Origin of the sequence: Shimia abyssi (assembly GCF_003014475.1) — a bacterium.
In the GTDB taxonomy this organism is placed as follows: domain Bacteria; phylum Pseudomonadota; class Alphaproteobacteria; order Rhodobacterales; family Rhodobacteraceae; genus Shimia; species Shimia abyssi.
The window spans coordinates 283,520-398,862 of sequence record NZ_PYGJ01000001.1 but is presented as its reverse complement, the minus strand read 5'-3'; the positions used below and the strand labels follow the sequence as shown (position 1 = coordinate 398,862).

At 57.7% G+C, this 115,343-nt stretch carries 104 protein-coding genes and 1 tRNA gene (2 of these 105 running past the window's edge); 65 read left to right on the top strand and 40 right to left on the bottom strand.

Annotated elements, in window-relative coordinates:
* The 3 genes from CLV88_RS01950 to CLV88_RS01940 all read right to left on the bottom strand — a co-directional run.
* Nucleotides 1-762: the 5' portion of a polysaccharide pyruvyl transferase family protein gene (locus CLV88_RS01950; RefSeq protein WP_106606678.1), read on the bottom strand. 486 nt of this gene lie to the left of the window's left edge; only the first 762 of its 1,248 coding nucleotides appear in the window; it begins with the start codon at nucleotides 760-762; its stop codon lies beyond the left edge, outside the window.
* Nucleotides 763-968: 206 nt separating this feature from the next.
* Entirely contained in the window at nucleotides 969-3,959 is a 2,991-nt protein-coding gene (locus tag CLV88_RS01945; protein ID WP_106606677.1) for a calcium-binding protein, read from the bottom strand.
* A gap of 848 nt (nucleotides 3,960-4,807) precedes the next feature.
* Nucleotides 4,808-5,533 (bottom strand): hypothetical protein, encoded by a 726-nt coding sequence (locus tag CLV88_RS01940; RefSeq protein ID WP_106606676.1) that lies wholly within the window; start codon nucleotides 5,531-5,533, stop codon nucleotides 4,808-4,810.
* Between the two features lie 245 nt (nucleotides 5,534-5,778).
* Between CLV88_RS01940 and CLV88_RS22920 the strand changes: the two genes are divergently transcribed.
* On the top strand, nucleotides 5,779-6,000 hold the full coding sequence (locus tag CLV88_RS22920; protein WP_165798784.1) for a hypothetical protein: 222 nt from the start codon (nucleotides 5,779-5,781) through the stop codon (nucleotides 5,998-6,000).
* Between the two features lie 1,217 nt (nucleotides 6,001-7,217).
* Nucleotides 7,218-7,868, top strand: a complete 651-nt coding sequence (locus tag CLV88_RS01925) for a ParB/RepB/Spo0J family partition protein (protein ID WP_106606673.1) — start codon at nucleotides 7,218-7,220, stop codon at nucleotides 7,866-7,868.
* Nucleotides 7,869-8,214: 346 nt separating this feature from the next.
* On the opposite strand, the gene CLV88_RS01920 is transcribed toward CLV88_RS01925, so the two are convergent.
* Nucleotides 8,215-8,290: transfer RNA gene (locus CLV88_RS01920), tRNA-Gln, on the bottom strand.
* 180 nt (nucleotides 8,291-8,470) lie between these two features.
* Here CLV88_RS01920 and CLV88_RS01915 point away from each other — a divergent pair.
* On the top strand, nucleotides 8,471-9,700 hold the full coding sequence (locus CLV88_RS01915) for an acyl-CoA dehydrogenase family protein (RefSeq protein ID WP_106607054.1): 1,230 nt from the start codon (nucleotides 8,471-8,473) through the stop codon (nucleotides 9,698-9,700).
* Between the two features lie 556 nt (nucleotides 9,701-10,256).
* Entirely contained in the window at nucleotides 10,257-11,327 is a 1,071-nt protein-coding gene (locus CLV88_RS01910; protein ID WP_106606672.1) for an agmatine deiminase family protein, read from the top strand.
* Between the two features lie 181 nt (nucleotides 11,328-11,508).
* Here the strand turns inward: CLV88_RS01910 and CLV88_RS01905 are convergent, their stop codons facing one another.
* A complete protein-coding gene (locus CLV88_RS01905; protein ID WP_106606671.1) occupies nucleotides 11,509-12,765 on the bottom strand; it encodes an Hsp70 family protein in 1,257 nt (418 codons plus the stop codon).
* Between the two features lie 149 nt (nucleotides 12,766-12,914).
* Between CLV88_RS01905 and CLV88_RS01900 the strand changes: the two genes are divergently transcribed.
* Both CLV88_RS01900 and CLV88_RS01895 read left to right on the top strand, forming a co-directional pair.
* Nucleotides 12,915-13,658 (top strand): sulfite exporter TauE/SafE family protein, encoded by a 744-nt coding sequence (locus CLV88_RS01900; RefSeq protein ID WP_165798782.1) that lies wholly within the window; start codon nucleotides 12,915-12,917, stop codon nucleotides 13,656-13,658.
* 145 nt (nucleotides 13,659-13,803) lie between these two features.
* A complete protein-coding gene (locus CLV88_RS01895; RefSeq protein WP_106606669.1) occupies nucleotides 13,804-14,340 on the top strand; it encodes a hypothetical protein in 537 nt (178 codons plus the stop codon).
* A 900-nt stretch (nucleotides 14,341-15,240) separates the two neighbouring features.
* Here CLV88_RS01895 and carB read toward each other — a convergent pair.
* Nucleotides 15,241-18,570, bottom strand: a complete 3,330-nt coding sequence (carB, locus tag CLV88_RS01885; RefSeq protein ID WP_106606667.1) for a carbamoyl-phosphate synthase large subunit — start codon at nucleotides 18,568-18,570, stop codon at nucleotides 15,241-15,243.
* 204 nt (nucleotides 18,571-18,774) lie between these two features.
* Here carB and CLV88_RS01880 point away from each other — a divergent pair, with 204 nt between their 5' ends.
* The 6 genes from CLV88_RS01880 (at nucleotide 18,775) to CLV88_RS01855 (ending at nucleotide 26,146) form a co-directional block, all read left to right on the top strand.
* Nucleotides 18,775-19,899, top strand: coding sequence for an aminodeoxychorismate synthase component I (locus CLV88_RS01880; RefSeq protein ID WP_106606666.1), 1,125 nt, complete (start codon nucleotides 18,775-18,777; stop codon nucleotides 19,897-19,899).
* Nucleotides 19,854-20,510 carry an aminotransferase class IV gene (locus CLV88_RS01875; RefSeq protein WP_243403537.1) on the top strand — a complete coding sequence of 219 codons (657 nt, stop codon included), beginning with the start codon at nucleotides 19,854-19,856 and terminating at the stop codon, nucleotides 20,508-20,510. Before CLV88_RS01880 ends, CLV88_RS01875 begins: the two co-directional genes overlap by 46 nt.
* A gap of 135 nt (nucleotides 20,511-20,645) precedes the next feature.
* Nucleotides 20,646-22,496: an aspartate--tRNA ligase gene (aspS, locus tag CLV88_RS01870; protein WP_106606665.1), complete on the top strand. Its 1,851-nt coding sequence runs from the start codon at nucleotides 20,646-20,648 to the stop codon at nucleotides 22,494-22,496.
* A 187-nt stretch (nucleotides 22,497-22,683) separates the two neighbouring features.
* Nucleotides 22,684-24,084 (top strand): DUF1800 domain-containing protein, encoded by a 1,401-nt coding sequence (locus CLV88_RS01865; protein WP_243403536.1) that lies wholly within the window; start codon nucleotides 22,684-22,686, stop codon nucleotides 24,082-24,084.
* 15 nt (nucleotides 24,085-24,099) lie between these two features.
* Nucleotides 24,100-25,335, top strand: a complete 1,236-nt coding sequence (locus tag CLV88_RS01860) for a DUF1501 domain-containing protein (RefSeq protein WP_106606664.1) — start codon at nucleotides 24,100-24,102, stop codon at nucleotides 25,333-25,335.
* Between the two features lie 97 nt (nucleotides 25,336-25,432).
* Entirely contained in the window at nucleotides 25,433-26,146 is a 714-nt protein-coding gene (locus CLV88_RS01855) for a GNAT family N-acetyltransferase (RefSeq protein WP_106606663.1), read from the top strand.
* A 43-nt stretch (nucleotides 26,147-26,189) separates the two neighbouring features.
* On the opposite strand, the gene CLV88_RS01850 is transcribed toward CLV88_RS01855, so the two are convergent.
* Nucleotides 26,190-26,906 carry a response regulator gene (locus CLV88_RS01850; RefSeq protein ID WP_106606662.1) on the bottom strand — a complete coding sequence of 239 codons (717 nt, stop codon included), beginning with the start codon at nucleotides 26,904-26,906 and terminating at the stop codon, nucleotides 26,190-26,192.
* 180 nt (nucleotides 26,907-27,086) lie between these two features.
* Here CLV88_RS01850 and mce point away from each other — a divergent pair, with 180 nt between their 5' ends.
* Both mce and CLV88_RS01840 read left to right on the top strand, forming a co-directional pair.
* Nucleotides 27,087-27,491, top strand: a complete 405-nt coding sequence (gene mce, locus CLV88_RS01845) for a methylmalonyl-CoA epimerase (RefSeq protein ID WP_106606661.1) — start codon at nucleotides 27,087-27,089, stop codon at nucleotides 27,489-27,491.
* A gap of 81 nt (nucleotides 27,492-27,572) precedes the next feature.
* Nucleotides 27,573-27,857: a DUF1467 family protein gene (locus CLV88_RS01840; protein ID WP_106606660.1), complete on the top strand. Its 285-nt coding sequence runs from the start codon at nucleotides 27,573-27,575 to the stop codon at nucleotides 27,855-27,857.
* 11 nt (nucleotides 27,858-27,868) lie between these two features.
* Here the strand turns inward: CLV88_RS01840 and CLV88_RS01835 are convergent, their stop codons facing one another.
* The 4 genes from CLV88_RS01835 to CLV88_RS01820 form a co-directional block, all read right to left on the bottom strand.
* The gene (locus tag CLV88_RS01835; RefSeq protein WP_106606659.1) at nucleotides 27,869-28,567 is read right to left on the bottom strand and encodes an EI24 domain-containing protein; all 699 of its coding nucleotides are present in this window, start codon (nucleotides 28,565-28,567) and stop codon (nucleotides 27,869-27,871) included.
* Nucleotides 28,552-29,130, bottom strand: coding sequence for a nitroreductase family protein (locus CLV88_RS01830; RefSeq protein WP_106606658.1), 579 nt, complete (start codon nucleotides 29,128-29,130; stop codon nucleotides 28,552-28,554). Before CLV88_RS01830 ends, CLV88_RS01835 begins: the two co-directional genes overlap by 16 nt.
* A gap of 53 nt (nucleotides 29,131-29,183) precedes the next feature.
* Nucleotides 29,184-30,305, bottom strand: a complete 1,122-nt coding sequence (locus CLV88_RS01825; protein WP_106606657.1) for a class II histone deacetylase — start codon at nucleotides 30,303-30,305, stop codon at nucleotides 29,184-29,186.
* A gap of 266 nt (nucleotides 30,306-30,571) precedes the next feature.
* Nucleotides 30,572-30,811: a hypothetical protein gene (locus CLV88_RS01820; protein ID WP_106606656.1), complete on the bottom strand. Its 240-nt coding sequence runs from the start codon at nucleotides 30,809-30,811 to the stop codon at nucleotides 30,572-30,574.
* Nucleotides 30,812-30,911: 100 nt separating this feature from the next.
* Here CLV88_RS01820 and CLV88_RS01815 point away from each other — a divergent pair, with 100 nt between their 5' ends.
* From CLV88_RS01815 to CLV88_RS01710, 21 genes are all read left to right on the top strand, one after another.
* Nucleotides 30,912-31,619 carry a M48 family metalloprotease gene (locus CLV88_RS01815; protein WP_106606655.1) on the top strand — a complete coding sequence of 236 codons (708 nt, stop codon included), beginning with the start codon at nucleotides 30,912-30,914 and terminating at the stop codon, nucleotides 31,617-31,619.
* A gap of 4 nt (nucleotides 31,620-31,623) precedes the next feature.
* The gene (locus tag CLV88_RS01810) at nucleotides 31,624-31,977 is read left to right on the top strand and encodes a YigZ family protein (protein WP_106606654.1); all 354 of its coding nucleotides are present in this window, start codon (nucleotides 31,624-31,626) and stop codon (nucleotides 31,975-31,977) included.
* 75 nt (nucleotides 31,978-32,052) lie between these two features.
* Nucleotides 32,053-32,316 (top strand): DUF6455 family protein, encoded by a 264-nt coding sequence (locus CLV88_RS01805; RefSeq protein WP_106606653.1) that lies wholly within the window; start codon nucleotides 32,053-32,055, stop codon nucleotides 32,314-32,316.
* Complete coding sequence (locus CLV88_RS01800; protein ID WP_106606652.1) at nucleotides 32,313-32,591, top strand: DUF6455 family protein; 279 nt, start codon at nucleotides 32,313-32,315, stop codon at nucleotides 32,589-32,591. The genes CLV88_RS01805 and CLV88_RS01800 overlap by 4 nt, the downstream gene beginning before the upstream one ends.
* Nucleotides 32,588-32,860 (top strand): DUF6455 family protein, encoded by a 273-nt coding sequence (locus tag CLV88_RS01795; RefSeq protein ID WP_106606651.1) that lies wholly within the window; start codon nucleotides 32,588-32,590, stop codon nucleotides 32,858-32,860. The genes CLV88_RS01800 and CLV88_RS01795 overlap by 4 nt, the downstream gene beginning before the upstream one ends.
* A 210-nt stretch (nucleotides 32,861-33,070) precedes the next feature.
* Nucleotides 33,071-34,237: a peptidoglycan glycosyltransferase FtsW gene (locus tag CLV88_RS01790; protein ID WP_106606650.1), complete on the top strand. Its 1,167-nt coding sequence runs from the start codon at nucleotides 33,071-33,073 to the stop codon at nucleotides 34,235-34,237.
* Entirely contained in the window at nucleotides 34,234-35,331 is a 1,098-nt protein-coding gene (locus CLV88_RS01785; RefSeq protein WP_106606649.1) for a UDP-N-acetylglucosamine--N-acetylmuramyl-(pentapeptide) pyrophosphoryl-undecaprenol N-acetylglucosamine transferase, read from the top strand. Before CLV88_RS01790 ends, CLV88_RS01785 begins: the two co-directional genes overlap by 4 nt.
* 4 nt (nucleotides 35,332-35,335) lie before the next feature.
* Entirely contained in the window at nucleotides 35,336-36,742 is a 1,407-nt protein-coding gene (gene murC, locus CLV88_RS01780; RefSeq protein WP_106606648.1) for a UDP-N-acetylmuramate--L-alanine ligase, read from the top strand.
* 63 nt (nucleotides 36,743-36,805) lie between these two features.
* A complete protein-coding gene (locus CLV88_RS01775) occupies nucleotides 36,806-37,063 on the top strand; it encodes a DUF2484 family protein (protein ID WP_106606647.1) in 258 nt (85 codons plus the stop codon).
* The gene (locus tag CLV88_RS01770; RefSeq protein WP_106606646.1) at nucleotides 37,060-37,305 is read left to right on the top strand and encodes a DUF2484 family protein; all 246 of its coding nucleotides are present in this window, start codon (nucleotides 37,060-37,062) and stop codon (nucleotides 37,303-37,305) included. Before CLV88_RS01775 ends, CLV88_RS01770 begins: the two co-directional genes overlap by 4 nt.
* 49 nt (nucleotides 37,306-37,354) lie before the next feature.
* Nucleotides 37,355-39,016: a hypothetical protein gene (locus tag CLV88_RS23140; protein ID WP_207797002.1), complete on the top strand. Its 1,662-nt coding sequence runs from the start codon at nucleotides 37,355-37,357 to the stop codon at nucleotides 39,014-39,016.
* 81 nt (nucleotides 39,017-39,097) lie between these two features.
* Entirely contained in the window at nucleotides 39,098-40,036 is a 939-nt protein-coding gene (gene murB / locus CLV88_RS01755; RefSeq protein WP_106606644.1) for a UDP-N-acetylmuramate dehydrogenase, read from the top strand.
* 83 nt (nucleotides 40,037-40,119) lie between these two features.
* The gene (locus CLV88_RS01750) at nucleotides 40,120-41,034 is read left to right on the top strand and encodes a D-alanine--D-alanine ligase (RefSeq protein WP_106606643.1); all 915 of its coding nucleotides are present in this window, start codon (nucleotides 40,120-40,122) and stop codon (nucleotides 41,032-41,034) included.
* The gene (locus tag CLV88_RS01745; protein WP_106606642.1) at nucleotides 41,022-41,894 is read left to right on the top strand and encodes a cell division protein FtsQ/DivIB; all 873 of its coding nucleotides are present in this window, start codon (nucleotides 41,022-41,024) and stop codon (nucleotides 41,892-41,894) included. The genes CLV88_RS01750 and CLV88_RS01745 overlap by 13 nt, the downstream gene beginning before the upstream one ends.
* Nucleotides 41,894-43,228 carry a cell division protein FtsA gene (gene ftsA, locus CLV88_RS01740; protein WP_106606641.1) on the top strand — a complete coding sequence of 445 codons (1,335 nt, stop codon included), beginning with the start codon at nucleotides 41,894-41,896 and terminating at the stop codon, nucleotides 43,226-43,228. The genes CLV88_RS01745 and ftsA overlap by 1 nt, the downstream gene beginning before the upstream one ends.
* Nucleotides 43,207-43,644, top strand: coding sequence for a hypothetical protein (locus CLV88_RS01735; protein WP_243403535.1), 438 nt, complete (start codon nucleotides 43,207-43,209; stop codon nucleotides 43,642-43,644). The genes ftsA and CLV88_RS01735 overlap by 22 nt, the downstream gene beginning before the upstream one ends.
* A 344-nt stretch (nucleotides 43,645-43,988) precedes the next feature.
* Complete coding sequence (gene ftsZ, locus CLV88_RS01730) at nucleotides 43,989-45,620, top strand: cell division protein FtsZ (RefSeq protein WP_106606639.1); 1,632 nt, start codon at nucleotides 43,989-43,991, stop codon at nucleotides 45,618-45,620.
* A 210-nt stretch (nucleotides 45,621-45,830) separates the two neighbouring features.
* The gene (gene lpxC, locus CLV88_RS01725) at nucleotides 45,831-46,754 is read left to right on the top strand and encodes a UDP-3-O-acyl-N-acetylglucosamine deacetylase (RefSeq protein ID WP_106606638.1); all 924 of its coding nucleotides are present in this window, start codon (nucleotides 45,831-45,833) and stop codon (nucleotides 46,752-46,754) included.
* 106 nt (nucleotides 46,755-46,860) lie between these two features.
* Complete coding sequence (locus CLV88_RS01720) at nucleotides 46,861-47,715, top strand: outer membrane protein assembly factor BamD (RefSeq protein WP_106606637.1); 855 nt, start codon at nucleotides 46,861-46,863, stop codon at nucleotides 47,713-47,715.
* A 30-nt stretch (nucleotides 47,716-47,745) separates the two neighbouring features.
* Nucleotides 47,746-49,392 (top strand): DNA repair protein RecN, encoded by a 1,647-nt coding sequence (recN, locus tag CLV88_RS01715; RefSeq protein ID WP_106606636.1) that lies wholly within the window; start codon nucleotides 47,746-47,748, stop codon nucleotides 49,390-49,392.
* Between the two features lie 186 nt (nucleotides 49,393-49,578).
* On the top strand, nucleotides 49,579-51,267 hold the full coding sequence (locus CLV88_RS01710; RefSeq protein WP_106606635.1) for a chloride channel protein: 1,689 nt from the start codon (nucleotides 49,579-49,581) through the stop codon (nucleotides 51,265-51,267).
* Between the two features lie 20 nt (nucleotides 51,268-51,287).
* Here CLV88_RS01710 and CLV88_RS01705 read toward each other — a convergent pair whose 3' ends face one another.
* The 6 genes from CLV88_RS01705 to cobS all read right to left on the bottom strand — a co-directional run bounded on the left by CLV88_RS01705 (nucleotide 51,288) and on the right by cobS (nucleotide 57,755).
* Nucleotides 51,288-51,632, bottom strand: coding sequence for a DUF427 domain-containing protein (locus tag CLV88_RS01705; protein WP_106606634.1), 345 nt, complete (start codon nucleotides 51,630-51,632; stop codon nucleotides 51,288-51,290).
* A gap of 82 nt (nucleotides 51,633-51,714) precedes the next feature.
* Nucleotides 51,715-53,511 (bottom strand): aminopeptidase P family protein, encoded by a 1,797-nt coding sequence (locus CLV88_RS01700; RefSeq protein ID WP_106606633.1) that lies wholly within the window; start codon nucleotides 53,509-53,511, stop codon nucleotides 51,715-51,717.
* A 247-nt stretch (nucleotides 53,512-53,758) separates the two neighbouring features.
* On the bottom strand, nucleotides 53,759-55,633 hold the full coding sequence (cobT, locus tag CLV88_RS01695; protein ID WP_106606632.1) for a cobaltochelatase subunit CobT: 1,875 nt from the start codon (nucleotides 55,631-55,633) through the stop codon (nucleotides 53,759-53,761).
* A gap of 72 nt (nucleotides 55,634-55,705) precedes the next feature.
* A complete protein-coding gene (locus CLV88_RS01690; RefSeq protein ID WP_106606631.1) occupies nucleotides 55,706-56,107 on the bottom strand; it encodes a hypothetical protein in 402 nt (133 codons plus the stop codon).
* Nucleotides 56,108-56,200: 93 nt separating this feature from the next.
* Nucleotides 56,201-56,617 (bottom strand): hypothetical protein, encoded by a 417-nt coding sequence (locus tag CLV88_RS01685; RefSeq protein WP_106606630.1) that lies wholly within the window; start codon nucleotides 56,615-56,617, stop codon nucleotides 56,201-56,203.
* Between the two features lie 163 nt (nucleotides 56,618-56,780).
* The gene (gene cobS, locus CLV88_RS01680) at nucleotides 56,781-57,755 is read right to left on the bottom strand and encodes a cobaltochelatase subunit CobS (RefSeq protein WP_106606629.1); all 975 of its coding nucleotides are present in this window, start codon (nucleotides 57,753-57,755) and stop codon (nucleotides 56,781-56,783) included.
* Between the two features lie 296 nt (nucleotides 57,756-58,051).
* On the opposite strand from cobS, the gene CLV88_RS01675 reads away from it, so the two are divergent.
* Complete coding sequence (locus CLV88_RS01675) at nucleotides 58,052-59,116, top strand: MBL fold metallo-hydrolase (RefSeq protein WP_106606628.1); 1,065 nt, start codon at nucleotides 58,052-58,054, stop codon at nucleotides 59,114-59,116.
* 114 nt (nucleotides 59,117-59,230) lie between these two features.
* Nucleotides 59,231-59,689, top strand: coding sequence for a peptide-methionine (R)-S-oxide reductase MsrB (gene msrB, locus CLV88_RS01670; RefSeq protein ID WP_106606627.1), 459 nt, complete (start codon nucleotides 59,231-59,233; stop codon nucleotides 59,687-59,689).
* 40 nt (nucleotides 59,690-59,729) lie between these two features.
* Here the strand turns inward: msrB and CLV88_RS01665 are convergent, their stop codons facing one another.
* From CLV88_RS01665 to pepN, 11 genes are all read right to left on the bottom strand, one after another.
* Nucleotides 59,730-60,440, bottom strand: a complete 711-nt coding sequence (locus CLV88_RS01665; RefSeq protein ID WP_106606626.1) for a response regulator transcription factor — start codon at nucleotides 60,438-60,440, stop codon at nucleotides 59,730-59,732.
* A gap of 17 nt (nucleotides 60,441-60,457) precedes the next feature.
* Nucleotides 60,458-60,670, bottom strand: a complete 213-nt coding sequence (locus CLV88_RS01660) for a hypothetical protein (RefSeq protein WP_106606625.1) — start codon at nucleotides 60,668-60,670, stop codon at nucleotides 60,458-60,460.
* A 166-nt stretch (nucleotides 60,671-60,836) separates the two neighbouring features.
* Nucleotides 60,837-61,877, bottom strand: a complete 1,041-nt coding sequence (locus tag CLV88_RS01655) for an AraC family transcriptional regulator (RefSeq protein ID WP_106606624.1) — start codon at nucleotides 61,875-61,877, stop codon at nucleotides 60,837-60,839.
* A gap of 78 nt (nucleotides 61,878-61,955) precedes the next feature.
* Nucleotides 61,956-63,512, bottom strand: a complete 1,557-nt coding sequence (locus CLV88_RS01650; protein ID WP_106606623.1) for an adenylate/guanylate cyclase domain-containing protein — start codon at nucleotides 63,510-63,512, stop codon at nucleotides 61,956-61,958.
* Nucleotides 63,513-63,579: 67 nt separating this feature from the next.
* Nucleotides 63,580-64,203, bottom strand: coding sequence for a J domain-containing protein (locus CLV88_RS01645; protein ID WP_106606622.1), 624 nt, complete (start codon nucleotides 64,201-64,203; stop codon nucleotides 63,580-63,582).
* Nucleotides 64,204-64,347: 144 nt separating this feature from the next.
* Nucleotides 64,348-64,989: a DUF4177 domain-containing protein gene (locus CLV88_RS23650; protein ID WP_207797001.1), complete on the bottom strand. Its 642-nt coding sequence runs from the start codon at nucleotides 64,987-64,989 to the stop codon at nucleotides 64,348-64,350.
* 79 nt (nucleotides 64,990-65,068) lie between these two features.
* On the bottom strand, nucleotides 65,069-65,542 hold the full coding sequence (locus CLV88_RS01635; RefSeq protein ID WP_106606621.1) for a thioesterase family protein: 474 nt from the start codon (nucleotides 65,540-65,542) through the stop codon (nucleotides 65,069-65,071).
* A gap of 435 nt (nucleotides 65,543-65,977) precedes the next feature.
* Entirely contained in the window at nucleotides 65,978-67,489 is a 1,512-nt protein-coding gene (gene gatB, locus CLV88_RS01630; RefSeq protein ID WP_106606620.1) for an Asp-tRNA(Asn)/Glu-tRNA(Gln) amidotransferase subunit GatB, read from the bottom strand.
* Nucleotides 67,490-67,575: 86 nt separating this feature from the next.
* Complete coding sequence (locus CLV88_RS01625) at nucleotides 67,576-68,880, bottom strand: hypothetical protein (RefSeq protein WP_133169901.1); 1,305 nt, start codon at nucleotides 68,878-68,880, stop codon at nucleotides 67,576-67,578.
* A gap of 109 nt (nucleotides 68,881-68,989) precedes the next feature.
* Nucleotides 68,990-69,418 carry a hypothetical protein gene (locus CLV88_RS01620; protein ID WP_106606618.1) on the bottom strand — a complete coding sequence of 143 codons (429 nt, stop codon included), beginning with the start codon at nucleotides 69,416-69,418 and terminating at the stop codon, nucleotides 68,990-68,992.
* A gap of 3 nt (nucleotides 69,419-69,421) precedes the next feature.
* Nucleotides 69,422-72,010, bottom strand: coding sequence for an aminopeptidase N (gene pepN / locus CLV88_RS01615; protein ID WP_106606617.1), 2,589 nt, complete (start codon nucleotides 72,008-72,010; stop codon nucleotides 69,422-69,424).
* A gap of 218 nt (nucleotides 72,011-72,228) precedes the next feature.
* On the opposite strand from pepN, the gene CLV88_RS01610 reads away from it, so the two are divergent.
* The 3 genes from CLV88_RS01610 to CLV88_RS01600 all read left to right on the top strand — a co-directional run bounded on the left by CLV88_RS01610 (nucleotide 72,229) and on the right by CLV88_RS01600 (nucleotide 75,694).
* On the top strand, nucleotides 72,229-74,376 hold the full coding sequence (locus CLV88_RS01610; RefSeq protein WP_106606616.1) for a malate synthase G: 2,148 nt from the start codon (nucleotides 72,229-72,231) through the stop codon (nucleotides 74,374-74,376).
* Between the two features lie 43 nt (nucleotides 74,377-74,419).
* Entirely contained in the window at nucleotides 74,420-74,845 is a 426-nt protein-coding gene (locus tag CLV88_RS01605; protein WP_106606615.1) for a GlcG/HbpS family heme-binding protein, read from the top strand.
* Nucleotides 74,846-74,914: 69 nt separating this feature from the next.
* Nucleotides 74,915-75,694: a gamma-glutamyl-gamma-aminobutyrate hydrolase family protein gene (locus tag CLV88_RS01600; RefSeq protein WP_106606614.1), complete on the top strand. Its 780-nt coding sequence runs from the start codon at nucleotides 74,915-74,917 to the stop codon at nucleotides 75,692-75,694.
* Here CLV88_RS01600 and CLV88_RS01595 read toward each other — a convergent pair.
* Together CLV88_RS01595 and CLV88_RS01590 are read right to left on the bottom strand one after the other, a co-directional pair.
* Nucleotides 75,681-76,334 (bottom strand): Hint domain-containing protein, encoded by a 654-nt coding sequence (locus CLV88_RS01595; RefSeq protein WP_106606613.1) that lies wholly within the window; start codon nucleotides 76,332-76,334, stop codon nucleotides 75,681-75,683. The two genes, CLV88_RS01600 and CLV88_RS01595, sit on opposite strands and share 14 nt — an antisense overlap.
* A gap of 369 nt (nucleotides 76,335-76,703) precedes the next feature.
* Nucleotides 76,704-77,456 (bottom strand): SDR family NAD(P)-dependent oxidoreductase, encoded by a 753-nt coding sequence (locus tag CLV88_RS01590; protein WP_106606612.1) that lies wholly within the window; start codon nucleotides 77,454-77,456, stop codon nucleotides 76,704-76,706.
* Nucleotides 77,457-77,789: 333 nt separating this feature from the next.
* Here CLV88_RS01590 and CLV88_RS01585 point away from each other — a divergent pair, with 333 nt between their 5' ends.
* The 4 genes from CLV88_RS01585 to CLV88_RS01570 all read left to right on the top strand — a co-directional run bounded on the left by CLV88_RS01585 (nucleotide 77,790) and on the right by CLV88_RS01570 (nucleotide 82,952).
* The gene (locus CLV88_RS01585) at nucleotides 77,790-78,239 is read left to right on the top strand and encodes a methyltransferase family protein (protein ID WP_106607051.1); all 450 of its coding nucleotides are present in this window, start codon (nucleotides 77,790-77,792) and stop codon (nucleotides 78,237-78,239) included.
* A gap of 145 nt (nucleotides 78,240-78,384) precedes the next feature.
* Entirely contained in the window at nucleotides 78,385-79,956 is a 1,572-nt protein-coding gene (locus tag CLV88_RS01580; protein ID WP_106606611.1) for a Re/Si-specific NAD(P)(+) transhydrogenase subunit alpha, read from the top strand.
* A 13-nt stretch (nucleotides 79,957-79,969) separates the two neighbouring features.
* The gene (locus tag CLV88_RS01575; protein ID WP_106606610.1) at nucleotides 79,970-81,406 is read left to right on the top strand and encodes an NAD(P)(+) transhydrogenase (Re/Si-specific) subunit beta; all 1,437 of its coding nucleotides are present in this window, start codon (nucleotides 79,970-79,972) and stop codon (nucleotides 81,404-81,406) included.
* Nucleotides 81,407-81,671: 265 nt separating this feature from the next.
* On the top strand, nucleotides 81,672-82,952 hold the full coding sequence (locus CLV88_RS01570) for a DUF3422 family protein (RefSeq protein WP_106606609.1): 1,281 nt from the start codon (nucleotides 81,672-81,674) through the stop codon (nucleotides 82,950-82,952).
* Nucleotides 82,953-82,967: 15 nt separating this feature from the next.
* Here the strand turns inward: CLV88_RS01570 and CLV88_RS01565 are convergent, their stop codons facing one another.
* From CLV88_RS01565 to CLV88_RS01550, 4 genes are all read right to left on the bottom strand, one after another.
* Complete coding sequence (locus tag CLV88_RS01565; protein WP_165798781.1) at nucleotides 82,968-84,257, bottom strand: adenylate/guanylate cyclase domain-containing protein; 1,290 nt, start codon at nucleotides 84,255-84,257, stop codon at nucleotides 82,968-82,970.
* Between the two features lie 151 nt (nucleotides 84,258-84,408).
* Nucleotides 84,409-85,320 (bottom strand): ABC transporter permease, encoded by a 912-nt coding sequence (locus tag CLV88_RS01560; protein ID WP_106606607.1) that lies wholly within the window; start codon nucleotides 85,318-85,320, stop codon nucleotides 84,409-84,411.
* Nucleotides 85,313-86,320, bottom strand: coding sequence for an ABC transporter permease (locus tag CLV88_RS01555; protein WP_106606606.1), 1,008 nt, complete (start codon nucleotides 86,318-86,320; stop codon nucleotides 85,313-85,315). Before CLV88_RS01555 ends, CLV88_RS01560 begins: the two co-directional genes overlap by 8 nt.
* A gap of 111 nt (nucleotides 86,321-86,431) precedes the next feature.
* Nucleotides 86,432-88,132: a peptide ABC transporter substrate-binding protein gene (locus CLV88_RS01550; RefSeq protein WP_106606605.1), complete on the bottom strand. Its 1,701-nt coding sequence runs from the start codon at nucleotides 88,130-88,132 to the stop codon at nucleotides 86,432-86,434.
* Nucleotides 88,133-88,425: 293 nt separating this feature from the next.
* On the opposite strand from CLV88_RS01550, the gene CLV88_RS01545 reads away from it, so the two are divergent.
* The 6 genes from CLV88_RS01545 (at nucleotide 88,426) to CLV88_RS01520 (ending at nucleotide 95,681) form a co-directional block, all read left to right on the top strand.
* Entirely contained in the window at nucleotides 88,426-90,258 is a 1,833-nt protein-coding gene (locus CLV88_RS01545; RefSeq protein WP_106606604.1) for an ABC transporter ATP-binding protein, read from the top strand.
* 135 nt (nucleotides 90,259-90,393) lie between these two features.
* A complete protein-coding gene (argE, locus tag CLV88_RS01540; RefSeq protein ID WP_106606603.1) occupies nucleotides 90,394-91,560 on the top strand; it encodes an acetylornithine deacetylase in 1,167 nt (388 codons plus the stop codon).
* Between the two features lie 5 nt (nucleotides 91,561-91,565).
* Nucleotides 91,566-91,949 (top strand): nuclear transport factor 2 family protein, encoded by a 384-nt coding sequence (locus CLV88_RS01535; RefSeq protein ID WP_106606602.1) that lies wholly within the window; start codon nucleotides 91,566-91,568, stop codon nucleotides 91,947-91,949.
* 27 nt (nucleotides 91,950-91,976) lie between these two features.
* The gene (locus CLV88_RS01530; protein WP_106606601.1) at nucleotides 91,977-93,302 is read left to right on the top strand and encodes an NAD(P)/FAD-dependent oxidoreductase; all 1,326 of its coding nucleotides are present in this window, start codon (nucleotides 91,977-91,979) and stop codon (nucleotides 93,300-93,302) included.
* 23 nt (nucleotides 93,303-93,325) lie between these two features.
* Entirely contained in the window at nucleotides 93,326-94,492 is a 1,167-nt protein-coding gene (locus CLV88_RS01525) for an amidohydrolase (protein ID WP_106606600.1), read from the top strand.
* Between the two features lie 25 nt (nucleotides 94,493-94,517).
* Nucleotides 94,518-95,681: a M20 aminoacylase family protein gene (locus CLV88_RS01520; protein ID WP_106606599.1), complete on the top strand. Its 1,164-nt coding sequence runs from the start codon at nucleotides 94,518-94,520 to the stop codon at nucleotides 95,679-95,681.
* Nucleotides 95,682-95,831: 150 nt separating this feature from the next.
* On the opposite strand, the gene moaA is transcribed toward CLV88_RS01520, so the two are convergent.
* On the bottom strand, nucleotides 95,832-96,839 hold the full coding sequence (moaA, locus tag CLV88_RS01515) for a GTP 3',8-cyclase MoaA (RefSeq protein WP_106606598.1): 1,008 nt from the start codon (nucleotides 96,837-96,839) through the stop codon (nucleotides 95,832-95,834).
* A gap of 82 nt (nucleotides 96,840-96,921) precedes the next feature.
* On the opposite strand from moaA, the gene CLV88_RS01510 reads away from it, so the two are divergent.
* On the top strand, nucleotides 96,922-97,347 hold the full coding sequence (locus tag CLV88_RS01510; protein WP_106606597.1) for a hypothetical protein: 426 nt from the start codon (nucleotides 96,922-96,924) through the stop codon (nucleotides 97,345-97,347).
* Nucleotides 97,348-97,389: 42 nt separating this feature from the next.
* On the opposite strand, the gene CLV88_RS01505 is transcribed toward CLV88_RS01510, so the two are convergent.
* From CLV88_RS01505 to glmU, 4 genes are read right to left on the bottom strand one after another with little or no spacing between them, the layout of a single operon-like run.
* Nucleotides 97,390-98,073: a DNA alkylation repair protein gene (locus tag CLV88_RS01505; RefSeq protein ID WP_106606596.1), complete on the bottom strand. Its 684-nt coding sequence runs from the start codon at nucleotides 98,071-98,073 to the stop codon at nucleotides 97,390-97,392.
* Nucleotides 98,063-98,620 carry a pyridoxamine 5'-phosphate oxidase family protein gene (locus CLV88_RS01500; protein WP_106606595.1) on the bottom strand — a complete coding sequence of 186 codons (558 nt, stop codon included), beginning with the start codon at nucleotides 98,618-98,620 and terminating at the stop codon, nucleotides 98,063-98,065. The genes CLV88_RS01505 and CLV88_RS01500 overlap by 11 nt, the downstream gene beginning before the upstream one ends.
* A gap of 10 nt (nucleotides 98,621-98,630) precedes the next feature.
* Complete coding sequence (gene glmS, locus CLV88_RS01495; protein WP_106606594.1) at nucleotides 98,631-100,454, bottom strand: glutamine--fructose-6-phosphate transaminase (isomerizing); 1,824 nt, start codon at nucleotides 100,452-100,454, stop codon at nucleotides 98,631-98,633.
* Between the two features lies 1 nt (nucleotide 100,455).
* The gene (glmU, locus tag CLV88_RS01490) at nucleotides 100,456-101,808 is read right to left on the bottom strand and encodes a bifunctional UDP-N-acetylglucosamine diphosphorylase/glucosamine-1-phosphate N-acetyltransferase GlmU (protein ID WP_106606593.1); all 1,353 of its coding nucleotides are present in this window, start codon (nucleotides 101,806-101,808) and stop codon (nucleotides 100,456-100,458) included.
* A gap of 138 nt (nucleotides 101,809-101,946) precedes the next feature.
* Here glmU and CLV88_RS01485 point away from each other — a divergent pair, with 138 nt between their 5' ends.
* A complete protein-coding gene (locus CLV88_RS01485; protein ID WP_106606592.1) occupies nucleotides 101,947-102,618 on the top strand; it encodes an HAD-IA family hydrolase in 672 nt (223 codons plus the stop codon).
* Here the strand turns inward: CLV88_RS01485 and CLV88_RS01480 are convergent.
* Nucleotides 102,591-103,898 carry an MmgE/PrpD family protein gene (locus tag CLV88_RS01480; protein WP_106606591.1) on the bottom strand — a complete coding sequence of 436 codons (1,308 nt, stop codon included), beginning with the start codon at nucleotides 103,896-103,898 and terminating at the stop codon, nucleotides 102,591-102,593. The genes CLV88_RS01485 and CLV88_RS01480 overlap by 28 nt on opposite strands.
* A gap of 164 nt (nucleotides 103,899-104,062) precedes the next feature.
* On the opposite strand from CLV88_RS01480, the gene CLV88_RS01475 reads away from it, so the two are divergent.
* The 13 genes from CLV88_RS01475 to CLV88_RS01415 all read left to right on the top strand — a co-directional run.
* Nucleotides 104,063-105,268 (top strand): DegT/DnrJ/EryC1/StrS family aminotransferase, encoded by a 1,206-nt coding sequence (locus CLV88_RS01475; RefSeq protein ID WP_106606590.1) that lies wholly within the window; start codon nucleotides 104,063-104,065, stop codon nucleotides 105,266-105,268.
* Between the two features lie 179 nt (nucleotides 105,269-105,447).
* Entirely contained in the window at nucleotides 105,448-106,611 is a 1,164-nt protein-coding gene (locus CLV88_RS01470; protein ID WP_106606589.1) for an isovaleryl-CoA dehydrogenase, read from the top strand.
* Nucleotides 106,608-107,105 (top strand): lysozyme inhibitor LprI family protein, encoded by a 498-nt coding sequence (locus CLV88_RS01465; protein ID WP_106606588.1) that lies wholly within the window; start codon nucleotides 106,608-106,610, stop codon nucleotides 107,103-107,105. The genes CLV88_RS01470 and CLV88_RS01465 overlap by 4 nt, the downstream gene beginning before the upstream one ends.
* 120 nt (nucleotides 107,106-107,225) lie before the next feature.
* Nucleotides 107,226-107,456, top strand: a complete 231-nt coding sequence (locus CLV88_RS01460) for a hypothetical protein (RefSeq protein WP_133169900.1) — start codon at nucleotides 107,226-107,228, stop codon at nucleotides 107,454-107,456.
* Nucleotides 107,453-109,060: a carboxyl transferase domain-containing protein gene (locus CLV88_RS01455; protein WP_106606586.1), complete on the top strand. Its 1,608-nt coding sequence runs from the start codon at nucleotides 107,453-107,455 to the stop codon at nucleotides 109,058-109,060. The genes CLV88_RS01460 and CLV88_RS01455 overlap by 4 nt, the downstream gene beginning before the upstream one ends.
* On the top strand, nucleotides 109,060-109,359 hold the full coding sequence (locus CLV88_RS01450; RefSeq protein WP_106606585.1) for a hypothetical protein: 300 nt from the start codon (nucleotides 109,060-109,062) through the stop codon (nucleotides 109,357-109,359). Before CLV88_RS01455 ends, CLV88_RS01450 begins: the two co-directional genes overlap by 1 nt.
* A 123-nt stretch (nucleotides 109,360-109,482) precedes the next feature.
* Nucleotides 109,483-111,420, top strand: coding sequence for an acetyl-CoA carboxylase biotin carboxylase subunit (locus CLV88_RS01445; protein WP_106606584.1), 1,938 nt, complete (start codon nucleotides 109,483-109,485; stop codon nucleotides 111,418-111,420).
* A gap of 1 nt (nucleotide 111,421) precedes the next feature.
* Entirely contained in the window at nucleotides 111,422-112,273 is an 852-nt protein-coding gene (locus tag CLV88_RS01440) for a hydroxymethylglutaryl-CoA lyase (protein WP_106606583.1), read from the top strand.
* Nucleotides 112,274-112,284: 11 nt separating this feature from the next.
* On the top strand, nucleotides 112,285-113,064 hold the full coding sequence (locus tag CLV88_RS01435; RefSeq protein ID WP_106606582.1) for a crotonase/enoyl-CoA hydratase family protein: 780 nt from the start codon (nucleotides 112,285-112,287) through the stop codon (nucleotides 113,062-113,064).
* A 75-nt stretch (nucleotides 113,065-113,139) separates the two neighbouring features.
* A complete protein-coding gene (locus tag CLV88_RS01430) occupies nucleotides 113,140-113,556 on the top strand; it encodes a VOC family protein (protein WP_106606581.1) in 417 nt (138 codons plus the stop codon).
* Nucleotides 113,557-114,022: 466 nt separating this feature from the next.
* A complete protein-coding gene (locus tag CLV88_RS01425; RefSeq protein WP_106606580.1) occupies nucleotides 114,023-114,388 on the top strand; it encodes an NADH-quinone oxidoreductase subunit A in 366 nt (121 codons plus the stop codon).
* On the top strand, nucleotides 114,379-114,912 hold the full coding sequence (locus CLV88_RS01420; RefSeq protein ID WP_207797000.1) for a NuoB/complex I 20 kDa subunit family protein: 534 nt from the start codon (nucleotides 114,379-114,381) through the stop codon (nucleotides 114,910-114,912). The genes CLV88_RS01425 and CLV88_RS01420 overlap by 10 nt, the downstream gene beginning before the upstream one ends.
* Nucleotides 114,909-115,343, top strand: the 5' portion of a protein-coding gene (locus tag CLV88_RS01415; protein WP_106606578.1) for an NADH-quinone oxidoreductase subunit C. The gene runs 171 nt beyond the window's last position; only the first 435 of its 606 coding nucleotides appear in the window; the start codon lies at nucleotides 114,909-114,911; its stop codon lies off the right edge, out of view. The genes CLV88_RS01420 and CLV88_RS01415 overlap by 4 nt, the downstream gene beginning before the upstream one ends.

The following is a 115,343-nucleotide window of genomic DNA, read 5'->3' as shown; positions in this document are numbered from 1 at the left end:
GCGCGCAAGCGCGTCGATCTGATCGTTATGAGATGCAGCAAGCCCGAACGTTTTTCGTGCCTCATCGGGGGCATTGCACAAAAGCCCGGAGACATTAAGCCCAGCAACAGAAAAGGAACGGGCAGGGGCCAGCCAGGAGCGCAGGCTGCGCGACAGTGTCTTGGGTTCTGCCGCAGGCAGAGACACGGCGACATCCACGCCAAGCCTGTGAATGGACGGGTTAAATTGTGGTCCCAGCTCGGTCTGAAGATATTCAAAACTTTGTGCGTCTCTGACCCAGACAGCTTTGGCCCGGCGCAGGATATCCGTTGCTTGTTTCGCCCGCTCGGGTGAATGAAATGGCCCCAGTTTCTGAGGCAAAAGGATCAGAGGCACCCCAGCATCAAGGGCCATCTTCTTGGTCAGGACCATAGCCTCAAAACGTTTGGACCCGTAGATATCCGTAAAGCTGTCACCGCCCGAGATGTCCAAGACCGAGCGCGCGCGAGAGATAGCGCGGGCTGAGGTTCCCAATCCTGCACCGGACCGAACCAAAGCATGCGCCGTGCGAAGACATTCTCCGCGCCAGAATCGACGATTATGGGTCAACCCAAAGAGGTCAACTGACGCATATCCCCAATCTGCACGGCGTTTTCCCCGACCGTGATCGGCAACGGTAACCGATGTTGCGCCTCGCTTTGTCAAACCTGCCACAACCGAATGGCACAGCGCACTTACGCCTTGGTTGCCGGTATCTGGGGCCGCATTCAATAATGTAATCATCTCAAACCTCTTTCACTCAGAACTGTTTTACAGGGACCTTTCAAATTTGGGTTTCAGGCATAGGCCGATTGGAACGAGCAAAAGCGCAGCCTGCGCTATCCAAAAGTAGTAAGCGCTGGGGCGTAGGGGGTAGCGACGCCCCAGCCTAAACGGTCGACACACATGCCGTGCTTTCGCGCCTTAGACGGAGTTCGTTCAAATTTGGCCTAAAGGAACACAATGTCGGCTGACTGAAGCTGTTCATAAGACAAGCCACAGAACAGAATGCTGTCCTCTGCATCAATGACAAGGCGCGTGCCTCGGGCATCCTCTGCCCACGCAACCGAAGTTGCCTGAATATCAAAGAGGTGGACCGTGTCCTCAACGATATCAAATGCGCGAATTTCGTCAGTTCCGTCTCCTGACTGGAACTGAAACGTGTCCGCGCCCGCATCTCCACATAAGAAGTCGTGTCCGATTCCGCCGGATAAGACGTCGTCTCCGTCTCCACCAGCTAGCGTGTCGTCGCCGCCGCCGCCGGATAGTGTGTCATTGCCAGCCCGACCTAACAGTTTGTCAGCCCCATCGTCGCCTGAAACAACGTCATCGCCAGCGCCGCCATCGATGTGATCATTGCCACCGTTGCCAGAAAGAACGTTGTCGCCAGTATTGCCAGTCAATCGGTTCGCGTCGTCATTTCCAGCGCCTGAGAGATCTCCGGATCCTAAGAAAACAAGATCTTCAACATGTTCAGACAGCGAGAAATCAGCAAACGCATGTACAACGTCATGCCCTTCATCAGCATATTCGACAATTGTATCGAGCGCGTCAGTCACTTTGTAGGTGTCGTTGCCAAGCCCGCCATAGGCAATATCTGCCCCGGCATTTCCGGAAAGCAGGTCGTTGCCGTCCCCGCCATACATCACGTCGTCGCCGTCACCGGGGCACAGGGTATCATTGCCATCGCCACCATGGGCTGTATCGTTGCCGGCGCCGCCGTGCAACTTGTCGTTGCCTGCATCTCCAAAAAGCAGGTCCGCGCCGTCCCCGCCATGCAGCTTGTCGTGGTCATCTCCACCGTAAAGAGTGTCGTTTCCCGAGCCACCGATCAAATTGTCGTTGCCTGCCATGCCCCTTAGAACGTTGTCATTGCCGTTGCCAACAATCATGTTTCGCGCGGCATTTCCGGTGCCAAATATTGCGTCAGATCCCCTTAAGAGCCAGAGATTTTCCAAGCCCTCATCTAATGTGAAATCCACTCTGGATTTTACGGTATCAACTCCATCGCCACCCGCTTCTGAGACTTGATCCCCAAGCGAGTCCACAAAATAGGTGTCGTTGCCCGCTCCACCGAACATTATGTCATTGCCTGAACCACCATCCAGGACATCCCGACCATCCTCGCCATAAATAATGTCGTCGCCAGATTGTCCCCGTATGAAGTCGTTGCCGACCCCGCCATAGACAATATCATTCCCCGCACCTGCAAAGATCTTGTCGTTGCCACCATACCCAAGGATCACGTCGTTGGCGCCGTCTGATCCGTCGATTTGGGTGCCGTCGGCGTCGACATATCCCACCATATGATCATTGCCGGCGGTGCCCTGCACAGGCGAGGTTTCTATTGTTAGAGTCGCAGTATCCGTAATCCCGCTTTGGTTAACGATATTATAAGTCAACTCGGTCGTGACATCGCGGGGTGCGCTGCTTGGTAGGATGAACACCAACCCATTTCCGAGATATGTGACGATCTCCCCGTTTTCCAATGTGATCTCGTCTCCGATGGTGACGGCCTGGCCATTTAGGTGCGTCAATGTCAGAGTCTCACCCTCAGAAACATCGTCATTCGCTAGCAAATCAATGGTTTCCCCGTCGCCTGTTGCCGCCAGCCGAACCAAGTCGTCTTCGGCAACGGCTATGGAGACCACCGGAGTGCGAAGTAAGACTGTGGACGATGAATCAATCCCTAAAAACGGATCGACACCACGCGTGTCCATTGCGCCATCATTGCTGCCAACGCGTGGCGCATCGGCTAGCAGCTCCATGTACAATCCGCCGTCGGCTCCAGGAACGACGCGGTAGAAACCACCGGATTGGGGTGTTGCGCTGTCCAGATCGTGGTCGGTGTTATTCGCCCCGATGTATACGTTACCGTCGCCGTCAACGATTGTGGCACCAAATGCGCCTGTTGGAATGCCGTCTCGGATTTCGCCATCAACGATGATGCCTGAGATGACTTGCGTTGTAACGATAGGCTGTCCGCCCAAAGCAACTTCTGAGATGTCGATGGAAACCAGCGTGCCAGGTTGTCCCAAGGAACCAGAATGCGCCACTCCAAAAAACGTTTGAGACGATGCATGAAATGCCAAATCCGCTAGGCCACTTGTCGGCAGACCAACAGCAGGCAGTGAAAGTGTCTGGTGCACCAGCGACCCATCCGGGTGCGACTCTGACAGGTCATAGACCACCACACTCCGGAGATTTCCGCTGAACGTCCAGAGATTGCCGTTGTCGTCGACGTCACCGATATAAGAGCCCATCTCACCCCTCGAGACGGCATAAGTCGCACCTCTGGCGTCAATGGCGACAACATCATTCCGGGCGATTGGGTTGCCTGTGGCGTCCACCCCATTTGATCTTGCAATTCCATAGATCAGGTTGTCTTCGGCTGAAAACCCTATTGCGTTCACATTCACCGCAGCAGGTACTTCCGCTTCGGTATATGAATTTGTGTCCAGATCAAACTTGACCAGTTGCCCATTGAGGACCTGATAGATGGCACTTTGACCAGGCTCAAATGCATCTACGGTGACGTCTTCTCCCATGAAATGCATGTCTTGAGAGATACTTGGAACCACTCCGGTCGCATTGATCGCGCCATTTGGTCCGTCCAACGAATGCGAAATCTCAAAGGAGAGTTGGGCGGTGCCGCCAATACCAGTGAGATCAAAGGAATAAGTTTCAAACACTCCGCCGTCATGAACAAATTCACCGATGCTCTCTCCGTTGAAAAAGACTTCAACGGAGACACTTTGAACGCTTGCCGAGAGATTTGCCGCAAGATTGAATTCAAGTTCATAGGGTACACCCAAAACGGTTTCCACAGATGTGGACAGGCTTGCAGTGCCATCGTCGCCTTCGTTGCTGACCCAGTGATCGGACACTGAATATTGCTCGAATGTTAGACGTTCTTCTGTGTCATTTAGTAAGTTGTCCATATCGGGGCCGTCCTCTTTACCAAAAATGCAGCGCGATTGAGAGCCGGAAGGAATGCCATACCTCTGCGCTCAAGCCGGTACATGATGTTTTGGTTCGGTCAGGCTTGCATTGGCGTAAACGGTTGATGAAGGTCAATTAAGAGGTTCCAGAATACCCGGAGTGGGGGTGACGCCTTCGTTTTGGGTGAAAGGACTAGCCTTTCGAGAGGTTCTGGCGGATCTGAATATGCATTTTGAGTGGTGCGAGGAAGCAGATACACTGAATATCGAAAAGTCTTGTCTGTGTAGGGGGGGCGAACTTCTGGTCAAAAGGGGTTTGACGTCCGAGTTATTGTAGGGTGTTGAAAAGGAAATATGAAAAGGCGGTGTGTACGATGGGAGGCGTGAACGCGAAATGCACATTGGGTACGAAAACGGGCGGTTTTCCTAACACTCGCCCGCCGGAAACCTGCAAAACTCGGAGCGCAATCACACATATTTATGCAACTGATAACACTTGAGAAAAACGGAGATCGGGGGTGTGAACTCGGACGTTTGTCCAGAAGCTGGCAGAAAGGAACTCGGACGGAGCGTCTGAGTTTGAGGGTTTCGTCCGGAAATCGTTTTTGCCATATTTCTAACGGTCAACGGCGCGCGCCGAGAGATGAAGGCGCAATTGCGAACTCGGACGTCTGATTAGGCTTTGTGGCCTCAGTAAACCTAAGCTTCTCATGTTAGGATCATGCCCGGCGCAGTGGCAAAACTGACGGGGGTTTTTCGGCTGACCCGAGGCGCCCGCGCGGCTAAGTCTCTCTGAGAGGGATCAAACGTGTATCTGTCTGGAATGCTGACATCAGTGTGACCCGGTGTCACGTCCACCGCACCGAGGGGGAGGTCATCCGCCAAGCACGTTTCCAAACTGAAAGCCCGACGCCAAGTTGCACCAAATCGAACAACCTGGCCTGCATGGCCGGAGTGATGCCTTCGGATGTGGTGTATTTGAACCGTTCAGTGATCTTTGGGCAGTGCTTCAGGGCTTTGAAACCCTTAGAGCAAATCGCCATGTGGTTGTGTTCAGTGCCGCAGGCGGTTCGCACCTGATCTGTTGCGGCTTCAACGTCTTCAATTCGGTCGCTCGCAGGATCGTCGCATTGTGTTTGTGAAGCCAGAAAAAGTTTGTTGATGGCTCTGAAGTGGGCCGGATCGGTTGCAAGTTCCGCCTGCTCGATTTCAAAAGTCAGGTTCAGGGAGTTCATGGTGGTGTTGACGGCGCGTTTGCCAAGATCATCACCGGGCAAGGTTTTTGTGACACGCACGAACTCACTTGGCACCGGTGCATCCTGTGCGAAGTTGAGCAAAGTAAAAGGTTTGCCTTCATAGCCGAACTGGATGCGTTGCACGCTTGCACCGGGTGCACGGCGGGATTTGTAATTGACGAAGCTTTCGCGCCTGAACTCGATCACCTTTCCGCCAGAAGCGAGAACGGGAATGGCGGGAAACAACACGTGCCCAATGCGTTGCGGGAGAATGTACCCTTGTGCGACCGATGTCAGAACCGGGTCGATAACGCGGGCGGATTGAGAATTCAGAGACATGGGGTGCCCCTTTGTTAACGTGGTTCAGCGAGAAGTTTGATGGAAGCAAAAAACCGCAGTTGCGCCCCCAATTGAACTTGATCAAAAGCGCGGTGTTTCGGGGCTGTCGTTCGGTTAGAAGCCTGAATCGGGCGCGGTTTCCCTGACACTTTGACAAAGTTTTTTTGCATAACGCGGAGCCTCAAGCGAACAACGGGATGTACTAGTGGATGAGTATTTTGACGTGAACGCCGTTGGTCGTTGCGGTGAGTGCGCGTGCAAATACGTTTTCTTCTGCACCTGTCGCAGCTTTGACACCGACGCCATTTGCTAAAACAAGCTTGTCGTCCGCCGCGATGGCGCCGACGGCCTTGGCCGTATCCTCGCTTAAAGCGGTGATGGCGATGTCCAGCCCGACTTCGGTTGCGGCGCATCGTGCGATACCCCTTACCGACTGGTCCTCGGTGCTGATTGGCGCGTTATCGTAGCCGATCAGGTCTTATTCCGCGCAGGTTACGGCCATTGCGGCGGTGAGGGTCAAAACGGAGTGATGGGGGTGAGCCAAGTGTGTTTCCTTTCGGGGCACTCAGAGCACCCTAGGTGTGCGTTCGGATGAATTGAAGGTCCATGTGCCCGTGAGGGCGAGAAGGGTCGTTAGCCTCACGTTAGGATCGCTTTGCAGTCACAATCTGGGGGTGCGGGCGCGTTGGGGATGATTGAGTACATTCTCCGCGTTTGCAGAAACGTCTCGGAAACTGCGCGATTTGTGATTTGGATTTTTGACGCCTGCTTGTGCCATCAAGCTCCGAATGTAGTGGGTGCTGACCCCAAGCCGATGCGCGGTTTGCCCATTGGACAGGCTCTTCTCTCGCATGAGCGTCAATGGCTTCTCCGTGGTATTTTTCTAGGAAGGCGGGATGTAGTAATGGGCAGTGTAAGTCAGTGCGAACAGGCGAAATGCGTTCCCTTGCCCAAATGCTTGAACTAACAAGTGATCTTGTGAAGGCATCTTTGTGAGATGCGCAAAATAGAATTCCATCCGGTCCCAAGCGTCACACAAATCGTCAAAAAGCATTGGCCGAACTCGTCGATAATTGCTTGTTTGATCGGGAATGCATCACGCACGTCATCGAAATTTGGCATGTTCCAGTGGTCGTTCATGCGCAGCTACTCCTTTTTTGCTCTGTCACGTGGAATAGCTTCCTTTCTATTTTGATGTGGGCGGAGGTATTTCCGCCGGGCATGGCCCTGTGTTCTGCTCTAAATCGATTGCCACACTCTCCGTTGGGCAGCAGGCAAGCGTGCGCTGGGCTTGGGCAACTTTGGATGCCCAGAAGATCCCAAATTGCAGCAGCGATCTGGCGAAGACGAGCAAGGGTGTTGGCGGGTTGGGTATGCTGACGGGTCAACCCGCCAACGCGTTTGACCCCGTGGCGGTTTCCCGACATCTGTGTTTCGTCTGCACATACGATGGCCTGTGATGGTCCTGCTAGTCCCGCAGGTGGCTCGCTGTGATCACCCACGGCGCGTTTTGAACAAGACTGAATTTGCCGTCTTGCCGCGCCGCAGGAAAATCAGATAGACAACTTTGCCGTCTGGTCGCGTTCGAGGGGACCTAAGGTTCTTCGGGTGCAGAGAAATCGACATCCCACAGGACCGTGCGCCAGCGCTCGACAAGAATGGCGCGCCGGGTTGGCAAAGATAGATTAAGGCGCGCGGCCTCTATCAGCCGGTTTTGGTGCGTCCGGTTGGGGATCGTTCTCGATTGGCGGCGGGAAGGCATCATTTGGCAGCACTGCGCCGCTTGCGTTGGGCGGAAACCCCGTGCCGCATTAAAACCGCAGAAACCGATGCGGATGCGCGACTTGATGAGGTCATGGAAAACTTAGGGCGTCAAGAATTGAGCGCGCTGGATCGGTGTCGTCATCTTTGGGAATTGAAACAGGCTTGGGAAGAAATACACCCCCAAACCGCGCATGGAAAGGCATCAAGTCAAAAGGGGCGTAAAGCCGGTTCTGGTCGGCGAAATCTGACAACTCAGAATGAGGTGTTTGGATTTGCCAAGGCCAACGCAGAAGCGCTGGGTTTGTCGCGGCGCACCATGCGACGGACGGTTGCTATTTGGGAGGGCTTAGCTCCGGATATGCGGGAACATTTGCTAAGCACGTCACAGGCTCGCAAACAGGCGGAATTGAAGGCGCTTAGTTTCCTATCGTTGAAACAGCAATTGGCAGTGCTCAAACTGATTTTGACCAACGAGGATGTGCGAAATGTGGCCGGGGCGTTGCTTGCCTTGGATCGTGGAACACTACCATCCAGATTGAAAAGCGACTGCGCTCGCTGCACAAACAGTTAGACGAATTGCCCGCGCCAGTATTCGAGAGAATGGTTCTGGAGCGTGAAGAAAAGATACTCGCTGCGTTAGCAAAGCATGGGCGATTGTGGGACGCCGTTCAAAGCTTTGCGAAGAGGTGTTGGATGCGGATTGTATGAGACGGAAAATCCTGACGCTTTGACCCCGAACCTGAAAAATTTTTCTGCCAAAGCTAGTCACGAAAACTGCCAAAGCTCGTGCGCCGCTACCTTGATTTGGCGAAACCAATGCAGTTTGGGGGACAAACCGTCTGACCGGAAATCGAAGGCATCGACTTTATGTGACACTTTCGTCAAAAACATTTAGTCGTTCAACTTCAAGGATTTGCTGGCTGGGAAGGCAGGACTCGAACCTGCAACCTACGGTACCAAAAACCGGTGCTCTACCAATTGAGCTACTTCCCAGCAGTGAGCGGCTGATTACAAGCTGTGCGGGGCGGGCGCAAGACCTCGGATGCGGTTTTTTGGAAAAAAATGCACTCGAATAAGTTTGTAGAACCCCACGTCACTTTGCTTGACGAAGATGGACAAGCGCTGTCGCGTCAGGACATTGTGAAAACAACGGCTTTAGCGGAGGATTTTGGCATGTTTCTAGGAATGCGACCGGAAGTGGACGCGATGTTGGAACGGGTCAAAGAAATGATCCGTGACGAGGTTATGCCTCTGGAAGAGGAGTACCAAGCAGAGATCGGCATTGGGGATCGCTGGCAATATACGGATCGTCAGGCCGAGATACTCGAAAGGTTGAAGGCCAAGGCGCGTGACCGGGGCCTTTGGAATTTCTGGCTGACCGACAGCACGCGTGGCAAAGGGTTGACCACTGTCGAATATGCCTTTTTTGCCGAAGAAATGGGCAAGACCCCGCTGGGCGCAGAAGTGTTCAACTGTTCGGCACCAGACACCGGAAACATGGATGTTTTTGAGAGATACGGGTCGGATGCGCTCAAAGAAACGTGGCTGAAACCCCTGTTGAATGGCGATATTCGGTCGGCCTATCTGATGACGGAACCGGACGTGGCCAGCTCAGATGCGACAAACATTTCAATGGCTTGCGTACCGGATGGTGACACATATGTGTTGAACGGCGAGAAGCATTGGATCTCTGGCGCGGGTGATCCGCGCTGTAAGGTGTATATTGTCATGGTCAAAACCGGTGGTGATGATCTGCCGGTGCATAAACGCCAATCGATGATTGTGGTGGCCGCAGATTCGCCGGGAATCGAAATTTTGCGCCCTATGACTGTTTATGGTCATGACGACGCGCCGCACGGACATATGCATATCCGGTTTACAGATGTGCGCGTGCCCAAAGAGAACATGTTGTTGGGCGAGGGGCGCGGATTTGAAATTGCGCAAGGGCGGCTTGGACCCGGGCGCATCCACCATTGTATGCGCGCCATTGGTCAGGCGGAGGCAGCGCTGGAAAGTCTTTGTAAACGGGCGCTTGAGCGTGAGGCATTTGGGAAACCCATCGCGCATCTGGGGGCAAATTATGACATTATCGCCAATGCCCGGATGGAGATTGAGATGGCACGATTGCTGTGCCTCAAGACGGCGTGGATGATGGATCAGGGGGACGCGCGGGCCGCGGCTCCTTGGATCAGCCAGATCAAAGTGATCGCGCCAAATATCGCCCTCAAGATCATTGATGAGGCCGTGCAGATGCATGGCGGGGTTGGCATATCGCAGGATACACCATTGGCCCAAGCCTGGACCCATGTGCGCACTTTGCGGCTGGCGGATGGACCGGATGCGGTGCATCGCCGTCAGGTGGCGCGCTCAGAGCTGCGCAAATATACACAGCAAAAGGTCTGAAAATCCAACGTCGGTAACGTGTCGGTATTACGTCAGTATTGCGTCGGTGCGGTAATAGCCAAACGCCGCGTTTCAGATCAGCGGAACAATTGGCACACCGCCGCATGCCGTTAAGGTGAGTAGGGCAGTTGTCATTAAGATGAAGCGTGTCATTCAAGGGCCTGTTGCTGCTCGTTTTTTCGCGTTTAGCATGGGCCCTAAAAGTGGGTTGTGTCAAATATGAACAATATCGATCAGCCGGCTTCGGTTTGAATTCGCGAAGATTGGCGCAAATGTCTCATGATAACCAACGGCCCGCCTGTTTAGGAACGCGCTTAAAGGACCCAAGCGGCTGTGGTAGGTCAGCATTGGAAGATTGCGGCGCTATCGGCGCCGTGGCTCAATCCGCCAAGATTGACTAGCTGTTAACGTTGGTCGTGGCATAAAGAGATGCATGGTCTGACATGGTGTGCTGCGGCGCATAGCAGGAATTTCCACTTTCGCGGATTTTTAGTTACTTTGAAACGACATGAAAAGATCGTTTCGAAATATCCGGGCCGACCCAGATGGATAGCCGATGAACCGTAGAGATTTGTTAGCAAGCGGTGGCGCAATCGCTGCCGTCGGCTTGTTTGAAAATTCAGCGGCCAAGGCTGAAACTGGTCTATTTGTGCCCCGAGAGGAGGGGCCGCATCAGCGCACGTTTATGCAATGGCCGGTCAGTCGCCGGGTGCATCGCGACCGCGTGTTTCTGGACATGACGCAGCAGACAATTGCTGACATTGCCAATGCGATCGCTGAGTTTGAGCCTGTCGCGATGCTTGCTGATTCAAATCATCATTCAGGGGCGCGAGAAAGATTATCAGCCAATGTTGAGCTTTGGGACATTCCGACCGAAGACCTGTGGTGCCGGGATTCAGGGCCGATATTTGCAATTGATAGCGCAGGAAAACTGGCGGTTACCCACGTTCAGTTTAACGGTTGGGGCGAAAAGCAGATGCACCGGCATGACAGCCAGATTGCCGCGCGGGTTGCGAAACGGCTAGGGCTAGAGTTGGTGTCATCAGGTTTGCGCGGTGAAGGTGGCGGTGTCGAACACGATGGGCATGGTCTCTTGATGGCGCATGAAAGCAGCTGGGTGAATGACAACCGAAACCCCAACCTGTCGCGCAGTGAAATTGAGGCGCGGTTGTTGACGGCTTATGGCGCGGACCGCGTAATCTGGTCGGAAGGTGTTTGGGGAGAAGACATTACGGATTACCACATTGATAGTCTTGCACGATTTACAGGGGCAAGGCGTGTGTTGATCAACCTGCCGGACGAGCCGGACATGACCGACCCCTTCCACGTCGCAGCGCTTGATACCCATGACATACTTGTCGCGGAGGGTCTGGAAGTAGACGTCATTCCAGAGCCTGAAATACGTCGGGTGAACAGTTCTGATTTTGTGGCGTCTTACGCCAATTACTATGCGTGCAACGGTGCGATTATCGCGGCCCAGTTCGGCGATCCGGAGGCTGACCAGATTGCAAGGGCGGCTTTGTCGCGGCACTACCCTGGGCGAGAGATTGTGATGCTGAACGTCGATCCGTTAGGCGAGTCCGGTGGCGGGATCCATTGTGCGACGCAACAGATGCCCGCCGCGTGACAGTTTTTTCAAAGACGAAGCAGGCTCTCATTTAAGAAAGGTCGAGACCCATCGCGTCACGACACATGGCCAATGAACACTTTCTTCATCTGGTCCATCAGCTCTCATTTTGCAGCCCAATGAAGTTAGGCCAATGCGGTGGGGGCGATGCAAGGGAGCGGAAATTGCTGCCCATTGGATATTAGTCGTTGTTCAGCGTTGCGGACGCACGGGCGAGGCCGTTGACGACGCCTGTAAAGGCTTCGGAGAAGCTGTGACTGGCATTGGGCAGGGCGGCGCGGGCGGTGGCGGAAACCATGGAGAGCAGGCTGGAGCCGCCAACATAGATCACGTGGTTAACCTGATCTCCGGAGAGTTGGGCGAGTCGCAAGGTTTCTGCAATGCCGTCGTGCAGGTTTTGGGCATGATCGGTCAGTAATGCGTTCAAGTCGTTCGCGTGCAGCGGCAATGAGAGGGCGCGTTCGATCACCGAGAGGTCGATCTGAGCGTTGGCGTCATGGTTGTTGGCGGCGATTTTGCCGCGCTCCACCTCAAACGCCACCTCATGGCCCAACTCGTCCTGAAGCACCGAGGCGAGGCGCGAGAACTTGCCGGGGTCCTCGGCAAGTGACAGCATGTCGTCAACTTTGCGTCGGTTCTGCTGGGTGTAGAGAAAGGGGATTTTCTCCCATGTGGCGAGATCAAGGAAGATGGCGTTGGGGGCGGGGTTGGTGCCGGGGCCGAACGCGTCACGCAAGTGAGTGCCGCGCCCCAATAGCGGCATGACGCGGGCAAAGCTGAGGGCGCGGTCAAAATCGGTGCCGCCAATGCGAACGCCGTGATTGGCGAGAATATCAATGCCGGTATCAGTGCTGCGAAACAGGGAAAAGTCGGACGTGCCGCCGCCGATATCCACGATCAGGCCAATCTCGTCCAGTTTGCCGGTGGTACCGCTGGCGATTGCTGCGGCCTGAGGCTCTGCCATGAACTCTACGTCTGTAAAACCAGCGGCGAGATAACAGGCGCGCAGGTCGTCTTCGGCCTGTTGTTCGCGTGCATCGTTGGTGCCGTGAAAGACGACGGGCCGGCCGGAGAGCGCATGTGTGAACCTGTGTCCGGTCTCGGCTTCAGCGCGGGTTTTGATGTGGTTCAGAAAGCGCGCGATAATGTCGACAAAAGTGACACGCTCGTTCAGGATCTGGCGCTTTTCATGCATCAGTGAGGTGCCCAACACCCGTTTCAGGGCGCGCATGAAGCGGCCCTCTTCGCCGTCCAGAAGCGCGCGGTTTGCGGGCTCGCCAAGCAGGGTTTGGCGGGTGTCGAAATTGAAGAAAAACGTTGTGGGCAGGGTGGGTTGACCGCCAAAGCCGATCAGACGGATCTGATCACCGTCAAGGTATCCGGCGGCGGAGTTGGAGGTGCCAAAGTCGATGCCAAGGGCGCGCGTGCTGTCGGCCATTCTGGAGCTCCTGCCAGTGTGTCGGAGCGCGGGTGTTTAGGGACTGGGCACGGGGGTGTCAAGCAGACCATTGACAGGGCGCGAAATGAGCTTCTCTATCCCGAGAGGCGCGCGATTTGCTGTGCCGGTTCACAATGGAAAGTGCTGCCATGGATGTTCAGACGATCGTTTTGCTGGCACTTGGCGCACTGACGGCGGGGTTTGTGAACGGTTTTGCCGGGTTTGGCACGGCGCTTGTTGCGTCGGGGTTCTGGTTTCTGGTGTTGCCACCCGAGATTGTGCCGCCATTGATCATTATTGCCGCGTTGGTGGGGCAGTTTGCCGGGCTTTGGAAGCTGGCGGGCACGCTGTCTTGGTCGAAATCGACCTATCTGATTTCGGGAGGCGTGTTTGGGGTACCCATTGGTACGCTGTTATTGACCATCCTTAATCCGGACACGGTGAAAACATCAATTGGGTGCCTGCTATTGTTCTATTCGGTCATTCAATTCAGAGGTTTGCCTGATCTGAAGTTGCCGGTGCACAAGGATGGCATCGCTGACAGAGCTGTAGGCTTTGTTGGCGGCATTCTTGGGGGCATTGCGGGTTTGTCGGGGGTCTTGCCCCTAATTTGGTTGCAGGTGAACAAGTTGACTTCTGCTGAGCAACGGGCGCGGTATCAGCCGTTTAACTTGCTCATTTTGTGCTTTGCGGCCGTTGCGATGGCATTTGTGGGAAAGTTCAATGCCGCATTGCTGCCCTATGCGCTGATTGCTGTACCATTTAGCCTGTTTGGGGCGTTTGTCGGGATCAGGGCCTATGTGGGCGTGTCCGAAGATATGTTTCGGCGGGTGGTGTTGGGGCTGTTGTTTTTGTCCGGCTGCGCGATAATCGGGCAGACGATATTGGGATGAGGACGCGCCCATAGGCAGATAACGCGCCAAAAAGCGCGAGATTGATAGACCAAACGCCGGTCATCCCTTACGCTTGAACACAATTTAGTAAGCTGATCCGAATTGAAGGAACAGTTCGACATTCATCGCTGGAGGATTAAACCCAATGAATACCGTGAAATCAGTTCAAACGTTTCTGTCCGGAGTGGCCGTAGGCGCCATGATGCTTGGGGCGTCAATGGCCCATGCTGCCGACGAAAACGTGCTGCCGACGGCTGGCGACAGCGTCGAAACCTATTGGAGTGCTAAATACTGGACCGTCTTCAAAAACAACTCGCGGCAATCCTGTTTTATTGAGTGGCGCAGCGAGAACAGCGTTGTTCAGGCCGGTATGACCAAGACGCAGAACGCCTTTTATCTTGGCGCTTTCTTGAAGGATGTTGAACCAACCGAAGGCGATAACGACATTGCTATCTCGTTGAATGGCAATGTTTATGTTGGCAAATCGACCAGTGTATCACGGAAATTGTCGGGTGGTCTCAACGGCGGGTACATCGTTTTTGACAATCCGCAATTTGTGCGCGATCTCGAAGAGGCACGCGAATTCGTGGCGTTTCAAGGATCGCCTTATACGGTCACTGTCAAACTCAAAACGCCCAAGAATGCCGTCGACAGGGCACGCACCTGTATGGAAGGTTTTTGATTAGAATAAAGCGGTGAGGTGATGGTCCGTTTCCGGTTTTCAATGTGCCGAGGACAGTTCAGGTTGACGCAAAACTGCTAAAGCAGGGGCGCAAGGCAGAGATGCTTGCGCCCTCTCATTTTTGATGATGTTGGGCAAATTCAACATTGATTTGTGGTCCCATCGGCTGAAAGATGTGCCCTTTTTTGACCTTTTTTAGAGATCGGGCACGCGTAGGCGTGTCCGAATGTGCGTTTCGTTCACGTGTTGAAATTGTAATGAGTCATGGAGGCTTGCACCTCCACAACATGCGCTTGTTTTTAGGATGTTTGTTGCGTTCGGAATGTGTCGCGTGACTTACCTCATTGGCGCTGTCCAGCCGCACCGACAGCAGTTGCGCTGTCTCGAACGGGAAATTGAGACCGCCAAATTTAACTAAGTCGAGAGTTTGCGTAGCAAAGTCGGTTTTCAGTCTGAGACGTTAACCTACTTCGCTTTAACAAAACGCTTTGGTCAAGGAGATGGATCATGTCCATTCGTGTTTCTGGGGACCGAAGTTCGTCAAGATTTTCTGGCTTTTTGTCCGCCAAAGCGCCAACTGATAATGTCTGAGAGATCAGACTTGGGGCCGTATCTTGATATTGATCGGAGATACACATTCCATACTGTTGTGAAGCGTGGCGGCGTCACCAAAGTTTTTCCAGAACATTCATTCTGGAAGATGCGCTTCCATGATAATTGTTGCATCCCATTGGTGAATTGGAATTTGGTGCATGTCAAAGAAATGATCATCGTGCCGAATGAAACACAAAGGGCGCGCGCCAACTGTTGCCGCACCGCTGATCGTTCGCAGGTGAGGTATCCCTCAGCGAAATGAAAGTTATGGGGCTTGGGGATAAGCCAAGCCCCATAAAAACAGATTTACCCTTGCAGGCTGCGCACCTCAAGGTCGCCTTCTTCGCGCGCTTTCATAGCGCGGGCGGCGGCGTTGGAGGCAGCTGCAGTGGTGAAGTAAGGAATCTTGTCATAAAGCGCGACCGAGCGAATTTCGCGGCTGTCTTCAACGGCTTGCGCGCCTTCGGTGGTGTTCATCACCAAAGAGATGCCGCCGTCTTTGAGCAGGTCCACAATGTTCGGGCGCCCCTCGTAGACCTTGTTGACCTTTTCACATGCGACGCCCTGTTCGGCCAGCCATGTAGCGGTGCCCGAGGTGGCGACGATGGAAAAACCCATGTCGGTCAGGATCTGAGCGGCGTCTGAGATCAGAGGGGTCTTGTCGGCGTCCTTGATCGAGATAAAGGCCTTGCCCGAGGTGGGCAGCTCCATTCCAGCACCCATCTGCGCCTTGAGGAAGGCGCGGGCAAAGGAGCGGTCCCAGCCCATGACTTCGCCGGTAGAGCGCATTTCCGGGCCAAGGATCGTGTCGACACCGGGAAAGCGTGCAAAGGGCAGGACGGCCTCTTTGACCGAGTACCAGGGCATGTTCGGGTCCGCGAGCGTCATCTGGTCCGCGATGGGCTGAGGCTCGGTCGCGTTGGTTTCGCTGTATGGCGCGCGTTTTGGGAAGTCGGCCAGCTTTTCGCCGGCCATGATGCGTGCGGCGATCGAGGCGATGGCGCTGTCGGTGGATTTTGCGACAAACGGCACGGTACGCGAGGCGCGCGGGTTGACTTCGATCAGGTAGATCTCGTCGTCCTTGATCGCAAACTGAACGTTCATCAGGCCGACAACTTTCAGCGCAATGGCCAGCGCGTGAGTCTGTTCTTCAATCCGTGCGATCATGGCGCGATCCAGCGAGTAGGGCGGCAGCGAACAGGCACTGTCACCCGAGTGCACTCCGGCCTCTTCGATGTGCTGCATGATGCCCGAGATATGCACGTCGGTGCCATCACAAAGCGCGTCCACGTCAAGCTCTGTTGCGCCTGCCAGATAGCTGTCGAGCAGGACCGGGCTGTCGCCGGAGACAACGACGGCCTCTTTGATGTAACGTTCCAGCTGGGCCATATCGCGCACGATTTCCATCGCGCGACCACCCAGCACATAGGAGGGGCGGATCACCAACGGGAAACCAATTTCACCAGCAATTTCAAGTGCCTGAGAATCGGTTGAGGCGATGCCGTTCTTAGGTTGCTTAAGGCCAAGCTCGTTCACCAGCGCCTGAAAACGCTCGCGGTCTTCGGCCAGATCGATGGCGTCGGGTGTGGTGCCGAGGATTGGAATACCTTCGGATTCGAGCGCGTTGGCGAGTTTCAGCGGGGTCTGGCCGCCGAACTGAACGATCACGCCGTGAAGCGTGCCGTTGTCCTGTTCGACGCGCAGGATTTCCATTACGTGTTCAAAGGTCAGCGGCTCAAAATATAGACGGTCCGAGGTGTCATAGTCGGTCGACACGGTCTCGGGGTTACAGTTGATCATGATGGTTTCATAACCTTGATCGGTCAGAGCGAAACAAGCGTGACAACAGCAATAGTCAAACTCGATTCCCTGGCCGATACGGTTTGGACCACCACCAAGGATAACAACCTTTTTGCGATCCGAGGGGCGCGCCTCGCACTCCACGTCGCCCATCATCGGGGCTTCGTAGGTGGAGTACATATAGGGCGTCTGCGCCTCGAATTCGGCCGCACAGGTGTCGATCCGTTTGAAGACGGCGTTCACGCCCAGATTGCGGCGCGCGCGGCGTACGTTGTCTTCGTCGCGACCGGTCAGAATGCCAAGACGGGCATCGGTGAAGCCGAGCATCTTGAGCCTGCGCAGACCTTCTTCGGTCACGGGTAGGCCATTGGCGCGCACCTCTTCTTCGGCGTCGATAATCTCGCGGATACGAGCCAGGAACCATGGGTCAAAGCTGGTGACGCCGTTGATTTCATCGTCGCTGAGCCCGTGGCGCATGGCTTGGGCAATGGTGCGCAGGCGGTCGGGGGTCTGTTTGCTGATCGCGTTGATCACGGCAGCCTTGTCGGGTGCGCCTTCGATTTCGATTTCGTCAAATCCGGTCAGGCCAGATTCCATCGAGGCCAGCGCTTTTTGCATGGATTCGTGGATCGTGCGGCCAATTGCCATCGCCTCGCCCACGGATTTCATGGCTGTGGTCAGGTACGGCTCGGAGCCGGGGAATTTTTCAAACGCAAATTTTGGGATCTTGGTGACGACATAGTCGATTGTCGGCTCGAAAGAGGCGGGCGTGACTTTGGTGATGTCATTGTCCAGCTCGTCCAGCGTATAGCCAATGGCAAGCTTCGCGGCGATCTTGGCAATCGGGAACCCGGTTGCCTTGGAGGCCAGCGCGGAGGAGCGCGACACGCGCGGGTTCATTTCGATCACAACCATACGGCCATCGGCCGGGTTTACGGCCCATTGCACGTTTGATCCGCCGGTTTCCACGCCAATCTCGCGCAGGACCGAGATCGAGTGGTTGCGCATGATCTGGTATTCTTTGTCCGTCAGCGTCAGGGCAGGGGCCACGGTGATCGAGTCACCAGTGTGCACGCCCATGGGATCGACGTTTTCGATTGCACACACGATGATGGCGTTGTCGGCTTTGTCGCGCACAACCTCCATCTCGAATTCTTTCCAACCAAGCAGGCTCTCGTCGACGAGGATCTGGTTGACCGGCGATGCGTCCATGCCCGAGCGGCAGAAGTGGATGTAATCTTCGCGGTTATAGGCCACGCCGCCGCCGGTGCCGCCAAGGGTAAAGGCAGGGCGGATGATGGCGGGCAGACCGATGTCTTCGAGTTCTTCGAGGGCAAGGCGCACACCTTCGTCCAGATCGGCGCTGCCGTTGTCTTTCTTAGGGGCGGTTACAATCGAGGCGCGGGGGTTCTCGATGCCAAGGCGGTCCATCGCCTCGCGGAAGAGTTTGCGGTCTTCGGCCATTTCGATGGCGTCGCGTTTGGCGCCGATCATTTCAACACCGAACTTGTCGAGCACGCCCATTTCTTCGAGCGCGAGCGAGGTGTTGAGGCCGGTCTGGCCACCCATGGTTGGCAAGAGCGCATCGGGGCGCTCTTTCTCGATGATCTTGGCGACGGTCTCGGGCGTGATTGGTTCGATGTAGGTGGCATCGGCCAAACCCGGATCGGTCATGATCGTGGCTGGGTTCGAGTTTACCAGAATGACACGGTAGCCTTCTTCGCGAAGAGCCTTGCAGGCTTGGGCGCCTGAATAGTCGAATTCACAGGCTTGACCGATCACAATGGGACCAGCCCCGATGATCATGATCGAGGAGATGTCAGTTCTTTTTGGCATAGTGGACCCCGGCTGATTGGGCGGCTCTGGCAAGAGGAGTCGCCCGGATGCGCAAATTGTCGTGGGTTATAGACATCGAGAGGCAAGGTGCAAGAGGGATCGGGAAAATGCTGTCTGTTGTCGCTTTGGACACTGTTTTTCCCCGACCACCGGCGTATATCGGCGCCACTCTAACGCAAAAAGCGCAGAATTGGGGGCGCAAATTTGAAGATTCGGTTTGATCGGGGGCCAGATGGCCACGCAACAGAATTTACACGACCTGAGCGGTTGATCGTGGCGCAGGACGCAGGCGACGTGGCGCGTGCGCTGGATGCACTGGACGCAGCGCGCGCGACAGGAAAATGGCTGGCGGGCTATGCGAGCTATGAGCTGGGTTATGCGCTGGAGGCGCGGCTGGCGGGGCGGATGCCCAAGGGGCGGCGGGTGCCGTTGTTGTGTTTTGGTGTATATGATGCGCCGAAGGCAGCGGGCGCGCTGGCAGGTGGCGAGGCCGGTTTGTCGGAGTTTGCCCCACGCTGGGACGCGGCGCGTTATGCAGAGGCGTTTGCGCGGGTACGAGCGCTGATCGGGGCGGGGGACATTTATCAGGCAAACCTGACCTTTCCGATTGCCGCGTGGGCGTGGGGCACACCGGAGGCGCTGTATGCGAAACTCTGCGCGCATCAGCCTGTGGGGCATGGCGCGATGGTTTCGCAAGAGAACGGCCCTGTGTTTCTGAGCCGTTCGCCGGAGTTGTTTTTCCGTACGGATGCGCAGGGCCGAATCGAGACGCGCCCCATGAAGGGCACGCAACCAAGAAGCGCCGATCCGGTAGAGGATTTGCAGCGCAAGGTTTGGCTGGCCAGTGACGAAAAGAACCGGGCCGAGAACCTGATGATCGTGGATTTGTTGCGCAATGATATTAGCCGGGTGGCCAAGGCTGGCAGTGTGCATGTGCCCGCGCTGTTTGAGATCGAGAGCTATGCGACGGTGCACCAGATGGTGTCGTTGGTGGCGGCAAAACTGCGCGACGGGGTCAGCTTGGGTGCGATTTTGCGGGCGTTGTTCCCGTGTGGGTCGATCACCGGCGCGCCGAAACTGCGCGCTATGGAGGTGATCAACGATCTGGAGCCCGCACCGCGTGACATTTATTGTGGTACAATCGGCTGGGCCGCACCGGATGGCAGCAGTGAATTCAATGTGGCGATCCGAACGGTGATGGTAGAAGGTGAAAAGGCGGTTCTGAATGTCGGCGGTGGCGTTGTCTGGGACAGCACCGCGGAGTCTGAATACGAGGAGGCGCTGTGGAAAGTCCGGTTCGCGACAGGGTTCCAGCCGGAACCTGCCTGATAGAAACCTTTGCGTTGGCACCGGATGTACCGGTGGCGCGGCTTGAGTTGCATTTGGCCCGACTGGCTGCTTCGGCGCGGGCGCTGGGATTTCGCTGTTCGCGAACCTCCGTGCAGGCGGTGATTGGCGCGATGGACGTCGAGGGGCCAACACGGTGCCGCCTGACGCTGGATCAGGGGGGGACGGTGCGGATCACTACTGCCGAGTTGCCCCCGGCGGCGGCAGAGCCTTGGGTGATTGATGTGCATGAAACCCGGCTCAGTTCGAGAGATCGGTATTTGCGCCACAAAACGACACAGCGGCGAGTTTATGACTTGGCGCGCGCGGCTTTGCCCGATGGAGTGCAGGAATGGGTGTTCCTGAACGAGCGCGACGAGATTTGTGAGGGCACGATCACCAACATTGCGGTTGAGACGCAAGACGGTGTGGTGCTGACACCGCCGGTGGCGTCTGGGGTTTTGCCGGGGGTATATCGCCAGAGCCAGCTGGGTGCGGGCGTATGGCAAGAGGCCGTGCTGACGCTGGACGATCTGCGCTCCGCAAAGCGAGTGATCCTGAGCAATGCGTTGCGCGGCGAGATTGCAGCGGTTTGGGGAGGCGGGGATTGCTGAAACGGGGCGCCTGGCGGGTTGTCGGGGCTATGTTTGGCCTTTTTCCTCGGATCCCATCGGTGTTGTCTTGACTTTGCCGCCCTGAACAGGTGTATCGACGCGACTTCACACACTTACCCTCAAGAGGGAGCGACCATGCACGCTTATCGCAGCCATACCTGCGCCGAACTGAATTCTTCGAATGTTGGAGACACCGTCCGCCTGTCGGGCTGGGTGCACCGCGTTCGCGACCACGGCGGTATCCTGTTCATCGACCTGCGCGACCATTACGGCGTGACACAAGTGCTGTGCGATCCCGACAGCCCGGTGTTCGCCGAGATGGAGAAAGTGCGCTCGGAATGGTGCATTCGCATCGACGGCAACGTCAAGGCGCGTGACCCGGAACTGGTGAATGCAAAACTACCGACCGGTGAAATCGAAGTATTTGTGCGTGATCTGGAAGTTCTGGGCGCGGCGGATGAGCTGCCGTTGATCGTGTTTGGCGATCAGGAATACCCCGAAGAGACACGTCTGAAATACCGCTTCCTTGACCTGCGCCGGGAGCAGATGCAGGACAACATGAAGCTGCGCAGCGACGTTGTGATGTCGATGCGCAAGCGCATGTGGGTTCAGGGATTCCGCGAACATCAGACGCCGATCATTACCGCGTCCTCGCCCGAAGGCGCACGCGATTTCCTCGTGCCGAGCCGTTTGCATCCGGGCAAGTTCTATGCGCTGCCACAGGCGCCGCAGCAGTTCAAACAGCTGATGATGGTTGCGGGCTTTGACAAATATTTCCAGATCGCGCCCTGTTTCCGCGACGAAGATCCGCGCGCCGACCGGTCGCCGACGGATTTCTATCAGCTCGATTTGGAGATGTCCTTTGTCACCCAGCAGGACGTGTTTGACACGATCCAGCCGGTGCTGGCGGGTGTGTTCGAAGAGTTCGGTGGTGGCCGCAAGGTGGATCAGGACTGGCCGCAGATTTCCTATGCGGATGCGGCCAAGTGGTATGGATCGGACAAGCCCGATCTGCGTAACCCCATCAAGATGCAGGAAGTGTCTGAGCATTTCCGCGGATCTGGTTTCGCTATCTTTGCCAAGCTGCTTGAACAGGACGGCACCGAAGTGCGCGCCATTCCGGCGCCAACGGGTGGCGGGCGCAAGTTCTGTGACCGGATGAACAAGTTCGCACAAGAACAGGGTTTGCCCGGCATGGGCTATATCTTCTGGCGTGAAAAGACCGCTGACTCGGTTGCTCAGGAGCTGGGTATCAAGGTCAAAGAAGCGCAAGCCAAGCTGAAATCCGGCGAGGTTGAGGGCGGCATGGAAGCGGCGGGTCCGCTGGCCAAGAACATTGGCCCCGAGCGCACTGAGGCCATTCGTCAGCAGCTGGGTCTTGGTGTGGGTGACGCGGCCTTTTTCCTCGGTGGTAAACCCAAGGCGTTTGAGGCGGTCGCAGGGCGTGCGCGCGATGTGATCGGCAAAGAGCTGAAACTGCTCGACGAAGACCGGTTTGCCTTTGCCTGGATCGTCGATTTCCCGATCTTTGAAGCGGATGAAGAGACCGGCAAGGTCGACTTTGAACATAACCCGTTCTCGATGCCCCAAGGCGGTATGGATGCGCTGAACGGTGATCCGCTGGCGGTTAAAGGTTTCCAGTATGATCTGGCCTGTAACGGCTATGAGCTGGTGTCGGGCGCGATCCGGAACCACAAGCCGGACGTGATGCTGAAAGCATTTGAGATCGCCGGATATGATGAGGCCGAAGTCAAGAGCCGCTTTGGTGCGCTTTATAAAGCGTTCCAATATGGCGCGCCGCCTCACGGTGGTTGTGCGGCGGGTGTGGATCGCATCGTGATGTTGCTGGCCGATCAGCAAAACATCCGCGAAGTGATGATGTTCCCAATGAACCAGCGCGCCGAAGACCTGATGATGAACGCGCCCTCTGATCCGTCTTCGGATCAGTTGATGGAGCTGGGATTGCGGGTGATCCCGCAGGACTAAGCCTGTTTGAACGGACTGGTATTTTGGGCCGCCCCCGCAATGGGCGGCCCTTTTTTGTAGGATCGGCGGAAATCGTCTGACTATTGTGGCCGGGGCACCAATTTCAGCGCAATGTGTACTGTTGTCACTTATATTACGACTGTCACAGAAGTTTGGCCTAAGGTGACGGCATTGAGTGGAGGCAATTGTGTCGTTTGACAGCATATTGGCGCAAACCCGGTTTGGATTTGGCCCGTCGCCATTGGTGCAGGGGCCGGAGTCTGCCGGGGCGATGATTGCGACGCTGAAAGGCGCGGATCGCGGCGCGGAGATGTTTGCGATCCCGCATTATCACGAGAATATGGCACAGCTTGCGCAGTTCGCGCACTTGACCAAGCAAAGTCGGGCATTGCGGCGCGACGGCAAGGAGACCGTCGAGGTGGATCGGCAGATGCGCGTGTTGAATCGAACCATGGCGGCGCGACGGCGCAAGTGGATACGTCAAGTCTTGATGCGGGCCACTTGGAGCGAAGACGCACTGCGCGAAAGGTTGGGGCTTTTCTGGTTTGACCATTTTGCAGCGCGAGGTAAGCGCCGGGATTACGCGTGGATGGGCGCGCCCTATGTCGAAACGGCCATTCGCCCATTCATAAGTGGGCTTTTTGAGGATTTGTTGATCTCGGCAGTGACACACCCAATGATGCTTCACTTTCTTGATCAATCTGTGTCTTTGGGGCCGAACAGCCGACTGGCCAAAAATCAGAGGGTCAAGGGTAAGAAGCGCGGGCTGAACGAAAACCTGGCGCGTGAAATTCTCGAACTGCACACGCTGGGAGTGAACGGACCCTATTCACAACAAGATGTACGCCAGTTGGCCGAGTTGCTGACCGGGTTGGTGGGCGACAACGTCAAAGGCACGCAGTTCCAGGCGGGGCGGGCAGAGCCGGGAGCCGAAGCGATACTGGGCGTGACATATGGCGGGTCGCGGCGCGACGGGTTGCGGGATATCGAAGGTGCGCTGCGAGATTTGGCGCGCCATCCGAGCACGGCGAAGCATCTGGCGCGCAAGCTGGCGACACATTTTGTTTCAGACAGGCCCAGTGACGATCTGGTGACCGAAATTGAGTGGGCCTATCGAGAAAGCGGTGGTGATTTGAGCAAAATGTATCTGGCAATTCTGACCCACCCAGATGCGTGGCGCGTTGATGTTGTTAACACCCGCCGCCCTATCGAGTTTGTGGGGGCAGCTTTTCGCGCGTTAGCAGTTCCGCCTGAGAGTTTCATTTCGTGGTCAGCCAAGCAGACCCGCACGATCATCGAGACACCAATGCGCCTGATGGGACAGGATTGGTTAAGACCTCCGGGGCCGCAGGGGTGGCCGGAAGCGGATGATTACTGGCTGACACCTCAGGGTGTTGCCGCGCGTCTGCAATGGGCTTTGGCGGCACCAATGCATTTGGTTGAAGACCTGCCAGACCCCCGTGACCTGATGCAGACGGCACTTGGCGGGCGTGCCAGCGAGCGCACGGTACAGGCTGTCAATGCGGCGCAGAATCGGCAAGAGGGTGTGGCCCTTGTTCTGATGGCGCCGCAGTTTCAGAAACGATGAGTGCGGGAGCAACAAATGGTACGTGAGCTGACAAGACGCTCTTTTCTGGGCCAAGGCGCTATGGTGGGGTGCTCGCTGGCTGCCAGCCCGCTGATGACATCAGCCAGCTTTGCTGCCGCACCGGGGCAAAACCGGCTGATCGTGATCATTTTGCGCGGAGGTATGGACGGTCTGGATATTCTGCGCCCATGGGGGAGCGCGCATCTTACGACCCTGCGGCCATCGCTGAAAAGCGCGGCAAGCGATGCGATGATGCTGAACGAATATTACGGGCTACACCCGCGCTTGGCGGCGCTCAAACCAATGTGGACATCCGGCGAACTGGCTTTTGTTCAATCTGTTTCGACGCCTTACCGTGACAAACGCAGCCATTTTGATGGGCAGGACATTCTGGAGGCGGGCACGTCGGGCAGTGTGGCAGGTGTCCAAAAGGACGGCTGGCTGAACAGAATGCTATCGGGTTTGCCCGGCGCAGATGCAACGACGGCCTATTCGGTTGGGCTTGGCGATATGCTGCTGGCGCAGGGGCCTGCGGAAATTCGCAGTTGGTCGCCACAGGTTGACGTCGTGCTGAGCCAACAGGGCTATGCGCTGATGCAGCACATGTATCAGGATGATCCGGCTCTTGCCAAATCGCTGGATCAGGCCGTGAAACTGGCAGGGTCAGATGGGGATCAGGCCCTGTTTGAAGACGCATCCGACGGCATGATGGCGGCGATGGACATACAAATGGGGGATGCGGTTCAGGCGGGCAACAAGGCGCATGTAAAAATCGCGGATTTTGTGGCGAACCAGCTCGCTGGCGACGCCCGGATTGCTTGTTTCTCGTTGGGCGGCTGGGATACGCATCGAAATCAGAAAAATGCTCTGAACCGTCCGGCCCAGCAATTGGCGGATACTTTGACCACGCTAATGGCCGGGCTTGGAGCCGCTTGGAAAACGACCACAGTGATGTGTATGACTGAATTTGGCCGCACGGCCGCGGAAAATGGCAGCAAGGGCACTGATCATGGCACGGGAGGGATGATGATCCTGGCCGGGGGGGCGGTGCGTGGGCGCAAGATTTACGGACAGTTTAACGGGCTGGACGAGGCGGCGCTATACAAGCGGCGCGATCTGATGCCCACAGACGATGTGCGTCGCTGGGCGGCGTGGGTGATCCGGTCCAGTTTTGGCCTTGAGGCGTCTTTTCTGGAACGCAGGGTGTTTCCGGGGCTGGATTTGGGCGCAGATCCGGGCGTTTTGCTTTGAGGTGCATTCAGAAAGACTGCACGCGGCGGTGACACGCGATCCCTTCCACTTGCGAATTTATTGTGCAAAGATTCCCTGAAATTAGGGAGTTGAGATAATGCGCAGTCCACGGCAAGTGGGATATGCGGTACCCAATTGGACACCGCCGCCGGAACCGGGCGGAGCCGTGTTGCAGGGCACACATGTCCGGTTGGAACCGCTGGACGCGGAAAAACATGCGGCCTTACTCTATCGCGCCTACCAAGCTGACGATTGGGTTTGGGACTACATGCCCCATGGCCCGTTTCATTCGGCTGCGCAGTACCATCGCTGGGTTCGGGAAACAGTGGCCAATAAGGATCATTGTTTTTACGCGATCCACTCTGTTGAGGCGGGGACGTATTGTGGGGTTGCCTCCTATTTGCGGATAAAGCCGGTCGCGGGATCGATCGAAGTGGGCAATATCAATTTTGCCCCGGCGTTGCAGGGCACACGGGCTGCCACCGAAGCCATGTATCTGATGATGAAATGGGCGTTTGAGGCGGGGTATCGCCGGTATGAGTGGAAATGCGATGCGCTCAACACGGCGTCACGACGTGCGGCGCAGCGGTTGGGGCTAAGTTTTGAAGGGGTGTTTCGTCAGGCGCTGGTGTACAAAGGGCGCAACGGCGACACGGCTTGGTTTGCGGCCATCGATGCTGAATGGCCAGCACTGGATCAGGCGTTTCAAGTGTGGCTTTCGAAACGCAATTTTGATGCCAGTGGCCAACAGATCGAGCGGTTGAGTGACCTGACTGGTCTTGTGCGGATCGCCGCGGATCCAATTCTGTGATATGAACGGCGGGCCGATGACTTCGACCCGCGATGTCCCTGGCTCAGATTGCTGCAGTTTGGGCGATGCGATCGCGCACCATCCCGTTCAGGCGGGCCACCTCGGAAATGGGCATTTCACCGGCACGGCGCGCACGGGAGATTGCTTCAACGACATGCAATAACGAGGTGTCCTGCGCGCTGCGTGCGATGCCGCCCAGAAACTGGGTCACGTAGTCGATGGTGTTTTCCTCGGAGTCCTCTTGGAGCGCATCAGCGGCGTGAACAAGATCATCGCGATAGGCCACCGGATCCGGGCTGATCCGTTCGTCATTGACGATACGCGGACCAGTGGGGCGGCGTTCTGGTGGGAGGTGGCGCAGGATGGCCTGTTGAAAACCGGCAAGGCTGGCAATTGGTTTGGCAAGAAATCCATCAGCTCCGGCCGCGTCGACGGCGGTGTCGGCAAAGTCATCACCAGACATTCCCAGAATCACGTCGACACGCGGCGCGGCCTGCGCCAATTCCTTGATCAAATCGATGCCTGACCCATCAGGAAGACCGAGGTCTATGATGGCGACGGTGGGGCGGTAAATCTGTAAATGGCGCCGCGCCGAGGCAAGGCAATCAGCGTGCCGGATGCGCGCGCCAGAGCGCAGGCACATAAGGCGCAATGCCTCGCAGGCAAAGCGGCTGTCCTCAACCACCAGAATCGTCATGCCCAACAGGGGGCGTTGCGCGGTTGGCGCGGTCATTGGGTGAAAAGGCGAGCGGTCATCCATTGCAGTGCTCCTTGGCAGAGGGGGGCGAGTCACATTTAGAATAAGGACAGCTTGACTAATGATTGGTTAAAACAACCACGCGAATTCGCGATAATCTGCCCGCGACCCCCTGCCGCTTGCGCGTGGATGCTGCACCGCCCATAAGAGGCGCGGACTTAAGACCCAAAAGAGGAAAGACACATGATTGGACGTTTGAACCACGTGGCCATTGCCGTTCCAGACCTTGAGGCGGCCTCAGCGCAGTATCGCAATGCTCTGGGCGCCAAGGTGGGCGCTCCGCAAGACGAGCCCGACCATGGTGTTACGGTTGTGTTTATCGAACTGCCAAATACCAAGATCGAGCTTTTATATCCGTTGGGCGAAAATAGCCCAATCCAAGGGTTTCTGGACAAGAACCCATCGGGCGGGATTCACCATATTTGCTATGAGGTTGACGACATCATCACGGCCCGCGATCACCTTTTGGAAACGGGCGCGCGTGTGTTGGGCACAGGTGAACCCAAAATTGGTGCCCATGGCAAGCCCGTGCTGTTTCTGCATCCGAAAGATTTCAGCGGCTGCCTTGTAGAACTGGAACAGGTCTAACATATTTGGCGGGTGGCGGTTTGCGCCGCGCGCCTTTTTTGCCGCCCAAGCGCGGCTGACCCAAGTCAGAGGATATCTTAAATGACGATCACATCAGCCATCGTGCTTTATGCCGTTTTGTGGTTCATGACCTTTCTGATGGTGATCCCGATCCGACTGCAAACACAGGGTGATGTTGGGGAGGTTGTACCGGGCACCCATGCTGGCGCGCCTGAACATCACCACCTAAAGGGTAAGGCCAAGATTACGACGCTCGTCGCGGCAGTGATGTGGGGCATTCTGTTCTGGATCATTTCAACTGGCGCAATCACCGTGCGGGATTTTGACTGGTTCAACCGGATGGCGCCGGTTGAAGCCAGCGAGTAAGTCAAAGCGCCTTAGCGTTCCAATGCGTGAAACAGATGCGTGAACGTAGCCGCGCCAATGATTGGAATGAATAGATTGATCAGCGGGATCGAGAGCGGCATGGCCATTAGGATGCCCGCTAGCCAGATCGTACCGATATGCTTGCGACGCAACGCCTTGGCGCCTTCGCGTCCGACACGGCGCATTGCGGCCAGCTGAAAGTACTCCCGGCCTAGCAAGAATCCATTCATGGCCCAAAAGATAAACAGCGCGAACGGTGGGAAAAACGCATAGATCACAAGTGCGAGGATGTTGGCCAAAATCAGCAAACCAAGAAAGCTGAGCGTATCGCGCAGCGCGTCCGAGAAGGGTACAGGAGCGACCGAAGGCAAGTTGGGATAATGACGATCTTCGACGGCCTGTGCGACCTCGTCCAGAAACATCGAAGTGATAGCCGAGGCGACCGGTACCATAAGAAAGACCGACAGGATGATCATCAGGAAAAACGATGTCCAGGTGATCAGATCAGGCAACCAGCGTACTTCGCCAATCAGTTCCTGAACAAACGCGGCGGCGCCAATCCAGTTGAGAAAGGCAAGCAGCCCGACATAGGCCGCAACTAACAGTGCAAAAGTCAGCCCGACGCCGAGCAACAGCACACGACGAAAGCGCGGATCGCCCATTTGACCGAGCGCTTTGAAAAAGGATGAAATGGTTACTGTGAGACCCATGTGACCTTGTCCTCTAGCGTGGGGCGGGGGCGTTCTGGCGGTGCGGTGCGTTCGGTGCCGATATGGATGAACCCGGCGATCCGCTCGTGCGGGGCAAGGCCAAGGCCTGTTGTGACAAAGGCGCGGTCATGACTGGCCCAACCCGAGAGCCAATTTGCCCCCCACCCAGACGCCAATGCTGCGTTTAGCAATTGCAGACAGACGGCACCAGAAGAGTAAGTTTGCTCAACGGCAGGGATTTTCTCCGCGATAACAGGAGCCTCTATGACCGCGACGGCCAAGTCCGCCCGCGCAAACTGGTCATGTGCCTTTGCGATTTTCTCGGCTTCAATGCCAATTTCTTCACCTCGCCTTTGCGCAAGTGCAGCAAGGCGTTGTAGCGCGGGCTGTTCCAACACAATCAATCGCCACGGTTCCAGCTTGCCATGATCCGGGCTGCGTAATGCAGCGCGCAGGATCGGCGCAAGCTGTTCGCGTGTGGGAATCGGCGTGGTCAACGTTTTTGCAGGGCGCGACCGTCGGTTGAGGAGAAACTCCAGCGCCTCGGGGTTGGGTGATGGCATAAATGTATCCTGTCAATATCGTGAGGCTGATGTCGTGGCCTGGGCGGGAAATTTCAACCTTTTTCCGGTGGGGTTGCAAAGAACGCGGCCATTTCCCCGATGAGGTCATGGGTAAATGCATCAAAGCGCGCGCTTGGTTGACGCTTGGCCAGAGTGTCAGCCATCGGGTCTGGCGCGACGTGGGCAGAGCCGGACATCTCTTCGAGCACCGCGTGTCCACAAAAGGGGACATAGGCCTCTGAATAGCCACCCTCGTGCACCATCACAAGGCGCCCATCGCAGAGCCGCTTCGCAGCCGCCATGACGTGCCGCGTCAACTGGCGGAACGTGTCGGCGGTGGCCATCATGCGCGATAATGGATCAAAGGCGGCGGCGTCAAAGCCGCACGCAATCACGATCAGGTCCGGCTTAAAATCCTCCAACGCAGGCAGGACAATGCGCGACATTGCATCGAGATAGGCGACATGCCCACAGCCCGGTGGCAGAGGGATGTTGATATTGTAACCCAGGCCGTCATCTTGGCCCCGATCTGCAGTGTCGCCTGTGTCGAGCGGATAATTGTGCTCTTGATGCAAGGAGACGGTCAGAACATCGTCGCGATCATAAAAGATCGCTTCGGTGCCGTTGCCATGATGCACATCCCAGTCGATGACAGCGATCCGTTTGGCTCTGTTTTCGGCCAGCGCGGCTTCGGCGGCGATCGCTATATTGGCCATAAGGCAAAACCCGTTGGGCCAGTCAGGCAGACAGTGATGACCCGGTGGGCGCGATAGTGCATAGGCGTTTTGTACCTCGCCCTTCAGCACCGCGCGCACAGCTTCGGTTGCAAGTCCCGCTGACAGGGCTGCGACTTCATAGCCACCCTTGCCAAATGGCGTCCGCAGCCCCATATCGCCGCCGCCTTGGTCAGAAATTTCTTTGAACTCTCGCAAAAAGGAGCGCGGGTGTACGCGCTCCAGCTCTTGGGTGGTCGCGGAATCCGCGCTGCGCAAGATCAGATCGCGACTCAACCCGGTGACATCCATCAGGTTCTTTAGCCGCCGCTTGGTTTCAGGGCTTTCCGGCAGGCCACCCGATGCGAGCGGCTGAACCAGATCGCCGACAGGTAAGGTGAGCGCATAGTTTCCGCCCGAATGCCAGAAACAGCGTTCATCCCAGAAAAATCCGGTTGCCATGTTGCGTTATCTCCTGTTTTGCGCCGCGACAGGAAAGCAGGTCGACCACCTGTTGTAAATCGCTCAAAAGTTGGTGCGCTCCTCAAGCCTTTTCAGGCTTTCTTCGCCCCTTCTCGATGTTGCAAAATACCCCGGGGGTGAATTTCACTTTGGGAAATTAGGGGGCTGGCCCCAACAGGCTCAGCTTTGCTGAGCCACGCCCAACGCTTTTGAAGCGCAGCTTGCTGCGTTAAAAAGGGGCGGGAGGATTTCGGGTATGTTCGCGCCTATGTGTCTTCGCGTTTCAGCATGTAGACCCCTTCCGGCAAGTCCAGAGCCGCGGCCAGGTCTTGGGCCTGATTATTGGACAATGTTATTTTCTGAGTGCTGTCTGTACGTGCATCATATTGTTCGATGGTGATGCAATCTTCGAAAAGGTGAATGACCACATCTTCGCCCAGGGGCGCAGCGCCCTCATCAACAAGGGTGACAACAGTGGCGTCAAATTCGTGCTCGATACTGAACATACCTCCAGAGTAACGTGCGGTGTCGCGGGCGCAAGCACTTCGCGCTGGAAACTTGGCGGAGAGGTCACTAAATTTGAGATGAGTGAGAGAGAGGTTGGCTATGCGTTGGTTGGTATTGCCCATATTTTTGGTATTTGCAGGCTGTGAAACAGCAAGCACCAACGCGCCGCAGCAGACAGCCCCGGTGGCGCAGTCCAAAACCAAGAACATCAGCCACGCCGAAGCGACGCGGCGGATCGCCTCGGTCAAGGCGCGAGTCGAACCCGTTGCTGAGCGCGAATGCCGTCAGCGCACACAGTTGGGCACCAATTGCAATTTCGACATTTCCGTGGATACACGCACCGAACTGCCGCCGAATGCCTATCAAACCGTGAACAAAACAGGTCGGCCGCTGATCGTCTTTACCACGGCCCTGATTGCGCAGGCGGGAAATACGGATGAGCTGGCCTTTGTCATGGGGCACGAGGCCGCGCATCATGTGCGTGGGCATTTGACCCGTCAACAACAAGACGCCTTTGCCGGCGCCGCACTGGGGGCCATTCTGGTAGGTCTGGCAGGGGGAAATGGCGAAGCGATCGACATGGCGGTCAATGTCGGGGCCGATATTGGTGCGCGGTCATTCTCGAAAAATTACGAGTTGGAGGCAGATGCGTTGGGCACCGTTATTGCGCATAAAGCGGGATACAACCCGGTGCGCGGCGCTGAGTTCTTTAACCGTATTCCCGATCCGGGAGATCAATTTCTAGGCACCCACCCACCCAACCGGGCACGTCAAAAGATCGTGCGTGAGACGGCGGCAAAGCTCTGATCTGATGTTGCAGCTTAAGAACGTGGTGTCCGATCGCGGGTCAAAATACGCGGTTTCCGGCGCGCCTGTGGATGGGCGCAAAGGGGCGGATGCCTTTTTGAAAGAGCTCAAGCGCGAGCGTAAATTTGCAAAGGCGACGCATAATACCTGGGGAATGCTTTTGGCGGACGGAACCCCGCTCAAGGGGGATGATGGTGAAAGTGGCGCAGGCATGGTCATTGTGCGGATGCTTGAGCGCGAAGGGCTGCGCGATCATCTGATTGTTGTCACACGGTGGTATGGAGGAACCAAGCTGGGCGGGGACCGTTTTCGTCGCGTTCAGGATTGTGTGAGAGCGTATCTCGACGCGCTGGATTGATGCAGGTCAAGGGCGGGTCGGTTCCCGGCTGCTAGAGTGACGCTTGTCAGTCAACAAGGCCGGGGAGGCCATCTCATGTTTGATCTTATCAAAGCTCGCCGCCACGCTGGCCTGTTTGACAATGCCGCGCGCAAGAGCGGCGTTGATTTGCAGGAAGCTGCCATAGCTGGTGCGATCCCGGTTGACTGCATTGGTATTGGCGTGACTCGTTGCATGGCGTGTTCAAAACCAGATGTCTGCGAGAGCTGGCTGCAGGATGCAGGTGGTCAGGACGCGGGCCCGCCAGAGTTTTGCCGAAACCGTGACATGTTAAGGCGGCTGAGCAAGGCGGTAAAATGAAACCGCTGGGCGACAGCAATACCCATTTCTGGCTTGCACAACGCATGGCGCGGATCACGGATACGGATCTTGTGACGGCCATGGCGCGCGCCGAGATCACACAGGCAGACTGGGCAGAGATGATCACGGCCTGTCGCGGGTGTGATTGGACCAAAGGGTGCCAGCGTTGGTTGGCGCGCCATGCGGGTGAGCATGATCAGGATATTCCGCAGGATTGTGAAAATCACGACAGGTTTCAGCGTCTTAAGGATGTTTTGGACGAGGGCACAAAATGACGCAAGTACAAGCGTTGGGGGATGCTGGCACCCATTTTTGGCTGACCCGGAGCGTCGCGCGCACGATGGGTGTGTCGCTTAGTGAAGCGATGGCCGAAGGTGATTTGAGCGCAGCAGATTATTCCGCATTGGTGACACGATGCCGGGCGTGCCTATGGGTATCGGATTGTCAGGCGTGGTTAGCGAGGCAGGCGCCGGGGCAGCCGTGTGCTCCGGAGTGTTGTTTGCACAAGGCGGTGTTCGAAATGTTGGCGGAACGCCAGCGATAGTAGGGGGCTTTGCCCTCGTCGCCGCAGAGCGACGACTCCCCCAAAGTACTTTGAGCAAGATGAAGGCAGTGGGACTGTGCAAAACTGCGGTGTAGGGGGAATTTGCCGATGGCGGCGCGCGATGCTTTCCAAATGATTCGTTCAGTGTTAGTCTTTGCCTGACGAGACCCGGATAACCGGGCGGTTTGAGGCAAAGATCGGCGGATTCCGATGACAGAAATGGTGTATGGCGCGCTTCCTTCAAGGGAGCGTGAACCGGTTCTTCCCAAGTGGTGGACGACGGTGGACAAGTGGACAATGACGTCCATTTTGCTGCTGTTTGGTGTTGGTATTCTGTTGGGGCTGGCGGCGTCGCCGCCGCTGGCAGCCAAGAACGGGTTTGAGCCGTTTTATTACGTTAAGAAACAGGCGATTTTTGGTGGTGCGGCGATGGTGGCGATGGTGCTGACCTCGATGATGTCGCCGCAGTTGGTGCGCCGACTGGCCGTGATTGGGTTCATTGTCACACTGTTGGCGACAATGATGTTGCCGTTTTTTGGCACTGACTTTGGCAAGGGTGCGATGCGGTGGTATTCGCTGGGGTTTGGATCAATCCAGCCGTCAGAGTTTCTCAAACCTGGATTTGTCGTGGTGGCCGCGTGGTTGATGGCGGCAAATGAAGAGATTAACGGACCTCCGGGGCGGATGTGGTCGTTTTTGTTGATGATCACGATTGTTGTGATGTTGGCGTTGCAGCCGGATTTTGGGCAGGCTTGCCTGATCCTGTTTGGCTGGAGCGTGATGTATTTTGTCAGCGGCGCGTCGATGATTTTGATCGGGGGCATTCTGTTCTCGATCTATCCGGCGGCGCAGTTGGCTTATTCAAATTCGGAGCATTTTGCCCGGCGCATTGACGGTTTTCTAGACCGGTCGCTCGACCCAACGACCCAGATTGGCTATGCCACCAATGCGATCCGAGAGGGTGGTTTGTTTGGGGTTGGTGTGGGTGAGGGTCAGGTGAAATGGAGCCTGCCGGATGCGCATACAGATTTCATAATTTCGGTGGCGGCCGAGGAATACGGGTTGATCCTGGTGATGTGCATCATCGCGCTTTATGCCACGATTGTGCTGCGCAGCTATTTCCGGCTGATGCGGGAGCGCGACGCGTTTATCCGACTGGCGGGCACCGGCCTTGTGTCGATCTTTGGCGTACAGGCCATGGTCAATATGGGGGTCGCGGTGCGGCTTTTACCCTCCAAAGGCATGACCTTACCGTTTGTGAGCTATGGCGGTTCTTCGTTGATCGCAGGGGGGATTGCAGTTGGCATGCTTTTGGCGTTTACCCGCACCCGGCCTCAAGGCGAGATCGGTGAGATTCTACGGGGACATGTGAGATGACAAGACAGCCGGTTCTGGTGATCGCGGCAGGCGGCACCGGAGGGCACATGTTTCCGGCGCAGGCTTTGGCCGAGGTCATGCTGCGCAAAGGGTGGCGTGTGAAACTGAGCACCGATGCGCGCGGTGCGCGCTATACGGGCGGGTTTCCGCATACTGTTGAGATTGAAGAGGTTGCCAGCGCGACCTTTGCGCGGGGCGGGGCTTTGGCCAAGCTGGCGGCGCCGTTCCGCATCTTGGGCGGCGTGATATCGACCATGATGAAGTTTCGCCGCGAGCGTCCGGAAGTGGTGGTAGGCTTTGGTGGTTATCCGAGCATTCCGGCCATTGGCGCGGCCTATCTGATGAAACTGCCGCGGATGATCCATGAACAGAACGGTGTACTGGGGCGTGTGAACGAAAAGTTCGCCAAGCGTGTGGATGCGGTGGCCTGCGGTACGTGGCCGACGGCGTTGCCCGAGGGTGTCGAGGGTGTGCATACTGGCAATCCGGTACGTGGCGCCGTGTTGGAGCGGGCCGGGTCGGGTTATATTCCGCCCGGTGATTATCCGATGTCGGTTTTGGTGATTGGCGGCTCGCAAGGGGCGCGGGTTCTGAGTGACACGGTGCCCGGTGCTATTGCCGCGCTGCCCGAAGGCATTCGGCGCAATATCCGGGTCAGCCATCAGGCACGTGACGAGGATTTTGACCGGGTCACGGCGTTCTACAACGAGGCTGGAATTGCGGCGGATGTGCAGCCGTTCTTTCAGGATGTACCTGCAAGGATGAGCGAAGCGCAGCTGGTGATCTCGCGGTCAGGTGCGTCCAGCGTGGCGGATATCAGCGTGATTGGGCGGCCTTCGATCCTGATCCCGTTTGCGGCAGCAACGGCGGATCACCAGACCGCCAATGCGCGCGGGTTGGTGGATGCGGGCGCTGCCATCCTGATCCCGGAGAGCAAATTGTCGGTGGAGACGCTGGCGCAACAGATGACAAGCATTCTTGCCAACCCGGACGGGGCCGCCCAGATGGCGCGGGCCGCGTTGTCGGTGGGCATGCCTGACGCCACCGAGCAATTGGTGGCGCTGGTGGAAATGCTGGCAAGCAAGGAAGAGTGATACGATGAACGCTGCAACCAAACTGCCCGGTGATGTGGGCCCCATCCACTTTGTTGGCATTGGTGGTATCGGTATGTCCGGTATTGCCGAGGTTTTGCTGAACCATGGCTATGTTGTGCAGGGATCGGACCTAAAGGCGAGCAAGATCACCGACCGCTTGGTTGCGCGGGGCGCGACACTGTTCTTGGGGCAGCGGGCAGAAAACCTTGAGAATGCCGAAGTTGTGGTGATTTCGTCTGCGATCAAGCCGGGCAATCCCGAGCTGGACGAGGCACGCCGGAGGGGGCTGCCGGTGGTGCGGCGGGCAGAGATGCTGGCCGAGCTGATGCGGCTCAAGTCCAACATCGCAGTGGCCGGAACGCACGGCAAAACGACCACGACAACGATGGTTGCGGCCCTTTTGGATCATGGCAAGTTTGATCCGACGGTGGTGAACGGTGGGATCATTCACGCCTATGACAGCAATGCACGGGTCGGGGATGGCGAATGGATGGTGGTTGAGGCGGACGAGTCCGATGGCACGTTCAACCGGCTTCCTGCGACGATCGCGATTGTCACCAATATCGACCCCGAGCATATGGAGCACTGGGGTACGGAGGAAAACCTGCATCGCGGATTTCTGGAGTTTGTGTCGAACATCCCGTTTTATGGATTAGCCGTGTGCTGCACCGACGATCCGGATGTGCAAACGCTAGTGGGCAAAATCACCGACCGTCGCGTGGTGACGTTTGGGTTTAATGCGCAGGCTGATGTGCGGGCGGTGAACCTGAGCTACAAGGCGGGTGTCGCGCATTTTGACGTTGCATTGCAGGGCGAAGAAAAGGTGATCGAGGGTTGTACGCTGCCGATGCCGGGGGATCACAATGTGTCTAACGCTCTCTCTGCCGTGGCGATTGCGCGGCATCTTGGGATGAAGCTGGATGAGATCCGAGACGCTTTGGCCAGCTTTGGCGGTGTTAATCGGCGCTTTACCAAGGTGGGTGAGGTCAATGGCGGCGTACCGGTGATTGACGATTATGGGCACCATCCAGTTGAGATTGCAGCCGTGCTCAAGGCGGCGCGCCAGGCGATCGGTGAAGGTGAAGGGCGGGTGATTGCTGTGCATCAGCCGCACCGGTTTACCCGGCTTTCGTCGTTGTTTGAGGATTTTTGTTCCTGTTTTAATGAGGCCGATGTCATCGGCATTGCCGAGGTGTTTGCCGCAGGAGAAGACCCGATTGAAGGGGCGAGCCGGGATGATTTGGTCGCCGGGCTGGTTGCACACGGGCACCGCCATGCCTTGGCAATTGATCACGAAGAAGATCTGGTTGCCATGGTGCGCGCCGAGGCTAAGCCGGGTGATATTGTGGTCTGTCTTGGGGCCGGGACAATTAGTGCATGGGCCAATAATCTGCCCAAACTGCTGGCGTAAGCCTCCGGAGGCAGAATTGCGTCTTAAGGGACATATGAAAACGCGCATGGGGTGCCGGAGCCGATGAGCTGGATCTTGATACTGGCGTGTTTCTGGGTGCTGGCGGCGGTCGGTGTTGCGATGTTGCCGATGCGGTCTCAATATGTGCCGGGGGTGGGGCTATTGGTGATGGCACCGGTGTTGATCGGCGTGATCTGGTGGATGCACGGTCCGGGGCTAGCTGTGGTTGCGCTGTTGGGGTTTCTCTCGATGTTTCGCAGACCCCTTGTCTATTTCTATCGCCGCGCACGCGGTTTTGAAAACAACGAGGTAGTGGAATGACCTTATCGCTGACATTGGCGTTGATCTGGTTGTTGGTGGCAAATCTGAGGGCGATGTTTCCGTCAAAAGATCACTTGTGGACCTTTGCCTATGTGATGATCGCGATTGGCGTGCCGATCCTGATTGGAGTGGCGGTTCAGAACGGAATTTGGATGGCGCTGCTGATCTTGTTGATGGCTGCATGGGTGATGCGCTGGCCGGTTCTGTACCTCTGGCGCTGGATCCGCGCGCGGGTGGGTTGAGGCACATCTGACGCTAGACAGCGTCGGACGTTTGCGGCAGGGTGCCCGCATGGTTGAGATTGCGGATATTCAGGATCGTAAAAGCCTTGAGGCTTGGCTCAAAGGCCAGTCGCAGCACGTGACTGTGGCCATTGCCCAGCGCGCCGCGTCACGGGTATTGCCCCTATACTGGCATTGGTGTCTGACAGACGACGATGCGCAGGCACGTGATTTGACAGCTTTGCCACTGCTGCGCGCAGTGATGATATCCGGGGTTGCTTGTAAAACGCCAACCCCGGATATCAAGGATGCCTCTTTCGCCGCCGCCGACGCCTCCTTCGACGTCTCCGCCTCCGCCGCCTCCTTCGCCGCCGACGCCGCCTCCTTCGCCGCCGCCGACGCCTCCTTCGACGTCTCCGCCTCCGCCGCCTCCTTCGCCGCCGACGCCGCCTCCTTCGCCGTCGCCGCCGACGCCGCCGCCTTCTTCGCCGCCGCCTCCGACGCCTCCGCCAAAAGGCTTTTCTGGGACTGCGTGCGGCGCGATGCTGAGGGCCTGGCCGCTGGGGGCACCTTGAGCGCGCGCCCCCTATGGCATGATAGCGCTTCGCCGTTTCGTCGTCTGTGGGATGCAATTGTGCAGGCCGGTGGCGCGCGAACCACCAAAGACCAAGCCAACTGGACCTTTTGGATCGCATGGTATCAGGCGGAGCTGGGCGGCGTGCCGATGCTGGGTAAACCAGAGCGCACGCTGGAGATGCTGAGCGAGATTGCGCTGATTGATCCTGATTTCTGGGATCAGGGGCCGGACGTGGTCAATCCGCGGATCCGGGAGATTTGGCAGACCTACAAGACCCTGCCGAAAGCTGACCCTGCAGAGCTTTTGATTGCTGAAAATCTCTTGCAAGCGTCCCTGTCAGATTTCAAGTTTGATACCGTCCAGCGTCTCATGCGGATGGAGCCTTTTGCTCAGGATTTGAAGTTTCTTGAGGATACCGTGCGGCTTGCGACCTTTTTGGAGGACGCCGAAGACCTATGTGAGGACATCGATCTCCTCAGCATGTCATTGGAAAGGCAAGGGCGCGCGGTTCAGGGGGCGGGGTATGTGCGTACTTATCTGGATGCGGTGAGTGTCGAGTTTTCTAAGGCTAGGCAAATGAACCGCCTGAACGTTGGGAAGGTGGTCAAATACGGCCATTTCCTGCAAGAGGCGTCGTTGGACGCGCAAACCCGAAAAGAGTTTGGTTCCCTCTTGTCGGTATCTTTGGATGGTGTCGTCGATGGGTTGGCAAATCTGGTACGCACGCATTTTGGGGCCACTTTGCTGCGTTTCGCTCCGCTTGAAGAGTTGGAACTTGAGGCCGACACAAACGCGTGGGAGTATCTCAACGAATTGCGGCATGCGGTGCAGGACTTGCAAGAGCAGCGCAATAAAGAGGTCGTGACCCCGTTGGATGAGGAAGGCATTGCCGTCCTGAAAGCGATATGCGACGAGATCGAGCGAACTTTGCGCGCGCATGGGCAAGCCAGTGGAGAGGTGCAGGACAGTCTGCAGCGGGAACTGAACTATCGGTTTGCGTTGTTGACAGTGTCGTTATCTCTGTATGCCGCGCGCGCCAGACAGAACGCGGGGACGCTGTCGGCTATTGTCGAAGGTGTGTTGAAAGCGTTTAAGCAGGCCAAGGGGCTCTATGCGCTTTGGGACGTGATCAGGAGAACGTTGCTGAACGGCTGATCCAAGTGCTGGCTCAAGCCATCTTCCCCTCATCTCTCGCTTCGGCCATAAGGGCCAAAACGATGGATCAGGAGCCGTTTTATGACCACCATGCCTGAAACTCGCGGGATGCTGGCCGCGAACAAGCCTTTGGACGGGTTGACCTGGTTGCGTGTGGGCGGGCCTGCGGATTGGTTGTTTCAGCCGGCGGATGTGGATGATCTGGCGACGTTTCTGCGGAACCTGCCCGACGATGTGGCGGTATTTCCCATGGGGGTTGGCAGCAATCTGATCGTACGGGATGGCGGCCTGCGCGCTGTGGTGATCCGCATGGGGCGTGGTTTCAACGGGATTGAGGTTAATGGTAACCGGGTGCGTGCCGGTGTTGGTGCGCTGGACGCACATGTGGCGCGCAAAGCGGGGCAGGCGGGGGTCGATCTGACCTTTTTGCGCACCATTCCCGGCGCGGTGGGCGGGGCAATCCGTATGAATGCGGGCTGTTATGGCACCTATGTGGCGGATGTGTTTGTCGAAGCGACAGCGGTGACGCGCGACGGTGAGATTGTCACGCTGACGGCAGAAGATTTGCAGTTTCAGTACCGCCAGAGCCAGTTGCCAGAGGGCTGGGTGCTGGTTGAGGCGGTGTTTGAGGGGCCAATGGGGGACGCAGAAGAGCTGGCGACGCGGATGGAGACGCAGTTGGCGAAACGCAATGCGACCCAGCCAACCAAGGACCGCACCGCCGGAAGCACATTTCGAAACCCTGCCGGTTTCTCGTCAACCGGGCGGGCGGATGATGTTCATGACCTGAAGGCGTGGAAGCTGATTGATGAGGCTGGTATGCGCGGCGCACGGGTTGGTGGCGCGATGATGAGCGACATGCACGCCAATTTCATGATCAACACAGGTGGCGCAACCGCCGCAGATTTGGAAAATCTGGGCGAAGAGGTGCGAAAAAGGGTTTTCCAAAACAGCGGAATAGAGCTAGAGTGGGAAATCAAGCGCGTCGGCGAAAAAATACATAAAACGACCGCTGAATAAATCCCGGCCTGGCAGAGCTAAAAGCCGGAAAAAGAACAAAAATAAGGACCGAAACGGTCCGGGACATTGAGGCACAGCGGGTTATGTCGAGCAGGGCAAACCCCAAAGTGGCGGTATTGATGGGCGGCCCCTCGGCTGAGCGCGAGGTGTCGTTGGCATCGGGGCGTGATTGCGCGGCCGCACTGCGGGAAGCAGGATATGAAGTGGTAGAGGTCGATGCCGGGCACGACCTTTGTGCGCGCCTGTCCGAGATTAAGCCAGACGTGGTATTCAACGCCTTGCATGGTCGCTGGGGCGAAGACGGCTGTGTGCAGGGTATGCTGGAATGGCTGGGCATTCCCTATACGCATTCCGGGGTCCTGGCCTCGGCGATGGCGATGGATAAGCAACGCTCAAAAGCGGTGTTCCGCGCCGCTGGACTGCCAGTGGTGCAGAGTGTGCTGCGCCCCAAATCAGAGGTGGTCGCCGACCATGTGATGACGCCGCCTTACGTGGTTAAGCCCAACAACGAAGGGTCGTCGGTTGGGATTTATATCGTGCACGAGGCAGCAAATGGTCCGCCCAAGCTGTCCGAGGATATGCCCGAGCATGTGATGGTCGAGACCTATGCGCCTGGTCGCGAGTTGACGACGACAGTCATGGGCGATCTGGCGCTGACCGTGACGGATATTATCACCGACGGCTGGTATGATTATCACGCGAAATACGCACCGGGCGGATCGCGCCACGTGGTGCCCGCCGATGTGCCCCAAGACGTCTATGACGCCTGCATGGATTATGCCGTGCGCGCCCACAAGGCGTTGGGGTGTCGTGGTGTGAGCCGAACCGATTTCCGTTGGGATGACACACGCGGCGTTGCGGGTTTGATTATTCTTGAGACAAACACACAGCCCGGCATGGCGCCAACGTCGCTGGCGCCTGAACAAGCCCAGCATTGTGGCCTGACCTTTGCGCAGTTCTGTGCATGGATGGTGGAGGACGCATCATGCAACCGGTAGACGCGCGCAATGATCCAGCCCCATCCCGTTGGGCCTATCGTCTTGAACGGCTATTGCTGACGCCGCTGTTCCGTTTGTTCCTGCGGGTGGTATTGCCATTCACCGTGGTCGCAGCGGCAACTTTGGTGTGGTTGTCGGATCAGGACCGGCGCGACCGGCTGTTGATGGTCTATAACGACTTGCGCACCGAGATTGCGACGCGACCTGAATTCATGGTCAGTGCGATGGCAATTGACGGCGCGTCCAAGGGCATTGCTGAAGATATCCGCGAGATCATGCCGCTGGATTTCCCGGCCAGCTCGTTTGACCTTGATCTGGATGCTATTCAAAGGCGTGTCACCGAACTGCCCGCCATTGCCAAGGCATCGGTGCGGGTCAAACCGGGTGGGTTGTTGCAGATTGTTGTAACCGAACGGGATCCGGTGATCCTGTGGCGCACTTATGACGGTCTGGCGTTGGTGGATCGCGATGGATACGTCACCGGACCGGCGCGCGCGCGCGGTTTGCATCCTGAGTTGCCGCTGATGGCGGGGGCAGGGGCCGAACGTCATGTGAGCGAGGCCATGCGCCTTTATGCGGCTGCGGGCCCGCTGGCACCGCGCCTTCGCGGGTTGGTGCGCGTGGGGCATCGGCGCTGGGACGTGGTTCTGGACAATGATCAACGCATTTTGCTGCCGGAATACGGCGCGGTGCAGGCGTTTGAGCGGGTGATTGCACTCAACGAAGTGCAGGACATGCTCGAGCGGAATTTATTAGTCGTCGATATGCGACTGGCAGCACGGCCCACCATCCGGTTGGCCGAGGCAGCCGTCGAAGAATGGTGGCGCATTAGCCAGATTTCAGTGGGGAATGGGCAGTAATGATTGAGCTTTATGAATCTCAGCGTGCCATGCGTAACATGCGCAAAGCGGCCATGCAGCGTGGTGTTGTTGCGGTGCTGGACGTTGGTAGTTCAAAAATCGCCTGCCTTGTGCTGCGCTTTGATGGCACGGACCGGCTGGCGGAAACCGACGGTGTTGGCCCGATGGCAGGCCAAAGCGGGTTTCGCGTGATTGGTGCGGCGACCACCCGATCGCGCGGGGTGCGGTTTGGCGAGATCAACGCCATGCAAGAAACCGAACGCGCCATTCGCACCGCTGTGCAGGCAGCGCAGAAAATGGCCAAGATCCGGGTCGATCACGTCATCGCCTGTTTCGCAGGGGCCGAGCCGCGCTCGTATGGCTTGGATGGCAGTATTGATCTTGAAGGACACGTGGTCACGGAACAGGACGTTGCACGTGTGCTGTCCGCCTGTGATGTGCCTGATTTTGGGATGCAGCGCGAAGTGCTGCACGCGCAGCCGGTGAATTTTGCGCTTGATCACCGCTCGGGCCTCTCTGATCCGCGCGGGCAGATGGGACAGACCCTGACCACTGACATGCATATGCTGACCATTGACGAGGCTGCGGTGCAGAACCTCGCCTATTGCGTTAAGCGTTGTGATCTGGAGCTGGCCGGGATTGCGTCCTCTTCTTATGTGTCGGGCCTGTCGGCCTTGGTCGAGGATGAACAAGAGCTGGGTGCGGCCTGTATCGACATGGGCGGCGGGGCGACCGCGCTTTCGATCTTTATGAAGAAACACATGATCTATGCCGATGCTGTGCGCATGGGGGGGGATCACGTCACTGGTGATATCTCGATGGGGTTGCAGGTGCCAATGCCCACCGCCGAACGCATCAAGACATTCTATGGTGGCGTTGTCGCCACAGGCATGGATGATCGCGAGATGATCGAGCTGGAAGGCGACACGGGCGACTGGGAACACGATCGGCGCACCGTCAGCCGAGCCGAGCTGATCGGGATTATGCGTCCACGGGTCGAAGAGATCCTCGAAGAGGTGCGCGCGCGTCTGGACGCCGCCGGGTTTGACCATTTGCCCAGCCAGCAGATTGTTCTGACCGGTGCGGGCAGTCAGATACCAGGTCTGGACGGGTTGGCCTCAAAAATTCTGGGTCAGCAGGTTCGGCTGGGTCGCCCGATGCGAGTGCATGGGTTGCCACAGGCCGCGACCGGGCCGGGGTTTGCCAGTGCGGTTGGCATGTGCCTATTTGCGACCCATCCTCAGGATGAGTGGTGGGACTTTGAACTGCCGGTCGAACGTTACCCTGTGCGCTCGCTGCGCCGGGCGGTGCGGTGGTTCAAGGACAACTGGTAAGTGTTATGCCGTGGTGTCGTGCGCTCGCGATCGTTCTGTTGACCGGCGGAGGGGCTGCGTCAGCGCAGACCATGATTTCGCCCGACACGTTTTTGGATCGGGCGACCGGCAAGACGCTGAACTTTTACCTGCTGGGCACCGAAAACCTTGTTGGGATCGAACAGTTTCTAAGGCGTGATCTGTCGGTGTGGAAACCGGTTGGCGGCGACTGTGTTTACGGCAAGATCGTTACAGATGACCGCAAGATCTGTTTTCACTATGACGGCTATCCCAACGCCGAAGAAAACTGTTGGGTGCCGTTTCGGGACGGTGAACAGTTATTTGTGCGCACAGATCGCTTGCTGAACCCTGAAACACACTATGTCGGCGAGATTTCAGAGCGCCAGATCGCGTGTGAAAATGCACCGACCAGCTGAATTACCGACTTGCGCACGCGGCGGATAGGTCGCACAATACTCTCAAGGCCCAGTAGAGGCCCGACGGCATGACCGAGCAGTGGTCATCAATATATGAGACGTCAAGGTTTGAGTCGCCCGCGGTATCGCGGCTGCGCCCCCGCTCTTGCTTGTGTCGGTTATGCTGAAAGCCGCAAAATATGCGGATTCCGGCAAGATACTGCTAATGGTCGCCTAGATTCAGCCATATTTTGTGGTTTTTTCCGCTTTTTTGGATGACGATTCCCTAAAGCATCGGTAATAATGAGCGTGAGTAGGCAAAATAACCCCCGCAAATGCGGGTATAACAACAGGCGGACAGTTCTATGACATTGAACCTGACAGTGCCCGATGAGGCGGATCTGAAACCTCGTATCACCGTGTTCGGTGTTGGTGGGGCCGGTGGCAACGCAGTCAACAACATGATCCAGAAAGAGCTGGACGGCGTTGATTTCGTTGTGGCCAATACCGACGCGCAGGCGTTGCAGCAAAGCGATGCGCAAAACCGCATTCAGCTGGGCGTGAAAGTCACCGAAGGGTTGGGCGCTGGGGCGCGCGCAACTGTTGGTGCCGCCGCCGCGGAAGAAAGCATCGAGCAGATTGTGGATCACCTTGCAGGTGCGCACATGTGTTTCATCACCGCCGGTATGGGCGGGGGCACCGGCACCGGTGCGGCACCCATCATTGCGCAGGCAGCGCGTGAATTGGGTGTGCTGACCGTAGGTGTTGTGACCAAACCGTTCCAGTTCGAAGGCGCCAAGCGGATGCGTCAGGCGGAAGAGGGCGTCGAAAGCCTTCAGAAGATGGTCGATACGCTGATCATCATTCCCAACCAGAACCTGTTCCGTCTTGCGAACGAAAAAACCACCTTTACCGAAGCCTTCAGCCTGGCCGATGACGTGCTGTACCAAGGCGTCAAAGGTGTGACTGACCTGATGGTTCGTCCCGGTTTGATCAACCTCGATTTTGCCGATGTACGCGCCGTGATGGACGAGATGGGCAAAGCGATGATGGGCACCGGCGAGTCCGAGGGCGAAGATCGCGCGGTTCAGGCAGCAGAAAAGGCAATTGCCAATCCGCTGCTGGACGAAATCAGCCTGCGCGGCGCCAAGGGTGTTCTGATCAACATCACCGGCGGCCACGACCTCACCCTGTTCGAACTGGACGAAGCGGCCAACCGCATCCGCGAAGAGGTGGACGCAGACGCGAACATCATCGTCGGCTCGACACTGGACAATTCGCTGGAAGGCGGAATGCGTGTGTCTGTGGTTGCCACTGGGATCGACGCCGCAGAAGCGACATCTCCGATGCCAATCCCGCGCCGCTCGATGAAAGAGCCGCTGACGCAGCAGGTCGCACAGGAAGCACCGGCAGCGGAAGTTGCCGCAGAAGCACCTGTCGAGGAAGAGCAGCCGGTTTATGTTGCACGCAATGCACAAGAACCGTCCCTGTTTGCCGATATCGACGCTCAGGAAGCGGCAGCGCAAGACCAGATGGAAGACATCTTTGAGCAGCCAAACGGTGTTCCCGCGTTTGAACCCGCTGTGTCAGACGACGACCTTCCACCACCGGCCTACCAGCCTGCACCGGCCGCATCGTTCGAACCGGAACTGGTCGAAGAAGCCGAAGAGCCGCAGGATTTTGTTGCGCCTCAGCGGCCTGCCGCCGGCACACCAACACCGCAAATGATCGAGCGCCTCAAGGCGGCGGTAGACAAAGCGCCAGCGGCGGCACCCGCCCGCCCGGCCGTTGCTCAGCCACCAGCGGAAGAGAAAGCCCGGTTTGGTATAAACTCGCTAATCAACCGGATGACCGGGCATGGTGCCGAAAGTGTGCCGGGTGGCGCGGCTCAGGCGCGTCAACAACCGATGGTTCAGACACATGAAGCAGACCCGGTTGCGGACGAAGATCAGGAGCGGATCGAAATCCCCGCATTCCTGCGCCGTCAAGCCAACTAAAAAACACAATAAAAAATGTCATAAAGGGCCGCGAATATCGCGGCTCTTTTCTTTTTATGATCAATGACTTAAATGCGTGGCGGCGGTGTTTTGCCGATTTGTTTCAGGCATGTTTCAGACCGTTACAAAGATTGAGTTGAGCAAGACGAACTGAGCGACTAGGTCAAGGATGCGGCGCAATGGGGTGCGCTGCGCCATTTGGGGATACACGTGCAAGCAACGTTAAAAACACCACTTCGTTTTGTCGGAACCGGCCTCCACTCTGGGGCGCAGGTGCACATGACCATTCACCCGGCATCTGCCGATTACGGTATCTGGTTCAAACGCACCGACAAGCTTCTTGGGGATGCGATGATCCCGGCGCGCTGGGACATGGTTGAACAGACCGCCCTGTGTACCCGCATCGTCAATACGTCTGGCGTGACTGTTTCGACAATCGAGCATTTGATGGCGGCGCTCTCGGGTTGTGGTGTGCACAATGCCCTGATCGAAATTGACGGCCCCGAAGTGCCAATCCTGGACGGAAGCGCGGCGGCATTTGTGCATGCCATTCTCAAGACTGGCATGATCCAGCAAGGTGTTCCGGTGCGCGCGATCGAAATTCTGAAACCTGTTTCTGTCACGCGCGGTGACGCACATGCCAAGCTGACCCCGGCGGATGAGCTGCGCATCGATTTTCACATCGACTTTGTTGATGAGGCGATTGGCCAGCAGACTAAAGGTCTGAACATGGCGAACGGCAGTTTTGTACGCGAACTGTGCGACAGCCGCACGTTCTGTCGCAAATCTGATGTTGATGCGATGCGCGCCAATGGTTTGGCCCTGGGCGGTGATCTGGCAGAAAACGCGGTTGTGTTTGACGGCGATAGGGTGCTGAGCCCGGGCGGGTTGCGGCATTCGGATGAGCCTGTGCGCCACAAGATGCTGGACGCGCTGGGGGATCTTGCACTGGCGGGGGCACCGATTCTGGGCCGCTATTGCGGCGACCGGGCCGGGCACTCGTTGACCAACGAATTGTTGCGGACGCTGTTTGCGGATCCAACCGCATGGCGCTTTGTTGAATGCTCCCCTGCTATGGCCGCGCGTTTGCCCGGTGCAGGCGTGCACATGGCGGAATTTCCCGCTGTCGCCTGAGCAGAGGTATCAATTCTTCGCAAAGACGTTTTGCACCGCAAAATTCTGTGTTAACAGCTTGTGAAAGGGCGGCGTGCGTTCGCCAGTGACGAAGAGGTTAAGCAGCATGGCAGGCATCGGAGCGCGGGTTCGGTTGGTCGGGTCGGTTCTGGCGATTGTTGCAGTTTCAGCCTGTGGAGGGTCCACAGCTGACAAGGTGCGACGCGGCTCCATTCCGATGGAGACATTCTCCGCTGAGCAGATCTTTGAGCGCGGCGAATTTGAGCTGAGTCGGAACAAGGGCGCGGATGCTGCGTTTTTCTTTTCCGAGATTGAGCGGCTTTACCCCTATGCGGAACTGGCCAAGCGGTCTGTGATCATGCAAGCGTTCAGCTATCATCAGGCCAAGCTGTACCCCGAAAGCCGCGCAGCCGCGCAGCGCTATATCGATTTTTACCCAGCAGACGAAGATGCAGCCTATGCGCAATATCTGCTGGCGCTCAGCTATTATGACCAAATCGACGAGGTCGGGCGCGATCAGGGTCTGACGTTTCAGGCGTTGCAAGAACTGCGTAAGGTGATCGAAATTTACCCGGACAGTGAATATGCGCGGTCTGCGGTGCTAAAATTCGATCTGGCCTTTGACCACCTTGCCAGCAAGGAAATGGAGATCGGCCGCTACTATCTGCGCCGCGATCATTACGCCGCCGCGATCAAGCGGTTCCGCGTGGTGGTCGAAGATTTCCAGACCACCACCCACACCGCCGAAGCCCTGCACCGTTTGGTCGAGGCGTATCTGTCGCTTGGTTTGATTGCCGAGGCACAGACGGCGGGCGCCATTCTGGGCCACAACTTCCAATCCACGGATTGGTACGAAGACAGTTACAAGCTGTTGACGTCGCAGGGACTCAAGCTGAAGGTCGAGGGCGACAACTGGTTGTCGGATGTTTATCGCCAAACAATCAAGGGCCAGTGGCTGTAGCGTTGCGCGCGGTCGCGGGGGACGGGTCAAATGCTGCGCGCACTTGATATCAGGGATATGCTGATTATCGACCGGCTGGAGCTTGGCTTCCAGCCGGGTCTGAATGTGCTGACCGGGGAAACTGGCGCGGGCAAATCGATCCTGTTGGACAGTCTGGGATTTGTGCTGGGCTGGCGGGGTCGCGCCGAATTGGTGCGCGCCGGGGCCGAGCAGGGCGAGGTGGTTGCCGAATTTGATCTGCCCGAGGGCCATCCGGCCCATGCCATTCTGGAAGAAGCGGGCCTGCCCGGGGGCGAAGAGCTGGTCCTGCGCCGTGTCAATCGCAGCGATGGGCGCAAAACCGCATGGGTCAATGACCGGCGCTGTTCCGGCGAGGTGCTGCGTCAACTATCCGAGACGTTGATCGAGCTGCACGGGCAACATGATGACCGCGGGCTGCTCAATCCGCGCGGGCACAGGGACTTGCTTGATATCTACGCCGACACCGGTGCGGCGCGCGCGGCTGTGCGCCAGACATGGGCGGCGGCGTCCAAGGCACGCAAAGCCGTGGCCGAGGCGCAGGCGGCGTTGCAAGCCGTGCGCGAAGAAGAAGATTTTTTGCGGCACGCGGTGGGCGAACTTGACAGTCTCGATCCCCAGAGCGGTGAAGAGGCCGAGCTGGATGCACGCCGTCGCATGATGCAGGGTGCTGAAAAGGTGCGCGAGAACGTCTCCCGCGCCCATGCGGCCTTGGGCGGCGATGGCGCAGAGCGCGCAATGGGCGATGCGCTGCGCTGGCTTGAGGATGCGCTGGACGACACCGGAAAACTGCTCGAAGCACCGCTCGCGGCCCTGGAACGCGCGATGAACGAGTTGGGGGATGCGGTTGCTGGAATCGAAGGCAGCCTTGATGCGCTGGAGTTTAATCCGCATGAGCTTGAGATGGTCGAGGAGCGGCTCTTTGCCATTCGCGCCATGGCGCGCAAACATGGCGTGGCCGCTGATGCGTTGGGCGAATTTGCCGCCGATCTGCGCGCCCGGCTTGCGGCGCTGGATGCGGGCGCTGGAAATATCGCCTCCCTGAAAGAAACATCAGCAGCCGCTGACGCCGCATATGACGCCGCAGCCAAGACCCTGAGCGCGCAGCGCGCTGCCGCTGCGGGTGATCTGGATCGCGCGGTCATGGCCGAACTTGCACCGCTCAAGATGGAACGCGCTGTATTTGCCACTCATCTCACGCCGACAGAGGCCGGACCAGACGGGATTGATCAGGTCGAATTCATGGTGGCCACAAACCCCGGCGCACCTGCCGGTCCCTTGGGTAAAATCGCCTCAGGCGGCGAACTCAGCCGTTTTCTCCTCGCGCTCAAAGTATGTCTGACACAGGATGTGGGTGGATTGACTATGATCTTTGACGAGATCGATCGCGGTGTGGGTGGCGCAACCGCCGATGCCGTAGGGCGACGATTGGCATCGTTGGCGGCAGAAGGTCAGGTTCTGGTCGTGACACACTCGCCCCAGGTGGCCGCGTTGGGCACGCATCACTGGCGGGTGCAAAAACACGTGGCGGATGGCCAGACACTGAGCGAAGTGGTGCCACTAGCGCCGGATGACCGGATCGACGAAATCGCGCGTATGCTATCTGGCGACAGCATCACAAACGAGGCCCGCGCCGCCGCGCGCGCCCTGATGGGCTAAGCTGGTTTCTTAAGTCACCAAGCCTCTTATTTCTCAATGTTCCCCAATACCCTGGGGTGAATGGTCGCCCAGCGGGCGGACAGAGGGGCAAGGCCCCTTAAAAATCTGTGCGATCCCCACCGAACGCTTTGCCTTTCCGCGCAAAGCACTCTACATCGGATTCACACCTCAGACCGTTGGGACGGCATGGCAAAATCGGTTGGTTCTTTCCTGGCAGAAAGCGTCAAGGACGCTGCCACCACCTGTAAAGGGGGCTGGAAGGTGTTGGTCGATCGGGGGCCAAGCCAGTTTCAGTTCTGGCTGATCGCCCTTTTGATCGGGATTGCCGCCGGATTTGCGGCGCTGTTCTTTCGCAAGGGCATCGACTGGCTACAGGCCACGCTTTACGGCGCCGAAGATCTCTCTGTGTTGCACAGCTTTGCCAATACCTTGCCATGGTACATGTTGCTGATCATTCCCACCGTGGGCGGGCTGATTGTCGGTTTGATCCTGCACAATTTCACCCCGGATGGGCGGGTGCGATCAGTGGCCGATGTGATCGAAGGCGCAGCCTTGCACGAAGGTCGTGTCGAGAAGCGGGCGGGGATTGCGTCTGCCTTTGCCTCATTGATCACGCTCAGCTCGGGCGGCTCCACCGGCCGCGAGGGGCCGGTCGTGCACATGGCCGGGGTGATTTCCAGCTGGGTCAGCGACCGTATCAAGGCGGATGGCATCACCGGGCGCGACTTGCTGGGCTGCGCTGTAGCCGCGGCTGTCTCGGCCTCGTTCAATGCTCCCATTGCCGGGGCCCTGTTCGCGCTAGAGGTGGTGTTGCGCCACTTTGCGGTGCACGCCTTTGCCCCCATCGTGATCGCCAGCGTGGCGGGAACTGTAATCAACCGGCTCGAGTTTGGCGATGTGACCGAATTTCACTTGCCGACCGCCTCGGCGCTGGCGTTTTATCAGGAACTGCCCGCCTTTCTGATCCTTGGCGGCTTATGCGGACTGGTCGCCGTGGCCCTGATGTGGACGATTTTCTGGGCCGAGGACATGGCCAATCACGTGCAGGAAGAACTGCGTATGCCACGCTGGCTGCGCCCGGCCATATCCGGCGCGTTGCTGGGTATTCTGGCGATCTGGTTCCCGCATATTATTGGGGTGGGGTATGAGACCACCTCGGCGGCGCTGACGGGCCAGTTGATGATGCACGAAGCCATTGTCTTTGCCGTGCTCAAGGTGATCGCGGTGTCGATTACCATGGCCGGCCGCATGGGGGGCGGAGTGTTTTCGCCTTCGTTGATGGTTGGTGCGCTGACGGGGCTGGCCTTTGGCATGATCGCCACGGCGATTTTCCCTGAAGTTTCTGGCTCGACGACACTGTACGCGCTTGCTGGTCTGGGTGCCGTGGCTGCCGCCGTTCTGGGCGCGCCAATTTCAACCACACTGATCGTGTTTGAGTTGACCGGCGACTGGCAGACCGGGCTTGCGGTGATGGTGTCGGTGTCAATTTCCACCGCGCTCGGCTCACGCCTTGTCGACCGGTCATTTTTCCTGACTCAGCTTGAGCGGCGCAACGTGCATGTCGCTGCGGGCCCGCAAGCCTATCTGCTGTGTATGTTCGGGGCAGGGGATGTGATGCGCAAAATGGATGATGCGCGCGCCGCACCAGAGGAACGCTGCTGGGAGATGATCCGAGAGGGCACATATATCGACGCCAGCGCCACGTTAGAGAGCGCGCTGCCGCTCTTTGATGCGACTGGGGTGCCGTTTGTTCCGGTGGTTGTTCTGGGTGGTGAAAACGCGCAGCCAGAGCTGCGCGGCGCCTTGTTTCATGTGGACGCGCTGCGCGCCTATAACCGGGCGCTGGCCGAAACAGCCGCCGAAGAGCATAGCTGAACCGGCCAAATCCGACGTGCTCAGACGCGTTCTACTGCCACCAGTTCACTGGGCTTAAAGCCAATATAGTTCTTGAGGCGCTCGGCCGCTTCGCTTGGGGCCTCATAACTCCAGGCCGCGTCGGTGATAGTGCGGCTCTTGGTGACGATAGTATAATGCGTGGCTTCGCCCTTCTTGGAACATTGGCTTTTGGTGCCGTTGTCGTCGAGAAAAGCCATGGCAATATCATCGCGGGGGAAATAAATCGTCGGCTCGTACCCAGCCTCTTCCAATTCCAAAGCGTTTGCGCTTTCGCCCAGAACAGCACCTCCGGCGCGAACGGTCCAATTGCCCTGTGCCTTGCGAATTGAAATCTGCGTGGTCATGATAGCTTCCCTTCCAGTACGTCCTGTCATCTCGCTGATGCGCGTAACATGAATATGTCACTCGCCCCCCAGAGCGGCTCTTTTACAGCGGTTGTGTCGCGCGATCCAACCACAATGCGACCTTTTCATCCACTTTGCCGGACAAAAGGCGACCACACGTCGCGTGATACGCATCAATCCAGGCGCATTCATCCGCGCTCAGCATGTCTTTTTTAATCAAACGCCGGTCAATCGGGGCATAAGTCAAGGTGCGGAATTGCAACATGTCGCGGTGATTATCGCCGCCAGGTATGTCTGGGGCTTCCTCCACAACGATCAGGTTCTCAATGCGGATGCCAAAGGCACCGGGGCGGTAATAGCCGGGTTCGTTGGACAAGATCATGCCCGGTTCCAGCGGTACGTCACTAACCCGGCTCAGGCGCTGCGGCCCCTCGTGCACACACAAATAGGCCCCAACGCCATGGCCCAGGCCATGGTCAAAATCCTGCCCCGCCATCCACAGCGGCCAGCGGCCAATCGCCTCGATATGGCTGCCTGCCAGCCCTTTGGGCCAGCGTAGGCGCGACATGGCGATCATGCCTTGCAGCACACGGGTAAAGGCCGCGCGTTCGTCGTCGCCAACCTTACCGACTGGCAAAGTGCGCGTGATGTCTGTGGTGCCGTCCTGGTATTGTCCGCCGCTGTCCAGAACCAACAGGTCGCCCGCTTGCAACGGGCGGTTGGTTTCTTCGGTCACGCGGTAATGCATGATTGCGCCATTGGGTCCAGAGCCCGCGATGGTTTCAAAGCTGACATCCAGCAAAGCGTTGCTGGCGCGGCGAAACTCTTCGAGCCGGGTGACAGCGTCAATTTCGGTGATGCCGCTGGTGGCGTTACTGTCAAACCAATTGAGGAAGCTGGTCACAGCGGCGCCATCGCGCAGATGCGCCTCGACCATACCCGCCACCTCGGCGGCATTCTTGCGTGCCTTGGGCAGGGCGCAGGGGTCTTTGTCAAAGACAACCTCGACCTGCGCCCCCAACAATGCCGTTTCAACAGCAACCGGCGCGCTGGATTTATCGAGCCGTACAGGCCCGCCAAGGGTAGCAATCTGGTCAAGGAATGCTGACGGGTCTCGTACCGTAATGTCCGGGCCTAGATGCTCGGCCAAACCGTCTAGCTTGGCACTGGCCATAAACAGATCCACCCGACCATCCTCATGTAGCGTTGCAAACCCATGGGCCAAAGGATTGCGGGGAATGTCTCTGCCACGAATGTTGAGCAGCCACGCGATGCTGTCAGGCAGGGTGAGCACGGCTGCGCGATGGCCGGCGCTATGCAGCTCAGCGGCCAGGCGCGCGCGTTTGTCACTATGGCTTTCGCCGGAAAAATCAATTGGATGCGCGTGTACCGGGGCCATGGGCGGCTCTGGCTGATCCTCCCAAATCTGATCGATGAGGTTATCACAGCCAACCAGTTCGATGTCATGCTTTTCCAACGCATGACGCAGCTCTTGGATCTGACCTACGGTATACAACCACGGGTCAAATCCAACGCGTCCCGCGCCGAGATGTTCGATTAACCAGTCGCCGGGTTTCACCTCGGGCCAGTCGACTGGGGTAAAGCAATCGGCAACCTGATCACGCACTTGCACGCGGTAACGCCCGTCAACAAAGACGCCCGCGACATCTCCCAGAACCACGCAAAACCCGGCGGAACCGGTGAATCCGGTCAGCCATGCAAGCCGGTCGTCACGCGGGGCGACATATTCGCCCTGATGCGCATCGGCGCGCGGAACGAGAAAACCGTCAAGGGACTGTTCGGCCATTGCACCGCGCAGCGCCGTCAAACGGTCGGGGCCCTGCTCGGGGCGCGCCAAAACGTTGAAATCCTGAAACATGTCTGCCTCTCCTGGGTCTGGTCCTGCACAGCATCTTGGCGCCGCATTCTCGCGATAAACTCGGCCAGCGCCTTGGCGTTGTCCAGCGCATAAAGCTGCCCCCGACCTCCGCACCTGTAATTCTCAGCGCCGCCACACGACATCCCGCAGGTCCATGGTTTCCTTTCGCCCAAAATATCCCGGGGGAATCGCAGCCATGCTGCGATGGGGGCAGCGCCCCCAATTCAGGCCGTGCCTCTTGCCCGACTTACCCCGCCTTGCGCATCCCCATAACGCGGGCACGTGCCCTTGGATCGCTATCAAACAGAGCGGCCAACTGTTCAGTCATTGCACCTGCCAGCTGTTCAACATCGGTAATTGTAACCGCGCGGTTGTAATAACGGGTGACGTCATGTCCGATACCAATCGCCAATAGTTCAACCTGTTTGCGCTTTTCGACCATGGCGATCACGTCGCGCAGGTGTTTTTCGAGGTAGTTTGCCGGGTTCACGGACAAGGTGCTGTCATCTACCGGCGCACCATCGGAAATCACCATCAGGATTTTGCGCGCTTCGGTGCGGGCCAACATGCGCCGGTGCGCCCATTCCAGCGCCTCGCCGTCGATGTTTTCTTTCAGCAGGCCCTCTTTCATCATCAGACCAAGGTTTCGGCGCGACCGGCGCATGGGCGCGTCGGCCTTTTTGTAGATGATATGGCGCAGATCATTCAGGCGACCGGGCTGTTGTGGCCGACCATCATTCAGCCATTTTTCACGGCTCAGGCCACCTTTCCACGCGCGGGTGGTAAAGCCGAGAATTTCAACTTTGACGTTGCAACGTTCTAACGTGCGCGCCAGAACATCCGCACAGATCGCCGCGATCGAGATCGGACGGCCCCGCATCGAGCCGGAATTGTCCAAGAGCAGTGTCACCACAGTGTCGCGGAACTCGGTGTCTTTTTCGACCTTAAAGCTGAGCGGGGTGGTCGGGTTGGCCACCACACGCGCAAGACGTCCGGCATCAAGAATGCCTTCCTCCAGGTCAAATTCCCAGCTGCGGTTCTGTTGTGCCTGAAGGCGGCGCTGCAACTTGTTGGCCAATCGGCTGACGGCGCCCTTGAGCGGCTCCAGCTGTTGATCAAGATACGCGCGCAGCCGTTCCAGCTCGATCGGTTCGGCCAGATCTTCGGCGGCGATTTCTTCGTCGTTTGTCGGATCAAAGACGTTGTAATCCGGGTCGGCCTCGGAGAATGGCGGCGGTGGCGGCGGGTCAAGTGGGGCCTCGCCATCTGGCATTTCTGCCTCGTCGCTCATCTCTTCTTCGGCCATGTCATCCATGGTCACTTGCGCTTCGGCGCTGTCCTGTTGCTCTTCCTGAGTCTGCTCTGGATTTGCCTCGTTCTCTTCCTGGCTGTCATCTTCGCCAGCGCTGTCGGGGCTGTCTTCTTCTTCGGCGGTCTCTTCGCTTTCGTCCTGCTGGTCGTCGTCCAGATCGTCGGGGTCCTCGCCCAGCTGGTCGCCATACCCCAGATCATCAATGATCTGGCGCGCAAATTTGGCAAAGCCTTGCTGGTCGTCCAGCATGTCCTGAAGATCGTCGAGATGTTCGCCCGAGCTTTGCTCGATAAACCCGCGCCACAGCTCCATCACGTTGGCCGCATTCGGGGGCAGATCGCGGCCCGTGGCCAGATGGCGGATCAGATAGCCCGCTGCGACGGGCAGGGGGGCATCCTCGGTCGAGGTAAGATCGCCATATCCACGTGCAGTGGCCTCGTGGGAAATCTTGACGTCAATATTGCTGGCTGTGCCCGGCATGTCGCGCGCGCCCATTGCCTCGCAACGGGCGGTCTCCATCGCCTCATACAGCTCGCGCGCGATCCCCTGTGGCGGAGCATAGCGGGCGTGGGTTGCGCCGTCGTGATACTTGCGCTGCAACGCCATTGCGTCAGCAGTGCCTCGGGCGAGCAAAACTTCTTCCCGTGTCATGCGGCGACTGACCTGCGGCAAGCGCATCGAGTCGCCAGACATGCCAGCGGGATCAACTGAATAGGTAACGCTCAGCTCGGGGTCGTCGGCCATGACCTTGGTGGCCTCGGCCAGCGCCTTTTTGAACGGATCAGCGGGGTTGTCAGACTTGGTGCTCATATGTGTGATTAATCACGGGGCGGCCCTCCTGTGCAAGTCACGATCGACTTGATTTTCACCCGTTTGCCGGTTTCAGCTCAACAACATCGCGCGACAGCTTTCGACGTTATAGAGTGCAAGTTTCGCAGAGTGTCTGGCGGCGCGCGCGTCGTTGGTAAATGTCGCACGTGTCAACAACGCCGCCTGCGCCATTTTTGCCTCAACCCGCCAGTTCAGAACATCACGCCCCTGATCGTCGGACATCATCGCCTCAAGGATGTCGAGCACAGCCGCCCGTTCGGCGGCAAAGGCATCAGCAGCGTCGCCGTCAAACATCCATTGAAACTCCATTTCAGCCGACAAACGACCGGCGCAGGCCGCGAAGAATTTCAGGGGGTCTTGGGGCTCAGGCGCGCGAGCAAAGGCGGGGTTCCCGGCCGACGACATCGCCAAGGCGATGATGATTGATTGCAGAATTGTTTTCAAACTGCCCATGAAGTGATCTTTGGGCAAAAAATCACGCCTATCAAGCGTGCAGTTTGAAAAAAGTTAACCTGTGTCCGAAAACGACCCGCATTCACCAACCGGTCACAACAGCAAGTCGCGACAGTCTTGTATGTGAAATTCCAACGCGTTTGTTGCGCGTTCAATCTGGCTTTGGTCAAGTCCATAGGACACATCCGCCAACAGCGCGGCAATCTGGCCCCAGCCAGCAGAGCGCCAGCGGCGTTGCTCTGGTAATGTGACACCCTCTTCCAGTGCATAGGGCAGAACCGCCTCGAGCATCAGGTCAAATTCTGCCTTGAGTTCGAGGTTTTCTTTGGCGCCGGGTTTGCGATGTGACTGTAAATGTGTCGCCAGGGCGGAAAATCGCCCTGAGCAGGTTGCAAAGGCTTCGGCCTGTTGGTGTGGCCAAATCGGAAGCGCCTGCGCGGTGGAGCCGATAAGTATCAGGATCGCACCACATATTGACACTGTTTTTGTCGGGGTCGCTGAAACGGTCATGTGGTCAGCTTATGGCAACCCAGTGCCAAGTCAATACTGTATATACTAAAGCTATGCAAATGCTGTTTTTTGTATAGTCTCACCGTACGCCCTAACCCCAACGAAAAACCGCCGCGCGCGGTGTTCGCGGCGGCGGTCAGAATGTCGTTTGGTGCAACGTGGCTTAGCCGAGGCTGATGCTCGCTGCGCTTTCGGGCAGTTCTTCGTCAAAGCAGCGCTGATAGAATTCCGCCACGGTCTGACGCTCCAGCTCATCACATTTATTGAGGAAGCTGAGGCGGAACGCATAGCCGACATTGCGGAAAATCTCGGCGTTTGAGGCCCAGTTGATCACGGTCCGGGGGCTCATCACGGTGGACAGATCACCGTTCATAAACGCGGTCCGGGTCAGGTCGGCGACTGTGACCATCTGGCTCACGATCTTGCGGCCTTCGGCAGTGTTGTAATGCGGAGCCTTGGACAGAACGATGGCAGTCTCCGCGTCGTGGCTGAGATAGTTTAGGGTCGCGACCAGCGACCAGCGGTCCATCTGGGCTTGGTTGATTTGTTGTGTACCGTGATAAAGCCCGGTCGTATCGCCCAGACCCACGGTGTTCGACGTCGCAAACAGGCGGAAATAGGGGTTCGGCGTGATCACTTCGTTCTGATCCAGCAGGGTCAGCTTGCCGTCATGCTCCAGAACACGCTGGATCACAAACATAACATCAGCGCGGCCCGCATCATATTCGTCAAACACGATGGCCGTGTTGTTGCGCAGCGCCCAAGGCAGAATACCTTCGTGGAATTCCGTCACCTGTTTGCCGTCGCGCAGTTTGATTGCGTCTTTACCAATCAGGTCGATCCGGCTGATGTGGCTGTCAAGGTTGACGCGCACACAGGGCCAGTTCAGGCGTGCCGCGACCTGTTCGATATGGGTCGATTTACCTGTACCGTGATAGCCCTGGATCATTACGCGACGGTTATGCGCAAAGCCGGCCAGAATGGCCAGCGTAGTGTCCGGGTCAAACTTGTAGGTCGGATCAATTTCGGGCACGCGATCGGTGCGCTCTTCAAAGCCGCGAACCTTCATGTCGGTGTCGATGCCAAACACGTCCCGAACCAGAATGTCCTCGGTTGGTTTTGCGTTGATATCCGTCATCTGTCTAATCCTTCTCGCACCGGCCTTTCGCGCCGCGGTCATGCATATGCAAGCACTGTTTCCCGGCCCGTGGTGCACGAATTTGAACAGAACCACAAGCGAAATGCATGTGTGCGCGAGGTTGTGAAATGCTGACCAAGCAATGGGTCTGAAAGCATCAACAAAACGCTGGATTGGGCAAGGGTTCTGGGGTGTGTGTATCGTCGATCAAATGCGGTGATCGGAGCAAAAAGCGAAATAAAATGACATAAGTCATAAAAAACGATATTATTTGATCAGGAAAAAGGGGAGGAAACATGAAACGCAAATCAAAAGCCACATTAGGGGCTGCGCTGTTGATGGGGGCCATGTCGCTTGGATCAACCGCGGCGGCAGCACCTTGTTTGGAAGTTGTCCTGACTGGTGTCCAAGGCGGACCGCCTGTGTTTCGCGGGCAGGCCGGATCGGGCACATTGGTGCGTTATGGCACCGAGGAAAACAAGTGTTCCGACGTATTCCTGCAATTTGACACCGGGCGGGGAACAACACAGCAACTATCGAAACTTGGTGTGCCCGCGGGCAAACTGACGGCCGTGTTTTTCAGCCATGTGCATTCGGATCACAGCGAAGGGTTGCCCGACCTGATGCAGTTGCGCTGGCATTTTGGTTCAGCGGGCCCAAAGGTGGATATGGTGTGCGGCGATGATGTGACCACGCCCAAGGGCTACACCATGAGCTGCCGGTCCTTCGGCGAAAATATTGGGGCTGCGCTGATTGCCTCGGGCGAGATGGCGCAACGTTTGGCGGAAAATCCCAAGCGATTGCCGGGAGGGCCTGCGGATCTGCTTAACATCAAGACATTCTCAGCAGGGGATGAGCCACAGATCGTTTGGGAAAAAGGCGATGTTACCGTGTCCGCGATCAAGTCGCGCCATGTGGCCGGGCACGCATCTTACCGGGTCGACACACCTGCAGGCAGTGTTGTGATCGGCGGCGATGCGGGCAATGACAAACCAGCACCGCCGCGCGACAGTTCGACCTCGGCGCAGGTAGAAAAACTGGCCCAAGGAGCCGATGTAGTGGTGCATTCGGTCATTCACCCGATCATGGGGCCGGATGGCGCTTCTGGCTTTCCACCGCCAATCTATTATCGCCAGTCAACCGCCACTGATTTGGGCGCGATGTCCAAGCGGGCAGGGGTCAAGCACCTGATGCTGACCCACCATATCCCGCCATTGGGTGCACCACGTCAGGGGCCGTACCCGGTGTCTAAAACCGGCCTGACAGCCGAAGACTATGTCGATGCTGTGCGTCAAAGCGGCTACGAAGGGGACGTGGTGATTGGCCCTGATCTGACCAAGCTGCGACTGGTCGCCAACTGATCGTAGACGACATTTGCACGGCTGAGTGAAGCAAACCTCACGCAGCCGTGCAAAAACTTATATTGCCCGTGCACGCGCCATGCCCCATCTCATAGACATGAGGAGGTCCCGCATATGCACAGACGTCAATTTCTTGCCGGAACAGCCGCAATTGGCCTTTTGCCGCAATTGGCCTTTGCTGCGCGGTTCGACGTGACCCGTTCAGACGCAGAATGGCGCGCGATGCTGACACCGTTGGAATTCAAGGTCATGCGGCAGGAAGGCACCGAACGCGCGTTTACGTCGCCGTTGGACAAACATTGGGCTGAGGGGCAGTATCATTGCCGTGGCTGTGATCTGGGGCTCTATGCATCCGACACAAAATACGACAGCGGCACTGGCTGGCCGAGTTTCTATCAGGCGCTGCCGGATGCCGTGGGGACCAAGCCGGATCGGCGTTGGTTTACCACCTATACCGAGGCGCATTGCCGCCGGTGCGGATCTCATCTGGGGCATATCTTTGACGATGGTCCCAAACCGACAGGAAAACGGCATTGCATCAATGGTGTGTCGTTGGTCTTTAAGGACGCCTGACACAAAAAACCCCGGGACGTGTCCCGGGGTCAGGTGCTGCTCAATGCTGTGCGTCTTGCGGCGCCATTACATATCGGTAACCCAATCCATACAGTGTTTCGATCGAGTCAAACGTCTGATCAACCTTGCGCAGTTTTAGCCGGATACGTTTGATCTGGCTGTCGATGCTGCGGTCGGTGACATAGATGTCTTCGCCGTAAGCGATATCCAGAACCTTGGACCGGCTGAACACCACATTCGGGCGCTGTGCGATGATCCAGAGCACGTTGAATTCGGTCACGGTCAGATGCACGGGCACGTCGTTCCATGTCACAAGGTGGCAATCACGATCCATATGCAACGCGCCACGGGTCAGGGCCGCCCCTTCGCCGGTTGGTACGTCTACGGCCTCGGGTTTGCGGCGCAGGCAGGCACGGACCCGTTCCACCAGAACACGTGGCGAATAGGGTTTGTGCATATAGTCATCCGCCCCAAGGCGCAGGCCCATGGCTTCGTCCACATCCGAGGTTTCACCACTCAGGAACATGACCGGCAGGTTCGATGTTTCGCGGATGCGACGCAGCACCTCAAAACCGTCGACCTTGGGCATTTGCACATCCAGCAGTGCCAGGTCCGGTTTGGATTTGTTGATCGTGCGCAACGCCTGTTCAGGGTCGGTAAAGCTGCGCACTTTGTGTCCTTCGCTTTCCAACAGCGAAGAGACAGATTTCAGAACGGAACGGTCGTCATCGACCAGAACGAGTTGAGCCATTTTATCTCTCCTACTTGTTAGCGAGTTGTTGGCGATTTGCCTGCAAAGGTGGTGTTGAATGCGACGCGGTGGGCGGTTTCCAGCCCCGCTTCGCGGTGTGTGTCGGGTGCCGGTTGGCGCCAAAAGATCAGGCGTTTCAGCCAGTTTGTGCCAAATCCCTCTCCAAGATACTGGACGGCTGGCAAAAGATGTTGATCGCGGTGGCGTGGTGCCATTGAATGATGTTGCATGTGGTTTCCCCCAATATGTCAGAGCCTTAAGGCCCATTTTGTCCGGTGGGGGCAGCGTTATTGCTGTTGCTTTCCCTCCGGCTCACTAGGGATATGGGGACAATTCTGCCGTAATGATTTGGCAGAGTTGCCATAAATTTGGTAATTCTCGCCAATATAGCGGAAATTAGGCCGAAGCGTGGCCGTTTCCGTATTCAGACACCTTTCGCAGCCCGCCGGGAGAGTGCCCGGTCCAGCGTTTAAAGGCTGTGGCAAAGCTGGAAACGTCGGCGTAACCCAACAAATACGCGATTTCACTTTGGGTGACCTGACCGTCGCGCAAATAACGTTCCGCCAACGCGCGCCGCAAGTCAGCGAGCACTTTGTGATAGCTGGTGCCCGCATCGCCAAGACGACGCGCTAGGGTGCGTGGGCTCACGCCGATGTCGCGGGCGATCTGATCTTGGGTCGCCTGACCGGCCGACAGGCGGTCGGCAATGGCGCGTTCTACCTGTATCCGAACGTCTGAGCTGTCGGGTGGAGTCTGGGACAACACCAACTCGCAATGTTCCAGCAGAATTTTGTTCAACGCCTCGTCCGATGTGACGATAGGGCGTTTCAGGTCCGCAGTATCAAACACGATTTCATTGCGCGGCGCGCCAAACTGCACCGGGCACACAAAAAATCGCTCAATCACCTCGCGATTACGCGGGCGGTGATGTTCAAAGGCAAGGCTTCTCGGGCGGGGGTGTTTCTGGATGGCGCGCGTGAACCCAACCACCATATGGGTAGCTTGGGATTCGACAAACTGTGTCGGGTCAATGCCCTTGGGCAACCGATAAGTCCAAACATAGGCCCCTTCGCTGGCAAGGCGCGACACATCCATCTCAATCGGTTTGGAAAACACCCGGCGATATCGCGCAAGGTTCAACAGCAACCGCTCCAGCGTGGGGGAGGTGCGCCCCATGTAACCGATCAGCCCCATACGATCCGAGCGCCGGATTTTTCCCCACTCAAACCCGATCAGATCATTTCCGGTTAACGCCCGACCACGATTGAACACGGCAATGATGTCGGGCAACGGCGCCTGTGCACCGTCCTCGCGGATCGCGTCCAATGTCAGTCCGGTGCCTGCAAAGACATGCTGCTCTGAGTATCCCTGATCCATCAGGTAGAGGGCAAAGTCGCGGGCAATGGCGGCGATATGGCTGTTTTGACGGTTCGGCATGGGGTATCTTCAACCAGTTTGCATTTGCAACTCAAGACCTGAGTGCGCCTTGGCCAGATTTCAATACCGATCCGCGCGCTATTCCGGTTTTGGACGGCGTGCCGCCAATGTCGCGTTTATGGCTGCCGAAATTTCCTGACGCGTCGCCTCGTCGACGCCTTTCATATCCACGACCAGCCGCTCGCCATCCGTGTGTGCGGTGACGGCGTCGTCGATGATGGCCTTATTCAACACCTTGTAGGGCGTGATCTCTCGCGAGATCCCCTTGACACGCTGCGGCTCAAGGGGTTCGCCCTCGATCATGTCGCGGACATGGGCATAGGTTTCATAACTCATCACAATGCCGCCCGGCTCTGCGATGCTTTCGAGACGTGCGGCCAGATTGGCCTCGGCGCCGATGATCGTGTAATCCATGCGAGCGTCCGAACCGAAATTGCCAACGTTGCAATAGCCGGTGTTGATGCCCATACGAGCGCGGAACGGGTGCTCTAACCCTTTGTCGCGCCACACGGTTTCCAATTCGCTCAGGCGTTGCTGCATCTCAAGCGCCATGCGCACACAGGCGCGTGCGTCTTCCTTGGTGCCGCGCGTCGTCGGATCGCCAAAAAACGCCACGATTGCGTCACCAATAAACTTGTCGATCGTGCCGCCATGAGATTCTGCGATCTGACTCATCTCGGTGAAATACTCATTCAGCAGCGCCGTCAGCTCTTCCGGCTGCATCTGCTCGGTGGCAGCGGTAAAATCCTTAATGTCCGAAAAGAAAACCGTCAGCTTTTTACGCTCGGTCGAAATGGCCACGTCTTTTTCACCGGAAAAGATTGAGCGATAGACCTGTGGGCTCAGATACTTGGAGATTTTGAGCGAGATTGAGGCCAGAAATTCGTTGTTCTCGGCCAGTTCGTCATTCATGCGGCGGAACCGATTGGCCAGTCGTAGCTGGTGCATCGCAAACAGGATCCCGAAGGTGCCCGAGATGACAAGATAGGTGAGCAGAAACTTGAATGAGAACAGGTTCATAACAATCGGTTGTTTCACGTTTACAACCTGTAGTCCGCGCACTTCGCCCACTTGCCAATCGGTCTTAGGACTTTGTGGGTGACTGTTGTGACAAGACACGCAAGAGGGTTCCATCAGCACGGGGGTCGCCATGGAAATGCGATGATCAAGCAGGTTACCCGACTCTTGTAGAATATGGCTACGGGTTTCCGCCGGATCACGAAACGCATCCAGCGCCTGTTGTTCAAAGGCGTTCAGAACATGCGCGGTGCGCCCTTTGAACGGAAAGTCTGAAACAAAGCGGTATTCGACGCCGCGCTGCTTGTCGGCAATGACTGTGCCCATTTCCAGCGAAAGCGTTGCCGGAATGGGAATAGCGCCATCGATGTCGTGATAATCGTGGCTGAGCGTTGAGGTGCCGTCAAATGCGCGCACACGCGCCGCTACATTGCTGGCATAATAGCCGCGAAACCCATCCATCAGCGCATTCAGGCTGGTTGCCTGTCGATGCAGGTTGTGATGGGACATGCTGTTTAGGTCGAGCCAGACCGACACCGGTAACAACGCAATGCCCGCGATAACCAGACCAAACATCCAGCGGGGTCGTTCAGTCAGGAATGTGCTTAGCCGTTTCATGCTTGTCTCCGTCGCATGGGGGGTCCCCTATGCCTAACTACCTGTCGCAGCGGAGCCAAGCGTTGACTTATTTGAAGTTGCGGCTGTCCTTGAGTTGGTCCCAGGCCCAGACGACTTCTTGCAGCTGTTCTTCCTGGCTGCGATCCCCGCCATTCATATCGGGATGCAGCACTTTGATCAGCTTTTTGTAAGCTTTACGCACCTCGGCCTTCGTCCAATGGTCCTTGGCCTCGAGGATGTCCACCGCGCGCCGCTCTGTGGGGGGCAAACGGCGAGAGCCTGTTGTGCCCTTGCCGGGGTTCTGCGTGGCGTTGGCACCAAGTACCTGATGCGGATCCTCAATGCCCAGTCGCGCCCATGCGCGCGCCTCGGGATCGGTGAACGTTTTGGTCTCACGCTCCCAAACCTTGTCGCTGGTTTTCTGCGCGTTCATCTCAGCTTCGGTTTTGCCGTCAAAGAAGTTCCACTTGAGGTTATACTCGCGCACATGGTCTTTGCAGAACCACTTGAACTCGTCCAGCACGTCAGGCGCGCGGGGCGCGCGGTACTTGCCTGCTTCCTCACAGCCCTCATGCTCGCAAACGCGAACCGAGGTTTCCTGCGCCCCCGACATAGTGCGACGACCACGTGGGTTTTTCTTCTTGGCCGACTTAATCGACATATCAAAACCAAAGGGATCCTGTTTGGGCATGATCTCACCTATTCGACTCGGAGCGGAGAGTTTACCTCAAACGGGCGCAGATAGAAGAGGAAAAGGGCAAAATTCGTAACCGGTTGGCATGAAATTTGTCGTTGCGCAAAAATGTGCCGGTTCGCTTGCAGGGCCTTGGCCGGATCAGGGTTTCGACAGGTTTTGCGCCCGCGCCTTTAGCGCAATGGATATGTCACTGACCACCGCGCTGTCCTCAGGGTCATTGACCGCATCAGGCTTGCGGCGCTCGGCATCTGATAAAATCAGGGGCGCGACGATTGGTTCTGGCGGGGCAATATCCTGTTCCGTATTTTCCGACTTGGGCGCCGTTGCAATTGTCGCATCGACATCATTTTTGGTTTCGCTGAGCAAAGCGGCTTCGCCCTCGGCAACGGCTTCGCCCGCGTGCTCGGGCGTAGCCTCGGCTGGACCAGCAAGCTGAACAGTCGCCTCATCCTTGTCGCCCTTTACGTCCTTGGGTGTTTCGGGTGCAGGCAGCTCGACCACCTTTGGCGTGTCCAGCATTATGGGCGCAAACGCCTCGGTATCTCCGGCGCGCGGGCGGCGAAAGATCATCACGCTGCGATAGGTTGTCGTGCTTGAGGTCAGCCCGCTGCGCTCTTCGCTTGGCAATGTCTCGGCGCGCTGAAACTCCCAGCCGTCCGTCGCCATATCATTCATCAAAAGCTCAAGCGCATTGGCGAAACGTCCCTCCGGGCCTTTTGCGTGTTTCGCCTTGCGGCCCTTGGTGGGGGCCGGAACAACCTTGTAGTCATATGTCGTCATGTCAAATCGCGCCTGCTCTCAATAGGGTTTTTATATCAGCCCCTTGCGTGCCTGTCTGCCCTTAGTTGCCGGTAATGTATCACCGCCTCAGTTTCATCACCCGCTGGGCGCGATCAGGGAACGGCAAGGCTGAATGCTCCTCGCGCATCGCGCTGATCCGGCTCAGTATGTCCGCCGCAATCGGTACCACGCTGGGGCCGCTCTGATCCACATGCAGCGCAATCCCTTCGCCCGTTGCCGAGATCCATCCGTCGGGATGGATCAGCTCCTGATAGAAATGCAACGCCTTGTCGGTGTGATCCAGCAAATGAAAGCTCGCCGTGACCGCATCGCCAAGATGGATTTCACGCAGGTAACAGACATGGAATTCAGCCGAAAACGTCGTACAACCGGTGGCGGCGCGATAGTCTGGCCCAAAGCCAAACCGCTCCCACACTTGATCCACGCCGCGATCAAACAACACGTTGTAATAGGCCATATTGAGATGGCCATTATAGTCGATCCAATCGGCCTCAACGGGGAGGGAGGAGGAGAGGAAAGGGGCGTTGGTCATGGGTATCCTGTTCTGTGCGGCGTGTGAGGAGTAGTGGGATTGGATGCCTTTTTAGGAGGTCTTGCGCATCCTAACGTAACGCAAGGCCCCGGCCCCTTCAAACATCTCCGGCGCCCGCTCCATACGCAGCCTCGCGGCGCTCAGTTTGAACGAGTTTTCGGTTTTTGTGAGAGACCGCATCGCGTTCGTGGCCCAATGCGCTAGTCGGGTGGTCAAACCTCACTTGAGGTGGCAAAACCGGCCAACCCCGACCGTCGCCTTAGGCGGGGTCCGGCCCTTGCGCACAAATCATGCGGATGCGGGTTTTGGGGACGGCGAAACTGACCTGTAATGCCGAAACATTAAAGCCCGCCACGGGGAACCGGGCGGGCTTTTGATTTGAAACGGCACCGACGCAATACCGATGGAATACCGACGCGATACCGACGTGGCGATTTAGTCGCCGAGTTTCTGCGCAACCAATTGGTTAACGGCCTTGGGATTGGCCTTGCCACCGGTCGCTTTCATCACCTGGCCCACAAACCAACCGGCCAATTTCGGGTTGATCTTGGCCTTTTCCACCTGTGCCGGATTGTCGGCGATGATCTGGTCCAGAGCGGCCTCGATCGCGCCGGTGTCCGTGACCTGTTTCATGCCGCGCTCTTCAACGATTTCAGCAGGTTCTCCGCCTTCGGTATAGACAATTTCAAACAGATCCTTGGCGATTTTGCCCGAGATTGTATCGGACTTTATCAGGTCCAGAATACCGCCCAGCTGAGCCGGGGACACGGGGCTGTCGGTGATCGCATGATCTTCGCGGTTCAGTCGGCCAAACAGTTCGTTGATCACCCAGTTCGCGGCCAGCTTTCCGTCACGCCCCTCGGCCACGGCCTCAAAGTAATCGGCACTCTCCACATCCGCAGTCAACACCGAAGCGTCATATTCGGTCAGGCCGAAGTCATTGACAAAGCGCGCCTTTTTCTCGTCTGGCAGCTCGGGCAACGAGGCGGCAATATCGTCAACCCAGCCCTGTTCGATCTCCAGTGGCAGCAGATCGGGGCAGGGGAAATAGCGGTAATCATGCGCCTCTTCCTTTGATCGCATCGAGCGGGTTTCGTTCTTGTCAGGATCATACAGGCGGGTTTCCTGATCGACCGAACCACCCGTCTCGACAATCGCAATCTGGCGGCGCGCCTCGTATTCGATGGCTGCCTGAATAAAGCGCATGGAGTTCATGTTTTTGATCTCGCAGCGCGTGCCCAGATGGGAAAAGTCCTGTGTTTCCATGTACTTTTCATACTGACCCGGACGGCAAACCGACACGTTTACATCTGCGCGCAGGTTGCCGTTTTGCATATTGCCATCGCAGGTGCCCAGATAGCGCAGAATCTGGCGCATCTTGGTGACATAGGCGGCGGCCTCCTCGGGGCCGCGAATGTCGGGGCGGCTGACAATCTCCATGAGGGCGACGCCGGTACGATTCAGATCCACAAAGGACATGTTTGGATCCATGTCATGCACCGATTTACCTGCGTCCTGCTCTAGGTGGATACGTTCGATACGCACCTTGCGTGCCACGCCCGGCCCCATGTCGACGATGACTTCGCCTTCGCCGACGATGGGTTCGTAGAGCTGGGAAATCTGGTAGCCTTGGGGCAGATCGGGATAGAAATAGTTCTTGCGGTCAAAGGCGGATTTCAGATGGATTTCCGCCTTGAGACCCAGCCCCGTGCGCACCGCCTGTTCGACGCAGTATTCGTTGATCACGGGCAACATGCCGGGCATGGCCGCATCCACGAACGCTACGTTCGAATTCGGTTCGGCGCCAAATTTGGTCGACGCACCCGAGAACAGTTTCGCATTTGAGGAAACCTGCGCGTGCACCTCCATACCGATGACCAGTTCCCAGTCATGTTTGGCACCCGCGATTACCTTGGGTTTGGGGGTTTCATATGTCAGGTCGAGCATCGCTCTGGCTCCTTGAATCTGAGGCTGGTCTGCGTTCTAGGCCAGCGACGATGCAGGGGCAAGAGGGGAGCGACCTCCGACAGTGTCTATGGGTTGATCTCGGTGATGCCGTCGGGCGTGAAATAGACGGTTTGACCGGCTTGCAACCCCGACAGGAAAGGCATGGCAATGGCATGTAGGGCGATTTCCTTGCCCTTTTGGGCGAGCCGATCTTTTGAGATGATGCGTGACGTGTTTTCGAACCCGATTTCGGCATGGCCCCAGATCAGCGGGTGGATTTCGCGCAGATGTTCGCGTACCACCCGGTCAAACCCTTGCCGCAACGCAGGTGGCAGTTCCTGACGCAAGCCGTCCTCGTAATACTGGCCACGCGCGGTTTGCCAGCTGCGGAACAGGTGCGCGGCCATCAGGTTGGCAACATGCTGGTCGTTGGTCCGGTCCAGCGCATCACAAATTCCATCAAGGAAGTAGTCAATTTCGAGCATTTCGAGGCCGGTTGGGTCCACCAGCAGGGCGTCAAACCAAACCCACGCATATCCGCCCGCGCCCCACAGGTCATAGGTTTGTGCAGCGATGCGGCGGGCTTGCAGGTCTAGCTGTCCAAAGTCGCCGTACCAACGCGGCAAGAGGTAGTTGCCAAGCGCGCGCATGTGCCGTGGGTTTTGCGGATCGAGCGCGATGAGTTCTTCGAATTCGGCACAAAGGCGGTTGGCCGGGTGCGGGCGTCCGGGTAACAACGCGCAGCGCGCCGAAGATAACGCGGGAGAGTAGTGTTTTTTCGGGCAGAACCGGCCAAGAATGTCAGCGGCCCGGTCAAAATGGGCATGAAACGCCTCGCGGTTGACCTCACGCACGTCATCTTTGGCCGCAGCGCCACGCCAAGCCCAGCCGATATCGATATGCATATGGGCCACGATCAGAGCAAGTGCGTAGCTGTCGGGATAGTCTTCCAGCACATATTCCAGCGCCTCGATTCCGGAAAAGAAGTCGGAGTCCTTGGCCGGGCGCCCGTGCAACAGCGCGTGTTCAGCTGCGCGTACCACATCTGAGCGCGCGCCGAAAATCATCAGGTCCGCAAGCGGGGTGCCTGCCGTGGTCGTTGCGCGATTCTGGTCATGGGTGCGAATCTGGTCGTCGAGTTCTTCCCACATTTCCTGACGAGCAAGGAACAGGCCGCGCTCCTTGGTTTCGTCGCTTTGTACCTGATCGGCGGTGGCGGTGTTGATTGGGATTTGCAGGCGCTCTTGAAGGTCGCGATAAGTCCAGTTGCCTTCTTCAGGCAGATCCTCGGGTTGATCTCGCCGCATATTTGGCAATCGGCGCGTCAGCATCTGCAACGCCAGGGCAGCGGTGTGTGATGCGGATTCCTTGTCGGTCGAGAAGAGTTTCATGCGTGAGCCTGCTTTGTTGATTGCAGCCACTATGAAATCTGTTTCAGGCCAAAAAAGGGCACCAAGTTGAAATCATCCGGTCAGGTTTCTGATCCGGACACAATTTGCCTCAGATGACTCTAAAATGGTGCCTTTCAACTTTAATTCCGCGTGCCTTTAGCGCTTCTTCCAAGGTCTTATGTGAAGGTAAAACATCCTGTGGAACCCTTAGTTTACTGCCGTCGGCAAGGGTTAGCGTCGCGCGCACCGACACATCCAAACGGGTGTCAAATCGCGCTGCGCGAATTTGATCAACCCGCATTTCAGCGGTCTGAGTTGGGCTTTTCCAGCGCAAAATCGTGTCATTGAGCTCGAATGTGGCAACCGGGTTTAAGAGAACGTCAAACAGCGCCGGGATCGCAAAGAGCGACAGCAGCACGATCAGCCAGTACATGGTGCCGATGCTGTAAAGGAACAGGATCAGGCCGCCAGCGATAGCCAGCGCACCGAAGGTACGCGGGTTGCGCCCCTGATTGCGGTAGGTCAGTGGCTCAACCATTTATCAAGCGCCCCGGATGCGCGAAATCATTTCGCTAGCATCACCGCTGAGGCCTTCTTGGGCAGCGATCCGATCCAATTGTGCGCTGATCATCTCTTGGCGCGGAGCGTCATAACGGCGCCACGTCTGGAACGCGGTGCACATGCGAGCCGTGGTCTGTGGGTTCACAGGATCAAGGCGGATTAACCAATCGGCCAGCAGCTCATATGCATCGCCACCTTCATGATGGAACCCGGCATGGTGCATTTGCAGCGCGCCCATCACGGCGCGGAACCGGTTGGGGTTTTTCCAGTCGAAATCCATATGATGTGTCAGGCGACGGGTGGTTTCGACAACGTCTTCCGGGTTGGCATGGATAATTTGCAGGCTGAACCACTTGTCCATCACCAGTCGGTCTTGCGACCACTGGTTTTCAAAGGCCGCAAGCTGCTGCGCGCCTGTGCCTGCATCGAGCAGGCAGGACAGGGCGGCCAGTTGTTGGGTCATATTGTCGGCTTGGTCATATTGCTCTGCCGCCAGTGTCCCACCATCACCTCGGCTGATCAGCGCCAATGCCGCATTGGCCAGTGCGCGTTTGCCTGCTGGTTCCGCTTCTGGCGAGAATGTGCCGCTCACCTGATTGTCGTGGTAAAGCGTTGGCAACAGGTCCGCCAGCGCCGTCGCCTTTGCATCACGCATGGCTTCGCTGGCGGTGTGTATGCGTGAAGGGTCCGGCGTATGGCCCGCCTGATGCAGCAGGCCAGCCAGTTCCGATTGGGTGGGTTGGCCGAGCATCAATGCACGATAGGCGGGATCAAGCGTGTCATCGCGCAGCACCGCCTTGAGACCATCGAGGTAATCGGAATTGATCGCTGCACCATCGATGATCGCGCTCATTAGTGCGTCGCGCGACAGCATCCGGCCGGCTTCCCAGCGGTTGAACGGATCGGTGTCATGAGCCAGAAGAAAGGCCCGGCGCGCATTGTCCATGTTCTGTTCAAGGATGACCGGAGCAGAGAAACCGCGCAGGATCGACGGCACCGGACGTGCCGAGTGACCAGAGAAAGAGAAACTTTGCTCTGCTTCTGTTAGTTCCAGCGTGCGGGTTTCCATCACTTCGTCCCCGTTGGGATTCAACAGACCAACATTGACGGGGATGACCTGTGGCTCTTTTTGTTCCTGTCCGGGTGTGGGGGCGGTTTCCTGTCGGAAGGTTAGCGTCAGCGTACCGTCTTCGGACCACGCTTCGGACACGGTGACTTTTGGCGTGCCGGATTGCGAATACCAGCGCTTGAACTGGCCAAGATCGCGGCCCGTGGCATCCTCAAAAACTTGCAACCAGTCTTCAATCGTGGCGGCGTCCCCGTCGTGGCGCTCGAAATATAGATCGAGCGCCTTGGAGTAGTTCGCATCGCCAACCAGCGTCTTGAGCATCCCGATCACTTCGGCGCCTTTTTCATAGACGGTGGCCGTATAAAAATTGTTGATCTCCTGAAAACTCTCGGGGCGTACCGGATGGCTGAGCGGGCCCTGATCCTCGGGGAACTGACGCGCGCGCAGGGCCAGCACGTTGGAGATGCGCGCCACAGGGGCAGAGCGCATGTCGGCCGTGAATTGCTGATCGCGGTAGACGGTCAGCCCTTCCTTTAGGCAAAGCTGGAACCAATCCCGACACGTGATGCGGTTGCCCGTCCAATTGTGAAAATACTCGTGCGCAATGATCGCTTCGATACGTTCAAAATTGCCATCCGTGCTGGTTTCCGGGCTGGCCAGAACGCAGGATGAGTTGAAGATGTTGAGGCCCTTGTTTTCCATCGCGCCCATGTTGAAATCGTCAACGGCGACTATGTTGAACTCGTCCAGATCATATTCGCGACCATAAACGTCTTCGTCCCATTTCATGGATTTCTTGAGCGCCTCCATCCCAAAGGCACATTTGTGTTCGTCCCCCGGACGCACCCAGATGGCAAGGCTGACGTCTTTGCCGGACATGGTCGCGAAACGGTCCTCATGTGCCACCAGATCACCCGCGACAAGCGCGAACAGATATGCCGGTTTTGGCCATGGATCCTGATAAATTGACACATTTGGCGCGCCCGGTTGGGTTTGGTCTTGTTGATAGAAGAGACCATTGCCGTTAGAGAGCATGACCGGCGTATGTTCGGCTGTACTCTCAATCCGCACGGTGAACTGGGCCATTACGTCGGGACGGTCGGGATACCAAGTAATCTTGCGAAACCCTTCAGCCTCGCATTGGGTGCAATACATGCTATTTGACCTATAGAGCCCTTCAAGTGCGGTATTGGCCTCGGGATTGATTTCAACTTCGGCCTCCCAGTTGAAGGGAGCGTGGGGCACATCCGCTTCGATCCCGCCATCGACATGGCGCAGCTCGATATCGTGGCCGTCTACCTTGGCCGAAATGTGCTTGAGGTCTTCTCCATGCAAAAAGAAAGGGCGGTCCGTCACGTCATAGTCAGGCCGGAACCGAATGCGCGAAATAACGCGCGTGGCCGTCGGATGCAGCCGGAATGTCAGGTGAACGTCGTCAATTATCCACCCGAAAGGCTTGTAGTCTTGTAAATAGATCGTCGTGGGGGCCGCATCGCGCATCGCAACATCCTGTCAGTCAACTTTGCCAATAGGTGTAGCGTTTCGGCAATCAGCCGCAAGGCCACTGGGCGCGATACCTCAAATATTTGAAACAGTCTGCGTGCTTTATTGAAAATCTTGAAGAAGCTTTTGGTAAAAATTTTTAACCAATTTTGTTGCGTATCGGAAACTCATGATTTAATGGCATGGTATACAGCTGTGCACAATGAGGGTGAACCATGACTTTGCGGATCAAAAAAGGCGACCTGGATGTCGCGCAGGCGCTTGTGGATTTTGTTGAAGCGCAGGCATTGCCGGGAACGGGTGTTTCTGCGGATGCGTTCTGGAATGGCCTGAGCGCGCTGGCACATGAGCAGGGCCCAAAGAATCGAGCCTTGCTGCAAAAGCGCGAAACCATTCAACAGCAGATCGACGCGTGGCACATCGCCCGCAAAGGCCAATCCCATGATGCGGCCGCTTACCAAGCCTTCTTGCAGGAGATTGGCTATCTTGTGCCTGAGGGTTCGGATTTTGAAGTGGAGACTGCAAATGTCGACCCTGAAATCGCCGATATCCCCGGCCCTCAATTGGTTGTTCCAATCACCAATGCGCGCTTTGCGCTGAACGCTGCGAATGCGCGCTGGGGTAATCTTTATGACGCACTCTATGGCACAGATGCGCTGGGCGACCGTCCGGCGGGAAAAGGCTATGACGAGGCACGCGGCGCGCGCGTGATCGAATGGGCCAAAGGGTTTCTGGATACATCTGTTCCCCTACAGGGCGGCGCTAAGTGGGCCCATGTGACCGCAATTAATGCTGGCGCGTCGCTTGAGTTTGTGACCTCGAAGGGCGCGATCACCTTAGCGGATGAGGCACAGTACCTGGGTCACATGGAGGCGGACGGTTGGCGGGGAATCCTGCTGGAGAAGAACCGCCTTAAGATTGAAATTCTGGTTAACCCAGAGGTGGGACCTGGGCGTACAGATCCGGCTGGGATCGCTGCCGTCAACCTTGAGTCTGCGGTATCGGCGATCATGGATTGTGAAGATTCGGTGGCTTGTGTGGACGCAGAAGACAAGGTTCTCGCCTATTCGAATTGGCTGGGTCTGATGAAACGCGACTTGACCGAAGAGGTCAGTAAAAACGGCGAGACATTTACCCGCAAGCTCTATGACGACGCGACCTATACCGCTCCGGATGGCGCCGCGTTCACGGTCAAGTGCCGCTCGCTGATGTTGGTGCGTAACGTCGGACATCTGATGACCAACCCAGCGGTTCTGGATCGGGACGGTAACGAGATTGGCGAAGGTCTGATGGATGCGTTGATCACTGTGATGATCGCGATGCATGACCTGAAATCAGAGGGCGGAAATTCGGCCAAGGGGTCGATTTACATCGTCAAACCCAAGATGCATGGCCCTGAGGAAGTTTCCTTTTCCGATGAGATTTTCACCCGTGTGGAAGACATTTTGGGCCTTCCACGCAACACCGTAAAAATGGGGATCATGGACGAGGAGCGCCGTACAAGTGCCAACCTCAAAGAATGTATCCGCTCGGCAAAATCGCGGGTGGCGTTTATCAATACAGGCTTTCTTGATCGGACTGGCGACGAGATTCATACCTCGATGGAGGCGGGGCCATTCTTGTGCAAAGGTGACATGAAATCAACGCCTTGGATCATGTCGTATGAAGATCGCAACGTGGATATCGGTTTGGCATGTGGCCTGAAGGGAAAGGCGCAGATCGGCAAGGGTATGTGGGCTATGCCGGATATGATGCAAGCCATGCTGGAGCAGAAAATAGGGCATCCGAAATCCGGTGCAACCTGCGCCTGGGTCCCGTCACCCACGGCGGCCACACTACATGCGATGCATTATCACCACGTGGATGTTCACGCCATTCAGGACGAGCTGCGTGCTGGCGGCGCACGGGGAACGTTGCACGACTTGCTGACGATCCCGCTGCTTGAAGGTGAGAACCTGAGCGATGAAACGATCACACGCGAGATCGAGAACAACGCGCAAGGCATTCTGGGATATGTCGTACGTTGGGTTGATCAGGGAGTCGGATGCTCAAAAGTGCTTGATATCAACGACATCGGGCTGATGGAGGACCGTGCGACGTGTCGGATTTCCAGCCAAGCCTTATCTAACTGGTTGCACCACGGCGTGGTCAGTGAAGCCCAAGTGATGCAGGCCATGCAAAAAATGGCAGGCGTTGTTGATCGCCAAAATGCGGATGATCCGCTATATACACCGATGGCGCCCGGATTTGACGGGGTGGCCTTTCAGGCGGCGTGCGATCTGGTCTTTAAGGGCCGCCTGCAACCATCAGGATATACCGAGCCAGTCTTGCATGCCCGCCGTTTGGAATTAAAGGCAATATGATTGCGCACGCGGGCAAATTAAATAGGTATCAAGGGGAAAAACAGTGGGAATTTCATTGAAAAAGGCACGTGTGATCGTGCGCAAAACGCTTCAGGCCGGACGTGATATGGACCTGAAACCCTTGTCGGTGATTGTGGTTGACGCTGGCGGGCATGTTCAGGCGTTTGAACGTGAGGACGGAGCCAGCCCGGGCCGGTTTCAGATTGCTCAAGGCAAAGCCTATGCCGCTGTAATGCTTGGCATTCCTAGCTCGTCTATTGGGAATATGGCAATCGAACGCCCGCATTTTGGGGCATCGCTGAATGCGGCTTTTGATGGCAAGGTGATCCCGGTCGCGGGCGGTGTTCTGATCAAAGATCGCAAAGGTGAGATCGTAGGCGCCGTTGGCGTAACGGGCGATACATCAGACAATGATGCAGCGGCGGCCTTGGCTGGTGTTCAAGAGGCCGGGTTGGAAGGTGTGGCTTGACAAAAGAGGCTTTTGCTTGACGTTTCACCGGCCTATGCTGGTGAAACATCGAGCTTACAGAGGTCCTAAATGACGCGACCCGTCGTCGGAATAATTGGCAATCAATACTTGATCAACGACCAGTATCCGGCACATGCCGGTGGGGCAATGAACTCTGAGGCGGTGTCCGGTGTCAGCGGGTGTATGCCTTTGCTTATTCCGGCGGATCCAAGATTTGTCTCCGTGAAAGAACTGGTCGAGCGCTGTGATGGGTTCCTCCTGACGGGTGGGCGACCCAACGTGCACCCCGAGGAATACGGCGAAGCGGCGACGGATGCGCATGGTGCGTTTGATCGGGCGCGGGATGCGATTGTGTTGCCGTTGGTGCGGGCATGCGTCGAGAGTGGTCAGCCATTTCTGGGAATTTGCCGAGGATTTCAGGAAGTGAATGTCGCTATGGGCGGTTCTCTATATCCCGAAATTCGGGATCTTCCTGGGCGGGACAATCACCGTATGCCGCCCGACGGAACGCTGGAAGAAAAGTTCGCTTTGCGCCATCGCGTGACCTTTGCCAAAGGCGGTGTGTTCCATCGGTTGATGGGCGCAGATAGCGTGATGACCAATACACTGCATGGGCAGGGCATCAAGCGAGCGGGACAGAGGATTGTCATCGAAGGTCACGCGCCCGATGGCACGCCCGAGGCCACATATGTAGCAGATGCGCCTGGATTTTCCCTTTCAGTTCAATGGCATCCAGAATGGGATGCGGCCAATGACCCTGTGTCGCGACCGCTGTTCACGGCATTTGGCGACGCGGTTCGGGCCTGGGCCAATGGGCGCGAACCCATGCCCGTTCTCAAATCAGCGTAAGCTTTGTGACCGGCGCCATCTTGCGCCGTGGGCGTCGCGGGAATGTATCACCGTTCGCCGAAATCAAGGCGCTGGCTTCTGCTTGGGTTAAGTGACGTCGAACCGGGCGGTGTGCCGCGTGTTTGGACGCCAGGTGATGAATGTTCTCGCCAAGCGACGGTTCGCAACCGATAGATAGAATCGCTGGCGTGGTGTCCGCCATCAGCAGGCTTTCGACTGGGACGCCTTCGCTGACCAACAGGTGGTGGGCAGGCAGGATCAAGTGCACATACATCACGCCACTGCGCGGAAGATCAAAAGCACGATCGCCGTCAATCATATGCCGCGCCTGAACCAATACCTGGCGCTGACCAAACAGCATCTCAGCCCGCCAATTTTCGACAAGCAGGCTTTGTGTTGGGGATACGAGAAGCGTGCGTTTTGCGTTTGAAAACAGTGCATTAGTTACTGCGATTGGCGCATTGTCGCGGTCAGCAGCCAAGGTGCGCGTGACGGTTGCCAACAGCGGTTGCAACCCGGCGTCGCGGGTCATCAAGAGATCGCCCGGACATAAAGTTTCGACACGGCGTTCGCCGTGTTCGGTCATGAGGCGAGTGCCGGGAGTGAAACCGGGCAGAGAGGGTGCATGTGGCAGCTTCATTCAGTAACCATTTGAGAACTGGTAATATTCTTCCGCGTTTTTGGAGCGGACTGGCGAGTGATATCCCTGATCTGAGGCAGCATTTTGGGGCAAATTTGTTTATTTTTAGCAAAGACCCCGATGTGAAATAGGTAATCACATGAGGTTCGTGCCATAAAATATTGAAAATATGAATTAAACACCCATGAGAGAGCAAATCCCTGGGCGTTGCAATAGGTGTATATTGTCTGGTCGGAGGCGGATTCGGCTGGGAAATGAAGTAAACGAGGCCCAAAACCGCGACGTCGGTATTGCGTCGGTATGACGTCGGTATCGCGTCAGTGTCATTTTCTGATGCGCCGCATGTTTTGGGGCCAAGGCAGTTCTGTCTTAGATATCGCCGCCCGCGATTTTGATGGTCTGGCCGTTTACACTGCCGGAGGCGGGACCACAGAGCCAGCGGGCGGCCTCGGCAATTTCTTCGGGTGCAATAAGGCGTTTGTGACGGTTGGCGCTGACCATCATTTTCAGGGCATCTTCCTTGCTGACCCCGGCGCGCTCGGTGATGGAGGCGACATTGCGGGTGATGATGTCGGTTTCGACATAGGCGGGGCAGATGGCGTTAAAGGTGAAGGGCATGCCGAGATAGTCCTCGGATAAGGCGCGCATCATGCCGATCACACCGTGTTTGGTGGCAGAATAGGCCATTCCGCCCTTGAGACCGCGCACACCGGCAATAGAGGACATGATGATGACGCGCCCCCAATCGGTTTTGTACATTGAGTCAAAACATTCGCGCACCGTCAGAAACGCGCCGGTGAGGTTGGTGGCCATCATGTTGTCCCAGAACGCCATGTCGGTGGTGTGCAAGGCGCGGCCCTCGGCAACACCGGCATTGGCCACACAAATCTGGATCGGCCCGCGCGCAGCCACCGCGGACTGAATACCGGAGACAACACTGTCCTCGGAGCGGACATCCATTACCAGCGGGTGCAGTTGATCGGTGGCGACCGCATCAAGGACGTCAGAACGCCGCCCGGTGATGGTGACGGTCGCACCATCACTGGCCAAGGCGCGCGCAATGGCGAGGCCAATTCCGGTGCCCCCACCGGTGACAAGGGCGTGTTTTCCGTTCAGATGCATGTCTCTCTCCCGCTGAGTGTTATGGTTCAGAGTATTGGGGCGGGGCGCAAAGACAAGCCGAACGCGCCTGCCCATCTGCCTAAATTTGTGGCAAACTGAGGGTAGATTGACCCGGTAGCGGTACCGAAATCGCACAAAAAGTCCGCAGATGCCACATCAAGGCAACTTATGTCCTCGATTTGTGAGACCGGGTTGCCTTTGGGTCAATTGATGGTAATAGCGACGCCATGTGCCCGGATTCCGACAATTTATATCACTTGATGCGTTCAGCTGTTCGGCCTTGGCACAGTGGTTTTTCTGCAAATGCCTATTTATTGGGCGATCTCTGAGATGATGCGTTGGCTGGATATACCGCCGGTGTGGTTGGCTGGGTTTTTGTTGGTCGGGTGGTATCAGGCCAATGCGTTTTCGCTAGGGTTATCCCTAGGCGCGGGTTGGGTTGATCTGATTGGCGGGCTTTTGTTGGGCGGCGGGATTGTTTTGATCCTGTTGGCTGTCACGGAGATGCGACGGCAGAAAACCACAATTATTCCTCATATGGAGGCGGATAGCCTTGTGCAGAGTGGGATATTCTCGCGGTCGCGCAATCCGATCTACCTTGGGGATGCTCTTATTCTGACTGGCCTGCTGCTCTATTGGGACGCCGTTTTGGCGTTAGTGCTGGTGCCGGTGTTTGTCTGGGTGATCGAAAAGCGGTTCGTGATCCCGGAGGAAGATCGGTTGCGGCGCAAGTTCCGTGCCGATTTTGCGCGATATGCGCAAAAGGTGCGGCGATGGGCGTGATGGCTGGGATGACGTGGCGCGACGATGGGCGCGGGGTCTGTCGGGTTCGCTTGTGCCTTTGTAATGAAGGCGCTAAAACATTTCGCAAGTGCAGCATAGGTGCTGCGCAACAATATTGCTCTTTCACCGAAGGGGGACAGAAACAGTGAAGATAGGAACACCTAAGGAGGTGTTTGGCGGAGAGAACCGGGTGGCGATGACGCCTGATTCTGCCAAGCAGCTTCAGAAACTAGGATATGAGTGCGCGATTGAAACCGGCGCGGGTTTGAATGCGGGGTTTTCAGACGCCACATATGAGGCCGCAGGTGTTGAGGTCGTCAAGACGGCAGCGGCGCTGTGGAAGGCGAGCGACATTATCGCCAAGGTTCGCCAACCGGATGCGACCGAGCTCAAACGTTTGAACAAAGACAAGACGCTGATTTCCTTCTTCAATCCGGCAGGAAACGAAGATGGCATGGCCGCGGCCAAGTCCAAAGGCGCCAACGTGATTGCCATGGAAATGGTGCCACGGATTTCGCGGGCCCAAAAGATGGACGCGCTGAGCTCGATGGCGAATATCGCCGGGTATCGTGCGGTGATCGAGGCCGGGAACAACTTTGGCCGGTTCTTTACCGGTCAGATCACGGCTGCTGGTAAAGTTCCGCCTGCCAAGGTGTTGGTTGTCGGTGCCGGTGTGGCCGGTCTGGCCGCGATTGGGACGTCGACCAGCCTTGGTGCGATCACCTATGCATTTGATGTGCGGCCCGAAGTGGCAGAGCAGGTCGAATCGATGGGCGCCGAGTTTGTGTACCTTGATTTCGAAGAGGAACAGCAGGACGGTGCGGCGTCGGGCGGTTATGCGTCTGTGTCGTCGCCTGAGTTCCGCGAAGCGCAGCTGGCCAAGTTCCGTGAGCTGGCACCGGAGGTGGACATTGTCATCACCACCGCGCTGATCCCGAACCGCGAGGCGCCTGAGCTGTGGACCGAAGATATGGTTGCAGCGATGAAGCCGGGTTCGGTGATTGTCGATCTTGCGGCCGAAAAGGGCGGCAACTGTAAGCTGACCGTGATGGATGAGAAGTTCGTGACCGAGAATGGCGTGACCATTATCGGCTATACCGATTTCCCAAGCCGGATGGCGGCCCAGTCCTCTAGCCTGTATGCGACCAACATTCGCCATATGATGACCGACCTGACCCCCGAAAAGGATGGTCAGATCAATCACGACATGGAAGACGATGTGATCCGCGGCGCGACTGTGACCCATCAGGGCGAGATCACTTTCCCACCTCCGCCTCCGAAGGTGCAGGCGATTGCCGCCAAGCCCAAGGAAGTGGTCCCTGAGCTGACACCGGAAGAGAAACGCGCCGCAGAAGTGGCTGCGTTCAAGGCACAGACCAAACAACAGGTGACGTTGCTGGGTGTTGGTGGTGCGTTGCTGCTTGGTGTTGGGCTGATCGCTCCGGCGAGCTTTATGCAGCACTTTATCGTGTTTGTGTTGGCGGTGTTTGTTGGTTTCCAGGTGATCTGGAACGTCAGCCACAGCCTGCATACGCCGCTGATGGCCGTCACCAACGCCATTTCGTCGATCATCATTCTGGGCGCGCTGATGCAAATCGGATCAAGCTCGTTCCTGGTGGTTCTGCTTGCCGCGCTTTCGGTCTTTATGGCCGGGATCAACATTTTCGGCGGCTTCCTCGTGACACGGCGCATGCTTGCCATGTTCCAGAAATCTTAAGGAGGTCGGGAACATGGATTTTGGTTTCACGACCGCAGCCTATGTGGTGGCTGCAATTCTCTTCATCTTGTCGCTGGGCGGCCTTTCGGGGCAGGAAAGCGCGAAACGCGCCGTGTGGTACGGCATTGTGGGCATGGGCCTGGCGGTGTTCGCCACGCTGATCGGCCCCGGTGCGGGCCTGTGGTGGCTGTCAATCATCCTGATCGCGGCGGGTGGCATGATCGGGTATCAGCTGGCAAGCAAGGTCGAGATGACCCAGATGCCGGAGCTGGTGGCCGGGATGCACGCGCTGGTTGGTCTGGCGGCGGTGTTCGTGGGCTTTAACGCCCATTTCGAGCTGTTGAACGTGGCAGGCATGGATGACGCGGCCAAGAAAACTCTGGATGGGTTCGCGGCGCTTCTGGCGAAAAAGACGCCGGTTGAAGTGAACATCCTGCGGGTCGAAGCGGCGCTGGGTATCTGGATTGGTGCGGTGACATTCACCGGGTCGGTCATTGCCTATGGCAAGCTGTCGGGCAAGGTATCGTCTAATGCGACCAAGCTGCCCGGTGGGCATATGCTGAACGCAAGTGCGGCAGCTTTGTCGGTGATCTGTCTGATCTGGTACCTGAACTCGGGCGGGTTCATGCCGTTGTTCATCCTGACACTGGCGGCGCTGTTCATTGGTTATCATCTGATCATGGGCATCGGTGGTGCGGACATGCCGGTGGTTGTGTCGATGCTGAACTCGTATTCGGGTTGGGCCGCGGCGGCGATTGGCTTCTCGCTTGGCAACGATCTGTTGATCGTGGTTGGTGCGCTGGTTGGGTCGTCGGGTGCGATCCTGAGCTACATCATGTGTAAAGCGATGAACCGGTCATTTGTGTCTGTTATTCTGGGCGGCTTTGGTGGCGCACAGAGCGGTGCAGCGATGGAAGTCGAGGGCGAGCAGATCGCCATTGAGGCTGACGGTGTGGCCGCCGCGCTGGAGGATGCAGACAGTGTTGTCATCATCCCCGGCTATGGCATGGCGGTGGCGCAGGCCCAGCAGAACGTGGCCGAGCTGACCCGGCGTTTGCGCGCCAAGGGCAAGAATGTGCGGTTCGCCATTCACCCGGTTGCGGGTCGTCTGCCGGGGCACATGAACGTGCTGTTGGCCGAAGCCAAGGTGCCTTATGACATCGTTCTGGAAATGGACGAGATCAACGACGATTTCCCGGACACGGATGTGGCAATCGTGATTGGGTCTAACGACATCGTAAACCCGGCCGCGCAGGAAGATCCGAACTCGCCCATCGCTGGGATGCCGGTTCTGGAATGCTGGAAAGCCAAGCAGGTGTTTGTCTCGAAACGGGGGCAGGGCACAGGCTATTCCGGTATCGAGAACCCGCTGTTCTTTAAAGAGAACACGCGCATGTTCTATGGCGATGCGAAAGCCAGCCTTGATAAGCTGTTGGGTATGATCGAGTAAGCCACCCCGGTGTTTTAAAAAACGGCAAGGCGCTCCGGTTGGAGCGCCTTTCTTTTTGAGTAAGAGGGGCGCTGCCCCTGTCCACAGCAAAGCTGTGGCCACCCCGGGTATTTTGGAACATTGAGAAAATGCTGATTTTGCAGGGAGTTGCGGTGTGTTTTGGGCGGATGGTATACCGTCGCATTCCGGTAACATGTTGAAATAAAACATTTTCTTTACACGAGGTGCGGATTCGCTAGTCTGCGCTGAGATACGGAGACGCCCAATGCACAAGATCACAGACCATCCTTTGCGTTATAGCCTTGCCAATGAACTGCATGCGCGGCCATTTCCGTCATTGGAAGCGCCTTGCACGGCGGCCTTTTTGGCGATCAAGCAGACCGACGCGGCAGCGGCGCGGGACCGGGGGCAGGATCTGGCCCATTTGATCGATCTGTTGGACCGGCATGGCGCGGCCCATCCGCAGCCCGGCGCGACGCATTATTCGGGAGAGATTGGGCGGCATTTCCTCAAGTGGGAACAGCACACGGAGTTTGTGACCTATACGATTTTCACCCGTGGTCTGAGCGCGCGCGCCTTTGATCCGGCAGAGTTCGAGGTGTTTCCCGAAGACTGGTTGCAGGCGGCACCGGGGGTGCGGGTGAGTTCGGCGTTGATCCGTATAGAGCTGCGCCCAAAGGCCGAGAAGCTGGCGAAAAACCTGCGCGATTGGTTTGTGCCGGAGAGCCTTGCCGTGTCGGAAGTGTTGGATGAAGCCGCCGTGGTTGCGACTGATTTCCGCATCGCCCAAGGCGGGCATTTGCGCATGGCTGCGCTGGTGTCGCCGGGCACGGATGAGCGGCGGGTGGGTCGGATTGTGCAGCGGTTGTGCGAGATCGAGACCTATAAGACCATGTCCATGCTGGGCTTTGCGAGGGCGCGGAAACTGTCGGGGCAGATGGGAGAGATCGAAGGGCGGTTGAACGGCATGATGGCGGATATCACCAATGATGATGCGCCGGCGGATGAGATATTGGACGCGTTGTTGCGGACCTCGGCTGAGCTGGAGAATATGATCGCGGAAAGCTCGTTCCGGTTTGGCGCGACGGGGGCCTATGAGGCGATTGTGAACCAGCGGATCGAAGTGATGCGCGAGGCCCGTTACGAGGGGCGTCAATCCTTTGCAGAGTTCATGATGCGCCGCTATGACCCGGCAATGCGCACTGTTGCGTCGACCAAGGCGCGCATGGAGGCGCTGGCCGAACGGGCGATGCGGGCGGGCGAGTTGTTGCGGACAAAAGTAGATGTGGCGCGATCTGCGCAGAACCAGGCGTTGCTGGAGAGCATGGACCGGCGTGCGGATATGGCGCTGCGGTTGCAGGAGACGGTGGAGGGGCTGTCTGTGGTGGCGATCAGCTATTACGCTGTGTCATTGGTGAGCTATCTGGCCTATCCGTTGACCGGGCCGCTGGGGTTGAGCAAGGGGGTCCTGACGGCGGTGATCACGGTTCCGGTGGTGCTGCTTGTCTGGGGATTGGTGCGACGGATCAAGGCGCGAATGCATTGAGAAGGATTGATCCGCTTATGGCGCAGAAGGCTGGGACAGTTTGAAGATGTCGATCGGTGCGCCAAGGCCCTTGAGCGCATAAGTGCCGCGCAGTTTGAGCGGGAAACTGCCCTCGACCGCGATGCTGGCGCGCGGGCTGAGAAGGATCTCGCCATCCTCGGCTTCGTCACAGAGGCGCGAGGCGAGGTTGATGGCGGTGCCCGAGGCGGTGTAGTCATACCGTCCCTCATAGCCGACCATTCCGGCGGTGGCGTAGCCAAAAGAAATGCCGACACCGAACCCCAATTTATAACCCAGCCGTTTCCATTGTCTGGACAGGTCGACCATGCGGTTTTGCATGTCGATTGCCAGTCGAACGGCGTCGCCTGCGGGATCATCACATGGCAGAGGGTCGTTAAATAGGACCATGATGCCGTCACCCATACGGTGATCGACCCCGGCGCCATGTGCGTTTATGAGCTGGCCCATTTCACGGTAGTAGGTTTGCAGGACTTCGATTGTTTCTTCGGGCTCTGCTGTGGCGCAAAAGGCGGAGAAACCGCGTATGTCGCAGAACAACACACCCAGCAAAGCGCGGTGGCTGGACAGGATCTGGTCCGAGCCCTGGGAGAGCACCTGATCCGCGACGGCGGGGGGCAGGAACCGTTTGAGGCGGGCCATGCGGTCAATTTCGTCCACTTGTTCCCTGACCCGGTCGCTGAGCTCTGCGTTCAGTGCGTTCAATGCGTTGAACTGGCGGGTGTTGCCGATGGCGATCACGGCCTGCTCAGCGAAGGAACCGATCAGTGAAATTTCATCGTCGGAAAAGGGGCGCACCTCTAGCCGGACGAGGCTGATGCAGCCAAAGGCGGTGCTGTTTTCGACAAGCGGGACAAGGAGGCGACTGCGGATGCCAACCTCTTCGATCATTTTGACATTGTTGGGTTCGCCATCCAGATAATAAGGATCGTCGCGAATGTCGGCGGCGTTGATCGTGCGTGCATCTTGCAGGCAGTGTCCCATGGGAGAGTTTGGGTCGAAGGGGTATACCAAACCCGGTGAAAAACTTGGGGTGTTGGGGTTGACTGTGGAAACGCTGGCCAGTTGGGTCGTGTTTCGCGTCGTATTCAACAGCCATAGGCCCGCGCCGCTTGCATCGCAGAGCTTGGCGGCGTTTCGAGTGATCATATCCAGCACAGGCTGTTCGTCGTGGCGGTTCTGGCTGATGAGCGTGAGGATTTCCCTGGTTGCGGCGTCACGTTCCCTCAGGCGTTTGACTTCGGCTTGCAGGTTGGCGGTGGTGTCTTGTGGTGTCTGGCCTGGCATGTGACGCGCTCCGCATTCGGTGGCTGTTGTCAGCATAGGCGGTCAATGGGCGTCTGGCTATTGTGGGGAGGGGGCGTGCGGTTGCAGGGAAATGAGAAACACCCTCGCAGTTGTCTGCGAGGGTGTTTCAGAGTTGTTTCCGGTGATGTGGTTAGCGACCTCGGATACGGGGGTCGAGCGCGTCGCGCAAGCCATCACCGAGGTAGTTTACGCTGAGCACTGTCAGCGAGATGGCGAGGCCGGGCCAGAATACTCGCTCGGGATAGTCTTGCAGGTATTGCGTCGCATCGTTGAGCAGGCGGCCCCATGTCGGGAAGTCTGGCGGGAAACCAAGGCCGAGGAAAGACAGCGCGCTTTCGGTGATGATCGCGTTGGCAATGCCGAGCGTGGCAGAGACCATGATGGGCGAGAGCACGTTGGGCAGGATGTGCCGCTTGATCATATTGCTGTTGGAGGTTCCGATGGAACGAGCGGCGAGGATGAACTCGCGTTCCTTGAGGGCCAGCACGTCGCCGCGAACGATGCGGGCGGTGGGCATCCAGCTGGTGATGCCGATGGCGATCACGATCAGGATAAAGATGCCCCGTTCCGGACCGACGGCTGAAGACAGGGGATCGCGAAACAGCAACATCATAACCAGCAGCAGTGGCAAGATAGGCAGGGCCAGAAACAAGTCAGTCAGGCGCATCAGCGGGCCGTCGAGCCGTTTAAAGAACCCGGCGGTGATGCCGACAAAGCTGCCAAGGCTGAGCGCCAGTAGCATCGCTGTCAGACCCACGGCAATTGAGGTTTGCCCGCCAGCCATCATACGCGCCAGCGTATCCCGGCCCAGTTGGTCTGTGCCAAAAGGATGCGCAAACGATGGGCCCTGATTGCGGGCGCGGATGTCGATGAATGTGGCGTCATAGGGCCAGAGCCACGGGCCGATAAAGACCCCGAGCACGATCACGATAAAGATCACGCCACCTGCCATTGCGCCCTTGTGCGCTTTGAGCTGATCCCAGACATCCGCCCATTGGCTGCGATGTGGTTTGGTCGGTTCGGTGTTGGTGGTATCAGTCATAGCGGATCCTCGGATCAAGAATGCCGTAGAGCACGTCTGCGATCAGGTTGAAGAACACGATCAGGAAAGCGAACATAAAGGTCAGGGTCTGCACGGTTGGCAGATCGTTGGCCTGAATTGCGCCAATCAATTGCGCGCCGATGCCGTTCACCGAGAATACCTGTTCGGTGATGATGGCACCGCCAAAGATTGCCGGAAGGCCAAGTGCAATAACGGTCACAACCGGGATCATCGAGTTTCTGAGCACATGCACCACCACGACCACGCGTTCGCTGAGGCCCTTGGCCCGCGCGGTGCGCACGTAGTCCTGATTGAGATTGTCCAGCATCGAGGCGCGCATGTAGCGGCTGATCTGAGCGGTAGTCTGCATCGCCAGAACCATCACGGGCATGATCATTTGTCGGAGCTGGTACACAAAGCTGTCCCAGTCATTCACCACATGGGTGGTGTCATAGATGAACGGGAACCAGCCCAATTGCACCGAGAAGATCACGATCACCAGCGGGCCAGTGAAGAAAGGCGGGATCGAATAGCCAATCATGGTGATGAATGTCCCGGCCTGATCGAACACTGAATACTGACGATACGCCGAGTAGATGCCGATGGGGATCGCGATCAGGATGCCCACAACATAGGACATGCCGACAACCCAGAGGGTCTGGGGCAGGCGCTCGACCACCACATCCATGACGGGGGAGCGGGTCTGCCATGAGATCACGCGCAGTTTGCCTTCGGCGTAGGCGGTGCCAAAATAGTGGTCAAAAAGAACCTGAGGTTCGACCCAGAAGAATTGTACGAGCCATTTCCAGAAGCGGATATGCATCGGCTCGCCCAGACCAAGGGCGAGGCGCATTTTCTCTTTAACTTCTGGGGGGACGGTGAGGGGGACCTGAGCCATCGGGTCTCCCGGCGCGAGTTCGAGCAGCAGGAATATGACGAGGCTGATGAACAAGAGCGTCGGGACCGCAAGGATCAGTCGGCGTATGGTGAAGGTCAGCATGAAAGCGCCTTTAACAGGTTGTTGTTCTTGTCGTTGAGCATCGATCAGCGACCTGCCTGTGCGATGCCAGATGAACTGGGGGCGGACATAATGCCCGCCCCCGTTGTTCGATTAGTTCACGCGGTGCCAGTCCGCAATGTTCCAAAGCTCGCTGTCCCATGTGTTCAGGATAACGCCGCCAAGAGAGTTGGCATGAGCCGAGACACGACCACGATCAACCAGAGGCAGGATAGTGAAGCTGTCTTTGGTCAGCATGTCGTTCATCTTTTTGGAAAGCTCATAACGCTTTTCGAGATCTGAGGTCTGACCCAGTTCGTCGATCAGAGCGTCATATGCCGGATCACAGAAGCGGTTGATGTTCTCGCCCTGCCACTGCGAAGATGGCTTAGGCTCGTTACCGCAGCGATACATCGACAGATATGCCTGTGGATCGGTACCATCGAAGTTGTTGGCGTACATTTCCACGTCCGCATAGAACTTCTGGAAGGTATCGGGGGAACCCGGATCACCGCCAAAGAACACGGATGCGTTCAGGTTGCGCAGCTCGGTTTCAACACCGATTTCGCTCCACCACTGTTTGATCAGCGCCTGGAAATCCTGACGCACAGCGTTGGTCGAGGTCTGGTACAGGATCGAGATGCGCACGCCATCCTTGGCACGGACACCGTCAGCACCTTTTACCCAACCGGCTTCGTCCAGAAGCGCGTTGGCACCGGCGATGTCCTGCGTCAGACAGTCGGTGTTGTCAGAGGCGTAAACCGCTGGGCCGGGGACCAGATTACATGTTGGGCGACCAGCCTGACCGTACCCGATTTCCACCAGAAGGTTCCGGTCAATCGCCATCGAGAGCGCCTTGCGCACGTTGATGTCGCTGAGGAACGGGTGAGGTGCGGCAACCGTTGCACGGGTATCGGCATCGAGATCCGGGCTTGGGTTGGTCATGTTCATTTCGAGACGCTCGACCAGCGAGCCAAAGGCCGCGATCGGGGTGCCTTTGCCGCCTTCGGCCATTTTGGCCAGAACATCAGGTGCAAGCTGGAGGTTCCAGGCGTAGTCAAACTCGCCTGTTTCCAGAACGGCGCGACCTGCCGCTGTTGCATCGCCGCCACCTTTGAAGGTTACGGTGGCAAAGGCTGGTTTCGCCGCATCACGATAGTTCGGGTTGGCCGAGAGCGAGATCACGTCGTTTGTTTTGAATTCGTCCACCACAAACGGGCCGGTGCCGATTGGGTTGAAGTTAGCATCCGTGCACTCGGGCGCTTTTGCACCAAGGCAGTCAGCAAACTGAGCCGCCTGAATGATGGGCGACTGGCCGCCCATGAAGGGGCCATAGGGGTTTGGTTTTGCTTCTGAGAAGTTCACCTTGACGGTCAGATCGTCGATCACTTCGACACTTTCGACGCCCTCGAATTTGGCGAGCTGCGCACAGCCACCTTCGGGGTGCATGCAGTAGTCAGCGGTGAATTTCGCGTCCGTCGCAGTGACCGGAGTGCCGTCGGACCAGACGAGGCCGGACTTGATTTTCCATGTGATGGATTTGAGATCCTCGGACACGCCGCCATTGGCAACTGTCGGGATTTCTTCGGCCAGATAAGGCACCAGTGCGCCGTTGGGGTCGTAACGGCCAAGTGGTTCGATGACCAGCGAGGCGGATTCGATATCCTTGGTTCCGCTGGACAAATATGGGTTAAGAATCGATGGCGCTTGCCAATAGATAATATTTACGTGGCCATCCGAGCCGCGCTCTGCCATGGCCGCCGGGGCCATTGCAAAGGCAGCCGCAGCGCCTAGCATAAGGGTCTTTGCTTTCATCTTACACTCCTAGTTGTTGCACATTGATGTGCTTGAAGGGCGGTTCAGGTCCGCCCGTTTTTGTGGGTCATCACGCAAGAGGGCCGCTTTCGCTCTGCCTCGAATTTTCACCGAAGCCACCATCCCCACGTCGACTGAGAGCTATCTCAGACCAGCCGGTCAAAAATTGCAAGCACTGGTTTCAGCTTGACGTTGCGCCAATTGGAATAGCGTCATGCCATCGTTTGACTTTGGCAGTGTGATGTCATTAGCGTCGGAGACTTGGCATAAAAGACAACGCAGGGAGCGGCGGGATGCTGGATGGTGACGCTCGGGGTGCAATTGCCTCGATTGAAAATCTGAGAGTGGAATTTCAAACCAAGGACGGCCCGGTTGTGGGTGTCGAGGATGTGTCGTTTCAGGTCAATCCGGGCGAAACCGTATGTATTGTTGGTGAATCCGGCTCTGGGAAATCGGTTTCGAGCCTGTCGCTGATGCGGCTGGTGGAGTTTGGCGGCGGCAAAATTGCCGGTGGCCGGCTATTGTTTGACCGCCGCGAAGGGGGCGAAACCGATATCGCCAAAACCGAACAGGGGCTGATGCGGACGATTCGCGGAAACGAGATCGGGATGATCTTTCAGGAGCCAATGACAGCCCTGAACCCGGTTTTTACCGTCGGTCGACAGCTGACCGAAGGTTTGCGATTGCACAAAAAAATGTCGAAGGATGCCGCCGAAGCGCGCGCTTTGGAACTTTTGCGTCAGGTGCGCATCCCTGAACCCGAGCGGCGGCTAAAGCAATATCCGCATGAATTGTCCGGTGGCATGCGTCAGCGCGTGGTGATTGCCATGGCGATGGCGTGTGAACCGCGCCTTTTAATTGCGGACGAGCCGACAACGGCTCTGGATGTGACCATTCAGGCCGAGATTCTGGCGCTGATGGATCGCTTGAAACGCGAAACCGGCACTGCAGTGATGTTTATCACCCACGATATGGCGGTGGTTGCGCAGATGGCGGACCGCGTGGTGGTTATGTTCCGCGGTAATAAGGTGGAAGAGGGCACGGTTAAGGAAATATTCGAGAACCCGACCCATGATTACACCAAGGCATTGCTGGCAGCGGTGCCCAAGCTGGGCGATATGACGGGCACGGATATTCCCAGCCCGATGAAGCTGTTTGGACAGGACGATCAGAAGATTGAACCGATTCCCGGCACGGATGAGCCGATTCTCGAAGTCAAAAACCTGATCACACGGTTCCCGGTGCAGGGTGGTTTGCTGCGCCGCACAGTGGCCAATGTTCACGCGGTCGAGGATCTCTCTTTTACCGTGAACAAAGGCCAGACACTGTCGCTGGTCGGCGAATCGGGCTGTGGCAAGTCGACGGCGGGGCGGTCGCTGTTGCGGCTGGTTGAACCTCAGTCGGGGCATGTGATGTTTGACGGCAAGGACGTCATGGCGCTGAATGCGCGTGAAATGCACGCGGCAAGGCAGGATATGCAGATGATCTTTCAGGATCCGTTTGCATCGCTGAACCCACAGATGAAATTGATGGATCAAGTGGCCGAGCCGATGCGCAATTACGGCACCCATACAGGTGACGAGATGCGCGCGCGGGTCGAGATGCTGTTTGATCGGGTCGAGCTGCCGCGCGCCTTTATGAACCGGTATCCGCATGAGTTGTCAGGCGGGCAACGTCAGAGAATTGCCATCGCAAGGGCGCTGGCGCTGAACCCAAAGCTGATCGTGTCGGATGAAGCTGTATCGGCGCTGGATGTTTCGGTGCAGGCGCAGGTGTTGAACCTGATGATGGAATTGCAGGCCGAGCTGGGCATTTCATTTGTGTTCATCAGCCATGATATGGCGGTGGTTGAGCGGGTGAGCCATCATGTTGGCGTGATGTATTTGGGCCGGATTGTCGAGCTGGGCCCGCGGCGGGCCGTGTTCGAAGATCCTCAGCACCCTTATACACAAGCATTGATGAAGGCGGTTCCGATCGCAGATCCCAATCAGCGGAAATCGGAAAAAGACTTGAACTTTAAGCCGATACCGTCGCCAATTCATCCAGTTGGATATGAGGCAGGCCCGTCCGAATACAAAGAGGTCTCTCCCGGCCACAAGGTCTTGATCAGCGACAGCGGCTATTGATCGCGGCGCGACCTGAGAGGTCGCTTAAGGGCAGAGTTGGCTTTGTGAATCTGGCGGTGGGTGGTTGCCACGTTAAGCAATTCCCGCCAGAGTGATGAGGCTGTGTGAAAGCAGCCGCAAAAAGAGGCTTTTGAGATGACGAACCGCCTGAGTGCGCGCGAGATTTTGGACAAGCTGGTGTCGTTTCCGACAGTCAGCCATGATACGAACCTACCGCTGATCGACTGGGCTGAGGCGTATCTGGGATCACACGGGATCGCGACCTATCGGCACCCGCATGAAACCGCGCCGGATAAGGCAGCGATGTTTGCCCATGCGGGACCGGATGTGGCGGGCGCAGTGGTGTTGTCGGGGCATACGGATGTCGTGCCGGTTGAGGGCCAACCGTGGAGCACCGACCCGTTTGAGGTGGTCGAAAAGGACGGTTTGCTGTTTGGTCGTGGCACATGCGACATGAAGGGTTTTGACGCGCTGGCGATCTGGGCCATGGTCGAGGCGCATTACGCGGGTGTGCGCCGTCCATTGCAGATCGCGTTGAGCTATGACGAAGAGATCGGCTGTACCGGAGCGCCGCCTCTTATCGAGAGCATGAACAAGGTTTTGCCCAAGGGCAGCGCGGTGATCGTGGGCGAGCCGTCGATGATGGGCGCGGTCACGGGGCACAAGGGCGGAACCGGATTTCATGTGCATGTTCGGGGGTTTGAGGTGCATTCTTCGATTATGCACACCGGGGCGAATGCGATCATGTATGGCGCCAAGCTGATCGAGTGGGCCAACGAGATGAACGCGGAGAATATGGCGGGGCAACCGGGTGAGCTGGATGCGGTGTTCGAGCCGCCGTGGACCACGGTGCACGTCGGGATGATCGAGGGCGGCACAGCGCATAACATCACGGCGCTGGATTGTCGGTTCGGGTTGGATTTCCGGTTTGTTCCGGGGGATTCGTCAGAAGACTGGACAGCGCGCGCGCGGGCAAAAGCGGCTGAGATCGAAGCCGAAATGCAGGCGGTGGTGCCTGAGACCTATATCGAGATGAAAGAGTTCTTTGGCGTGCCAGCTCTAAAGCCCGAAGAGGATGGCGAGGCCGAGGGTCTTGTGCGTCGGTTGACCGGGGACAATGCGGCGCGGGTGGTCAGCTATGGCACCGAGGGTGGGCATTTTCAGAATGCGGGCTATTCCACCGTGATCTGCGGCCCCGGCGACATTGCACAGGCGCATCAGCCAGACGAATTCCTGAGTGTGGCGCAGTTTGAGGCTGGGCAGGCGTTTATGGAAAAACTGATTGAGATGCTAAAAGGATAAGCGCCATGTCAGAGGCACGTACGGTGATCCTGCAACGATATTTTCAGGCGCTGACGGATGGCGATACGGACACGATCCTGTCGCTGTTTGCGCCGTCGGGCGAAGTGATGTCGCCGTTTCTGGGCGTGATGGCGGCGGCACCGTTTTTTGCCAAACTTGCAGAGGCGTCGAATGGCAGTGTGCTGACGGTGCTGGACATTCTGCACAGTTCGATCGGCAAGACGGCGGCTGCGCGATTTCGTTATGATTGGACATTGAAAGATGGCAGCGCTGTGCATTTTGAAGGTGTCGACCATTTCACTTTTGATGCCGAGGATCGGATCACGCGGATGAACATTTATTATGACACGCATCCATTGCGGGTTGAGGTCGGCGACAAGTACGCCTGAGGAGTTCAACCGGTGTTTCCGATTACAATGAACAGTCCGGTCGAACATCATGGGCCGCTTCCCAAGGCAGCGGAAGTCGTGATTATTGGCGGCGGTGTCATTGGCGTGAGCGCGGCCTATTATCTCGCGCGTGCGGGTGTGTCTGTGGTGCTGCTCGAAAAGGGACGGATTGCGGGTGAGCAATCGTCGCGCAATTGGGGCTGGATCCGGCAGCAGGGGCGCGATCTGGCGGAATTGCCGATCATGATCGAGGCCAATCAGCTGTGGCGCGAGATTGCCGCCGATCTGGACGAAGATATTGGTTTGGCAACATGTGGTCTGACCTATCTGACCAATGATGAGGCCGAGACAGCGCGGTATGAAGATTGGTTAAAGGACGCCGTGCCAATGGGTGTGGACAGCCGGGTTTTGTCTGGGCGCGAGATTGAAACATTGCTGCCGGGGATGACAAAACCGTATGCCGCGGCGCTGCACACACCGTCGGATATGAAGGCGGAACCTTGGGTGGCCGTTCCCGCGATTGCGCGCGCCGCCGCGCGCCATGGCGCGGTGATCGTGGAACAGTGCGCGGCGCAGGTGCTGGAGCGGGAAGGCGGCAAGGTAAGCGGCGTACAGACCGAGCAAGGGCCGATCAGGGCCGGTGAGGTGATTGTGGCAGGCGGGGCGTGGTCTTCGTTGTTTCTGAGGAATGAAGGCGTTGATATTCCACAGCTTTCGGTGCGTGCGACTGTGGCCGCAACGGGACCGCTGCCTGAGGTGCATGGCGGAGGCGCGGTGGGAGACAGTCTGGCGTTTCGGCGGCGGCAGGACGGCGGCTATACATTGGCGGCGTCGGGGTATCACGAGATTTTTGTCGGTTTTGATGCGTTTCGCCATGCCACCAAATACCTGCCACAGCTGCGCAGATCACCGTTTATGCGGGCCTATCGACCGCGCGCGCCCGAGGCGGGTTATCCGGACGGGTGGGGCACGAAGCGGCGCTGGGATGGTTCGAGCACCAGCCCGTTCGAGGCGCAGCGTATCCTTGATCCGGCGCCGAACGCGGGCAAAGTGGCGGAGATCCGAGCGGCGTTTGAGAGCTTGTTTCCGGCGCTGGGAGAGGTCAGGATAGCGGACAGTTGGGCGGGGATGATCGACACCATGCCGGACATCGTACCAGTGGTCGATCGCGCCCCGGTTTCCGGGTTGAGCATCTGCACCGGTATGTGCGGGCACGGGTTTGGGATTGGTCCCGCCTTTGGGCGCATTATGGCTGACATGGTGATGGGGAACGATATCGGACACGACATGCGTCGGTTCCGATTTGGGCGGTTTAGCGATGGATCGCGGTTAGAACTGGGCCCGGATTTATAATCTCGGGCCGATGGGGGGACATTATGCCGATCAAAAATAGCTTTGCAGAAATGCAAGATGAAATCACCGGCTGGCGTCGACATTTGCATGAAAACCCGGAGCTGGGGTTTGATGTGCATGAAACCGCAGCCTTTGTGGCAGCTCGGCTGAAAGAGTTTGGCGTCGATGATATCACAACCGGGATCGGGCGTACGGGTGTTGTGGCGACGATCAAGGGGCGGTCGGACACCAAGGGCCGCGTGGTAGGGTTGCGCGCGGATATGGACGCGCTGCCGATCCACGAGATCACCGGGCTGGATTATGCCTCGAAGGTTGAGGGCAAGATGCATGCCTGTGGGCATGACGGGCATACCGCGATCCTGCTTGGCGCGGCCAAGTATCTGGCACAGACGCGGAATTTTGACGGCACGGCAGTGCTGATCTTTCAGCCTGCCGAAGAGGGTGGTGGCGGTGGGCGCGAGATGTGCGAAGACGGCATGATGGACCGGTGGAACATTCAGGAAGTTTACGGCCTGCACAATGCGCCGGAGTTTGATACCGGTGAATTTGCCATTCGACCCGGCGCGCTGTTGGCGTCTGCGGATGAGTTTGAGATTGTGGTCACCGGGCAGGGCGGCCACGCGGCGGCCCCCCATGCGGCGATTGATACCACGCTGGTGGGTGCGCAGATTGTTGTGTCTTTACAGTCGATTGTCGCGCGCACTATTGATCCGCTGCACCGGGTTGTTGTGACGGTGGGCACGTTTGAGACCGATAGCGAGGCCAGCAATATCATCGCCCACACTGTGCGGATGAAAGGTACGGTGCGTACGTTGGAGGCGGCAAACCGGGCCATGGCCAAGGAGCGCATTCGCGCGATTGCCGAACACACCGCAGCAGCCTTTGGCGCGACGGCTGAGATGGTCTGGGAAGATGGCTATCCTCCGACCGTGAACCATGAGGTCGAGACCGGCTATGCCGCAGAAGCGGCGCGGGCGGTGGCGGGTACGGTGATTGAGGATGTGGACCCGATCATGCCCGCAGAAGATTTTGCCTATATGCTTGAAGAGCGTCCGGGGGCCTATATCTTTCTAGGTAATGGGAACAGCGCTCAGTGCCACCACCCGGCCTATAATTTCAACGATGATGCGATTCCGGCTGGATGCAGCTGGTTCGCCGAACTGATCGAGCGCCGAATGGCGCTGGACTAAGACCTGAACAGAGGAAGACCCTGAGATGCCCGTTAAGAACCGATTTGCCGAATTGCAGGCCGAGATTACCGAATGGCGCCGTGATCTGCACGAGAACCCCGAGATCCTGTTTGAGACTCATCGCACCAGTGCGTTGGTGGCTGAAAAGCTCAAGGAGTTTGGCTGTGACGAGATTGTCACCGGGATTGGGCGTACTGGTGTAGTGGGGGTGATCAAGGGCAAGACGGACAGTGCAGGCAAGGTGATTGGCCTGCGCGCGGATATGGATGCGTTGCCGATCCATGAGGCGACGGGGCTGGACTATGCCTCAAAAACCGACGGGGCCATGCATGCCTGTGGGCATGACGGGCACACAGCGATGTTGCTGGGGGCGGCGAAATATCTGGCCGAGACACGCAATTTTGACGGCACAGCAGTGGTGATTTTCCAGCCTGCCGAAGAAGGCGGCGGTGGCGGCAAGGAGATGTGTGACGACGATATGATGAACCGCTGGGGCATTCAGGAAGTCTATGGCATGCACAATTGGCCGGGGCATCCGGTGGGATCGTTTTTGATCCGGCCCGGTGCATTTTTTGCAGCGACTGATACGTACGATATTGTTTTTGAAGGAAAAGGTGGTCACGCTGCCAAGCCGCATGAGACCATCGATTCAACCGTGATGGCGGCGCAGGCGGTGGTGGCGCTGCAATCTATTGCCAGCCGCAATGCCAACCCTGTCGATCAGGTGGTAGTGTCGGTCACGTCGTTTGAAACCTCGTCCAACGCCTATAACGTGATCCCGCAGCGGGTACATCTGAAAGGCACCGTGCGCACGTTGAGCAATGAGATGCGGGATTTGGCCGAAACACGGTTGAAGGCGGTCTGTGACGGGATAGCCGCCACCTATGGCGGGTCGGTCGATGCGGATTACAAGCGCGGTTATCCGGTGATGGTGAACAGTGACGCGCAGACCGAGTTTGCCGCGGATGTGGCGCGGTCTGTATCTGGGACCTGTGAAGATGCGCCGCTGGTCATGGGCGGCGAGGATTTTGCCTATATGCTGGAAGAACGCCCCGGAGCTTATATTCTGGTGGGCAATGGCGATACGGCCGCCGTGCACCATCCGGAGTATAACTTCAACGATGAGGCCATTCCGGCCGGGTGCAGCTGGTGGGCGGAGATTGTCGAGCAGCGTATGCCGGCGGCGTGACGGATAAGTGTGGGGGAGGGGCTTTGCCCCTCTTTTGCCGTTGGCAAAATTCACCCCAAAGTATTTTTGGCAAGATGAACATGCGGGTTCGCGAGTTGCGGTGCCGCCTGTCTTTCTTTTTTGAGCTTTGCCGACTGTTGAACTGTCAATTCAACCGCCCGTATGGCTCATGTGTCGTGTCATTTGGCCATCCACTTTTTGGCGGGAATAGTCAAAGTCATGGCCTTTGGGTTTGAGGCGGATGGCGGCGCGAATGGCGTCTTCGAGCTGACCTTCGCCTTGCGCGCTGGCGCGTAGAGGTGCGCGTAGGTCGGCCATATCTTCCTGACCGAGACACATGTAAAGCTCTCCGGTGCAGGTCAGGCGCACGCGGTTGCAGCTTTCGCAGAAATTATGGGTCATCGGGGTGATAAAGCCGATTTTCTGGCCGGTTTCTTCGAGGCGCACATAACGGGCGGGGCCACCGGAGCGTTCGGTAAGGTCTGTGAGTGTGTAACGCTCGGCGAGGCGGGCGCGCAGGTCGCGCAGAGACCAGTATTGATCAAGCCGGTCTTCGTTTCCGAGATCGCCCATCGGCATGACCTCGATCCAGGTCATGTCCATATCGCGTTCGGCGCACCATTCAGCGAGTGGAAAAAGTTCGTCTTCGTTGAAGCCTTTGAGCGCAACGGCGTTGATTTTGACCCGTAGCCCAGCCTTTTGCGCGGCGTCGATGCCGCGCAGCACCTGAGGCAGGCGGCCCCAGCGTGTGATGTCGGCGAATTTTTTCTCGTCCATCGTGTCGAGTGAGATATTCACGCGGCGCACGCCACAGGCGTAAAGGTCGTCTGCGAAACGTTCGAGCTGTGAGCCGTTGGTGGTGAGTGTCAGCTCTTTGAGGGTGCCAGCGTCTAGATGGCGTGTCATTGAGCGGAAGAAGGTCATAATATCGCGGCGCACAAGCGGTTCGCCCCCGGTGATGCGCAGTTTTTCAACGCCGAGGCGGACGAAAGTGGAGCACATGCGATCCAGCTCTTCGAGAGTCAGAAGCTCTTTTTTGGGAAGGAACGTCATGTTTTCCGACATGCAATAGACGCAGCGGAAATCGCAACGGTCGGTGACGGAAACCCGCAGGTAGTTCACGGCGCGTTGGAAGGGATCAATCAGAGGAGCTGTCATGAGATATTGGTAGAGGCCATTGAGGGCAGGGGCAAGGTGTTCGAAGGTTGTAGATGGTTATGAAGCGGTGCAGGATCAAGGCATGAGATATGTGTGGGTAATTGCGACGGCGGTCGTGCTGGTTGGATGTGATCGGGTGAACCTGACTCTGTTGCGGCAAAAAGAGCCGGATCCGGTGCTGTTGGAGCCGGTTGCAGAGGAGGGTGTTTCTGTTCCTGAGGAGGTGCAGGACATCAGTATTGAGGCGCGCGAAGAGGTGCCGCGCGGGGCGCTCGGGACGACGGTGGTATCGCTTGGCGCGGCGAGCGAGCCGGGTCTGTGGTTGAAGACGCCGTTGGTGGCCAAGTCACGTCCCGGCGTGGTGCGCTGGAATGGTGGCTCGGTTGAGGTGACGTTGATCCCGATAGAAGGGCAGAGCGGTGCGGGCAGCCGAATGTCACTGGCGGCCATGCAGGCGCTGGGGATCCCGTTGACCGCGCTGGAAGAAGTGTCGGTCGAGGCACGGTGAGGCGTTTGCTTTTACACACTGATGGTCGCCTTCGCCTTTGGCTCAGAGTGTTTTGAGGTATTTACCTGCCTCTTTGCGGGCAAAGTTTTTCATGCGATCCCCGTGGTTTGCTAGAAAAGCGTTTGTGCGTTCGACGTCGTGTTTGGAGAGGTCGCGCAGCCACCATGCGACGGATTTCTGAATGAACCAGTCCGGATCGTCGACATAAGTTGCAGCCCAGCCGAGAACCCTGTCGCGGATGTCCAGCTCGTGCGGTTTGGGGAAGTTTTGCTTGGCGAATGGCAGAGTGATGACCATGGCCGCGCGCCGGGTCCACATGTGATCGGATTGCGTCCACGCCTCAATGTCCTCGATCCGGGTTAGATCGGCGGTAATACGTTTTTGACCGGCCATGCAGGCGTGATCGGCAATGGCCCAGCTGTCAAAATCGGGCACCCATGAGGTGATCAGCGTCCACGCGTCGCCGTCAGGACGCAGGCGGGCCTGCGTCAGCAGTTTGGCCGCCGCAATACGAGCCTCGAAGATGTCGGTTTGCCACAGACCGTCGGCCAAGGCGACCCGTTCAGAGACACTGAGAGTACGGCGCCACTCTTTGGTCACGTCATTGGTGGCCGTGTTGGGAATGCCCAGTACGGTGCGGGTTTGTTTGTGATAAGCCGCCATCTGTTCCGCGCGGCCTGGTTCGATATGGGCCGAAAGGACGGCGAGCGCGGTGTCAGGAGTCATTGTATTGCCCCAGCACATGCGTGGGGAACCCGTCAATGGTGCTTTGATTTTTCTCTTTCCAATAGGCGGTTACCCCGTCTGGTCCGCGATCTTCGGCCCATTTCTCCAGCGTATCGCGCGGCGCGACAAGTTCATATTGGGGCACTGCGTAGCCACAGGAATTTTGCACCATTTCGACCGAAACGTCATAGATCTGGCGCACGGCACCGGCGTCGGGAAAGTGGGCGCTGAGTGCGGCAAAATCCTGATCTCGCGGGTGCAAGGTGCGAGCTGTGCCGTAGGCGCGCAGGATGAGCGGGCGCTTGCCAAAGCTGCACCACATCAGGGTCATGCGGTTGATGTCCAGAAGGTGCCCGGCAGTTTCATTGCCGCTGCCGGTGAAATTGCGCCAGATGATGCGGTTGGGTCCAAGAACGCGCAAGCTGTCCATGCCTTTTGGCGAAACGTTCACGCGCCCGTCGGTGGCCGCTGTGCTGACAAAGAACATGTGTTGTTCTTCGATAAACTTGGTGTGGCTGGCCTCAAAGGCAGGGAATTGCTTGGCCATGGAGAGGCTCCTATTCGACGGTCACCGATTTGGCGAGGTTGCGGGGCTGATCGACGTCTGTACCTTTGGCGATTGCGGTATGGTAGGCCAATAGCTGCGCCGGCAATGCGTAGAGGATCGGCGTGAGCACGGGCGAAACAGCGGGAACCTGGATGATATCCCAGGCGCCTTCGCCGCCTTCCTGAGCGCCCGCTGAATCGGTTACGAGAAGAACCTTGCCATTGCGGGCCATGACCTCTTGCATGTTGGACACGGTTTTGTCGAAGAGGCTATCGCGCGGAGCGAGCACCACGACGGGCACGTTTTTGTCGATCAGCGCGATGGGGCCGTGTTTAAGTTCACCTGATGCATAAGCTTCGGCGTGTATATAACTGATTTCTTTTAATTTTAGCGCACCTTCAAGAGCCATTGGGTACATCAGGCCGCGCCCCAAAAACAGGATGTCGCGCGCTTCGGACAGCTTGCGGGCGGAGGTTGCGATCTTTGGTTCAGCTTCAAGCGCGACGTTGAGTACACCGGGTAAGGCGCGCAGCTCGGAGAGGTGGTTTTTCAGGTCGCCGTCTGAAAGGCAACCGCGGTCTGACGCGGCCTTAAGCGCGAGCATCAGGAGCACAACCAACTGGCAGGTAAACGCCTTGGTCGAGGCCACACCGATTTCGGTGCCTGCCGAGATGGGCAAGGCCAAATCGCTTTCGCGGGCGATGGAGCTTTCGGGCACGTTGACCACTGAGAGGATCGTGTCTGCCTTGCCCTGACAATAGCGCAGTGCCGCAAGTGTGTCGGCTGTTTCCCCGGATTGGGATACAAACAGCGCCAAGGTGCGAGCAGGGATTGGAGGTTCGCGATAGCGGAATTCGCTGCCCACGTCGACTTCGACCGGGATACCCGCCAGCTGTTCGAACCAATATTTTGCAGTCAGGCAGGCGTATGATGCGGTGCCGCAGGCGACCATGGTCAGGCGGTCCACCTTGGTAAAATCTATGTCGCTGCCGGGTAGGACGACGGCGCTGCCATCTTTGGAAAGATAGTGATCAATCGCTTCGCCAACGACGGTGGGTTGTTCGGCAATTTCCTTTGCCATGAAGTGTTTATGTCCCGCCTTGTCGACACGAGCCTGATCAATGCGAATTTCGCGCATGTCACGGTTGGCCAATGCGCCGTTGGCGTCGCGGATTTCTAGCGAGGTGCGGGTGAGGACGGCACTGTCGCCCTCCTCGAGATAAGTGATGCGGTTTGTCATCGGCGCGAGCGCAATGGCGTCGGAACCGACAAACATTTCGCCATCCCCATGGCCAATGGCCAGGGGCGAGCCTTTGCGTGCGGCGACAATCAGGTCTTCCTCGCCCTGAAAGAGAAAGGCCAACGCAAAAGCACCATCCAGACGGGAGAGCGTTTTGCGTGCTGCGTCAACGGGGGATAGGCCGTCATTCATATAGGCCTGTGTGATCAGAGCGACAGTTTCGGTATCAGTCTCGGTGACAAAGCTGACGCCATTGGCGGTGAGCTCTTCGCGCAAGTCGCGGAAGTTTTCGATGATGCCATTGTGAACAACGGCGACCGGGCCTGCCTGATGCGGATGGGCGTTGGTCACGGACGGTGCACCGTGGGTGGCCCAGCGAGTGTGGCCGATGCCGGATTTGCCCTGAAGTGGGTCATGCACCAGCAGGTCAGAGAGATTGACCAGCTTGCCCACGGCGCGGCGACGGTCAAGCACGCCGTTGTTGACGGTGGCAATCCCGGCGCTGTCATAGCCGCGATATTCAAGGCGTTTAAGCGCCTCGACGAGGATTGGTGCGGCTTCGTGATTGCCGAGGACCCCTACAATTCCGCACATTTTAGCGTTCTCCGTCGCGTTTTTTCTTTTTCATTTTCAACATTTCGAACAATTTGCGAGCCAAGCCCGGTTTGTTGATCTGTTCGGTGCGTGACAAGGCGAGAGCCGCATCTGGCACGTCTTTGGTGATCACGGACCCCGAGCCGGTCATGGCCTCGTTTCCGACAGAAACCGGCGCGATCAGCATCGTGTTGGAGCCGATGAAAACCTTGTCGCCGATATGGGTGTGATGTTTCATCACGCCGTCATAATTGCAGGTGATCGTACCTGCGCCGATATTTGTGCCACTGCCGATGGTTGCGTCACCAACGTATGACAGGTGGTTGACCTTACTGCCTTCGCCGATGGTGGCGTTTTTGATTTCGACAAAATTGCCGACATGAGTGTGTTCGGAAAGCTCTGCGCCGGGGCGCAGACGGGCGTATGGGCCGACGATGCTGCCTTGGGCGATGTGGCAGCCTTCAAAATGCGAGAAAGCGCGCAGACGCACACCACTTTCGACGGTGACGCCGGGGCCAAAATAGATGTTGGGTTCGACAATCGTGTCACGCCCGATCACGGTGTCAAAGGAGAGCATGACGGTGTCGGGCTGTTGCAGGGTGACGCCCAGATCAAGCAGTTCGGTGCGGGCGCGGGATTGGAAAATCGCCTCTGCCTGGGCCAGATGGGCGCGGGAATTGATGCCAAGCGTTTCGGCTTCGTCACAGGCGACTGCGGTGACGGAGAGGCCACGCTGTCGCGCAATGCCGACGATGTCGGTGAGGTAATATTCGCCTTGGGCGTTTTGCGGCTGAACGGCATCGATCAGATCAAATAGCTGCGCGCGCTGAACTAACATTACACCAGAGTTACAGAAAGTTACGGCGCGCTCTTCAGGTGATGTATCGGCAAATTCAACGATCTTTTCAAGGCTGTCACCTTGCATGATCAGGCGGCCATATTTGCCGGGATCGGCGGCCTCGAACCCAAGTACGACAACGGCGTTGTCTTTGCGCGCGGCGACCATCTGTTCCAGAGTTTCGCCAGTTACGAATGGCGTGTCACCAAAGAGCACAATTACGTCGCCGTCAAACCCATCAAGCACGTCGCGGCAGACATTCACCGCATGGGCGGTTCCGTTCTGTTGCTCTTGCAGGACGACCGTCGCGTCAGGATCATAGTCGGCCACGGCGGATTTAACTGCGTCATACCCGTGCCCGGCGACGATGATCGTGCGTTCGGGAGACAAGGACGCGCCGGAGCGCATGGCGTGCACCAGCATGGGCGCGTTGGCAATCTGGTGCAGAACTTTTGGCTGGTCGGACTGCATCCGGGTGCCTTTGCCCGCGGCCAGGATGACAAGTGCTGTGCTCATTTTGTTTTTCTCTTTGTAATCCGATAGCGCCCGTTTTATCCGGATGGGACAAGGGCGCAAGGGCGTTGGCCATCAAAACAGATTGCGCGTTGTAACAGGTTTGGGCGGAAAAGCGCCATATTGAGCGGGAGTTAAGTCATGCGCACGGTGGTGTTTGATCTGGATGGAACCCTGGCGGACACAAGCGGCGATCTGATCGCGGCGGCAAATGTGTGCTTTCGCGAGATGGGGTTTGGCGATGTGTTGGACGCGGCACGAGACGCGGGCGTCGCGCTGCGCGGCGGGCGACGGATGCTGGTTGAGGGGCTGACGCGGCATGGGGCCATGGATGAGGCGGTTGTGAAACGCTATTATCCGGTTCTGCTGGAAGCGTATGGTGGTGCTATATCCAAACATACGGTGTTTTTCCCCGGCGCGATGGAAGCTGTAGAGGCGTTAAAGGCGCGTGGTTATGGCGTGGGCATTTGCACGAACAAGCCTGAGGGGCTGGCGGAGCAGTTGATGCGGGAGCTGGGCGCGCGCGAGGCGTTTGGGGCGCTTGTGGGTGCGGATACGTTGCCGGTGCGAAAGCCCGATCCGGCGCCGCTGGTTGAAACGGTGCGGCGACTGGGCGGTGATCCGGCAATGACGGTTTTGATTGGCGACAGTGATACGGATCGCAACACGGCCAAGGCCGCTGGTGTGCCATCGGTGTTGGTGACCTTCGGGCCAAGCGGCGAGGATATGGCGGCACTGGAGCCTGAAGCGTTGTTGAATGATTTCAGAGATTTGCCGGACGTGGTTTACGGGTTGATCGGGCGCAATAGCTGATCTGAGAGGGCGCGCAGGGGCATCTCCTCGAGCCCTGACAGGCTCTCTTCGATGCGATCAGCGGTGTCGCGCCCGAGGATCGGGTCAGCAAGACCGTGGTATTTCGCGCGCAGTTCGGCGGCGGTGGCAGGGCTGGTGTGATCCCAGCGCGGTTCGCTCCAATCGCCGGAAAAACGCCCCTGCGCGGTTTCCAGCGTGACACGCGCGAGGCGTTTGGTGGGGAAATGCGCATTCGCGTGATCGCTTTCGACCATTCGGATAGCGCTGGCTAGGCGGGCGGTTTCAGGGCGGTTGAGCGCCTCGTCTGCAATGTCGCGCGCGGTAACCGTGCCATTTTGCAGCGCGATGGCGACCGGGAAACAGGTCGAGTATTGTGCGGCTTCGGTGGAGGTGGGGTGCGGATTGGCCAGACGCACGGATTCGTGGAAGGTTTCGATCTCGATCAAAGTGATGTCGGCGGCGTTTAGGCCATGCGCGGCCTGCACGGCGAGCGCGCTTTCGATGGGGGCCTGTGCCCATCGGCACACGGGGTAGGGTTTGTAATACTGTTCCAGCATGTACCAGCGCGTGCCGAGGTCTGACCAAAAGTCCGGGGTATCTTCAACTGTGATTGCGGGGGCACCGGTAAAGCCCGATTGTGCGAGTTTCACGGCAGAAACACCGGCCATGGCCCCCCAGCCTGAGCCGTCCTTGACCATGGTGGGGTGGTCAATGCAGCGCATCATCTGGCTGCGGGGACCGTGGTATTCAGCGATGCCCAGAGCGTGCCGGGTTTGGTCCGGCGTGAGGTCAAGCAAACGCGCTCCTGCCGCGGCGGCGGTGACGGCGCCCCAGCTGCCCGAGGTGTGATAGTCGGGCACAGTGGCGTGTTGGGCAATGGCGGCACGGGCACCAAATTCGTAGCCCATAACCATGGCGGCGAGGAAGTCGCGCCCAGATATGTTGGCTTGATGGCCGAGCATCAGGGCGGAGGGCAGGAGGGGGCAACCGATGTGGCCCTTTGCCGGGTTAAAGCCGTCGTGACCATCAAGCGCGTCTATTGTCATGCCCGCGGCCAGTGCTGCGCCGCTGGCGGAGGCTGGGCGGCCATCGAACAATATGGGAATGTCGCCGCCAAATTCGCTGGTGGCGTGATCGCAGATCAATTGCGCCAGCCGGGTTTGGCGGCCCCCCGCAGCGACACCGATCAGATCAAGCAGGCTGAGCTCGATTTGAGCGCGAACCGGAGCAGGGATGTCGTGCCATGTGAGAGCATGGATGAAGTCGAGTGGTGCTGGCATTGGGGCTCCTCCGGTGATGTGACCAGCCTAACCGGTGGAGAGGTCGAGAATGGGGAAAAGGCGACGAAAACGCGTCGCAAAGGGAACAGGTTCGCATGGTTGTGGACGGCGGGGGTGGGCTGGCGTAAAGCTGAAGCAATTGAGTTAATGAGAGTTGCGGAGCGATGGTCGAAGGTTTTACCGGCAAATTTACGGGTAATTTCACTCAGCAGGGGCCAATCCCGGAAGACGCCATCGCGGCGGCGGTTGAGGTGATGCGATCAGGGCGGCTGCACCGCTACAATGTGGCATCCGGCGAAGCAGGCGACGTGGCGTTGTTGGAGCAGGAATTTGCACAGAGCGTGGGTGCGAAATACTGTCTGGCGGTGGCCTCGGGCGGGTATGCGATGAGCTGTGCGCTGCGCGCATTGGGGGTGAAACCCGGCGACAAGGTGTTGACCAACGCCTTTACGCTGGCCCCGGTGCCCGGTGCGATTGCCAGCGTGGGCGCGGTGCCGGTGTTTGTCGGCGTCACCGAGGCACTGGTGATTGATCTGGAGGATCTGGCGGCCAAGGCAGATCAGGCTGATGTTCTGATGCTGAGCCATATGCGCGGGCATATTTGCGATATGGAGGCGCTGATGCAGCTGTGTGATGCGCATGTGGTGCGCGTGATCGAGGATTGCGCGCACACGATGGGGGCAGCGTGGCGCGGGGTGCCGTCGGGGCGGTTCGGCGTGATGGCGTGTTATTCGACACAGACCTATAAGCATGTGAATTCAGGTGAAGGTGGTTTGCTGATCTCGGATGATGCGGAGCTGATGGCGCGAACGGTGATGTTGTCGGGGTCTTATATGATGTTTGATCGGCATTTGGCCGTACCTGAACCTGAGGTGTTTGCGTCGATCAAGTATGAGACCCCGAACATGTCTGGGCGGATGGATCATCTGCGCGCGGCGATCCTGCGTCCGCAATTGGCGCGGTTGAAGGACCAGGTTGAGGCGTGGAATGCGCGGTATGGCGTATTGGAAGAGGGTTTGCGTGGCACGCCGGGCCTGCGAATTGTCGAGCGCGAGAGTGACGAAGCCTATGTCGGGTCGTCCATCCAGTTTTTGTTATTAGATTGGGATACGGCCAAGATTGGCGAGGTGCTGGCGCGTTGTGCGGCGCGGGGTGTGGAGCTGAAGTGGTTTGGCGGTGCCGAGCCCGCCGGGTATACATCGCGCTATGACAGCTGGCGCTATGCCCCCAGCGTGGCGATGCCAGCGAGCGACCGAGTGCTGAACGGGGTTGTTGATATGCGTATACCACTAACGTTTTCGCTTGAGGATTGCGCATTGATTGCGCGGATCATTCGCGCCGAGGTGGGCGCAGTGTGGCAAGCGGGTTAAGATCGCAACATTAGGGGGCGCTGCCCCCATCGCCGCAAGCGGCGATCCCCCCGAAGTATTTCCGGCAAGATGAATGCGGTTTTGGCGCATGAGTGGCGAGGGTTTGTGAAAGCTCTTGAAGGGAATCGCTGTTTTGGCTATTTAATGAACGAGCGTTCAATAAATTGGAGGTGGCGCGCATGTTCATGCACACGATGGAGTTCGATCTAGGCGAAGACGTTAACGCCATGCGCGAAATGGTGCATCGGTTTGCTCAGGAGCGGATCAAGCCGATCGCTGCCGAGGTGGATCAGACCAATGAGTTTCCCACTCCGTTGTGGCGCGAGTTTGGCGATTTGGGCCTGTTGGGGATTACGACACCTGAAGAATATGGCGGGGCGGGGATGTCCTATCTCGCCCATGTGATTGCGGTGGAGGAGATTGCGCGGGCGAGTGCGTCGGTGTCGCTGAGCTATGGCGCGCATTCCAACCTGTGTGTGAACCAGATCAAGCTGAATGGCACTGAGGCGCAGAAGGCCAAGTATCTGCCGCGCCTGATTTCGGGCGAGCATGTGGGGGCCTTGGCGATGTCAGAGCCGAGTGCGGGATCGGACGTGGTGAGCATGAAGCTGCGCGCGGAGAAGCGGAATGATCGCTATATTCTGAACGGCAATAAGTATTGGATCACCAACGGTCCGGATGCGGATACGCTGGTGGTTTATGCCAAGACCGACCCGGATGCGGGGCCACGCGGGATCACGGCGTTTTTGATTGAGAAAGAGATGGTAGGTTTTTCGACCGGTCCACATTTCGACAAGCTGGGGATGCGGGGGTCAAACACGGCTGAGCTGATTTTTGAGGATTGCGAAGTACCGTTTGAAAACGTGCTGGGCGAAGAGGGGCGCGGGGTTGCGGTGCTGATGTCCGGGTTGGATTACGAGCGCGTGGTTCTGGCCGGGATTGGCACCGGGATTATGGCGGCCTGTCTGGACGAGGTGATGCCCTATATGGTTGAGCGCAAGCAGTTTGGGCAGAGCATCGGGAATTTCCAGCTGATGCAGGGTAAGATCGCGGATATGTACACGGCGATGAATTCGGCGCGGGCTTATGTGTACGAATGTGCCAAGGCCTGTGACGCGGGCCGGATCACGCGGCAGGATGCGGCGGCGTGTTGTCTTTATGCCTCGGAAGAAGCGATGAAGGTTGCGCATCAGGCGGTGCAGGCCTTTGGCGGGGCCGGGTATCTGAGCGACAACCCTGTCGGGCGGATTTTCCGTGATGCTAAGCTGATGGAGATTGGTGCAGGTACAAGCGAGATCCGACGGATGCTGATCGGGCGCGAACTGATGGCGGCGCAGGTATGATGCGCGGCGTAACCCTGTTGGTGTGTCTGAGCGCGTCGGCGCTCGCGGCGCAGGAGCTGGTGTTTTCGCCTGCCGCGACCGAGGCGTGCATGGTCGAGTTTGGCCATTTGGTCGATGTGTCATTCTGTGCCGGAGAGTCGGCCAATGCCTGCATGGAAGCCACGACAGACGGATCTACGACCGTTGGTATGTCGGGGTGTCTGGAGCAGGAGCGTGTCTATTGGGATGGACGGCTGAATGCCGCCTATGGCGTTGTCCAGAGCGGTGCGCGCAAGATTGATGCGGAAATGCGGGAGCTGGGATCATCTGCGCCAAGTCAGGCGGACGCACTGCGAGATATGCAGCGGGCGTGGATCGGGTATCGGGATGCGACTTGTGATTATGAGCGCGCGCTTTGGGGCGGGGGCACTGGCGGCGGGCCGGCCACTGTGTCCTGCCACATGTCGTTGACTGCGAAACAGGCGCTGTATCTGGAAGCGGCGCAGGAGAATTGACGTGGAGTTCGCGCGAACTGGGGCGATGTCGTGAAGAGGTGGGTTCTTTGGCTTCCCTTTGGCGCTGTCTTGCTTGCGGTCAGTGTATTTGCATTTCGGATGGGGTGGGTTGCCGTAACAATGACCGAGACGCAAGTCATTGAGCATTACAGCGCGCGCTATGCGGCCGAGTTTGAAGATAGCGGTGCGCAATTGGAAGAGTGTTATGCGGTGCCGGGAAACGGTGTTTGGATCACGGTTATTTGTGGCAGCTGCGCGTTGGGGCGATATCGGGAATACAATGTGAACCGTCTGGGGCGGTTTGTGCATGGGGGCGATATGGCCTGTGCGGATGAGGGTTTGAAAACATGACGAAGATACAGTCCAAAGTGCTGACCGGCTCAGAGGATTTTGCAGCCAATCGCGCCGCGCATCTGGCGATGATCGAGACCGTACGTGCAGCAGCAGACGCGGCGGCGCAGGGCGGGGGGGAGCGGTCGCGGGCGCGCCACCTTAGCCGGGGCAAGATGTTGCCGCGCGACCGGGTGGCCGGGTTGCTTGATCCGGGGTCGCCGTTCCTTGAGGTGGGCGCGACGGCGGCACATGGCATGTATGACGGGGCCGCACCCGCAGCGGGGGCGGTGGCGGGGATCGGCCAAGTGCACGGCCAAGAGGTCATGGTGGTGTGCAATGACGCCACTGTGAAGGGCGGCACATATTACCCGATGACCGTCAAAAAACACCTGCGCGCCCAGGAAATCGCCGAGGCAAACGACCTGCCTTGCGTCTATTTGGTGGACAGTGGCGGCGCGAACCTGCCGCAACAGGATGAGGTGTTTCCGGATCGCGACCACTTTGGGCGGATTTTCTACAATCAGGCCAATATGAGCGCCAAGGGCATTCCCCAGATCGCTGTGGTCATGGGGTCGTGTACGGCGGGTGGGGCCTATGTACCGGCGATGTCGGATGTGACCATTATCGTCAAGGAACAGGGCACCATTTTCCTTGCGGGGCCGCCGCTGGTCAAAGCGGCGACAGGCGAGGTGGTGAGTGCTGAGAATCTGGGGGGCGGTGATGTGCACACGCGCCTGTCGGGCGTGGCGGATTATCTGGCGGATGATGATGCCCATGCGCTGGCGCTGGCGCGTCAGGCCGTCAGCCATCTGAACCGCAGGAAGCCGCAGACAGTGGATTGGGCCAGCCCCGAAGACCCGGCTTATGATCCCGAAGAGATTTTGGGCGTGGTGCCGGGGGGCTTGCGCACACCTTATGACATTCGCGAGGTGATTGCGCGGGTGGTGGATGGCTCGCGCTTTGACGAGTTCAAGCGGCGATTTGGCGAGACGCTGGTGTGCGGCTTTGCCCATGTCAAAGGCTGTCCGGTGGGCATTATCGCCAACAACGGCGTGCTTTATAGCGAAAGCGCGTCCAAGGGCGCGCATTTCATTGAGCTGTGTTCGCAGCGTGGTATCCCACTGGTGTTTCTGCAAAATATTACCGGGTTCATGGTTGGGCAAAAATACGAAGCCGAAGGTATAGCGCGGCACGGCGCCAAGATGGTGACAGCGGTGGCAACCACCAAGGTGCCCAAGATCACCATGCTGGTGGGTGGCTCGTTTGGGGCTGGAAACTATGGCATGGCCGGGCGTGCCTATTCGCCGCGGTTCCTGTGGAGCTGGCCCAATAGCCGGATTTCGGTCATGGGCGGAGAGCAGGCCGCAGGCGTGCTGGCCACTGTGAAACGCGACGGGATCGAGCGGCAGGGCGGCACGTGGTCAGCCGAAGAAGAAGCGGCGTTCAAGCAACCAACGCTGGACATGTTCGAAGAACAAAGCCATCCGCTCTATGCCTCTGCTCGGCTGTGGGATGACGGAATAGTCGACCCGCGCAAAACGCGTGATGTTCTGTATTTGAGCCTGAGTGCCGCGTTGAATGCGCCAATCGAGGAGACACGTTTTGGCGTGTTCAGGATGTGATGAGCGGCTTCAAAGGTAAAATTGAAGACATCTGGCATATTCCCGACAAAGGCGTGGTTTTGCATTTGAACCAAGTTGAGGGAACACCCGAAGTCGGAATGCAGGTTTCAGTTGCTGGTCAAACAGCAAAGATCATTGAGTTGGGTAAAAACTCAACCGATGGCAAAACCATTTCCGACCGGTCTTGTTTGACGGGTCAACCGACTTCAGGATACGGCGCCATTCTGACCGATCTGGATCGGAGTTCGCTGGACCTTGATCATGTGCATGGCACGTGGATTGCAGCAGAGGGGCGATGATGCATTCGGGTTTTGGGAACTCAGAACAGCGTCACATCAGAGGGCCAGAGCCTTCCTTTCGCCCAAAATATCCCGGGGGTCCGGGGGCTGGCCCCCGGTCTTGCCAGATACAAGGATAAACAGATGTTCACTAAAATCCTGATCGCCAACCGTGGCGAAATTGCCTGCCGGGTTATGGAGACCGCCCATAAACTGGGCGTAAAAACCGTGGCGGTGTATTCCGACGCTGATGCCAATGCAAAACATGTCGCCATGGCGACGCAGGCCGTGCATATCGGCAGCGCGGCACCGGCGGAAAGCTACCTCAGGGGCGATTTGATCATTCAGGCTGCCTTGGACACAGGCGCGCAGGCGATCCATCCGGGCTATGGGTTTCTAAGTGAGAACCCGGAGTTTGTTGACGCGGTTGAGGCCGCTGGATTGGCATTTATTGGCCCGTCTGCGGATGCGATCCGCAAGATGGGGCTGAAAGATGCGGCCAAGGTGTTGATGGAAGACGCGGGCGTTCCTGTTGTACCGGGCTATCACGGGGCTGAGCAGGGCGCGGCGTTTCTGGCGGAACGCGCGGTTGAAATTGGCTATCCGGTTCTGATCAAGGCGGTTGCGGGTGGCGGCGGCAAGGGGATGCGGCTTGTTGAGCGGGCTGAGGACTTTGCGGATGCGCTGGCCAGTGCGCAGGGCGAGGCGACCACGGCCTTTGGCAATCCTGATGTGTTGATCGAGAAATACGTCACCCAGCCGCGCCATATCGAAGTGCAAGTGTTTGGCGATGGCAGGCGTGCGGTACATTTGTTTGAGCGGGACTGCTCACTGCAACGGCGCCATCAGAAGGTAATCGAAGAAGCGCCCGCGCCGGGGATGACGCCAGAAATGCGCGAGGCCATGGGCGCGGCGGGTGTTCGTGCGGCCGAGGCAATCGGCTATAAGGGTGCGGGCACGGTGGAGTTTATCGTTGATGGCTCGGACGGGCTTCAACCTGACGGGTTCTGGTTCATGGAGATGAACACGCGTCTACAGGTGGAGCACCCAGTGACCGAAGCGATCACCGGGGTGGATTTGGTGGAATGGCAGCTACGCGTGGCGGCGGGCGAGGATCTGCCCGTCAGCCAGGAGGCGCTGGGGATCAGCGGGCACGCGTTTGAGGCGCGGATATATGCAGAGGATGTGCCTAAGGGATTTTTACCTGCGACGGGTACATTAAGTCATCTGCAATTTCCCGAAGGCGCGCGGGCCGATAGCGGTGTGCGGGCGGGTGATACGATAAGCCCCTGGTATGATCCAATGATTGCCAAGCTGGTGGTGCACAGGCCCTCGCGCGCCGCCGCTTTGCGCCAGCTGGAGACCGCGTTGCGCAAGACCGAAGTTGCGGGGACTGTCACGAACATTTCGTTCCTTGCCCGTCTTTCGGCGCAGCCGGATTTTGTGCGGGGTGACGTAGATACCGGGCTGATTGCGCGCCATCTGGAGGGGCTGGCCGAAGCGCCGGTAGCCTGTACCAAATCGCGTTCGGTTGCAGCGGTGGCGGCGATGGGTTTGCTTGATGGTGTGCAAAGTGGTTTCAGCCTTTGGTCGCCGCTGACTCATGCGATCACCATGGTGCATCAGGGGGATCAGATTGAGGCAAGGGTGACGGTTCTTGGCGCTGGGCGCTATCAGGTTGCGCTGGACGGCACGCAGCATGATCTGCGCTGGGATGGCGCGACGCTTTGGATTGACGAGGCCAAGGTTGGTGCGACGTGGACACGGGATGCCCAAGAGCTGACGGTTTTCTGGAGCAACGGGTACGTGTTCCACGTGATTGATCCGCTGGAGCGCGAAGAAGAGGCAGGAGCGGTGGGCAATGTGATCACCGCGCCGATGCCGGGATTGGTCAAGGCGGTGTTTGCCGAGGCTGGTCAGGCGGTGGTTTCAGGTGATCGGTTGGCGATTCTTGAGGCGATGAAGATGGAACATTCTTTGCTGGCCGCGCGCGACGGGGTGGTCGCCGAGGTGCTGGCTGTGGCTGGTGCACAAGTTGAAGACGGCGCGCCGCTGGTGCGGCTGGAAGATGAGGACGCCTGAGGTGGGGGAATATGTCGAGATATTCGAGATGGGCCCGCGCGACGGGTTACAAAACGAAAACCGCGCGATCCCGACCGAGGAAAAGATCGCGCTGGTCGATTGCCTGAGCCGCGCTGGGTTTCGCCGGATCGAGGTTGCGAGCTTTGTCAGCCCGAAATGGGTGCCGCAAATGGCTGACAGCGCGCAGGTGCTGGCCAATATCGCGCGTGCGCCGGGGGTGTCTTATGCAGCACTAACCCCGAACATGCAGGGGTTTTCGCGTGCAGTGATGGCGCAGGCCGACGAGATCGCAATCTTTGGATCCGCTTCGGAAGGGTTTTCCAAAGCCAATATCAACGCGAGCATTGCCGAGAGCCTTGAGCGGTTTGCCCCGGTGGTTGAGTCTGCGAAAGAGGCCAATCTGCCAGTGCGCGGCTATATATCTTGTGTGACGGACTGTCCCTATGATGGGCCGACGCCGCCCCAAAAGGTCGCCGAGGTGGCCGCCCATTTGCGTGATGCGGGCGTGTATGAGATTTCGCTGGGGGACACGATTGGGCAGGGCACACCAGAGACGATTGGTGCCATGTTGGAGGCTGTGCTGAACGAGGTGCCAGCGGACATGCTCGCCGGGCATTATCATGACACGGCAGGGCGGGCTTTGGCCAATATCGAGGTTTCGTTAGACAAGGGGCTGCGGGTGTTTGATGCCGCCGTTGGGGGGCTTGGGGGCTGCCCTTATGCGCCGGGGGCGGCGGGCAATGTGGCGACCGAGGCGGTTGAGCAGAGATTGCGCGCGCTGGGTTATGAGACGGGTTTGGACACTGCCATTCTGAGCGAAGCGGCCGAGATGGCGCGCGCGATGCGCGGGTGAGGGGGAGCGAGATGTTTGAGACAATCACGGTTGGAACAGATGCGCGCGGTGTGGCGACGCTTATGTTGAACCGACCGGATAAACATAATGCCATGTCGGCACAGATGCTGGAAGAGCTGACCAGCGCCGCGCATCAGCTGGGCACGGATGACGCGGTGCGGGTTGTGGTTTTGACCGGAGCCGGGAAGTCGTTTTGTGCAGGGGGCGATCTGGCGTGGATGAAGGCACAGCGCGACATGGCACCCGTCGCGCGCGGGCGCGAGGCGCGCAAGCTGGCCGAGATGCTGATGGCGCTGAACACCATGCCCAAGCCGCTGATTGGCAAGGTGCAGGGCAACGCCTTTGGGGGCGGTGTCGGCATGGCTTGTGTCTGTGATGTGGCGATAGGTGTGGCTGGGGCCAAGCTGGGCCTGACCGAGACCAGGCTAGGGCTGATCCCGGCGACAATTGGGCCTTATGTCCTGGCGCGGATGGGCGAGGGCAAAGCGCGGCGTGTGTTTATGTCGGCGCGCTTGTTTGAGGCGGAGGAGGCTGTGTCTTTGGATATTCTGGCGCGCGCGGTTCCGGCAGAGGCGCTGGACACGGCGGTGGAACGCGAAATAGCCCCGTATCTGTCGGTTGCCCCCAAGGCGGTGGCACGCGCCAAAGCATTGGCGCGAAAGTTGGGGCCGCGCATTGATGACGCGGTGATTGATCACACGATTGGAGAACTGGTGGCCTGCTGGGAAGGTGAAGAAGCGCGCGAGGGGATTGATGCGTTTTTTGACAAACGCCCGCCTTTGTGGGGCTAGGCGGGTTAGTTTTCGTTGGCGGGTGATGCTGTTTGTCATACCTGAGGTCAGACATATGAACAAAGAAAGCGCGTTATGATTGCCTATGTCACAGTAGGGGCGGATGATATTGCGCGGGCAAAACGGTTTTACACCGCGTTTTTGCCTGCGCTTGGATATGGGGTGGACGAAGGCGCTGAGGGCCTGAGCTTTGCGCTGCCGGTTGCGCCGGGACAGACGCCGGAATTACCGGATTTTTACGTGAAGCCCACGTTTGACGGGCGTCCGGCCTCGGCTGGGAATGGCGCGATGGTGGCATTTGAGGCGCACACACAGCAAGAGGTGCGCGACTTGCACGCCGCTGCCCTTGCCGCAGGAGGCGCGGATGAGGGGCAGCCGGGGTTTCGCGACAATTACGGGCCACGATTTTATGTTGGCTATTTGCGCGACCCTCAGGGCAACAAGATTGCATTGTTTTCGAGCAATCCAGATGAGCCGGGGCGCGACGGTTAGTGTGACGCCCTTGGTCCACGGCGCCGGGCTGTTTGCTAGTGGCTGCGTGTGACGGCGCGGTCAATTGGGAACACGCCAACCGGTTTTGCCCCCCGCGGAGGTAGCTTTGGCAAATGGTCGGCGCAAAATCGCGAGCACGTGGCGCGGTGATTACCGACCTTAGAATTGCTGCGTTGACCAACACTCAGAAAGGTTGACTGATTTCCTCGATTAACCGGTGGTTGGAGATTCTCTGAGTGGGATAGCTACAGATGCGAGTTCATTCGAATATTTGAAGTCCGACCGATTGCCGCAGTTCAATGGCGCATTTGCCTATATAATTGGGCGCAAAGGATAATTTAATCGCATCCCGAAGCTTTCAACTGTTTGCGCTTGGTTGACCCCGACAAGGGGCAGAGGTAAACCCGTTTTAATCTGTCCAGCCATTTGACTGCGCGCTTGATCCGCGCACGAAAGGAGCTACCCCGTGGAAGAGATGCTCAGGGAATATTTCCCAATAATCATCTTCTTGGCCGTCGCCATTGCGCTCGGCCTGGTTTTTATCCTTGCAGCTGTTGTCTTTGCCGTTCGCAACCCCGACCCAGAGAAGGTGAGTGCGTACGAGTGCGGTTTCAATGCCTTTGACGATGCGCGCATGAAATTTGATGTCCGGTTCTACCTTGTGTCGATCCTATTCATCATTTTCGATCTCGAGATCGCCTTTCTGTTCCCTTGGGCCGTCGGATTCAAGGACATCTCGATGGTCGGGTTCTGGTCGATGATGGTGTTCCTGGGCGTTTTGACCATCGGCTTTGCCTATGAGTGGAAGAAAGGGGCCCTGGAATGGGAGTGATGACCGGAGCCAATACGGCGGGTGCGGACAAGGAAGTGGCCACACAGGCGCTGAACCGCGAATTGCAGGACAAGGGTTTTTTGCTGACAACCGCTGAGGACCTGATCAACTGGGGCCGCACCGGATCTTTGCATTGGATGACCTTTGGTCTGGCGTGCTGCGCGGTCGAGATGATCCATACCTCGATGCCACGTTATGACCTTGAGCGGTTTGGTACCGCGCCGCGTGCCAGCCCGCGCCAGTCGGACGTGATGATCGTGGCCGGGACGCTGACCAACAAGATGGCTCCGGCACTGCGCAAAGTGTATGACCAGATGCCAGAGCCGCGCTATGTGATCTCGATGGGATCCTGTGCCAATGGCGGCGGGTATTACCACTATTCCTATAGTGTTGTGCGCGGATGTGACCGGATCGTGCCGGTGGACATCTATGTGCCCGGCTGCCCGCCCACCGCAGAGGCGCTGCTCTATGGGATCATGCAGTTGCAACGCAAGATCCGTCGCACGGGGACGATTGAAAGATGAGCGAAGCACTTAAGGAACTGGGCGCGCATATCGAGCTCAAACGCCCCGATTGCGTGCTAGGCTGGGATGTCAGCTTTGGCGAGTTGAATATGGACGTGACTCTGGGTCATTTTACCGAGTTTGTCGAGTTTCTGAAAAACGACCCGACCTGCAAATTCTCGACCCTTGTGGACATTACGGCGGTGGATCATCCCGAACGTCCCAAACGGTTTACGGTCGTGTATCACCTATTGTCGATGTATCAAAACCATCGCATCCGCCTTCGCGTGGCCATTCGCGAAGACGAGATGGTGCCGTCGATCACATCTGTGCACCCTTGTGCCAACTGGCCGGAGCGCGAAACGTTCGACATGTTCGGGATTATCTTTACCGACCACCCGGACCTGCGTCGTTTGCTGACGGACTATGGTTTCCGTGGGCACCCGCTGCGC

Coding starts and splice junctions, on each gene's coding strand:
- CLV88_RS01665 (WP_106606626.1), bottom strand. CDS start 60,440: ATGGCTCAACTCGTTCTGGTCGATGACGACCGTTCCGTTCTGAAATCT.
- CLV88_RS01595 (WP_106606613.1), bottom strand. CDS start 76,334: ATGAAGCTGCCACATGCACCCTCTCTGCCCGGTTTCACTCCCGGCACT.
- CLV88_RS01850 (WP_106606662.1), bottom strand. CDS start 26,906: ATGGATGACCGCTCGCCTTTTCACCCAATGACCGCGCCAACCGCGCAA.
- CLV88_RS01690 (WP_106606631.1), bottom strand. CDS start 56,107: ATGGGCAGTTTGAAAACAATTCTGCAATCAATCATCATCGCCTTGGCG.
- glmS (WP_106606594.1), bottom strand. CDS start 100,454: ATGTGCGGAATTGTAGGGGTCCTCGGCAATCACGAAGCCGCACCAATC.
- CLV88_RS01505 (WP_106606596.1), bottom strand. CDS start 98,073: ATGACTCCTGACACCGCGCTCGCCGTCCTTTCGGCCCATATCGAACCA.
- CLV88_RS01660 (WP_106606625.1), bottom strand. CDS start 60,670: ATGCAACATCATTCAATGGCACCACGCCACCGCGATCAACATCTTTTG.
- CLV88_RS01560 (WP_106606607.1), bottom strand. CDS start 85,320: ATGACTGATACCACCAACACCGAACCGACCAAACCACATCGCAGCCAA.
- CLV88_RS01445 (WP_106606584.1), top strand. CDS start 109,483: ATGTTCACTAAAATCCTGATCGCCAACCGTGGCGAAATTGCCTGCCGG.
- CLV88_RS01475 (WP_106606590.1), top strand. CDS start 104,063: ATGGTCGAAGGTTTTACCGGCAAATTTACGGGTAATTTCACTCAGCAG.
- CLV88_RS01435 (WP_106606582.1), top strand. CDS start 112,285: ATGTTTGAGACAATCACGGTTGGAACAGATGCGCGCGGTGTGGCGACG.
- CLV88_RS01835 (WP_106606659.1), bottom strand. CDS start 28,567: ATGGGTCTCACAGTAACCATTTCATCCTTTTTCAAAGCGCTCGGTCAA.
- CLV88_RS01820 (WP_106606656.1), bottom strand. CDS start 30,811: ATGTTCAGTATCGAGCACGAATTTGACGCCACTGTTGTCACCCTTGTT.
- CLV88_RS01675 (WP_106606628.1), top strand. CDS start 58,052: ATGAAACGCAAATCAAAAGCCACATTAGGGGCTGCGCTGTTGATGGGG.
- CLV88_RS01830 (WP_106606658.1), bottom strand. CDS start 29,130: ATGCCATCACCCAACCCCGAGGCGCTGGAGTTTCTCCTCAACCGACGG.
- CLV88_RS01710 (WP_106606635.1), top strand. CDS start 49,579: ATGGCAAAATCGGTTGGTTCTTTCCTGGCAGAAAGCGTCAAGGACGCT.
- CLV88_RS01775 (WP_106606647.1), top strand. CDS start 36,806: ATGAGCTGGATCTTGATACTGGCGTGTTTCTGGGTGCTGGCGGCGGTC.
- CLV88_RS01645 (WP_106606622.1), bottom strand. CDS start 64,203: ATGCCCAAACAGGATCCCTTTGGTTTTGATATGTCGATTAAGTCGGCC.
- CLV88_RS01565 (WP_165798781.1), bottom strand. CDS start 84,257: ATGCCAGGCCAGACACCACAAGACACCACCGCCAACCTGCAAGCCGAA.
- CLV88_RS01485 (WP_106606592.1), top strand. CDS start 101,947: ATGCGCACGGTGGTGTTTGATCTGGATGGAACCCTGGCGGACACAAGC.
- CLV88_RS01825 (WP_106606657.1), bottom strand. CDS start 30,305: ATGGCAACCGGATTTTTCTGGGATGAACGCTGTTTCTGGCATTCGGGC.
- CLV88_RS01810 (WP_106606654.1), top strand. CDS start 31,624: ATGTTGCAGCTTAAGAACGTGGTGTCCGATCGCGGGTCAAAATACGCG.
- CLV88_RS01510 (WP_106606597.1), top strand. CDS start 96,922: ATGAGATATGTGTGGGTAATTGCGACGGCGGTCGTGCTGGTTGGATGT.
- CLV88_RS01800 (WP_106606652.1), top strand. CDS start 32,313: ATGAAACCGCTGGGCGACAGCAATACCCATTTCTGGCTTGCACAACGC.
- CLV88_RS01945 (WP_106606677.1), bottom strand. CDS start 3,959: ATGGACAACTTACTAAATGACACAGAAGAACGTCTAACATTCGAGCAA.
- CLV88_RS01600 (WP_106606614.1), top strand. CDS start 74,915: ATGACGCGACCCGTCGTCGGAATAATTGGCAATCAATACTTGATCAAC.
- msrB (WP_106606627.1), top strand. CDS start 59,231: ATGCACAGACGTCAATTTCTTGCCGGAACAGCCGCAATTGGCCTTTTG.
- glmU (WP_106606593.1), bottom strand. CDS start 101,808: ATGAGCACAGCACTTGTCATCCTGGCCGCGGGCAAAGGCACCCGGATG.
- CLV88_RS01585 (WP_106607051.1), top strand. CDS start 77,790: ATGCGTTGGCTGGATATACCGCCGGTGTGGTTGGCTGGGTTTTTGTTG.
- CLV88_RS23140 (WP_207797002.1), top strand. CDS start 37,355: ATGGTTGAGATTGCGGATATTCAGGATCGTAAAAGCCTTGAGGCTTGG.
- gatB (WP_106606620.1), bottom strand. CDS start 67,489: ATGCTCGACCTGACATATGAAACCCCCAAACCCAAGGTAATCGCGGGT.
- CLV88_RS01795 (WP_106606651.1), top strand. CDS start 32,588: ATGACGCAAGTACAAGCGTTGGGGGATGCTGGCACCCATTTTTGGCTG.
- CLV88_RS01635 (WP_106606621.1), bottom strand. CDS start 65,542: ATGACCAACGCCCCTTTCCTCTCCTCCTCCCTCCCCGTTGAGGCCGAT.
- CLV88_RS01430 (WP_106606581.1), top strand. CDS start 113,140: ATGATTGCCTATGTCACAGTAGGGGCGGATGATATTGCGCGGGCAAAA.
- CLV88_RS01895 (WP_106606669.1), top strand. CDS start 13,804: ATGAATACCGTGAAATCAGTTCAAACGTTTCTGTCCGGAGTGGCCGTA.
- moaA (WP_106606598.1), bottom strand. CDS start 96,839: ATGACAGCTCCTCTGATTGATCCCTTCCAACGCGCCGTGAACTACCTG.
- mce (WP_106606661.1), top strand. CDS start 27,087: ATGATTGGACGTTTGAACCACGTGGCCATTGCCGTTCCAGACCTTGAG.
- argE (WP_106606603.1), top strand. CDS start 90,394: ATGACGAACCGCCTGAGTGCGCGCGAGATTTTGGACAAGCTGGTGTCG.
- CLV88_RS01525 (WP_106606600.1), top strand. CDS start 93,326: ATGCCGATCAAAAATAGCTTTGCAGAAATGCAAGATGAAATCACCGGC.
- CLV88_RS01575 (WP_106606610.1), top strand. CDS start 79,970: ATGGATTTTGGTTTCACGACCGCAGCCTATGTGGTGGCTGCAATTCTC.
- recN (WP_106606636.1), top strand. CDS start 47,746: ATGCTGCGCGCACTTGATATCAGGGATATGCTGATTATCGACCGGCTG.
- CLV88_RS01855 (WP_106606663.1), top strand. CDS start 25,433: ATGCGCAGTCCACGGCAAGTGGGATATGCGGTACCCAATTGGACACCG.
- CLV88_RS01840 (WP_106606660.1), top strand. CDS start 27,573: ATGACGATCACATCAGCCATCGTGCTTTATGCCGTTTTGTGGTTCATG.
- CLV88_RS01480 (WP_106606591.1), bottom strand. CDS start 103,898: ATGCCAGCACCACTCGACTTCATCCATGCTCTCACATGGCACGACATC.
- CLV88_RS01465 (WP_106606588.1), top strand. CDS start 106,608: ATGATGCGCGGCGTAACCCTGTTGGTGTGTCTGAGCGCGTCGGCGCTC.
- CLV88_RS01500 (WP_106606595.1), bottom strand. CDS start 98,620: ATGGCCAAGCAATTCCCTGCCTTTGAGGCCAGCCACACCAAGTTTATC.
- CLV88_RS23650 (WP_207797001.1), bottom strand. CDS start 64,989: ATGACGACATATGACTACAAGGTTGTTCCGGCCCCCACCAAGGGCCGC.
- CLV88_RS01620 (WP_106606618.1), bottom strand. CDS start 69,418: ATGGTTGAGCCACTGACCTACCGCAATCAGGGGCGCAACCCGCGTACC.
- CLV88_RS01450 (WP_106606585.1), top strand. CDS start 109,060: ATGAGCGGCTTCAAAGGTAAAATTGAAGACATCTGGCATATTCCCGAC.
- CLV88_RS01770 (WP_106606646.1), top strand. CDS start 37,060: ATGACCTTATCGCTGACATTGGCGTTGATCTGGTTGTTGGTGGCAAAT.
- CLV88_RS01655 (WP_106606624.1), bottom strand. CDS start 61,877: ATGCCGAACCGTCAAAACAGCCATATCGCCGCCATTGCCCGCGACTTT.
- CLV88_RS01905 (WP_106606671.1), bottom strand. CDS start 12,765: ATGGCCGACAGCACGCGCGCCCTTGGCATCGACTTTGGCACCTCCAAC.
- CLV88_RS01545 (WP_106606604.1), top strand. CDS start 88,426: ATGCTGGATGGTGACGCTCGGGGTGCAATTGCCTCGATTGAAAATCTG.
- CLV88_RS01610 (WP_106606616.1), top strand. CDS start 72,229: ATGACTTTGCGGATCAAAAAAGGCGACCTGGATGTCGCGCAGGCGCTT.
- CLV88_RS01530 (WP_106606601.1), top strand. CDS start 91,977: ATGAACAGTCCGGTCGAACATCATGGGCCGCTTCCCAAGGCAGCGGAA.
- CLV88_RS01785 (WP_106606649.1), top strand. CDS start 34,234: ATGACAAGACAGCCGGTTCTGGTGATCGCGGCAGGCGGCACCGGAGGG.
- CLV88_RS01470 (WP_106606589.1), top strand. CDS start 105,448: ATGTTCATGCACACGATGGAGTTCGATCTAGGCGAAGACGTTAACGCC.
- CLV88_RS01900 (WP_165798782.1), top strand. CDS start 12,915: ATGGATGTTCAGACGATCGTTTTGCTGGCACTTGGCGCACTGACGGCG.
- CLV88_RS01520 (WP_106606599.1), top strand. CDS start 94,518: ATGCCCGTTAAGAACCGATTTGCCGAATTGCAGGCCGAGATTACCGAA.
- CLV88_RS01910 (WP_106606672.1), top strand. CDS start 10,257: ATGAACCGTAGAGATTTGTTAGCAAGCGGTGGCGCAATCGCTGCCGTC.
- CLV88_RS01860 (WP_106606664.1), top strand. CDS start 24,100: ATGGTACGTGAGCTGACAAGACGCTCTTTTCTGGGCCAAGGCGCTATG.
- CLV88_RS01590 (WP_106606612.1), bottom strand. CDS start 77,456: ATGCATCTGAACGGAAAACACGCCCTTGTCACCGGTGGGGGCACCGGA.
- CLV88_RS01705 (WP_106606634.1), bottom strand. CDS start 51,632: ATGACCACGCAGATTTCAATTCGCAAGGCACAGGGCAATTGGACCGTT.
- cobT (WP_106606632.1), bottom strand. CDS start 55,633: ATGAGCACCAAGTCTGACAACCCCGCTGATCCGTTCAAAAAGGCGCTG.
- cobS (WP_106606629.1), bottom strand. CDS start 57,755: ATGACGGATATCAACGCAAAACCAACCGAGGACATTCTGGTTCGGGAC.
- CLV88_RS01940 (WP_106606676.1), bottom strand. CDS start 5,533: ATGTCTCTGAATTCTCAATCCGCCCGCGTTATCGACCCGGTTCTGACA.
- CLV88_RS01460 (WP_133169900.1), top strand. CDS start 107,226: ATGACCGAGACGCAAGTCATTGAGCATTACAGCGCGCGCTATGCGGCC.
- pepN (WP_106606617.1), bottom strand. CDS start 72,010: ATGCGCGATGCGGCCCCCACGACGATCTATTTACAAGACTACAAGCCT.
- CLV88_RS01455 (WP_106606586.1), top strand. CDS start 107,453: ATGACGAAGATACAGTCCAAAGTGCTGACCGGCTCAGAGGATTTTGCA.
- ftsA (WP_106606641.1), top strand. CDS start 41,894: ATGATTGAGCTTTATGAATCTCAGCGTGCCATGCGTAACATGCGCAAA.
- CLV88_RS01420 (WP_207797000.1), top strand. CDS start 114,379: ATGGGAGTGATGACCGGAGCCAATACGGCGGGTGCGGACAAGGAAGTG.
- murC (WP_106606648.1), top strand. CDS start 35,336: ATGAACGCTGCAACCAAACTGCCCGGTGATGTGGGCCCCATCCACTTT.
- CLV88_RS01750 (WP_106606643.1), top strand. CDS start 40,120: ATGTCGAGCAGGGCAAACCCCAAAGTGGCGGTATTGATGGGCGGCCCC.
- murB (WP_106606644.1), top strand. CDS start 39,098: ATGACCACCATGCCTGAAACTCGCGGGATGCTGGCCGCGAACAAGCCT.
- CLV88_RS01685 (WP_106606630.1), bottom strand. CDS start 56,617: ATGACCGTTTCAGCGACCCCGACAAAAACAGTGTCAATATGTGGTGCG.
- CLV88_RS01815 (WP_106606655.1), top strand. CDS start 30,912: ATGCGTTGGTTGGTATTGCCCATATTTTTGGTATTTGCAGGCTGTGAA.
- aspS (WP_106606665.1), top strand. CDS start 20,646: ATGCACGCTTATCGCAGCCATACCTGCGCCGAACTGAATTCTTCGAAT.
- CLV88_RS01625 (WP_133169901.1), bottom strand. CDS start 68,880: ATGAAACTCTTCTCGACCGACAAGGAATCCGCATCACACACCGCTGCC.
- CLV88_RS01550 (WP_106606605.1), bottom strand. CDS start 88,132: ATGAAAGCAAAGACCCTTATGCTAGGCGCTGCGGCTGCCTTTGCAATG.
- CLV88_RS01650 (WP_106606623.1), bottom strand. CDS start 63,512: ATGAAACGGCTAAGCACATTCCTGACTGAACGACCCCGCTGGATGTTT.
- CLV88_RS01805 (WP_106606653.1), top strand. CDS start 32,053: ATGTTTGATCTTATCAAAGCTCGCCGCCACGCTGGCCTGTTTGACAAT.
- CLV88_RS01720 (WP_106606637.1), top strand. CDS start 46,861: ATGGCAGGCATCGGAGCGCGGGTTCGGTTGGTCGGGTCGGTTCTGGCG.
- ftsZ (WP_106606639.1), top strand. CDS start 43,989: ATGACATTGAACCTGACAGTGCCCGATGAGGCGGATCTGAAACCTCGT.
- CLV88_RS01700 (WP_106606633.1), bottom strand. CDS start 53,511: ATGTTTCAGGATTTCAACGTTTTGGCGCGCCCCGAGCAGGGCCCCGAC.
- CLV88_RS01915 (WP_106607054.1), top strand. CDS start 8,471: ATGTTTCTAGGAATGCGACCGGAAGTGGACGCGATGTTGGAACGGGTC.
- carB (WP_106606667.1), bottom strand. CDS start 18,570: ATGCCAAAAAGAACTGACATCTCCTCGATCATGATCATCGGGGCTGGT.
- CLV88_RS01570 (WP_106606609.1), top strand. CDS start 81,672: ATGCACAAGATCACAGACCATCCTTTGCGTTATAGCCTTGCCAATGAA.
- CLV88_RS01555 (WP_106606606.1), bottom strand. CDS start 86,320: ATGCTGACCTTCACCATACGCCGACTGATCCTTGCGGTCCCGACGCTC.
- CLV88_RS01745 (WP_106606642.1), top strand. CDS start 41,022: ATGCAACCGGTAGACGCGCGCAATGATCCAGCCCCATCCCGTTGGGCC.
- CLV88_RS01790 (WP_106606650.1), top strand. CDS start 33,071: ATGACAGAAATGGTGTATGGCGCGCTTCCTTCAAGGGAGCGTGAACCG.
- CLV88_RS01535 (WP_106606602.1), top strand. CDS start 91,566: ATGTCAGAGGCACGTACGGTGATCCTGCAACGATATTTTCAGGCGCTG.